Below are 88,817 nucleotides of genomic sequence, written 5' to 3' on the forward strand. Positions count from 1 at the left end.
AGAATGCCGAACGCGTTGAGTTCGGAGACCAGCACCGCAGCGACGAACGCACCGGTGATGCTGCCGAGACCACCGATCACGACCACGACGAAAACGTCGACAATAATGCGCAGATCCATCGCGTGATGAACGGCATCGCGCGGAATTTGCAGCGCGCCGCCGAGCGCGGCCAGAAACACACCGACTGCGAATACACTGGTGAACAACCACTTCTGATTGACGCCGAGCGCCGCCACCATGTCTCGGTCCTGCGTCGCCGCGCGGACCAGAATCCCCCAGCGCGTACGGCGGAACAGCAACCACAACGCACCCAGCACCACAGGGCTAAGCACAATCAGAAAGAGATCATAGGTGGGAATGTTCTGGCCGAAGAAATCGACCGCGCCGCGAAAACCGGGTGCACGACGGCCCACCAGATCATCCGGCCCCCAAATCAGAACCACGATATCCTCGACCATCAAGGTCAAGCCGAAGGTGGCGAGCAGCTGAAACAGTTCCGGCGACTTATAAATCCGCCGCAGCAGCACCATTTCGACCAGCACGCCCAGAACCGCAACAACGAGCGCCGCAACAACAATACCGCCCCAGAAACCCAGCGTACCGGACAGCCGCTCGGTCAGGGTGAACGCAACATAGGCGCCCAGCATGTAGAACGCGCCATGCGCGAAATTCACAATCCGTGTCACGCCGAAAATAATCGACAGTCCCGACGCCACGAGAAACAGCGACGCCGCGCTCGCAAGACCCGTCAGGAACTGAACAAAGTAGAAGCTCATATGCGATCCATGGCTGGAAAATGCCGCGGGCGCGCATTACGCGCCCGCGGTCGTCAACCTCAGTCTTTCGGACGCAGTTTTTCGACTTCCGCATCGCTTGGCAGGAAGTCCTCGCCCTTGCGATAAACGGAATCGACCATCACGCCCTTGCCGTCCTTGAGCGCTGTCTTGCCGACATAGGCGCCGAGCGTCGATTGATGATCGTTCTTGCGGAAAGTGATCTGACCGAACGGTGACGACATCGACAACCCTTCAGCCGCAACGATCATCCTTTCAGGATCGGTCGAATTAGCTTTGGCAAGAATTGCCGCCGCCGCCTTGATCGTCTGATATCCGACGATGGAGCCGAGCCGCGGATAGTCGTTGAACTTGCCCTGATAGGCCTTCAGAAACGCGTCATGTTCCGGCGTCTTGATGCTGTACCAGGGATAACCGGTGACGATCCAACCCGACGGCGTTTCTTCCTTCAGCGGATCGAGATATTCCGGCTCACCGGTGAGAAAGCTCACCACTGAACGATCCTTGAACAGGCCGCGAGTGTTACCCTCGCGGACAAACTTCACGAGATCCGCCCCGAAGGTTACGTTGAGAATGGCTTCCGGATTGGAATTCGCAAGCGCCTGAACGATCGGGCCTGCATCGATCTTGCCCTGCGGCGGCCATTGCTCGTCGACCCACTGAATGTCGGGCCGCTTCTCCGACAGCAGCTTCTTGAAGATGCCGACTGCGGATTGGCCATACTCGTAGTTCGGCGCGATGGTTGCCCAGCGCTTCGCAGGCAGCTTGGCGGCCTCATCGACCAGCATCGCCGCCTGCATGTAGTTCGATGGACGCAGGCGGAATGTATAGCGATTGCCCTTCGCCCATGTGATCGCGTCAGTCAAAGGCTCGGCGGCAAGAAAGAATACCTTCTTCTGCTTGGCAAAGTCGCTGACCGCCAGTCCAATGTTGGACAGGAACGTGCCGGTTAGCATCACGACGTTCTCGTTCGACACCAGCTCGTTCGCGGCAGTTTGGGCATCGGCCGGTTTGCCGTTATCATCCTTGGATACGACAACCAGCTTTTTGCCGTTGATGCCGCCCGCTGCGTTGACCTCCTCAACCGCGAGCTGCCAGCCCTTGCGATACGGCTCGGTGAACGCTGGCAGCAGCGAATAGCTGTTGATCTCGCCAATCTTGATTTCACCGCTCTGCGCCAGGGCGGATGTCGCCATGCTGCTGAGCATCATGCCAAGGCTTGCTCCCAAAAAACCTTTCAGAATAAATTTGCTTCGTACCATCCCAGACCTCCAATGTTGACGAAGCGTCCGCTCCGCCGTGACATCCGTCCATCCCTTCCCTCATTCAGGGACGGTCCGGCAATTTCTCTCGCACGTTACCTCGGGAGCAAACAGCTAGCGAAGGCCGTCCTCCCCCTTGATTTCTCCAATCGTCAGACCGCCGACACGCGGGAGCGGACGCCCGCTATCGGTCACAGCAACCGCGACCATGATTTCATTCGCGCGTGGCGCGTCATTGATTTGCACTTCCATTCCGTCGAAATGACTTCGCACGAATGCAGCGTCCTTGTGACCGAGCGGAATGTCGAGCACCGCGCCCAAGCCTCCGCGCTTCTTGGAAGACGGGATCAGCGCAGCACCCTTGCCCAGCACCTTGCGTACGGGCGCCCCCATTTTGGGATGCAAAATTGCTGCCGCGTGCTCCAACTCGCCGTTCTCGCCAACTGCAGCCGCCTTGCCATAGCTTTGCGCCTTGCTGCCCTCGATCCCCAACGCGGCGACCGCCCTCGTCGCAAGTAGCTCGCCCAATTCCTCGCCAATGGCGATGAGCGGCCCAAGATCATCGACGAATTTTCCCGCAAACGGATTATCGATCACAGCGATCGCCGCCGCGCGGCGGGTCGGCGGTGAGACATTTCGCCCACCCTCCATCGTCGTTTCCTCGACAACGGTCACGATCTTGCGAATGACGGCACTCATCGCAGTCCATCCTCTCCCTTGATTTCGCTGGCCTTGAGGCCACCCACCCGGGCGTGAATCCGCGAACCCGTGGTCATCACCAGCGCGAGGAGCAATTCGTCAGCACGCGGTGCGTCGGAAATACCCACTTCCATGGCATCGAAATGCGACCGCACATAAGACGCGTTGATATGGGTTACCGGCACATCGAGCCTGGTGCCTGGACCGCCAACTTTTTTGGCGGACGGTACAATGGCTTTTGCTTCGCCGAGAATCTCGCGCATCGCGTAGCCACCGGGTACATGCCATAACGCGCCGTGCTCCAGTTCACCCGCCGAACCGATAATCGCTCCCTTGCCATACCCCTGAACAGCGGCAGGATCGCCGCCAAGCGCTTTCAGTAGGGAGCCCGCCATCGACACACCAAGCGGTGTCAGGTCGTCCATAAACCCGGCAATGTCTTCCACATAACGCCCCGCAAACGGATTGCGGATCACACACAGGACCGCGCCCCGGCGGAGCGGCAGCGCCGCCGGTTTTCCACCTTCGTGGAAGACCTCTTCGATCACGGTGGCACGCTTACGGATCACAATCTCAGGCATGCATCAGGCTTTCAATTTTCACTCGGACTGAGCCCCTTGAAGATAACGGAGGCGACTTACCATCAATGTTCTTGAGCACGACAACGCGCGTTTCGCCCTGCAAGTGAAGCGCCGCTCCATTCATCAAACCCGCCACGACCAGCCGCCGCGCACAACTTGCGCCAGCTTCAAGAGCGATCTCGATATCAGCTAACGGTAATCGGCCGACCTCGCGGGTGACAAGGCGCACACCGAGATCGCTGTCAGGCTGAATGTCGCTTGCCGGGCGACGGACGATGGCCTGATGTCCTGGCAGATCAACGGCGTTAGCGATGATTGTTGCCGCGGCATCCGCCTTTGCTGCTGTTCGCGCCAAAACCGTGACGGCATCGGCAATGCCGAGCGAAAAGCTGCGGCCGCGCCAGCCGCTGGTCGCGATGCCGCGTGTGGTATCGCTCGCCGCAATCACCGTTTTCCCAATGAGGCCCGGCGTGTCGGGCCGATCCACAAGCCCGACAGTGAAGAATTGACCATCGCCAAGATGCAGCGCGATATCGCCGCCATTGTTGACATATGCGCGATCAAGATCGGCCACTCGTATCATTGCGCCGAGAATTTCCTCGGCGACGGAGCCAGCGACTGCCGCCATTGGCGTGATGAAGTGATGCGCGGCGAACGGCACGACCGCATAATGCATGCGGCGCGCGATATCACCGTTTAGATAACAAGCGTCGGGCTGCGCTGCCTTGCGAAGTTCCGGCAATTCATCGCAAAGTTCGTCGAGAAGTCCGGTAAATCGCTGGATGGCGGCTTCATACGCGGCACGAATGTTGGGCATCGTGCCATGCGCCTCAATAATCAGATCAATTGGACCATCCAGCAGATGAAGCCGTCTGCCGTTTGCCAGCCATCCGATCTGCGGGAGCCGCGTCATGGGCGTGGTCTCGGCTCAGAGGATTGTCGAGGGAGTTGACGGATTTCCGTGCTGTCCTTCAATGACGCCAATGGCCGCACATGATCCATGTGACCGCCAAGCGCGGCATAATCCGACAGCCGCAAGGTGAACTCGATCGGTGCGACCAGCGCCGGGGTCGGCACATAGCCAAATGCTCCTTCCGGAACCTGCGTCACATCGACCATGAAGGTGATGCCACCACCCGGCCACACATAGACCGGTGCCCCGCCACAGGTCACTGAGGTCAACGCATCCTTCACTGACCGCGTGAGCCGCACAGGGTTGTCGGTGACGCCTGCCCTGAGCGATCCGCCCGCGCCGCCCATGAACAGCACTGTACATAGAGCCGGTTCGCAGTTTTCCTGAATCCGCTCAACCGACAGCTTGAGGTCCGTGGGCATCTCCTTCTCGATGGGTTTGAGCGCGTCGTCGAGTTCGAAGTAAGCGGCGTGTTCGCCGGTGGTGCTGACCATCATGATCCGCATACCGGGGCGTGCAGCCTTGGGATCGAACGGTCCGAGCACGGAAAGTGGATCGGAGATATTGGTCCCACCCCATCCGGTGCCGGGCTCTGCGACCTGGAAATAGCGCCCAGGGGTCGAGCGTCGTCCCTTCATCTTGATACCGGTGTCGGGAATATCCAGCAGCTTGCCCGCCTGGTGCTCGGACAGAACACCGGTGATGTGATCGTCCACCACAACAACCTCGTCGACCTTGCCGTGCCACTGCTTGGCGAACATGCCGATGGTCGCCGAGCCACAACCGACACGCATCCGTTCCTCAGTTACGCCGTTCACGATAGGCGGATAGCCCGCCTGCACCACGACCGTCGCACCGCCGTCGATCACAAGTTCAACAGGCTTGCCGTTGGACAGATCCATCAACACGTCGCAGGTGACGCGCCCCTCCTTCTTCGATCCACCTGTGAGATGATGTACCCCGCCAAGGGACAGCATCTGTGAGCCATATTCGCCAGTCGTGACGTGCCCGACCGCCTCGCCCTGCGCGCGCACGGTCGCGGTTTCAGGGCCGAGATAACGATCAGTGTCGATCTTCACCTTGACGCCGCAATAGCTGAAGATGCCTTCAGTCACCACAGTGACCATATCGACGCCATCGACCTCCGATGACACGATGAACGGCGCTGGCTTGTAATCGGGATATGTCGTGCCGGCGCCAATGGCCGTGACGAAAACGCCGGACTCGTGAACAATCTTTCCGTCCCAGTCGCCACCGGCCTGAAACGGAACCAGTCGGCCGCCATGCGAGACGGTGCGTTCGAGCACGACATGCGGATCGACACGCACCAGTTCGCCATTGTTGTTGGCATAGCGATCGCACGCACCCGCCGCACCGGGCTTAATGTAACACATCACCGGGCACGCATCGCATCGGATCTTGTCTGCGCTGCCGGCCGCTGTAACGGAGGTCATTTCAGTCGACATGACCAAACTCGCGTGCGAGCCAAGCTGAACTGATGCGCGGCCTCTGCGCCGCAAGAAAAAACTTAACCAGTCAGCATCGGCATTTTGTTCGTATACGAACGATGTTGCGCGCAGACCCGAAAGCTGTCAAGCGCCGCCGCGCGCAAAAACCGGGACTGCCGAATAAAAACTCAATTGCCTTCTGCCCGTGTTCAGAAATCGTGCAATGCATCATCGCACGGAACACACTCGGCCATGAACGCATCATGCGCTTGCACGTTTGTACACAAACGTTATCGTCGCACATAGACATTGCCGACCTTTTGCAACGCAGCAGATCGGACATTGACGATGAGTTTGACGCAGCAAGCGATTCGCCTGACGGTCAACGGCAGGATCCATGATGTCGGCGCCGCGCCCGACACCCCGCTGCTTTACGTATTGCGCAACGATCTTGAGTTGAACGGCCCAAAGTTCGGCTGCGGACTCGGCGAATGCGGCGCATGCACCGTGATCATCGACGGTGTAGCTGCCCGCTCCTGCGTGATCCCGGTAAGCGGATGCGTGCACCGAAGCATTCTGACGCTCGAAGGCCTCGGATCGCGCGATCATCCCGACCCGGTGCAGGACGCCTTCATCCAAGAGCAGGCCGCGCAATGCGGCTATTGCCTTAACGGCATGATCATGACGACGAAGGCTCTGCTGATGCACAATCCGCGCCCTTCGGAGGCGGAGGTGCTGCAGGCTTTGCGGTACAACCTGTGCCGGTGTGGCGCACATGTCGAAATCCTGCGTGCGGTGATGCGGGCGGCTGGTCATCCCGTCGAGGAACGAGAGTAATGACAGCGGATTCCGAGCCGGGTCGAGAGCGGGTTCCTACCGGATCGCTGTCCGTCGTTCGTCCGATATCTTCCAGCGGCACTGAATCCTCTTTCGAGACCTTTATCAGAATCACCGCGAACGGAACTATCACGGCATTCAACGGTCATGTCGATCTCGGGACCGGCATCCGCACAGCACTTGGACAAATCGTCGCCGAAGAACTTGATGTATTTTTCGCGCGAGTGGTCGTTGTGCTGAGCGACACCTCACGCGTGCCCAATCAGGGCGCGACGATCGCCAGCGAGACTATCCAGATCACTGCCGTGCCGCTGCGGAAAGCCGCGGCGCAGGCGCGCCACTTTTTGATCGCGCGTGCCGCACAGCGGCTTGACCTGCCTGAGGCCGATCTCTCGGTGGAGGACGGCCTGATCCGAGGCCGCGACAATCGCAGTATCAGCTACGGCGAACTGATCGGAGATGACACCATCCGGCTGGATCTCGCTGAAGATGTGCCGGTCAAAGCTGTCGATGCCTACCGGATTGTCGGGCAATCCGTTCCACGTGTCGATCTTCCGGCCAAAGCAACCGGTGAATTGGTCTATGTGCATGATGTGCGCGTGCCGGGCATGCTGCATGGACGCGTGGTGCGGCCGCCTTACGCGGGTGTGGATGCGGGAAGTTTTGTCGGAACGAGCCTGATTGCCATAGATGAATCGTCGGTTCACGATATTCCGGGCTTGGTATCGATTGTGCAGATCGGCGACTTTGTTGGCGTCGTGGCCGATCGCGAGGAAAACGCGATCAAAGCTGCCACCCAACTCAAAGTGACGTGGAAGCCGACGCCGACGTTGCCGAACCTGAAGGACGTTGAAACCGCGCTCCGCGCCAATCCCAGCACGCCGCGCACCCTGCTCGACAAGGGCGGCGTGGATAACGCCATTGCAGATGCCGACAAGAAACTAAAGCGGACCTACATCTGGCCCTACCAGATGCACGGATCGATCGGGCCGTCTTGCTCCGTTGCGGATGTTCGGGTTGATGGCGTGCGGGTATGGTCCGGCACGCAGAATCCTCACATCCTTCGCACTGACCTCTCGCTTCTTCTTGCGCTGCCAGAATCACAGATCGACATAGTGCGGATGGAAGCGGCCGGTTGCTATGGCCGCAACTGCGCCGACGACGTATCTGCCGATGCCGTCCTGCTGTCGCGCGCCGTGGGCCGTCCCGTTCGCGTGCAATTGACGCGCGAACAAGAGCATGCCTGGGAGCCCAAAGGCACCGCGCAGCTGATGGACGTCAACGGCGGCCTGCGGGCTGATGGCAACGTCGCGGCCTATGATTTCGCCACTCGCTATCCGTCGAACGGTGCGCCCACGCTCGCGCTGTTGCTGACCGGCGCCGTTTCGCCCGTGCCGGCGGTCTTTGAGATGGGCGACCGCACAGCGATACCGCCTTATGATTACGATACGATGCGGGTGACCGCCCACGACATGCCGCCGATCGTGCGCGCATCGTGGTTTCGGGGCGTCTCGGCATTGCCCAACACCTTTGCGCACGAATCCTATATTGACGAACTTGCAACTGAAGCCGGTGTCGATCCCATCGAATATCGTCTGCGCTATCTGAAAGATCCGCGCGCCATTGATCTCGTCAATGCCGTCGCTGAACGCGCCGACTGGACTCCGCGCCCGCTCTGGAAGGAGCAAGAGGCTGAGGGCGATGTCGTGCGTGGACGCGGTTTTGCTTACGCGCTCTATGTCCACAGCAAATTCCCCGGCTACGGCGCAGCATGGTCGGCCTGGATCGCGGACGTCGCGGTCAACAAATCAACCGGCGATGTGAGCGTGACACGCGTCGTTGCCGGGCAGGATTCCGGGCTGATGATCAATCCGGACGGAGTACGTCACCAGATCCATGGCAACGTCATCCAGTCCACCAGCCGCGCCTTGATGGAAGAGGTCTCGTTCGATCGTGCAGCCGTGGCCAGCCGGGAATGGGGCGCCTACCCGATCATCACATTCCCGGACATTCCCAAGATCGATGTGTTGATGCTGCCACGGCAAGATCAACCACCGCTCGGCGTCGGCGAATCCGCGTCGGTCCCGAGCGCGGCGGCTATCGCGAACGCAATTTTCGATGCAACCGGTGTGCGCTTCCGTGAACCGCCATTCACGCCCGAGCGCATTCTTGCGGGGCTGCGCGGTGATGCTCCCACACCGCAAGCATTGTTGCCGGAGACGAGTTTCAAGCCGCAGGAACGAATTCCGGACACGCCAAGTCCATTCTTCAAGCGCCGCAGTGCGCTCGCAGGCATCGCCGCAGTCTGCACTGCGGCTGTCGGCATCGCCGCAGCGGTGTTGCCGTGGCGATCAATTGCACCCATCGCACGACCAAATGTATCGACGTATTCAGCGGCGACCATCGCCCGCGGCCAACAACTCGCCGCACTCGGCAATTGCGCAGGCTGCCATACCAATACGGACGGGGTCATCAATGCGGGCGGACGGGCGCTCGAAACACCCTTTGGCGTCGTCTACAGCACCAACATCACCCCCGATGTTGAGACGGGCATCGGCGCGTGGTCGTATCCGGCGTTCGAGCGATCGATGCGCGAGGGTATCCACCGCGACGGCCGGCATCTCTACCCGGCATTCCCCTATAATCATTTCGCCAAAACAACGGATACGGACCTTCAGGCGCTCTATGCTTACCTGATGGCGCAAAGCCCGGTACGCGCGACGAACCGCGAGACAGCGTTGGCATTTCCATTCAACCTTCGACCGCTGATGGCGGGATGGAATGCGTTGTTTCACAAACCGGCAACATTCGAGGCCGACCCGGCGCAGTCGGCCATGTGGAATCGCGGAGCCTATCTGGTCGAGAGTCTCGGCCATTGCGGCGCCTGCCACACGCCGCGGAATGCACTGGGCGCGGAGAGAACCTCCAAGGCCTATTTGGCCGGCGGCGTTGCGGAAGGCTGGGAAGCGCCCCCACTGACCTCCCTATCTCTGGCCCCCATCCCGTGGAGCGAAGACGAACTCTTCACCTATCTGCGAACGGGCGCCTCCCGCTTCCACGGCGTGGCCGCCGGGCCGATGGCACCAATCGTAAAGGAACTCGCCGTCGTGCCTGACAGCGACATTCGCGCCATGGCGGTTTATCTCGCGTCCTTCAACGAAACCCCGATTGGCCCCGCGGCTCAGGAAGCGCTGGCTGCGCGGTTGGAAACGCTGACGAGTGTGAAAGCAGCTTCCGCCACACCCGCCGGCGCACGTATCTATGACGGCGCATGCGCGGTCTGCCATCAGGTCGGCGGCCCCGTGTTGTTTGGCAGCAGGCCATCGTTGGCGCTCAACAGCAATCTGCACAGTACCCTGCCCGACAACCTGATTCAGGTGATCCTGCACGGGATCGAAATGCCGGTTTCGAGCGATCTCGGCTATATGCCGGCTTTCAAGAACAGCCTGAACGACGCGCAGATCGTAGATCTGGTCTCTTACCTCAGGCAGCAATTCGCTCCGGACAAGGCGCCCTGGACCGATATCTCGGCCGCGATCGGCCGGATTCGGCGCGCGGCAGGACCATGAAATCGCGCCGGGAATGGCTGGCTGGCCAAGCCCGAGCCGGATATGATCTGGCATGGCTATTACAGACATTGCTTCACGGACCTACAATCACGGCTGGCGGCTCGATCCGATCGTGCGCAGCCTTCTCGACACCGACTTCTACAAGCTCCTGATGCTTCAGATGATCCGGCGGTTCTATCCGGATGAGCATGTGACGTTCTCGGTGATCAACCGCACGCATCATGTCCGCCTTGGCGAGATCATCGACGAGGGGGAGCTTCGTGCCCAGCTCGATCATGCCCGCACGGTTCGCTTCACCAAGAAGGAATTGATCTGGCTCGCCGGCAACACATTCTACGGCAAGACCCAGATGTTCTCGCCGGACTTCATAAGCTGGCTTGCAACGTTCCAGCTTCCGGAATACGAGTTGCGCACCGTCGATGGGCAGTATGAGCTGCATTTCCACGGACCGTGGACCCATACGACCATGTGGGAAATCCCGGCGCTCGCCATCATCAATGAATTGCGTTCGCGGCAGGCCATGAAGGGACAAGGCCGGTTCGTTCTCGACGTCCTCTACGCACGCGCCAAGGCCAAACTCTGGACCAAGGTCGAACGGCTGCGCAAACTTGAAGGCCTGCGGCTGTCGGATTTCGGGACACGCCGGCGGCACGGCTTTCTCTGGCAGCGCTGGTGCGTCGAGGCCGTCAAGGAAGGGCTTGGCCCGGCATTCACCGGTACCTCCAACGTCCTGCTGGCGATGGACAATGATCTGGAAGCCATCGGCACCAACGCACATGAATTGCCGATGGTGGCGGCAGCTTTGGCGAAGGACGACACCCAACTGCGGTGGGCGCCCTACCTTATCCTCGACCAGTGGCGACAGACCTATGACGGAAATCTTCTGATCGCCCTGCCCGATGCGTTCGGCACCAAAGCGTTTCTGCGGGATGCGCCCGAATGGGTGGCCGACTGGACCGGCTTCCGCCCGGACAGCGCGCCGCCGATAGCTGCGGGCGAAGAGATCATCAAGTGGTGGAAAGAAAAGGGGCGCGATCCGAGGGAGAAGCTTCTGGTTTTCTCCGACGGTATGGATGTCGGGTCGATTGAGGAGACGCATCGTTATTTTTCTGGGCGCGTCAGAACCAGCTTCGGCTGGGGCACCAACCTCACAAACGACTTTGTCGGATGCGCCCCGGACGGCACCGCCGATCTCGATCCAATCTCGCTGGTGTGCAAGGTGACTGCCGTCAACGGTCAGCCGGCGGTAAAGCTCTCCGACAATCCGGAAAAAGCGACCGGCAGTCCAACCGAGATTGCGCGTTATCTGCGCGTGTTCGGCAATGCTGGCCGCGTGCGCAGTGCGGTCCATGTATAGACGCGGGCGAGGTCCCGAGCGACTTCCATTTGGGATCGCCATGTGTAGATTGGCCTCGTCAGGATCGTGATCCTGAATGGATGGGACGCCAGTACAGGAACAATTTGATGAAGGTCACGATCAACATTGATTGCACGCCGCTGGAAGCACGTGAGTTTCTGGGGCTTCCGAACATCCAGCCCATGCAGGAAAAAGCCATGAAGCAGCTTGAGGAAAAGCTGCTTTCTGGCGTTGCAGGCATGTCACCCGACGCAATCCTGCGAAACTGGATGTCGTTCAATCCTGAGCAATTCGGGGACATGTTCAAGATGTTCGGCGGTCTCGGCGGCGCCAAGAAGTAAGGCGCGATAAGCGGCAGGACTATCTATAGAGACACCGCATAGACCTCGTATTCCTCACGAACAGTCTCGATATGGTCACGCATCGCGTTAGGCCGCGCGACGACGGCGCTGCGGTGCGCCCGCGAATTGACAAGACCGCTGGCCACCAGCTGGCGAAGCGCCTCGCGTACCGGCGTACGTGAGACATTGAACCGCCGCGCAATGTCGGACTCATCCAGCGACGATCCGGGTTCAACGCTCCCCGAACGATGTCATCGGCCAGTTGCAGCCGCAGTTCTTCCGCGAGCGTGCGCTTCGCACGCTGGACACCCCCCGTGCGAGGGACGAGCCTGGTCATTGACGCCAGACATCTCGCCAGTCGAAGTACGCGACATGTCGGACCCAAAGGTCATGGCTTTTCAACCGGCGCATCGATCAAACTGACATGTGCCGCAACGATCCGCCAGCCTTCCGCGAAACGGACCCACGTCTGCATCTGCCGCCCGACCCTCCCAGGAGCAGATGAACGATGAAACAGCGTGGAGGCGACAGCGGTGTCGCGCCCGTAGGCCGTAATGACGGTTTTCGACAGATCCCGCATCAAGCCCGCGGGATTTCTTCCCGCGCGGAAAGCGGCTATCGCGTCGTAGCCATAGAGATTTTCAGCGATCCCGTAGCGGAGCGTCCTGGAATCTTTGCGAAACAGCAAATCCAGAGTCGTTACGTCATTGGACGTCAGCGCCTTTTCGTAAGCCGCGAAGGCCTTGCTGACTTCCGCAACGACATCCGGCAAATCGACTTCTAGCGTCATTTTCAGAAACCTTTGGGACGCGGTGCGCTCACGATGCCGGCTTGTTCCAGAGTGTGAGCAACGCGCAACGCAATATCCTCGCGCCAGGGCGCTGCAATCACCTGTATACCTATCGGCATTGGATCAAGCGGCACCGGCACCGCTACGACGGGAAGCCCGATGAATGAAATCGGCTGGGTGTGTATTCCGATGTTGGGCCGGACCGGCATTTCTACTCCATCCAAAACGAAGGCCGCCTGACCTATTTTTGGCGCCATGCAAGACGTCGATGGGCCAGAATCACATCAACGGTCTTGAATAATTCCATGACACGCGCCTTGTACCAACGGCGAAATTTCTGTGCACGATCAACGAATGCCGAGGGAATCATCGCTCCCGCAAGAAGGCGGTCACGCACCGCCGGATCGAAATCATTTCGGCCTGGTCCGCAACCGGCGCGTATCGCATGCGTCACCAGCGCCGCCGCGTTCGCAGCGACTGGATGACCAACACTATCCAATCGTCCTGAGCCAATTTCCGATTTCGCGCATTGCGTCATTCGCTTTCGGGAGCAGCTTACCCATGGTGATGAATCCATGGAATTGACCGGGATATGTCCGGTGCATCACCGGCACACCTGCATCCTTAAGGCGCTTTCCAAACTCATCGCCTTCGTCCCTCAGAGGATCGGCGCCTGCCGTCAACACAAACGCAGGTGGCAATCCTACGAGATTTTCCGCTCGCGCTGGAGATGCCCGCCAGTCGTCGATTCCGGTGGCGCCGTTGAGATAGTGATCGCGAAACCACCGGATCGCTGAATGCGTCAGCAATGCGCTGGTCTCGGGCTCGCTATGCGAAGGGTGCGTCATCGCAAAATCGGTCGCCGGATAGATCAGGACCTGACCTGCAATTTTCGGCCCCGCAGCCCGTGCATTGATTGATACAACGGCCGCAAGGTTGCCGCCTGCGCTATCGCCGCCCACGAGCAACCGCGCGGCATCGATCCCCAGTGAGAGAGCATTGTTCGAAATCCATTCCGTCGCGGCAATCGCGTCATCGACCGCCGCCGGAAACCGATGCTCAGGCGCCAGTCGATAGTCTACCGAGACCACAATGAGTTGACCTTCATGGGCCAACGTTCGGCAAACCACGTCATGCGAGTCGAGATCGCCGATCACCCAGCCGCCGCCATGGAAGAAGACCAGACACGGCGCGAGGCCGTCGGTCTGTCGCAGCTTCAATGGTTTGTAGAGCCGTGCGGGAATTGGTCCGGCCGGCCCCGGTATCGTCAAGGATTCCGTTGAAGCAATTTGAGGCGGCTCAGGATTGGAGACGACACGACCTGCCAAATACATCTGGCGGGCCTCCACCGGTGACAGCGTTTCATACGGCGGACGTCCAGCCTCACGAAAGGCATGGAGAACGGCGGCGGCATCGGGATCGAGTGTAACTGGCATGATCCTCCCCAAGATTCCTGCGGGCGTTGTGACCGTCTTTCCGGGAATTGTTAACCCGCGATTTGGCTGCTGTCGACGCTGCCGGGCAGAATACCCAATCAGCCGATACCGCAAAAAGAAGACGGCGCTGCACGCGAGGTGCAGCGCCGTCGGTAATTCGTGAACTGGTTTGATATCTGCTCTTTTGGCGACCGACTAGGCCGACCCTGTTCAAGGGTGACGCCGTAAGAACGTAGACCCAGGTTCAAACCTCGATCACACGCTCCGTATGAATGCGGCGGCAATCCATTTCATACTCAAGATCCTGTACCGGAGGCCGGTTCAAGTGCCATGTCAGGCCCTGCCGGAAAATGCCCCGCTTGCCGAGTTCGCTTTCGATAAACGGGAAGATATCGTGGACGGTGTAAAGCTGCGTCGCCGTGAGCTGGCTCCAGTCACCACCGAACGCACCCATGCGCCGTTCCATCTCGCCCAGAACCCATTTCGCCTTCTCCAACATTGCTTCGGGCGAGATATCCCCGAGACGTACGGCATGATCGCGATAATTTCCCTTGCCTTCAGGCGCCTCTCCGCTTCCGGCTACAACGAAGGACGTCGGCGCATTTGCCGCGACAACAGTGTAGGAAAAGGCGTAAAAACTGGGCGTCGATGGCGGATTGATTTTCGGACAGACGTTGCTGCGCGCCACCGGGTTGTCGGCACCATCCCGCATCACCCTCCAATCCTTCAGAAAGCCGGTGTACTCCGCGTTGAAGCTAACGAATCCGCTTTCAGTAAAAGGCGCTGGTGAACGCAATTCGCAGGCAGCGAACGCCGACAACGGGCGGCCCGCTGCTTTCAGAACCTGTGCGATCTTTTCGAATCCCTGGCGCAACGGCACCGGATTCGCGAACCGCACACGCTCGAGCGCAAATCCCGGAAGCGCTCCAACGCCTGCCGAATACTGACTGACACCCGGTATGAAACGATAGCCACTGTCGGGCGCTTCAACGGTCTTGATCATGATACCTCTTCTTGCTTCTGAGAATTGAATCGTGGTCTTGGTCTGGGATTATTCTTCCAGAACGCCGAGATAGGCGTCGCGGATGATCGGATCCGCCAACAGCTCGGTGCCCGAGCCCGATCTGACGATCCGGCCCATATCCATGACGAAGGCCGCATGGCACAAATCCAGCGCCGTCGTGACATCCTGCTCGACCAGCAGGATCGACATGCCTTCGGCATTGAGCGTACGCAGTGCGGCGACGAGCTGCTCCACCAGTAGCGGCGAGAGACCAAGTGACAGTTCGTCAATCATCAGCAGCTTCGGCGCGCTCATCAGACCGCGTCCAATGGCGCACATCTGCTGCTCACCGCCGGAGAGCGTTGCGGCGGCCTGATTGCGCCGTTCGGACAGTTTTGGAAACGTCGTGTAGACCCTATCCATATCGCGGCTGATCTCGGCGCGCGAAGCTGTGCGCGAATAGGCGCCCATCAGAAGATTGTCTTCGATGCTCATTGCGCCGAACAGACGCCGGCCTTCCGGTACGTGGACAATACCGCGCGAAAGAATCCGGGCGGCGCTCGCGCCAGCAAGATCCTCGCCATCGGATCGATAGGAGCCCGACTGAACCGGAATCAAGCCTGACAACGCGCGCATCAGCGTGGTCTTGCCCGCGCCGTTGGAACCGATCAGCGCGGTGATTTCACCCCTACGCACGGAAAGATCGATGCCCCACAACACCTGCACCTCGCCATAGCCGGCGCGCAGACCTTGCAATTCGAGAATGGGAACAGCATCAACCATGGGCGGCAGCCCTCTGGGCGTACTGCTGACCGAGATAGGCTTCCACGACGGACGGATTCTTGATCACATCGCGCGGCAAACCATCTGCGATCAGCCGCCCGTTGTGCAAGACAACGATCCGCGTACAGACATTCAAGACCACCTTCATAAGATGCTCGATCATCACGATCGTGATGCCGCTGGCTGCCAATTCATGAATGAGCCTTGTCGCACGCTCTACCTCTGCGCTGTTCAATCCAGCGTTGACCTCGTCCAGGAACAGGAGCTTCGGCTTCATCGCCAGCGCCTTTGCGAGCTCAAGCCGCTTGCGCATCGCCAGCGTCAGCGTCGCCGCCGGCTGGTCGGACTGCGCTTCGAGACCAACGAACGCCAGACGTTCACGGGCGGACTCGCGGGCCGACTTCAGGCTTTCATTGGGCTGCGAGAACAGCGCGGCGGCGGCGACGTTGTCGAGAGCAGAAAGCTCCGCGAAGGGCTGCACGATCTGAAAGGTACGGGACAGCCCGAGGCGCGCAGACTGATAAGTCTTCACCCGCGTGATGTCCTGCCCCGCGAATGTCACCGTTCCCGAGCTTGCCGGGGTGACACCGGTGACGACATTGACCAGCGTGGTCTTGCCGGCGCCATTCGGACCGATCAGGCCGAGCACCTCGCCCTTGTTGATGCCGAGCGACACGTCGCTGAGCGCCTTGAGGCCGCTGAAATGGCGGGAGACGGATTGAAGCCGGAGAATCTCAGACACGCTTCGGCCTCCATGAAAGAAGTCGATCACGCAGCGACATCAACCCGTGCGGAAGGAACAGCAACAGCGCGACGATAAGAACGCCGAGGACGCCGCTGTGGATCTGGATGTAGTTGCGCCAGACCACCTCCTCCAAGCCGAGATAGACGAGCGCGCCGATGACAACGCCGAGCGGCGAACCGAGCCCACCGATCAGCGCCATCACGATCGGCTTGACCGAGTAGAGAATGTCGAACACGTCGGACGGGTCAATGTAATGAACCCATGCGGCATAGATGCCACCCGCCGCACTGACGAAGCATGCCGACAGGCCAAACGCGACACTCTTGTAGAGCGTGGCATTGAGGCCGATCATGTTGGCGGCAGTCTCATTCTGCCGGATACAGGCAAGCCCAAAGCCGAGTTTTGACCCCGAGACGACGAGCACCATCAAGGCGGTCCCGAGCAGCAACGCCCACATCGCATAGAAGAAGAAGGTTGCGTCCGACATCACGCCAGCAGCGGACGTCAGCGGGATGTTCAGACCCATGCCACCCCCGGTGAGATCGGTGGCATTGTTGACGAGTTCGCGAAACACCTCGATCAGCGAAAGGCTGGCGATCGCAAAGTAATGCCCTCGCAGGCGCAGCAGTGCGGCGCCCAGAAGCGCTGCCACCACGAACGACGCCAGCCATGCGGCGGCAACCGCAACACCAATGGGGACTCCCCGCGACATCAAAACGCCGGTTGTGTACGCCCCCAAGCCGAAGAAGGCCGCTGTCGCGAACGATGGATAGCCGGCGAAACCACCGACGATATTCCATGACAAAGCGAGGATCGCGTACATGCAAGCGATTGTGCCAAGCCTTAGCGCGTAGGCACCGCCAAACATCGGCAATGCGGCGATACAAGCGATCACCACCAGCAGGATCAGATTCGACCGGGTCATTCGAAGCCCTTTCGGCCAAGCAGGCCCTGAGGGCGGACGATCAGGAAGATGATCAGCAAGACGAATGACAACGTCGTCGCATGCGCCGGACCGATCAGCGTCGAGCCGATGCCTTCGATCAGCGCCAGCAAGATGCCCCCGGCCAGCGCACCGGACACACTGCCAAGGCCGCCGAGCACGCAGACAACGAAGGCCTTTCCGAGATAGGCCGTGGAGGTTAGCGGCGAGATCGGAAAGATCAGCGCCATCAGCACGCCGGCGCAGCCGGCCAGTGCTGCACCCAGACCGAAGGCAATCGCGTAGATCGATTTAACATCGACACCCATCAGCGTGGCGGCGTCACGATCAAGTCTCACCGCAACGATGGCCCGCCCGACACGCAACCGGCGCAGGATCAGGTAGAGTACCCCGGTCAACGCCAGCGCAGATGCGGTTGCAATCAGCCGATCGACGGGTACGACGACATCGAACAGCGAGATCGATCCCATCGGCGGTGTCAGTGTCAACTTCCGGTAATCCGCCTTGAAATAGTAGATCATCGCGTTGTTGAGGATCAGATCGAGGCCGAACGTCAGGGTCAACGTCACCAGCACTGGCGCTGTGATCACGCGATTAAGAATGATGCGTTGAATGAGGTAACCGAACGCAAAGAACAACGGTGCCGCGACAAGAAGCGCGTACCACGGCGAGATATGAAGTGACTGGTAAAGTCCCCAGGCCAGATATGCGCCGAGAACAATGAACGAGCCATGGATCAGGTTGATGACGTTCAGAACGCCCCAAACCAGTGAGAAGCCGATCGCAATACATGCGTAAAGGCAGCCCAGTACTAAAGCATTAATCAGAACCTGGGCCGCCAGCATGTGGTGTCCTCGCCTCCGCGCCTTGAATCAGCCTTGGATCAGTTCACGCCGAGCTTGAATTCGCCCTGCTTGATCAGCGCAGGCGAAAGCACGACGGGCTTACCACCCTGAAGCTGGAATACAGGCGGCTCCAGCGAGTTGATCTGCCCCGTCGGTCCGAACTTCACGGGTCCGAAGAACGTCATCACATCCAGCTTCGCGAGTTCGTCACGCACCTTGTCCTTGTCAAGCGATCCCGCCTTCTCGATCGCCTGTCCGTCGTCAGATAATTTGAGACAGATGGCGGGCTGATCTAGCGGAGGCTCTGGCCCATCTCGGTTGACATTTTAAGCGGCGGCTTTGCGATGTAGCAAGCGCCGCTGTTCGATGGTCTTTCGCTTGATCCTTTCTCTCTGCAACAGGACAGTTTGGCCGCGCCCGAAGTAAACGTCGGCGGGGGTGAGATTGTCCAGGCTCTCGTGGTAGCGGCGATGGTTGTAGCGCTCGACGAAAGCCGCGATCTGGGCTTCGAGATCACCCGGCAGGAAGTAGTTCTCCAGCAGGATACGGTTCTTGAGCGTCTGGTGCCAGCGCTCGATCTTGCCCTGGGTCTGAGGATGGTTCGGTGCACCGCGGGTGTGATCCATGTCGCGCTCCTGAAGCCATTGCGCCAGCTCGCCGGCGACGTAGCACGGCCCGTAGCACCTACGGAAGGAATGAGGAGAGGTCACTGAGCAGCGGTGCGCGCAGCCTTTCGCTGCAAGCGCGCACCGGCTGAGGTGGCCATGGCCGATCAAGGTTTCTCTAGAATGCGAATGTTCACAACCCATTCGGGAGAGACCGACCATGACCAGCCCAAATGTTATACTCGCCGATGCCGTGTTGGTAGCCATCGATATTGCCAAGGTTTGCAATGAAGTTCTGATCGAGGCTCCGAGCCATAAACGCCGGCGCCGGCTGCCGGTCCTCAACACCCGTGCGGAGCATGATCGGCTGATTGAGATTCTGCAGACGTATGGCCGACCGGTGGTCTGCGGCTTTGAAGCCACCGGGAACTATCATCGTCCCATTGCATGGCGCCTGGCTGAAGCCGGCTTCGAGGTGCGGCTGGTGTCGTCGCTGGCGCTCGCTCGAACTCGGGAGGCCCTGCACAACAGTTGGGACAAGAATGACCCCAAGGATGCGCAGGTGATCCTTCACATGCTCAGGATCCAAGCGACGCAGGCCTACCATGATCCGCTGCGCGCTGGCATCAACGATGTGCAGGAACTGTCGAAGACGCATGAAGCAGTCGCCAGGGCCAAGACCGAGATCCAGCATCGTATCCTGACGCACTACCTGCCGCTGTATTTTCCAGAGATCGATCGCTTCCGGGGCAACAGCCGCAGCGATTGGTTCTTCGCTTTCCTCGATGCGTTTCCAACGCCGGCAAGTATCACGACGCTAACGAAGGAGGCGTTTGTGGCCGGAGCCTGGGACGTCGTCGGCCGCAAAGTCAGCAAGACGCAGATTCTAATGGATATTTACGAGACGGCGCGCACATCAATCGGATTGCCGTTGCCGCTGGATGCCCCTGCTATTCGCATGTTCCGGATGGTCGTCGCCGAAGCACGCAGCCTGATCCGACAACGCAATGAGATCGAGACGCAGGCTGACGAACTGCTGCGATATAGCCAAGATTATCATCTCCTGCGGCAGATCCCGGGTATCGGGCCGATCAATGCGCTGACGATCATTGCCGAGGCTGGAGATCTTCGCCGCTTCCATCATCATCGCCAGTTTCTTAAATTCTGCGGACTGGATCTTTCGACACAGCAGTCAGGCCAGTATCGAGGCCAGACCCGCCTTTCCAAGTTCGGCAATGCGCGACTGCGCCGCACCCTGTGGATCGCCGGACAGGTCGCCATCCGCCAGCGCGAGAACGGATTCCGGCACAAGTTCGAACGCTACATCGCGAGAGATCGCGACAATCCCGATCTGCGCCGCAAGGCGATGACCGCTATTACCGCCAAGATGGCGCGTGTCGTCCACGCCGTCGTCAAAGGCGGTTCCGACTACCGGCCCTTCGTTGAGGGGCGGGTGCCAGGTGGAAGAACCTCTGTCAGTTAGGGCCGTGAGGGCATCGCTTCGATGACCCTGTAGATAATGTTCGGGTCTTCCACCTGGATCAGAAGCTCGTGTTGAGGACGGTGAGGGCCGCAATCGGCGTACCCTGGTTTGCTATGGACGAGATCTTTTCCTTTACTCGTGGAAGCCGCCTGGTTCGACCATGCAACTTGACGAGCGTCATGCTGCGAGAGCATGCTGGCGTACAGAGAGACTTTTGACTGTCCTCTCTATTTCCTTCCGCTCTTAGGACGTTGTCGGACAGCAGGCGCGGCCGCGGACGCACGGTCGCCCGATCGCAGCCTGATGAGGTGAGCGCCAGGTTCAGCGTGTCGGTGACGTCCTCGGCCTTCATGGTGGTGCACAGCTTCCAGGCGATGATGTAGCGGGAGAAGTCGTCGAGGATAGTGGAGAGGTAAAACCAGCCCCAGCCGATCACCTTCCAAATAGGTGAAGTCGGTCTGCCACAGTTGGTTGGGCGCCGTCGTTTTGTCCCTGAACTCGTCGGCGGCCTTGATCACGATGAAGGCGGGACTGGTGATCAGGTCGTTCGCCTTGAGCAGCCGATAGACCGAAGCCTCCGAGACAAAATAATTTTCCGTGTCGGTGAAGGTCACAGCCAGTTCGCGCGGCGACAGCTCAGGCTTGTCCAGGGCAAGGTCGACGATCCGATCCCGCACGCCCTCGGGAATGCGGTTCCAGACCCGTCCCGGCCTTGGGCTGCGATCCTCAAGCGCTTCGACGCCGCCGCTCAGGAACCGGTCATACCATCGGTGGAAGGTGACGCGGGGAATGCCGAGCTGTTCCAGCGTCCGACGCGCCGGCAGGTGGGATTGCTCGACGATCCGGATGATCTCGAGCTTCTCGGATGCGGGGTATCTCATTCGTCGTCGCCCCCATCCGCGATCATGCTTTTTTTAAGCAGCCGCAGTTCCAGCGCCTGTTCGGCGACGACCTCCTTCAGATCGCGCGTCTCGCGGCGGAGTACCTTGACCTCATCGGCGGTGGCGGCTCGCGCGGTATCCCCGGCCAGCCTCCGCTTGCCGGCTTCGAGGAACTCCTTCGACCAGTTATAATACAGGCTCTCCGCGATCCCCTCGCGCCGGCACAGGGCCGCGATCGACTCCTCGCCGCGCAATCCGTCCAGCACGATGCGGATCTTCTCTTCAGAGCCATACTGCTTGCGGGTGACCCGGCGAATGTCCCTGATGACCTTCTCCGCCGACGGCTTCGTCGCTTCCATTTTCTGTCTCATCGTCGTTCCTTTGAAAGGCTACGATGAACCAGAAATCCTCCTCTCTCAATTAGCCCAATTCTGTCTCATTGGTGCTGACGCCGAACAGTCACAAGATGTCGGCTGACACGCCCGTCGATCGGCGCCATCACTCTGGTAAATTCGACATCGAGAAGCGCGCGCTTCAGAGCTCCGTCCGCCTGCATGGTGGCGGCCTGCGCTGCAGACAGAGTCTGGCGACGCTGATCGACAACGCTTTCGGAAACGGCTGAGGTCTTCACCAATGTTTCGGCACGCGTCAACTCGCGCTCGGCCAGGTCCACCTTGGCCTTTGCGTCCGCAAGCTGACCACGGGCCTGCTCCGCAGCGGCCTCATATTGCCGCGGATCGATGACATAAAGGAGATCTCCGGCCTTGACGATGGCGCCATCCTTGAAATCGACGCTCATAACAAAGCCGGTCACGCGGGCGCGGACTTGAACCTGCTCGATCGCATCAAAGCGCCCGGTAAACTCGTCCCAGTCCGTTACCGTTCTTTTGGTTGGGTTGGCGACCGTGACAGGGGGCGCACTGGCAGCGGGCGGTTGAGCGGGCTTCTCGCAGCCGGACAGACCCACCCCGGTTGCAATTAGGACAAACACCAGGAGCGATTTGCCTCGTTCGAAGAGCCGGAAACCATCAGAAATCACTTGTGATCTCATAACAGAGCTCTCCACATCGCGACTGCCGCAGCTCGAACGGTGTTCCTGCCGGGCGAACACACGTTATCGCGCATTGATAAACACCGCCAGTATCAGAATCCTCCGGGTTTACAGCGAGCTCAAATCAGTTGGCGGCCTCATATTTGACCAAGACCATCGTGGCGCTGACACTATCCTCCGCACTCGCAGAGTGCCGCCCCGAACACAGGTTCTTGTCATTGATATACTACGAATATATGCTTGGGTTGATCGAGTGAGTTCTTGTGAAATGGTGATGGATTGAAATCCAAGAAAGCTTCCAAGCGCGGCGTCCAGAACTCAGAGATCGATGACGGCACGCTGACCGATCGTGCCTATCGCGAACTCGAAGAAATGATCGTCACCTTGCAGTTGCCACCAGCAACTGTGCTGTCAGAACATACGCTGGCAACGAAACTGAAAATCGGACGCACCCCTATTCGGGAGGCCCTGCAGCGTCTCGCAAGGGACGGCCTTGTGGTCATTATGCCAAGACGCGGCATTATGGTGTCTGAGATCAACCTCCGGCTGCAACTGCGGCTGCTGGAAGTCCGCCGCGAACTCGAGCGGCTAATGGCGAGGCTGGCAGCCGAGCGCGCCACGCCGGAAGAACGTCAAGAGTTTGCAGAAGTCGCAAAGGGAATGCTCGCAGCTGCGGCTCAGGCAGACGACATCGAGTTCATGCGCCTTGACCAGCGATTCAACCTGCTGATCGCGACGACAGCCCGCAACGAGTTCGCCCGGCGCTCGATGGGACTGATGAATGCTCTGTCCCGCCGCTTCTGGTATCAGCACTATCAGGAAGTTGCGGATTTGCCCCTAGCTGCCAAGTTGCATGCTGCCGTCGCCGAGGCTGTCGCGGGAAAGAAGCCCAAGATGGCTGCCTCCGCCTCAGACAAGCTGATCGACTATATCGAGGATTTCGCACGCAAGACGCTCGACACTTAAACGGTGATTTGCTCGCTACGGCGGATCCCGATGGTGTTTGCGGCCACCGGCTACCCTTAGCCAAACATCACGACGCTCCGGATGGTTTCGCCGCGCTTCAGCGCGTCAAAGCCCCCATTTATCTCATCAAGAGAAATGCGCCGTGAGATCAGATCGTCCAGCATGAGGGACCCATCAAGATAAGCTTGCGCCAGCATCGGAAAATCACGGCGTGGCCGGGCGTTCCCGTAACTGACGCGTCGAATACGCTTTTCCTGCATCAGCGATCCCCAGCGGAACGAAATGTCCTGCTGCACATCGACCTTACCCAGCCAGATCACATGACCACCAGGCCGAACGGCCTCGGTTGTAACGCGAAACGCTGCCGGGCTGCCTGCCGATTCAATCACAACATCCACGCCGCGCCCGCCGGTTTCGTTCTTTGCTGCTGCGACGGTATCTTCGTTCGACGCATTGACCGTGCAGGTTGCTCCCATGGTGGCAGCAAGCGCAAGCTTTGCGGGATCGAGATCCACCGCGATCACTGCTCCTGCCCCTGCCAGACGCGCACCTTGGACCGCAGCCAGTCCGACAGCGCCGCAGCCGATCACCATCACCGTATCGCCATGAGCGACTGCGCCAAGATTGAGAGCGGCGCCTACGCCGGTCATTACACCGCAGCCGATCAGGCAAGCGCGATCGAAAGGAATGTCCTTCGGCACCGGAATGGCCTGTTGATCGGGCACGATGCAGTATTCTCCGAACGATCCGAGAAACATCAGCTGCTGAAGCTCGCGCCCATCCGTCAGCGTGGCCCTGCTCTCTCCGTCGAAGGAGCGCGCCTTGGAGCCTTCGCCAAGATACTCTTCGCACAGTATCGGCAGATCCCGGTCGCAGTAAAAGCAATGTCCGCAATGCGGATTCCACGACAGGATGACGTGGTCTCCCTTCTTGACCCCCCGCGCAGCAGCACCAACCTCTTCGACAATGCCGGCCGCTTCATGACCGAGCACGATAGGCAACGGGAAGCGCAACGATCCTTCGATCACCTCGAGGTCCGTGTGGCACAGCCCGGCCGCGCGGATACGCACAAGAACATCTGTGGGCTTCAACGCGAATGCAGTAACCGTCTCAATTGCTAGCGGCGTTTTCGCAGCATGAAGAACAGCCGCACGGTACTGAAGCGGCATCTATGCGACCGCCTTGCCGGGATTTCCGTTGCCAAGTGCGGTCAGCGCGACATCGATATCGGACGACGTCATCTCCCATTCGTTGCCGAAATTCGCCACCACGGCCCGCATGAACGTATCGGTCATGGCCTTGGCAGCGCCTGCATCACCAAGATGCTCGACGAGCATGGCGAGCGCAAGCTGTCGCGGCTCCGGACCCTCGTAACTCCATTCGAAGCCGTTTTTGGTAAATTCCGCAACGTCTGTGCGAGGATTCAGCGGCGCGCCATCGACAGTCACCTTCACGCCGTCGATTGTCCTGTCACCCACATAGCGCTTCATCTCATTCCCTCCTCATTCATATCTCGGACTGGCATTCGGCTAGTGCGCCGCTTCTATCTCGCCAGCGATCACACGCATCACATCGCGATCACGATGCGCCTCGGCCAGGGTTCCGGAAAACATCAGTTCGCCACGCTCCAGCACGTAAATGCGGTCGACATATTCGGGAATGTGATGAACATTCGATTCTGCCATCAACACGCCCTTGCCCATGGCACGGATCGAGGCCACGCCTTCGGCAATCAGCGGGATAATGGCCGGCGACAATCCTTCGAACGGCTCATCCAGCAGCAGCAGTTTGGGATCGAGTGTTAGCGCACGGGCGATCGACACCATCTTGCGTTCGCCGCCGGACAATTGCGCCCCGCCTCGCGCAAGATACTGCCGTAACTTCGGGAACACCGCATAGGCTTCTTCAATGCGCTCATGCGCGGGGCGGCCCGTCGGCCGCGTCCAGGTCGAGAGTTCGATGTTCTCTGCGACCGTCAGATCGGCATAGACTTCGGATTCCTCCGGCGAAAAGCCGATGCCACTCTGCGCAATCTTCCACGTCGGCAGCTTTGTCAGGTCAGAGCCGTCAAAACTGATTTCGCCGGACAACGGGCGGCGATAGCCCATGATGCTGCGAAACGTCGTGGTTTTACCGGCTCCATTGCGACCGACAAGGCACACAAGGTTCCCCTGCTGCGACCGACAGGCTGATGCCGTTCAGAATGCGGCTGCCCTGAATATCCACTTTCACGTTGGAGAGCTTGAGCATCAGGACGCCCTCTTTAAAGTCGGCGGACGCGTTCCCACAACCGCTGAGATCATTGCTGGATCGGCAAAGAACTGATCGGGTGGCATATCGGCCAGAACCCTGCCCTCCTGCAGCGCGACAATCCGGTGCGAATAACGCGCAACGAGATCCATATCGTGCTCGACCTGAACGATGGCTCGCACACCTGCCGCCTTAGCCGCGGTCACGAGAACTTCCATGATTGAATGCTTGTCCCCGGTAGAAACGCCGCTGGTTGGTTCGTCGAGCAGAATGACCTTAGGATTGAGTGCAAAAGCGCTGGCAATATCCAGCAGCTTCTTTTCGCCCTGCGACAGCGTCGATGCCACGGTGTCCAGCTTGCCACGGAGACCAAGAACATCCGCCACACGCGCCACATCCGCTTGGAGCTCGCGATCTTTCGACAGCGAACGAAACGGATTGGAGATCCGCTGCAATCGCGAAGCGACAGCAACCGCCAGGGTTTCTCTCACCGTCAACGCCGGAAATATGTTCACAAGCTGGAATGCACGGGACATACCACGCCGGGCCAGTTCGACAGGACCGACACCTGCAATGTCCTGGCCGAGAAAACGGACCTCGCCTATAGTCGGTCGCAAAAGACCTGTGACGACATTCACGAGCGTTGTTTTTCCGGCACCATTAGGTCCGACGATCGAGACGAATTCACCATCGTCGACGTGAAATGACACGTCCTGCAGCGCTCTATATGCCCCGTAGTGTTTGGAGACGCCGATCGTTTCGAATAACCGTTCACTGACGGTCGGATTTTCGCCACCTTGGAGCATCACCTGTCTCCTGCCTTGCGGGAGGCGAGCATCTCGATGGCACCCGCCAGACCTTGCGGCAGGAAGATTACGAGCAGCACCAGCACACCGCCCATCACAAAGCGCCAGTATTGGGTGATGGCCATCACAAAGTCCTGTAGCAGCACAAATGCCAGTGCCCCGACGGCCGGACCGACAAAGGTCCCGCTTCCACCAAGAACAGCCATGAACACCAGGTTGCCCGAATGGGTCCAGTAAGCGAGTTCGGGATCGGCGAGGCCCGTTGTAATCGCAAGGATGGTCCCGCCAATACCGCCATAAATTGCAGAGATCACGAATGCCGCCAGGCGCATGCGAAAGATCTGCACTCCAACGTAAGCGGCTTTGCCGGCGTTTTCGCGGATCGCCTTCAGATGCAGCCCGAATGGCGATTGGGTAATGCGCCACATGATCATTCCCAAGACGGCTAGCAGCCCGAGCACGTAGTAGTAAAAAGGCCCCGTCAGAAATGCCGTCTTTCCGCCGCTCCATTCCATGCCGAACAGCAGCGGGCGCAGCACGCGCATGCCCTGATCGCCGCCGGTGATGCTGTAGAATTTGAACAGAAAGGAATGGAACAGCATGCCGAATGCAAGCGTCAGCATGCCGAAGAAAATTCGGGTGTAACGCACGCAGAGCATGCCGATGACAAGCGCAACCAGCGCTGAAACAACCGCACTGGTGAGAACAATCAACTCGAAACTCAGCACTCCGAATTTGGATGTCAGCGTCGAAGCGGTATAGGCCCCCACACCAAGAAAGAGGGCGTGCCCGAACGATAGCAGTCCGGTCGTCCCAAACAGCAGGTTGAAACCGAACAGCGCAATGGCATAGGCAAAGAACGGCACCAGTAGCAGAAGTGCATATGGTGATGCCACCAGTGGCATCAGACCCATCAGCGCAGTCAAGCCGAGAAAGATCCAGAGTCCCTTGATGTGCGGCAATGAGCGCCGTCTCGGCGCGGTCAGCGATATGTCGAGAGATTGTTCACTCATGCCGTCACCTTGCCGAACAGCCCTGCGGGCCTGAGAATGAGCGCCGCGACGACGACCAGATAAACCGACAGCAATTCCATTTCCGGCATGATCGAAATCGATGCAGCCCGCATCAAACCGACAATCAGCGCACCGACAAGCGCGCCGCGCATGCTGCCTAGGCCACCGATAACGACGACGGCGAAGGCTTCCACCACCAGTTCAACCGCCATATCGAGCGAGGCCGCACTCGACGGCACTACCAATGCGCCGCCAACCGTGCCCAGCATGCAGCCCACTGTGAAGACAAGCGCAAAAATCTTCGACGCATTGACGCCAAGGCCTTCCGCCATGTCGCGATTCTCAGCCGTCGCCCGCACGATACGGCCGGTCTTCGTGCGCTGGAGGAACAAGCCGAGCGCGACCGCAATGCCGATGCTCGCCGCGATCACCAGCAGATTGTAGGTTGGCACCTGCACGCCCATCACATGCGCCGTACCATAGGCCATATAGGCATTGTCCATGGTCCGCGGTGTCGCGCCCCAGGTGAAGCGGAAGACGTCCTGGAACATCAGCAGCAGGCCGAATGTGAGCAGCAGCTGGTAGCTCTCATCCCGGCGATACACCGTACGCAGGACGCGTTCGATCGGAAGGCCGACAAGGCCAATAGCGAGCCCTGCCAGAATCAGGACCGGAAAAAACATCATCGGCGGGAGCCCGAATTTCATGGCGACAGCAACCGCTGTGATCCCGAAATAGGCTCCCAATGCATAGAAGGAACCGCACGCGAGATTGACGATCTGCTGCACGCCGAACACGAGCTGAAGCCCAGCCGCCACCAGGAACAAGATGGCGGCATGGAATGTCCCGCCGAGGACGATATCGACGAGTGATGTCATCGCTTAGACCGGCAGTTTTGCGGTCTTGATCCATTCCCAGAAGTCCGCCCCGGGCGGCTTCTGCAACTGATCTGCCTGGAACGTATCGATCGACGCCAGCGTCGGGAAGTCATACTTGTTCTTATTGGTCGATGGCCCCTGATAGAATACCTGCTCCGCGATCTTGTCCTTGCGGAACCGGCCCTTGCCGCCGAGGCTTTCGACTTCGATGCCAAGCATCGCTTCAGCGACCATATCCGGTGTCGGCCATTTTTTGGCGGCCTTCTGCGCCGCTTCAACGCCGGCCTTGTAACTTGCAAGCGCGAAATAGGCGCGATCCGCTTCCCAATGCGGAGCCTCCTTGTACTTGTCCATATAGTCCTGAACGAACGCCTTCTGCAGCGGCGATGCTTGCGGATGATCGAAGTAGAGCGTGTTGTGTCCGAAGATCACGCCTTCCGGCATGAATTCCTTCTTGAGCTGATTGAGCTGCCAACCTGCCGCAGGCAGCACGACCTTCACGCCTTCAAACAGACCAGCAGCTGCGCCCTGCTTCATGAACACCGGCAGATCGGCGAACAGCATTGACGAGAAAATCAAATCGGGCTTGGCCGCCTTAAGGGCAGCGATATGCGACGTCAGATCGAGTGTGCCGACCTTCGGCCATTGCTCGGCAACGAACTCGGCCTCGACACCGTAACGCGCAAGGATTTGGCGGAAGGCTTCCCAGTTGTTTCGACCGTAGGAATAGTCCGGGTTGATACCGGCAACACGCTTGAACTTGCCCTTGAAATGCTTCACCGCCAGCAACGACGCCATGACAGCCTCACACTCGTTGTCGGTCGAGCGGAAGACGTAACGGGATTTTGGCATCACCTCCTTGACGCCGTCCTGCGTGGTGCCGTCCCACATAACGAGGAGCGACTGCTCTTCCTCAGCAACGGGAGCGACTCCCAGACTGACGCCGGTCGATATCAGACCATGAACGCTCTCAACCTTCTCCTGCAGCACCAGGCGCCGGAACCGCTCGATGGTGTCCTTGGGGTTCGTTTCCTCTTCAATGACCAGTTCGAACTTTCGTCCGGCGATGCCACCTTCCTTGTTCATGCGCTCCGCTGCCCATTGCACGGCGCGGATGCCACATTCACCGGCGGTTCCGGCGACGCCGGAGCGCGGGGCAATGATGCCGATTTTGAGGGGCTTGTCTTGAGCAATGGCTGGGGCAAACAGTTGCGGCGCAGCAACAACGGCAGCGCCTGTACCGGCTAACTTGGAAAACGCGCGGCGGGTGAGCTTCATCTGATGTCCTCCCATGATCTACCAGCGCATCTGCCGTGCGCTCTTGCCATACCATAAATATATCAGAAACATTTCAGCAAGCGATTTTTGCAGGCAGCGTCATCTTGCAGCAGATGATTGCGCAACTAATAGATTGGTGATATGTCAGATGACAAATGGCCGAATTTGGCTTCGACCGCCCCGGAAACAAGGAGAAGGCGCCATGGAATTGACCTCCAGCCCAATGACGGACCGGCAGCGAAAATACCGGGCGACCTACAGAGACCGTATTGCGGGCTGGTATAACGGGTGGCTGCACGCCTTCGTCATTTACGTGATCGGGTTCACCGCCCTCTCGGTCTATGTTGCCAACATCAGCCACGCCCGCTGGTGGGAATTCCTGATCGTTCCCGTGACATTCCTGGCGGCGAACTTCTTCGAGTGGTGGATTCACCGCTTCGTCATGCATCGTCCGTCGCAGATCAAGGCATTTCGCGCGATCTACAACCGGCACACGCTGATGCATCACCAGTTCTTCACCGAGGAAGAGATGCGCTTCGCCGATCACAATGACTGGCGCGTCACGTTTTTCCCCCCTTACGCTCTTGTTACATTTACATTGATGTCGATCCCGCCCGCACTGGTGCTGGGCTGGCTCATATCGCCGAATGTCGGCTGGCTGCTGATCTGCACCACGACATCAATGTACCTCATCTACGAGTTCATGCACTTCTGCTGTCACGTCGATGAGAACTGGTTTGTGCGCAACATGCCCTTCGTCAATACCATCCGGCGTCATCATACGGCCCATCACAACCAGTCGATCATGATGGAGCGAAACATGAATCTGACCTTCCCCGTCATGGACTGGCTGTTCGGCACCTCAGATCTCGACCGCGGGCTGATCGGCCACCTCTTCAATGGCTACGACACCCGTTACATCCGCAAAAATATGCGCAAGACTTCGCGGACGCCAAAGCCGGAAGTAGCAGCTCAAGGCACGGGGTTCGCAACGCCTGCCGAATAGCTGCAGCCGAAACTGAACGGAGATGGGTATGAGCGCGATTGAACCGAACTGGCTAGCGCTGATCTGGTTTGCGGGGTTTGCGACCGTCTGCGGAATCGCATTCCTCATTATAGCTGGCCTGTTCCCTCTCCATGCCCGGCCCGATACGGCAAAGTCTCCGTTCGTTACGCTCCTTGTCATCGGCAACGCGGCGCTGCTGATTATTCTGCTCGGCGGGACCGGGCTCTATGGATATCTTGAACTGCGATGGACCACGCTAATCGTCGTTAGCGGCCTCATCTTCCTGTTTGCGCCGGCGCTGTTCGAGGAATGGCGGTGGCCGCTACGCAGTACAACGGTCGAGTTATCCTTATTGATCAGCGTGCAGGTGCTGGCGCTCGCCGCCCTGACCAAGATCGCCGGTTCAGCGCTGGCGATCCTGTCGTGACATCCCGTCGATAACGCCAATGGAGTAATCAATGCCCGTGAAGATAAAACTAGTTCTGTCTTTTGTGGTCGCTCTCGTTGCGGCCATAACGTTCTACATGCAGCACGCGCTCGGTCACGATCGCATCCAGTATCTCGTCGCATTTCTCGGGTTTGTGATGGTGTTCGCCATGTGGCTGTTCCCGGAGGTGAAACGCGAAGAAACAGCGGGCGGTGTTCGCCGGGAACAACAGCACAACCGCTGAGTCCTGCGACTGTGTGCCCTGTCAGGGAAACAGTCCCCGAGTCATTTTCCCGGCGCGCACGCGCTCGACACCAATCGCCATGGCAGCGGTTCGGTTGAAAATCTTGTCGCGCTTTGCCCGCGCCGCCATTTGATCGAACGCGCGATTGAGTATCTGGTACTCGCGTCGCGTCACCTCCTCCTCTTCCCAGAACAGCTGCTGCAGATCCTGCACCCATTCGAAGTAGCTGACCACAACGCCGCCGGCGTTGCATAAAATGTCGGGAATCAGGAAGATCTCATCCTGGCGCTTCTCCAGAACAAGGTCTGCATCCGGCGTTGTGGGGCCATTCGCGCCCTCGGCGAGGATTCTGCATTGCAGTTTTCCGGCAATGCTCGCGTCGATGACACGTTCGGTGGCGGCCGGCACCAGAACATCGCAAGGTAGCGTCAGCATGGCGACCGGATCGCATTTCAGTTCTTGTGAATAGCCAAGAAGACTGCCGTGCTTTGCGACGTGGCTCATCAGGTCGGCTACATTCAGGCCCGCCGGGCGATGCAGCGCACAGGTGTGATCGCTGACTGCAACAATGGTCACGCCCATTGCCTGCAGTTCCGCCGCGGCGATCGACCCGACGTTGCCGAAGCCCTGAATCACGGCTGTTGCAGTGTTCAGACCGATTGAGCGCTCGGTCATCACGCGTTTGGCAAGGTGAGCGACGCCGCGCCCTGTCGCCTCCCGTCGCCCCAGTGTTCCGCCGGCGCTGACTGGTTTCCCCGTCACAATTTCCGTGACGGTACGGCCCTGATACATCGAATACGTATCCATGAACCAAGCCATCACCTGCTCGTTGGTCCCCATGTCCGGCGCCATCACATCGATATGAGGCCCGACAAATGGAATCATCTCCTGCATGTAGCGGCGAGACAGCGATTCCAGTTCGTGTGCGGACAGGCTTGAAGGATCGACGCCGATGCCACCCTTGGCGCCCCCGTAAGGCAACCCTACGAGCGCGCACTTCCAGCTCATCCAGATTGCCAGGGCAGCGATCTCGCCGAGATCGACACTCGCAGCGAAGCGCGTTCCGCCCTTGGTGGGGCCGAGCGTCAGATGATGCTGGACGCGGTAACCTTCGAAGACCGCTGTCGATCCGTCATCACGATGAATGGGACAGGAAACGACCACCGCACGCTTCGGCAACAGCAGTCTGTCACGCTCATCCGCAGGAATCGCGAGATAGTCCGCAATGACGCCGAACTGGTTCGCCGCCATATCGAAAACCGGACCGCTGTAAACTGTCATTGACTTCTCATCGGCTTGGTCACTGCGGAGGGCTTCTCCGCAATGACAAATCTGCTGATGTGGTCGACGGGACAAGAATCAACGCATCGAAACAGCCTTATCGCACGAAAAGAATCTTGGCGCTCCTCTTGCAAAACGCCGACTCGCCTAGATCCCGCCCATGCAGAGGTACTTGATCTCGAGATAGTCCTCGATGCCGTACTTGGAGCCCTCGCGGCCGTTGCCGCTTTCCTTGACGCCGCCGAACGGCGCAACCTCGGTCGAGATGATGCCTTCGTTGATTCCGACCATGCCGTATTCAAGCGCCTCGGCGACGCGCCACACCCGGCCGATGTCGCGACCATAGAAATAGGCCGCCAGCCCGAATTCGGTGTCGTTGGCCAAACGTATGGCTTCATCCTCTGTCTTGAACCGGAAGACCGGCGCAACCGGACCAAACGTCTCTTCGCGAAAAATCAGCATGTCCGGCGTCGTGCCGGTCAGCACTGTCGGCTCATAGAATGTGCGGCCGAGCGCGTGTCGCTTGCCACCCACCGCGACCTTGGCGCCCTTGGCGGTGGCATCGGAGACGTGCTCCTCGACTTTCTCCACTGCGGCCATGTTGATCAACGGGCCGATGGTAACGCCCTCGCCAAAGCCGTCGCCAACCTTCAGCCCGCGGACCGCCTGCAACAACTTCTCGACGAACGCGTCGTAAATCTTGTCCTGCGCGAGAATACGATTGACGCAGACGCAGGTTTGGCCCGCGTTGCGGTACTTCGACGCCATCGCACCCTTCACCGCAGCATCGATGTCGGCGTCGTCGAACACGATAAACGGCGCATTGCCGCCCAGCTCCATCGATGTCCGCTTCACGGTCGAAGCGCTCTGCTCCATCAACTTCTTGCCGATCTCGGTTGAGCCGGTGAAAGTCACCTTGCGCACGATCGGATTCGACGTCATCTCACCGCCGATCGCCGAGGCCGATCCGGCCACCACCGAAAACACGCCTTTCGGCACACCTGCACGTTCCGCCAGCACCGCCAGTGCCAATGCCGACAACGGCGTCTGGCTGGCCGGTTTCACCACCATCGTGCAGCCTGCGGCGAGTGCCGGTCCCACCTTGCGCGTGATCATTGCAGCAGGGAAATTCCACGGCGTGATTGCAGCGCAAACCCCGATCGGCTGCTTCAGCACCACGATACGGCGGTCTGCGGAAAATGGGGGAATGGTGTCGCCATAGATGCGCTTGCCTTCCTCGGCGAACCATTCAAGGAAACTTCCCGCGTAGGCGATCTCGCCCTTGCTTTCCGCCAAGGGCTTGCCCTGCTCGGCAGTCATGATCGCCGCAAGGTCATCCTGGTTGGCCATCATCAGGTCGAACCACTTGCGCAGGATCGCCGAGCGTTCCTTCGCCGTCTTCGCTCGCCAGGCCGGCAGCGCGGCATTGGCGAACTCGATGGCACGCTTCGTCTCGGCAGCCCCCATGTTCGGCACGCTGCCGACGATCTCGCCGGTCGCCGGATTGTCGACCTTGATCGTCCCGCCGTTATCGGATGCTACCCATTCGCCGCCGATGAAGCAGGCATCGCGCAACAGTTTGGAATCTTTCAGCGTCAGTTTTGAAGCCATGCTCAGAATGCCCTGTTAATCGGCGCGACCAGCGGTTCGCGCGTTTGAAGCGGATGATGTTACCCGATCCGGTACGCAGCAAGATAGCAACAGTCGCGTCAAGAACAAACACACGGATTCGCGTGCCTGCACTCCAGGAAATGCTGGCCGCACCTCATGTCCGCAATGTACGAAGAAGCCTAAATATCACAGTCCGATTATGTGCAACGGCGGACACGCGCGCCGTTAACCCACACGGTGCGGCAAACCACCGCTGGACGGCGGACGACGGCCGCTCCGCGAGTCCCGGCGCAGCCGGCACGATAGACACCGCGAGCACACACGACCGCGTTGGCATCGGTGGTTTCGATAGTCATCGTTCCGCCGAAAGCTAAAACAGCGACGATTATGAGAAAGAATGAGCGCATGATTCACTCCCAAAAATGTTCTGGTTGATCTTGGCGCATCTCTCGGACAGATCCGAAAGCATCGTCGGTTACTTCTTCTCCGCAGCAGTCAACACCTTCTTGCATTCAGCGGTCAGTTTGTCGCTGGACTTGGACAGGCAGGCTATGACCCGCCCGCCTCCTGGCGCAACGCCTTTGCAGAATTTCTCATAGTCCCCCATGCATGCGCTGCGCTGCTCGGCCGTCAGGTCCTGTGCATATGCAGAACCCGACAAGCCGAGAAGAGCAACAATCAAGACGGTGCGCGTCATGTATGCCTCCTTTCCGGTTGTTAGCAGATCACTTCGGTTTAGCGAGGTTCTTGCTTCTTTGTTGCGCAGCCGTTGTACTCAAGCTCCGTAAGGTGCCGAGCATTACGCTCACGATACCGGCCTTTCGTGGAGAGAGACCATGCAGGATATCCGAAACAAATGGCTCACGTTCTACGCTGAGCATGTCGAACAACTCTCAAAGGAGATGTTTGGTCATGTCGAAAAGATGATCGTCGCGACATTGATCATATCAGCAGGCGCACATGTCTCCAGTACCGACCCGGCAATACTTCTGTTCGGCTATTTGCGTCACAGCCTGGTTGGGCGCGGGGTCGAGCTTTTTGGCGTGATCCTTCTCTTTCTCAATTTCCTGGACGGATTCTACAAGCTTACAAAGCTGAGTTGGCATTTCGCGTATCAGATTGTTATGTCCGTTTGTTACTTTGCCTTAAGCGTCCGACTGGTCCAGCTGATTCTGGCTTTTCGCGGTGAATAGCAGCCTGCACTTCAAGCGTAGCGGAACCTCCAAGGAAGCAATTACTGCGCAGCGAACTGAGCGAGAACGTCCTTGCAGGCAGGCGAAAGGTCAGCCGCTCGCACGGCCAGGCATTGCACGATACGGCCGCCGCCAGGCGCAACACCGCCACAAAGCGTGCGGACATCCCCGCCGCATGCCGATCTCAAAACGAAAAGCTCTTCACGAGGACGCATGGGCCGTAACATCAGCGCCGGCGCCGGTGCGGTGGCTGCTGCGCCCGCGGGAGCAGCCGTCGCAGCCGGAGTGCTTCCAGCAGCTGGCGCTGCTCCGCCGCCGCCAGCCGCAGTGACCGCCTTCTGGCAACTCGGCGAGAGCTTCGACATGCTCTTCTGCAGACACTGCAACGACGCCGCGCCGCCCGGCGGCACGCTCGCGCAATTCTTCTGGTAGTCGGAACGGCAGGCACTGCGTATTGCAGCGGTCTGCGCATCTGTTGGCTTTGCCGGCGTGGCGGCGGCCGCTTTGGGAGCCGCGGCCGGTGCGGCGGCTTTCGCTGGTGCGGAAGCCGCAGGCGTTGGTGCAGACTCCGCCTTGGGCGCGGCGGCGGGCGACTCGATGGCATTCACGGCCTGCTTGCAGGCCCCGGAAAGCTTCGACGTGTTTTTCTGCAAGCACTGCAGTGAAGCCGCGCCGCCCGGTGGGACACTGGCGCAATTCGCCTCATAATCCGCCCGGCACGCAGAGCGGATGGCATTACGCTGTTCATCGGTGGGCTGTTGGGAGGCGGCCGGCATTGCGATCGTGAGAAGGACCGCCGCCGCCAGCGCCCACAACGCCACAACACGTTTCACCGTGTTGATCATCTGAAAAATTCCCTATTGTTGTTGCCGAATTCGTCGCGCCAACTAAAATAAAACTGAAAAAATTGATCTAGTAATCTTCGTTACCCGTATCATTTTCGCTTTTAAGTTCCACCGCAAGCGGATTGTTGTTATTTTCAGATGGCGGACGCTTTTTTGACCCGCGCAAGATTCCGCTAAAACATCACGAGACGAGGCATCTGAATGAAGCCTACGTGTCCAACATTACGCACCGCACGCGCCGCCATTGTTGGGTGCACAGCACGCACAGTTCCCCGTGCCCTTCTAGCCATATTCGCGCTCTTCGCGCTAACTGCCTGCGAACAAAATAGTTTCGTCCCTCCCCCACCGGCCAAGGTCGATGTCGGGCAGCCGGTGCAACGGACCATAACGCGGTATTTGATCGCCACCGGAAACACCGCCCCGGTCAACACCGTCGATCTTGTGGCCCGTGTGCAGGGTTTTCTCCAGGCGATCTCTTACACAGACGGCGCCTTCGTAAAGCAGGGCACGACGCTGTTCACGATCGAGCCCGACACTTACAAACTGAAACTTGAACAAGCACAGGCAGCCGAGGCTGGTGCGCAGGCCTCGTTGAGACAGGCTGAGTCCGACTTCAAGCGCCAATCGGATCTGGTCACGCGGCAGGTCGTGTCGCAGGCAACCCTCGAACAGTCCACGTCCGCACGGGACAATGCGCAAGCCAATCTGCAGCAGGCTCAGGTCAATACCAGGATCGCAGCGGTCAACTATAGCTACACCAACGTTATCGCGCCGTTCGACGGGGTCGTCAGTGCACGCCTCGTCTCAATCGGCGAACTCGTCGGGGCGTCATCGCCAACCCAGCTTGCGACCATCGTCCAGCTCGATCCGATCTATGTAAATTTCAACGTCAATGAACAGGATGTTTTGCGGATACGCGCGGCGGCGGCTGAGAAAGGCCTCACTTCGAAAGACCTCAAGGAAACGCCGATCGAGGTCGGGCTTCAGACCGAAAGCGACTATCCGCATCAGGGAAAGCTCGACTACGCAGCACCGACGATCAATCAATCCACTGGCACGCTTGCGGTACGCGGGATCCTGTTAAATGCCGACCGCATCCTGTTGCCCGGATACTTCGTACGTGTTCGTGTTCCTCTCGATCAGCAGAAAGACGCTTTGCTCATTCCCGATGTCGCACTGGGCAGCGATCAGACTGGCCGATATGTCCTCGTGGTCAATAACGAAAATATCGTCGAACAACGCAAAGTGCAGACCGGACCTCTCGAAGGCGAACTCCGCGTGATCGAGAGCGGGCTAAAGCCTGATGACCGTGTTGTGATCGCCGGCCTGCTGCGTGCGATCCCCGGCCAAAAGGTCGATCCGCAGCTTCAGAAAATCGGGCAACCTCGCGCAGCTGAGAAATAGGACAAGGCCATGATCTCGAAATTCTTCATCGAGCGGCCAGTTCTTTCGAACGTCATCGCGATCTTGATGGTCCTGATCGGCGGCGTGGCGTTGCTTGGCCTTGCCGTTGCGCAGTACCCCGATGTGGTCCCTCCGACCGTACAGGTCACGACCCGCTATCCCGGCGCCAGTGCAAAGACTGTCATTGATACCGTCGCCCTGCCGATCGAGCAGCAGGTGAACGGCGTCGAAGGCATGCTCTACATGCAGTCCTACAGTGCCGCCGACGGAACCTACTCGCTCACGGTGACCTTCACGATCGGAACCGACCTGAATTTCGCGCAGGTGCTGGTTCAGAACCGGGTCTCCAGCGCCCTGTCGTCCCTGCCCCAATCGGTGCAGACACAAGGTGTCACGGTCCAGAAGAGGTCCACGGCAATCCTGTCGTTTGTGACACTGACCTCTCCAAACGCGACACACGACAGCCTTTTTCTGAGCAACTACGCCACTATCAACATTCGGGACGAGTTGTCGCGCCTTCCGGGGGTCGGCAACGTGACCGTGTTCGGAGCCGGTCAGTACTCGATGCGAGTCTGGCTTGATCCAAACAGGCTGCAGGCGCTGGCACTCATGCCTCAGGATGTCATTCAGGCGATCCAGCAGCAGAGCCAGCAAGTCACCGCCGGCCAGATCGGGATGCCGCCAACGCCGCCCGAACAGGCATTCCAGTACACTCTCAACATCAACGGTCGGCTCGAAGACGTCAGCGAGTTTGAGAATGTGATCGTCAAAACCGGTAACACCGGCGACGTCGTCCGCGTTCGCGACGTCGGGCGCGTTGAACTCGGCGCCCAGACCTATAGCCAGATGTTTTCGCTCGACGGGAAGCCGGCCATCGGCATCGGTGTCTTCCAGTCGCCCGGCGCGAACGCACTGCAAGTCCAGCAGGCCGTCAAGAAGAAGATGGATGATCTGGCACGCGGGTTTCCGCAAGACATGAAATTCGACGTTCCGTTCGACACCACCAAGTTCGTGTCGGCCTCGATCCATGAGGTGTACAAAACGCTGATCGAGGCGGGGTTTCTGGTTCTGATCGTAATTCTTGTGTTTCTGCAGGACTGGCGCGCCATGCTGGTTCCCGCAACCACCGTACCTGTCACAATTATTGGCGCATTCGCCGCAATGGCCGCGCTCGGTTTCACCATCAATCTGTCGACGCTGTTTGCGATCGTTCTCGCCATCGGAATCGTGGTCGATGACGCGATTGTCGTCGTCGAGGGCGCCGCCCACAACATCGAGCAGGGCATGTCCGGCCATGACGCGGCAATCAAGGCGATGGACCAGTTGTTCGCTCCGATCATAGGAATCACGCTGGTTCTGGTATCGGTATTCCTGCCCGCCGCATTTCTGCCCGGACTGACCGGACGCATCTATGCGCAGTTCGCCCTTGTGATCGCCGCAACTGCTCTTATCAGCGCGATCAACGCCGCGACCTTGAAGCCAACGCAGTGTGCGCTGTGGCTCCGGCGTCCTGTTCCGCCGGAGCAACGCAACTGGTTTTACCGCGGCTTCAATGCGATCTACGATCGGGTCGAGAGGTGGTACGCTGCCCTGATCGAACGTATGGTGGCGCACAGCAATCTGTCTGTCATTCTTGCGCTAGTCCTGATCGGCATCGGCGGCTACGGCCTGTCTCGGGTGCCGACAGGCTTCATTCCCATTGAGGATCAGGGCTATCTGTTGGCCGCGGTTCAACTGCCGGATGGCGCATCACTCGATCGCACACAGCGCGTTCTGGATCGGGTCACCGAGATATCAAGCAACACGCCCGGTGTTTCCCAGGTGATCAGCATCGCCGGGATATCAGCACTTGATAACAGTTCAAGTCTCGCCAATGCGGGCGTCTCCTATCTCATGTTGAAGGACTGGGATGAACGAGGCGCCGGGGAAGATCTGCGTTCGCTCGTGGTTGGGCTGAACAAGAAACTCGAAGCCATTCCGGAAGCACAGATTTTCGTGCTTCCACCGCCGCCGATCCAGGGCATTGGCAATGCCGCCGGCTTCGCCATGCAGGTCGAACTGCGTGATGGAAACTCCGATTTCGGAAAGTTACAGGCCATAACTCAGGCAGTCGTGGCCAATGCCGAAACGCAGAGCGCCTTGCAGCGCGTCAGTTCCCCGTTCCGTGCCATGGTGCCGCAGTTCGACATCGAAATCGACCGGATCAAGACCCAGACGCTGCATGTCACAACAGATCAGGTGTTCTCAACACTGGCATCCTACCTTGGTTCGTCCTACGTCAACCAGTTCAACAAGTTCGGCCGCACCTTTCAGGTCTATGCTCAGGCGGATTCGCAATTTCGCCTGACGACGAAGGACATCGCAAACCTGACCGTGCGAAACCAGCAAGGCGCCATGATCCCGCTTGGCACAATTGCGACCATTACGCCGGCGGTCGGCCCTTCGCTCATCAGCCTGTATAATCTCTACCCATCAGCGACCGTCATCGGATTGCCCGCTCAGGGTTACAGCTCCGGCCAATCCATGGCGCTGATGGAAAAAGTCGCCGAGAAAACCTTGCCGCCGGGCACGGGTTACGAATGGACGGCGATGTCGTATCAGGAGAAGGCCGTCGGCGGCCAGATCTACTACGTCTTCGGCCTCGCGTTGCTGCTCGTCTATCTGGTGTTGGCCGGGCAATATGAAAGCTGGTATGCGCCGATCGCAGTCATTCTGGCTGTACCACTGTCCTTGCTCGGCCCGATGGCTGTCCTGACAGGGCTGAGAATCGAGAACAATCTCTATACGCAGATCGGATTGATCCTGCTGGTCGCCCTGTCAGCCAAGAACGCTATCCTCATCGTCGAAGTGGCACTTGAACTCCACGTCCGCGACAGGAAACCGTTGCTGGAATCCGCCGTGGAGGCTGCGAGAGCCCGATTCCGGCCGATCCTGATGACATCGTTCGCCTTCATTCTTGGCGTAGCGCCTCTCGTCTTTGCCAGCGGCGCTGGCGCCAGCGCACGCAAGTCAATCGGCATTACCGTGTTCAGTGGAATGATCGCCTCGACCTGCCTGGCGGTGCTTTTCGTTCCGACGTTCTTCGTCATCGTTCAGCGATTTGAGAACTGGCGCCAGGAACGCAAGGAAAAGAAAGCGGGCTCACAGGCCGCTGTGCAGAGAGGCTCCTGAGGAGCCCGCTATCACTGAAATAATTGGAAACGTTTTAAGAGCTGCACGTTGGCGCGGCTCTCACCTTGCCTTTGCAAGATTATCCGCCTGCGTAAGCGCGGCTACGAGAGTGTCCTCGGTCACAGTCCCGACAAACTGCTTGAGATATGGCGCTTCGGCGACAGAACGCTGGGCAATGGTTCGAATGCCTTGCTGGATATCGCCGGAGAACCCGAGGTCGTTCAAGCTCGTCGGCAAACCGACCGCGCGGTAGAACGCAACCATATCCGTCAGAAAGGCAGCGGACCTCTGCTCAAGACAGAGTTGCGTGAGCAGGCCGAATGCCACCTGCTCTCCGTGAAGCGATCCATTGAGCGAAGGAAGAGCGGAAAAGCCACGTGTAAGCGAGTGCGCGATCGACAAGCCGCCGCTTTCGAAGCCGAGGCCACTGAGCAGGATCGTCGCCTCGACAATGTTCTCGAACGCAGCATCGGGCTCCCTGCGGTCGACTGCCGCGAGGGACGATATCGCGTCCCGCCGGATCACCTGATAGCATTGATCGGCAATCGAAACCGCAAGTCCGGCCGGGCGCGCCTTGTAGAAATTCATGCCACCGGAATTGAAGCATTGTTCCGCCTCGAATTTCTTCGAAAGCGCGTCGCCGATCCCGGCAACGAAGAACCGGCGCGGCGCACGCGCGATAATCGACGTATCCACGACGACAGCATCCGGATTCGTCGGCATCAGCCGGACTTCTTTCAGGACATGATCGTCGGTATACACAATCACTAGCCGACTGGTGGGTGCGTCGTTCGAGGCCACTGTCGGCACCACGATGATTGCTCCGCCACGCAGAATGCGAACGCCCTTCGCGGTATCGATGGCCTTGCCGCCGCCAATCGCAATGACGACGTCGCTGTTTGCAGCCCGGGCCTTGGCGGTCATCGTATCGATCTGGTTCACGGAACATTCGCCCGAGAACTCTGCGAACTCCAGACCATCGACGTGTGGCTGGAGCAATGCGGTGAGCTGGTCCCGTAGCCCGGCAACAGCCACGTCGGCCACGACAAACGGACGCCGGCCGTAAAGCGGAACCAGCGCCGCAAGTTCGCTCAGCGCGCCCGGACCCTGAACGTAGCGATGCGGGCCGCCGAAAGCTCGAATGGTCATTGATCACCCCAGAAGAAGTCGCGCTTGCCTCCATCCATGCAGATCAGCGCACCGTTGATGAACGCGGCCTGAGTGGAGCACAGAAATGCGATCAGCGAACCCACCTCTTCAGGCTGGCAAAACCGGCCGAGCGGATTTTGTCCGGCGATAACCGCGCGCTTCTCGGCGGAGAAGCCGGCGATCAGCGCGGTCTCGACATAGCCCGGTGCAATGGCATTCACAGTAATCCCGGCGCTGCCAACTTCCTTGGCCAGGGTTCGCGTAAAACCGATAACGCCCGCCTTCGCGGCGGAATAGTTGGTGACGCCGGGCCTTCCGCCGCCTGTGACGTTCATCGACGAGGTATTCACGATCCGTCCGAAGCCGCGTTCGCGCATCAACGGGACGGCATACTTGCTGCAAAGGAATGTGCTGCGCAGATGTGTCCGGACGATGATGTCCCAATCGTCGAGCGACATGTTCTCGGCAAGACTGCCGAGGTGCCGACCGCCCGCGCCGGCGTTGTTCACCAGAATATCGAGATGCCCAAGCCCGCGATGTGCTTCACGGACAACGGCTTCCGCACCCGCTTCTTCCGAGACGTCACCAATAGCAACGACTGCCTTCGTGCCCGCAGCGATCAATTCGGCCACTGTGGCTTCCGCCGCCTCGCGATCAATGTCGTTGATGGCAATGGAACATCCCTCGGCCGCCAGAGCCAACGCCTCAGCCTTGCCGATGCCCCTCGCTGCGCCGGTCACCAACGCAGCCTTGCCCTTCAACCCGAGATCCATGATTAACCCTTTACAGCGCCAGCACCGAGGCCTTGGATAAAATATTGCGTCAGCAGCGCAAACGCAGCGAACAGGGGCAGCGCGATCAGCGTCGATCCTGCCATGATCTCACCCCAGCGCAGATCGAACGACCCGACCATCGACGCAAGTCCCACCGGCAACGTCTTGTTGGCATCACTGCCGATCATGATCAGTGCGAATGTGTAGTCGGTCCACGACAGCAGGAACGAGAAGATCGCCACCGTGATCAACCCCGGCAATGACAACGGCAGCACGACGCGCAGGAACGCGCCAAGCCGCGTGCAGCCATCGACCATCGCAGCTTCTTCCAGCTCGAACGGCATACCCTTGAAGAAGCCCCACAGGAACCAGACGCCAAGCGGCAGCGTCAGCGTCAAATGCGACGCGATCAGGCCAACCAACGTGTCGCTGAGGCCGAGGCGCGCAAAGATCGTGAACATCGGGATCGCGATCAGCAACGGCGGGAACATGTAGGCGTACAGCATCGCGCCGACGATCAGCTTCTTGCCGCGGATGCGCTGGCGCGTCACGGCGTAGGCGATCATGATCGAAAAAATCATGGTCACAACGACCGTGACCACAGCGACAATGACGCTGTTCATGAAATGCGTCGGGTAGTCGGTCAGTTCGAGCAGGTTGCGATAGTATTCCAGCGTGAACGGACCCGGCATCAGCGAGACGGTGCTGAGCAGGCTCGTCGGCTCACGCAGACTGGAAATGAACATCCAGTAGATCGGGAACGCCGAATAGATCGCGATGACGATCGCGGCGCCGTAGAGGCTCAGCCGGGCGGGCAGCGATTTGACAGCGGCCATTAATCGTCCTCCAGCGGGAAGATGCGGAAGTAGAAGAACACGGCCACCGACAGGATCGCGAAGGAAATCGTCGCAATCGCCGCGCCCCCACCGATGTCGAACAGGCTGAATGCGTGACGATAGGACAGGATGGCCAGGTGCTCGGTTGATCCGACCGGGCCGCCACGAGTCAGAAGCCAAATCACGTCGAACTTGTTGAACATCCAGATCGCGCGAAGCAGAACGACCACGGTCAGGATCGGCTTCAACATCGGCAGCGTGATGTGGAAGAACCGCTGAACAGCCGTGGTGCCGTCCACCCGCGCGGCCTCGTAAAGCGACGTGGGAACAGTCTGCAATGCTGCGAGGAAACAGGTCGTGACAAACGGCGTCCACATCCAGACGCTGACAAGGATGACCGACGTCATCGCCGCACCGGAACTCTCGAACCAGTTCACCGGCGGCAGTCCCATGGCTGCGATGGCTTTGGTGATGATGCCGATGCTGCCGTCCACCATCCACTTGAACGTCAGAATGACGACGACTGTCGGCAGCAGATACGGCAGGATGGACAGTCCGCGCACGAAATTACGGCCCGGGAATGTCTCGTTCAGGATCAGCGCGAAGCCGATGCCGAGCACCACCTGAAGCACGATCGACCCGGCTGAATAAACAACGCCATTCCAGAGCGCGCTCCAGAATTCCGGCAACTGCATAATCGCGATGTAGTTGTCGAAGCCGACCCACTTGGCTTCACCGACAAACGAGTCAAGCTTGTAGAAACTCAGACTGATGGCATAGGCCACCGGCGCGACGATCAGGACGAGCGTCACGAGAAGTCCGATCACCAGAAAGGTGTATATCGTCGATTTCGAACTCAAGTTCGTCTTTCCGGGAAAAGCCCGGCCGGGAGCATCCGGCCGGGCAGTTGGCACACGCGTTTCTTATGCCGTGAGCTTGCGCATCTTGTCGCCTGCCGCCTTGACGCAATCAGCCGCCGGCATGTTCTTCAGAATGCGGTTCTGCAGCATCTCGGGGATGACAAAGCCCTCGAAGACCTTGCCAGGACGCAGATCGGGCGCCGGTCCCTCGGTATCGACCGAGGTAAGGGTCATCGACTTGTCGACGATGAAGCCCTTCATGGTCTCCACCGCGTCCTTGTGCTTCTCGATCAGCGGGTGAGCGCGCCAGCGCGCGTCCTCGTAGACGTCGAGGCGCGGCGGCTGGAAGTGCAACGGCGCCGTGTGCAGGAAGTTGATGTACTGGTTCTCGGTGAACCACTTCATGAACTTCATCGACTCGCTGGAGTTCGGTGTCTTCAACACCACCCAGCCGTCATAGCCGTGGTTGACCGCCTTCGCCTTACCCTGGCTGTCCATGTACGGCATGATTCCGTACTTGGTCGCGAGCGCCGGTGAGGTGCGCTCAAGCGCCTCGATGATGCGCCCGGCATAAGCGGTGTGCCCGACCTTGTCGGAGGAGAAGTTCGACAGAACTTCGCCGAAGCTGGCCTGGCTGGTGCCTGACGGCATCGTCTTGTAGAGATCCGCGAAGAAATCGAGATAGGCCGCGACCTTCGGAGCGTTCGCCGCGTTGTCGATGGCGACATTCCATTTGTCGTCGAACAGCTTGACCCCCTCGGCCCACATGAAGCCCGGCGAGAGCCAGTTGGTCGCGCCGTTGCTGCCGATCGGGAACAGCGCGCCGGAGCGGCCATCCTCGTTGAGCGCCTGCGAGTTCTTGAGCATGTCGGCCCAGGTCTTGGGAACGCTCAGGCCCTTCTTTTCGTAGAGATCCTTGCGGTAGTAGATCCACGCCAGGTTGTAGTCGTAGGGATACCAGTAGGTTTCGCCCTTGATGGGGAAGAGAATCTTCGGTCCCCATTTATGCTTGCTGGTCAGTTCGGTCAGCGGCATCAAATGCCCTTCTGCCTGAAGCAGCAGAACGTGACCCACGAAGGCAAATGTCGCGATGTCGTAAGGCTGACCGCCGCGCAGTGAGGTGGTCACCTTTGTAAAAGCATCGTCGAGCGGCACGGAGTCGACGATGACCTGGGTGCCCGTCATCCGCTCATACTCGGCACACGCGACCTTCAGCGCGCGGATGCTGTCGATGGACGTTTCAGTGTTGAGGAAACGGATGGTCTTCTTGCCCTGCCCCCACACAGCAGGCGCGCCAAGCGTACCCGCCGCAATCCCTGCGCCAACCGCTCCGGCGCCCTTGATGAGCGTGCGGCGGTCGATATTCGATTTCCCGTTCTTAGACATTACGTTGTCTCCCATGGCAAATTCACTGGTGTGAATGTTCGTTCTGGTTTCTTGGTAACTTAGAGTCGCTGTCCCGTTGCTTTCGAGAACAGATGGAGCCGCCCGGCCTGAAGCCGGACGGGAATTCGCTGGCCGAACTTCCAGTTATCGACGCGGTCGGTGAGAATACGCAGACGCACACCGCTCACCTCACCGATGCTAAGGGTCTGCGCGCCGAGTTGCTCGATGACGCCGACCTCAAAGGTCAGAGAATCCGGCCCTTCGCCGAGGCCGATATGCTCCGGCCGGATTCCTAGAACGATGTCTTCATTGACGGCCTGATACTCCGCGGGGAGTGCGACCCGCATTGCACCGCTTTCAAATGTGCCATTCGAGGCGCGCCCCTCGACCAGATTCATTTCAGGCGATCCGATGAACCCGGCCACGAACAGATTGACCGGACGGTCGTAGACTTCGAGCGGCGCACCCACTTGCTGCACATGCCCGTCGCGCATGATCACGATGCGATTGGCGAGCGTCATCGCCTCGACCTGATCATGGGTCACGTACACCATGCTGGTGCCGACTTCCTGATGCAGGCGGGCGATTTCCTCGCGCATGCGCACGCGCAGCTTGGCGTCCAGGTTGGAGAGCGGCTCATCGAGCAGGAACACTTCCGGTTCGCGCACGAGAGCACGGCCGAGTGCGACGCGCTGCATCTGGCCACCTGAAAGCTGCTTCGGCTTGCGCTTCAGATATTCATCGAGGCCGAGCATCTTTGCGGCGCGCTGGACGCGCATGTCAATTTGCGCCGGGTCCATCTTCCGCATCCGCAAACCGAACGCGAGATTTTCGTAAATCGTCTTGTGCGGATAGAGCGCGTAATTCTGGAACACCATCGCGATGTTGCGATCCTTCGGCTCCAGCGCGGTAACATCGCGGTCGCCGATGAAGATCTTGCCGGAGGTAATTTCCTCAAGACCCGCCAGCATCCGCAGCGTCGTGGACTTTCCGCAACCCGAAGGGCCCAGGAACACTACAAATTCGCCGTCACGAATCGTCAGATCGACGCCATGAACGGCGACCACCGGACCATACGCCTTGCGAACTTTTTCGAGTCTAATCTCTGACATAGATCACTTATTCTGGCCGGCCACGAAATCGTGGATGCGATGATTGATCGGCGCGAGCGCCTTCTGAATATCGCGGTAAATCGGGAAACCCTGATCGTAGACAGCAGCGCGCACCGGATCCGGCGTCGCCCGCGACACGATCTGGACCACTTCCGCTGCCGCACGTTCGTCCTTGAAGACGCCAATGCCGACGCCCGCGAGCAATGCGGCTCCGTATGATGCGTCCGCGACGGCAGGAAGTTCGACGGTGATGTTCAGCACGTCAGCAACGATCTGACGCCAAAGCGCGCTGCGCGCGCCTCCACCTGTCAGGCGCGCGGTCGCGAAGCCAAGTTCCTTGGACTTCATAACCTCAAGACAATCCCGCAGCGAGTAAGCGACGCCCTCATAGAGCGCACGGACGAAGTGACCGCCGCCGTGATTGAAGCCCGCTCCAACAAAATCCGCGCGCAGCAGCGGGTCCCAATAGGGGCTTCGTTCGCCGTTGAGATAGGGATGGAAGAACAATCCTTCCGAACCGGGACGCACCATTGCAGCACGCGCATCCATGGCGTCGAAGACCGCGCTGCCGTCTTCACCTTCGCGGCGGAAGAACGTATCGCGCAGCCATTTGTGCGCCGATGCGCAGGAATTGGTGGCAGCGATAACGTACCAGTGATCCGGCACGACATGGTAATAGTTGATCAGCGAAAAGTCGGGCCTCGCCCTGGGCGACAGCACATTCACTGTTGCCGCTGTCGCGAGTTTCACAACGCCGATGCCTTCACGTACCATGCCGGCACCGAAGGTCTCGGCGGCGGTGTCCGACGTGCCGCAAACCACCGGAGTGCCTTCCGCCAGACCCGTGGCTTGCGCGGCTCGCGCAGTCACCTTGCCGACGACGGTGCTCGGCTTCACGATCGGCGGTAGCGTGGCCATCGGCCAGCCGATCATGTCGCATAGTTCCTTGGACCACTCGCCGGTCTGCGCATCCAGCATCAGGGTGCCGAGCGCATCGATGGTGTCGATTTCCCAGGTGCCGGTGAATTGCGCGCGCAGCCAGTCCTTGGCGACGTAAAGCCGCTTCACGCGTGCAAACGCTTCCGGTTCTTGGTTACGCAGCCACAGCATCTGCGGCAGCGTCCAGGTCGGATTGGCGCGGTTCGCCCCGATTTCGAGAATGCGCGCGTCAGCCCTGTCGCGAAGTTGCTGTGTCTCCTCCCGGCTGCGCTGATCGTTCCAGAGAATGGCCGGACGTATCACATGGCCGTCGGCATCCTCCAGCACCTGCGTGTGGGCGCCGGCGGAAAACGAAATCGCTGCGATATCTGAAGCTGGCCGGCCGGATGCCTTGAGGCCGCGGCGCAATGCATCGCAGGCTGCAAGCCACCAATCGTCCGGGTTTTGCTCGCTCCAGCCGGGATGCGGCGATGATGTCGCAACAGATGCCGACGCCTCGCTGACCAGCGAGCCATCGGCCTTGATAATGCTGATCTTGAGCGAACCCGCGCCAAGATCAATTCCCACCAGAAGAGGATCAGACGCTGCCATAGTGGGCGTCCTCCCCTGCAGCAGCACGGATGTACGCCATGTCAATCACGACGAATGTCTTTCGCATTCGCACCGGCGCGCAGCCCGATCTTGCCGGGATTGAACAGATTGCCCGGATCGAGCGCATCTTTGATCGATTGCAGGACCACGAGGCCAGCGCCAAGTTCGCGCTTCATCCACGGATTGCGGAACAGGCCGGCGCCGTGGTGATGCGCAATCGAACCGCCATGATCGAGTGTTAGCTGCTGCACGGCATCCCAAAGCTTCTGGTGAATAGGCAGCGCCTGATCATCCGGCATCGGAGGCAACCGCACCGTCATGTACTGGCAGGCGCCTTCGGGATAAACATGCGACCAGTGCGCGCCGAAATGTATCCCCGGATAAATCGCGCGCACGGCGTTGCCGATGGCGTCATACATCGCAGGAATCGCCGACCAGTTACCGGTCACCTCAATGGTGTCGTTGAAGTAGCCCGCGTCATGCCATTTCTGCGAATAGGCTACGTAGCGGTTCTGCTTCCAGTGCTCATAAGGACCGTCAGGGCCGACCTCACCGCCCTGAGCGGCGGCGATTTCAAGCGCCATGCCCTGCTCGGCCGTGACCATGGGCTCGCTGCCGCAAAACTGGAGCACCGCAAGAAACGGCTTGGTCTTGAACAGTGCGATATCCTTAGTGCGCTCGTCGCTCTCCACGCGATCATAGAGCCGCACGATCGTCGGGCGCAGTTCGGCCTGCATGATCAGACGCGCGCTATCCAGAGCTGCCTGCAATGACGGGAATGCAAGCACGACACCGCGCTCCACGGCGGGTTTCTTGAAGATACGCAGCGTCGCTTCAGTGATGATTCCGAGAGTGCCTTCACTCCCGATCATCAGGTCACGGATGGACGGACCGACCGAGCGTCGCGCAACAGGCCGCACGTCGAGGGGCGTGCCGTCCGGCAGCACGGCCTTGAGGCCGACGACGATGTCCTCGATCTTTCCATAACGGCTGCTCAACTGTCCGCCGCCACGGCAGGCAAGCCAACCGCCGACGGTCGATATTTCGATGGACTGCGGCAGATGTCCGCTGGTGTATCCGGCTTCGTTAAGCTGCTGCTCGAAATCAGCGCCATTCATGCCGGCCTGCACCGTGACAACCGCGTCGGTCGGATTGATGGAGACAATCTTGTCGAGCCGGCGCGTGTCCACCATGATCTCGCCGCCGAGCGGAATCGCTCCGCCGAGCACACCGGAACCGTTCCCGTATGGAATAACCGGAACGTTGCGCGCCTTTGCAAGCTGAACGATGCGAACGATCTCATCCTGGTTCGCTGGACGCACGACCAGGCGAGGAACGGTGCCTGCAATTTCTCCTGCCCGCTCGCGGAAAACGGCAAACGGCAGACGATCCCTCGAATAGCCGAGTCTCTGATCGAAGGACGTCAGAACATTGGCTTGACCAACGATGGCGCCAAAAGCAGACGCAAGATCCGCATCGACGCGATCGTTATCGCGAATTGCAGCGATGGTGGTTGCGGTCATGACAGCCCCTGCCCAGAGGCCAAATTCGCCACGCTCACTCAACGTCCTCCCTGATCGCGTCAATTTCCGTGATTGAACAAATGGTTTGCGCAATCGTTTGTTCAAACGTCGTACAAACTTCCGCGTGGGTCAAGTTAAAATTTATCGCGGAGCTGGGCCTGTGGAGGCGCGAACGACAAGACCGTCTGGCGCCAATGGCGCGACAGGTTGCGGCGCACCGCCGTTCAGGAGATCGATCAGGAGATCAGAAGCAATTTCGCCCATGAGTTCGGTCGGCATCTTCACCGACGTCAGCTGGGGATAGAGCATTGTCGCGACCGGCGCGTCATGCAGTCCCACCACCGAAACGTCGCGCGGAATTTGCAAACCGGCCTCATGCAAGACGGCCATTGCACCCGCCGCCGTCACCAGCGTCGCGCCCAGAACTGCTGTCGGCTTCTGAGCGAGCAGACTACGCATCGCGTCCGCACCACCCTCCGCAGTGTACCCTGCGACGGCGACCAGCTTGGGATCAAAGGGAATGCGGTGACGCTTGAGGCCGTCGCGATATCCCGCCAGACGCTCGCCGGCATTGAACCCACCGGGCCGGCCTGCCAGATGCGCAATTCGCCTGTGTCCCAGCTGCGCCAGATGATCGACGGCAATCGCCGCAGCGGCGCGGCTGTCCAGCACGACACAATAGGGAGTGCCTGGCAGCTGCCGGTTAAGCAACACGAATGGAGCGTGAGTGGATTCCAGTTCTTCACGCAGCAGTCGATCGTCGTCGAGGCTGGCAACCAGCAATCCATCGGCGCGGTTGCCGTGTGACAACCGATGATAGACCGCATCGGTCGCTCCCGACTCGCGATGCGCAATCAGCAGCGAATAACCGTGTCGGGCAGATGATTTCTCTGCGCCGCGAATAGCAGACGCAAATACCGGGTTGTCGAGCTGCGGAACGATCAGGCCGAGGGTCTGGCTGCGCGACGTTCGCAATCCCTGCGCGAGCGTATTCGGCGAATAGTCCAGAGTGCGCGCGCTCTTTAGAATGCGCTCGCGGGTTTCATCGCGAATACGCTGATTTGTCTCGCCACGAAGCACGCGGGACGCCGTGGAGATATCCACGCCTGCCATGCGGGCCACATCAGCCAATCGCGGTCTCATGGATGCACCGACGGTTGCAATGAGGCCACAACCTAGAAAACAGACCGCCATGACGCAAGCGGTCAGTGCAAACCGCCCGTCACGCCGAGACGATAGCCCGCCTAGCGACAAGAGAGCGTGCGCTGATCGATGAAACAACGGAGGGGTTACGCTCCTCCCGACGCGATCCTTCAGACGCGCTCTCGATGAAGCGATCGGTGGTGGCGGCTGAGATCCGCCGCGTCGTCGCGTGCGGATCCCGTCATCTCGTGCTGCAAACAAAGAAGCCCCCGAAGGGGCTTTGTAAGGTTACACTGCGTCCTTGGCAGCTTTGACCGGGCGAGCCCTGACGATCTTTCGTGCAGGCTTTGCCTTGAAGGTCATGGCCTCGCCGGTGAAGGGATTGGTTCCCTTGCGGGCCTTGGTTGCAGGCTTCTTGATAACAACGAACTTCGCAAAACCGGGAACCAGGAAGACGCCAGACTTCTTGAGCTCTTTGTATCCGACCGTCGCAAGCGTCTCGAGAACGCCCTTAACTTCCTTCTTGGAAATTTCGGTCTCTGCAGCGATCTTCTCAATCAGCTGCGATTTCGTCATTTGGACTGCCATAACTACTCCCTTTGATTCGAGTCAGAACACACTATTGATAATTCCACCAAAAAGGGCTTTCGGTCAGCCGTTTGCACAGCTTTGTGGGCTTTTTGCCGGGGATTTCCATAGAAATCGTGTGCCGCCGAGCGTTCTGAGGGCGGTTTTTGGCTTGTACTGCAGCCTTTGGGCCCGGCCGCCGGGGGCAATGGAATCAAGCCCACGCTCCCGGCGGAGTGGCCCCCTGCTGTCCGGACCCGTCGCGAGCGCGGGCGGCACCCGCCAGAATTCAGGGATTTTGTCAGGCGCAACCGACAGCGAGGCCGCATTTGATGCCGCCCCACCTGATCCGCGGAATCGTTGACTACTGAAAAAGCTTTATCGCGTTGGCGAAGGTTTGATCGCCGCTGTCGGATCACGAGAGCATGTCGCGGCCGTCAGACAGCGGCGCCCCGCTCCATTGCGAGTTCCGCTTGCAGGTTTGCAACGTCGCGATAGATGGATGCGACGGCCAGCACCCTGCCCTTGTGCTTGTATCGAAGCAGAGAATCCCTGGCGTTGATGTCTCCATCGACGACGATCTCGTCCCATTGCTCCGCATGGCCGACATAGTTGATCGGCACATCATAATGCTGGCTCCAGAAGAACGGCACCGCGTCGAACGCCTCGCGTTGTCCAAGGATATTGCGCGCCGCGGTTTGTCCCTGGCGCTGGGCGACCACCCAGTGTTCAACACGGATGTTCTCGCCGGAATACGGATCAGGCCAGCGCGCGATATCACCTGCGGCATAAATCCCCGAAGCGCTGGTCTCGAGGTGCGCATTCACCATCACGCCGCGATCCAGCGCCAAACCAGCGCCTTCGGCCAATGCGAGCCGCGGACGAACGCCGATGCCGACGACAACAACGTCGGCCTCCAGAACACCTCCGCTTTTGAGGGTCGCGTTCCGGTCATCAATGCTGACCACCGTGTCCTCGAGATGGAAGATCACGCCGTGCTCCTCATGCAGCGCACGCACGAAATCACCCATCTGCGGACCAAGCACGCGCTCCATGGGCCGCTTTTCCGGCGCCACCACATCAACCTCGATATCGCGCGCGCGCAGCGCCGCTGCCACTTCAAGCCCGATGAAACTCGCGCCAATCACGAGCGCGCGCCGCGCACTCTGCGCTGCATTGATAATGGCGCGGCTGTCGGCCAGCGAGCGAAGCGTGTGGACATGCGGCAGCCCGGCACCGGGAACCGGCAAGCGCAGCGGCTCCGCGCCGGTGGCCAGCAGCAGACGATCATAGGCGACAGTCTCTCCGCTGGCCGTCACAACGCGACGCGCATCAGGATCAATTTTGGCTACGCCGGTATTGAGCCGCAAATCGATGTCAGCCTCCGCATAGAAATTGTCCGGCTTCAGCGGAATCCAGTCCTCCGGCGCGCTGCCCGCGAGATAATCCTTCGACAGATTGGGCCGATCCACCGGCCCATCTGTTTCCTCGCCAAACATGACGATCTGTCCGCCGAAATCCTGCCGCCGCAGCATTTCGGCAGCAGCAAAGCCCGCTGCGCCGCTGCCAACGATGACAATCCTTTTGGGAGTGTCGGCTGGCGGTTTCGCCGACGGCTTTGATTGAGTTTTCGGCTCCAGCTTTTCCTGTACGAAAATCTTGCCGTCGCGCTGCTCGACGCGCCAGCACGACAGCGGACTGAACGCGGGCGCGCGCGTGGCTTCTCCCGTTCGAAGATCGAAGCAGGCATGATGCCATGGGCAACGGATGCTGCCGTCAACCACAAGCCCATCGGCGAGCGGACCATGATAATGGGTGCAATGTGCATCGACGGCAAAGATTTCGGCCCCGGCGCGCACCAGCAGGATTTCCTGATCGCCGACATGGCCGAGCAGCTTGTCCTCGATCAATGCTGCGGGTGAGACGCCTCGCGTCAGATCAGGACCGGCGGGTGAGGTTGGCTCCTGCGTCATGATCTCTCCCTTTCATTTCCCTTGAGTATATGTGGCCCGTGGGGAGCGGCGGCGAAGCGGATACCAGTCTCGTTACACCGCCACGCCGAGGAATTCCTGTCGTGTCAGTGCATTGTCGCGGAAGCAGCCCAGCATACGGCTGGTGACCAGATCGGTGTCTGCTTTGTGGACACCGCGGGTCGCCATGCAGTGATGCGTTGCCTTGATGATCACGCCGACGCCCTGCGGCTTCAGCACCTCGTCGATGGTGTTGGCGATCTGCGCCGTCATCTTTTCCTGGATCTGCAGGCGCTTCGCGAACACGTCAACCACCCGGGCAAGCTTGCTTATGCCGACGACGCGGCCGTTGGGAATGTACGCTACCCATGCCCGTCCGATGATCGGCGCCATATGATGCTCGCAGTGGCTCTCAAACGGGATGCCACGCAGCACAATCATCTCGTCATAGCCCTCGGTCTCGTCGAACGTTTTCTGAAGAATCCCGACGGGGTCCTGCGCATAGCCGGAGAAGAATTCTTCAAACGCGCGGGTTACCCGGCTCGGGGTCTCGATCAATCCATCGCGCTGCGGATTGTCGCCGGCCCAGCGGATGATCGTACGAACCGCCGCTTCGACTTCGGCCCGGTCCGGGCGGTCCGCGTCGTCCTGCGAAACCTTGACTCGCTCCAGCGCATGCACATTCTGACCCTTCAACATACTTCCTCCCTTGCCGGAGCCCACGCGCCGCGCATTGAATTAATGACAATCATTGGATGGCCCGAAGACCAAAGGCTCCCGAGTTCAGCCAGGAAGCCCGAGCCGCTTCATCACGCCCGCGGTCATTCGCTCGCAGCGCCGACCGGCGAACGGGAATGCATCCATCAGGACAGGGCCGATCTGCTTGTCCAGTTGCTCCCGCACCAGCTTCCGCGCACGGTGCAGCCGCGTCTTGACCGTTTCCGGCCGCAATCCAAGAATTTCCGCAGTGTCTTCGACGCTCAAGCCTTCGATCACCCGGGTGATGAAAACGACCCGATAGACTTCGGGAAGATTGTCGGTTGTCTGCTCGACGAGTTGCAAAAGCTGGCGCTGCGCCATGGTTCGTTCCGGGTCGTCGGACTTCGACGTGAGGGGAAATTGAATGATCTCAGCGGGAGTGCGCTGCGCTTCGAATGTTACAAAGTCCACGGTCGGACGCTGCGTTCGTAGCCGCCCAAGGGCTTCATTGATGGTGATGCGCGAGAGCCATGTCGCAAGGCTGGAGTCGCCGCGGAAACTATCCAGATGCGTGAAGGCGCGAACATAGGCCTCCTGCACCGCGTCCTCCGCCTCGGCATCGTTCCGAAGAATGCTGCGTGCGAGACGGTAAAGACGCTGATTGTAGCGCTGCATGATCGAGCGAAAGGCATCGCCATCACGCGCAATGGCGCGTTGCACCAGATCGAAATCGTCTGGTGACGCAATGGGATGGGGCTGGTGTTGTCCCTGGGCTGGTGTCATGACCTGTCTCCTGTTGCCCTTTGGATGGGCGGGCGAGGAAAAGGTTCCAGAGATTTATCGAGTCAATCGGCCTGCCGCGCATAAGGTGAGACTGGCCAGCGGCCTCGCCGTCCGGTTGACGATAGATCAGAAGGCGGTCGACCTCCAGCGCTGTGAATACCGGCATATGCCTGCCGTATTCGACGTTGCCAAAATCAGGTCTGCAAAACTGGCGCTCCAGCGAGACCATCCGCCGGGACTGCATGGTGCAAAATCCCAATACACTTGACTTCTTGATGAATATGATTATATTCCTATATACCTGCTTTGCCCTGACGCGTCATGACCGCCACGGCGCAGAGCAGAAAACCTGAGTACGACGGTGGAGCGCCGGGAGGCGCAGCGCCTGTCGCATCAGGCGCGCATAGCCCTCGCAAGGCTATGCGGCGGACTCGATCGCAAGAGTTCGCCAAAGGTGCCTCGCAAGCACCTTGGCGCCTCCCGCCGCTCCATCGCCCCGCTGACGCGGGAAGTGGAGTTTGCAAAGCTCGGATGCATTGATTGCACCGCGAGGCCAATGGCGGCTGAGCATGCGGAAAGAAAGTTTACTCCGGTCATCCCCGCGGACCGGAAACCACCACGATCTTGTGATTTTTTGCAAGCCTTCAAACCGTCAGAATTCGTCGCTTCAGAAATCGACCACAGTTCATCCACAGATCGATTTTCCCCACGACGGGATTGATGAATCATCGGTCTGTAGTCCATAAGCCGTCTCCCTGCGGTCGCGATTCAGGATCGCGATCTTCTTGCCAAGAAAGATACTGCGTGGCCAAAACAGTCTCTCAACAGATCGCCGACGAACTTGGTGTCCGTGAACAACAGGTCGAGGCCGCAGTCACCCTGCTTGATGGCGGCGCCACCGTTCCGTTTATCGCGCGATACCGCAAGGAAGCCACTGGCGCACTCGACGACGCGCAGCTCCGCACGCTGGAAGAACGCTTGAATTACCTGCGCGAGCTCGAAGAGCGCCGGGTCACCGTCCTCAATTCGATTCGCGAGCAGGGCAAACTCGACGCTGCGCTGGAAGCAGCCATTCTCGCAGCGGACAGCAAGGGACGCCTCGAAGACATTTACCTGCCATTCAAGCCCAAGCGTCGCACCAAAGCGGAAATCGCCAAGGAAGCCGGACTGGAGCCACTGGCAGAATTGCTGCTCACGCAACCCGAGAACGATCCGCAAGCCACCGCGTTGCCTTTCGTCAACGCAGACAAACAGGTCGCAGACGCGGCAGCAGCGCTCGACGGCGCGCGTTCGATTTTGGTTGAGCGCTTTGCTGAAGATGCCGATCTGATCGGCGGACTGCGTGAACAAATGTGGTCGAATGGACTTCTGGCATCCAAACTGCGGGACGGCAAAAAGGAAGCCGGCGCCAAATTCAGCGACTATTTCGACTTTAGCGAGCCTTTGAACAAGCTCCCGTCGCACCGAATCCTCGCGATGTTTCGCGGCGAGAAGGAAGAAATCCTCGATCTTCAGATGCTCCCCGAGGCGGCTCCTGCAACGCCAACTGCGGTCAGTTCCTACGAATTGCGTATCAAGCAGCGCTTCGCCATTGCGGATCAGGGCCGTCCTGGAGACCGATGGCTGGCTGAGACGGTACGTTGGGCCTGGCGCACCAAAATTCAGGTTCATCTCAATATCGATCTGCGGCTACGGCTGTGGACAGCGGCGGAGGAAGAAGCGGTGCGTGTGTTCGCTTCGAACTTGCGTGATTTGCTGCTGGCCGCGCCTGCCGGTGCGCGCGCCACCATGGGTCTCGATCCGGGATATCGAACCGGTGTCAAGGTTGCGGTGGTTGACGCCACCGGCAAGGTCGTCGCGACGACCGCGATTTTTCCCCACGAACCGCAGCGCCGCTGGGATGAAGCGCTTGCGATTCTCGGCAAGCTCGCACGCGAGCATCGCGTCGAACTGATCGCTATCGGCAACGGCACGGCTTCCCGAGAGACCGATAAACTGGCAACCGAGCTGGTAAAGCTTCTTCCCGAGCTGAAAATGTCGAAGATCGTGGTGTCCGAAGCCGGCGCCTCGGTTTACTCGGCATCCGCTTTCGCGTCCGAGGAACTCCCGGGACTCGATGTCACGCTGCGCGGCGCAGTTTCGATCGCGCGGCGGCTGCAGGATCCGCTGGCCGAACTGGTCAAGATCGATCCAAAGTCGATTGGTGTCGGCCAGTATCAGCACGATCTCGGCGAAACCAAACTGTCCCGTTCGCTTGATGCAGTAGTCGAGGATTGCGTGAACGCTGTCGGCGTCGATGCCAACACGGCTTCAGCCCCCCTGCTGGCGCGGGTGTCGGGTATCGGTGCTGGACTCGCCCAAAGCATCGTGCAGCATCGCGATGCAAACGGCCCGTTCACATCACGCAAGGCGCTCAAGGACGTGCCGCGGCTCGGCCCAAAAGCATTCGAACAATGTGCGGGCTTTCTGCGCATCAATGCTGGCGAGGATCCCCTCGACGCATCCGGCGTTCATCCGGAATCATATCCGGTGGTGCGGCGAATTCTTGCCGCGACCAAAAGCGACATCAAGGCACTGATCGGAAATGCCGAGATTCTGCGGCAGATCAAGCCACAGACCTTTGTCGATGACACGTTTGGTCTGCCGACAGTAACCGACATTCTGCGCGAGTTGGAAAAGCCCGGCCGCGATCCCCGTCCGGCCTTCAAGGCCGCGGTGTTCAAGGATGGCGTCGAGAAAGTCAGCGATCTGAAACCAGGCATGGTCCTGGAAGGCGCAGTGACCAACGTCGCGGCATTCGGCGCCTTTGTCGATATCGGCGTGCATCAGGACGGCCTGGTCCACATTTCGGCGATGTCCAGAACCTTCATCAAGGACCCACGCGAGGTGGTGAAATCCGGCGATATCGTTCGCGTCAAGGTCCTTGAAGTTGACGTGCCGCGCAAACGTATCGCGCTGACGTTGCGGCTCGACGACGAACTCGGCGCAAAGCCAGATCGCGCCATCAAGAGCGAACCGCGCGGCAATGTCCGCCCGACTTCCAGCTCGCCACCGCCACGCAGAACGTCGCAACCCAGCACGTCAGGCGGCGGTGCGCTGGCCGACGCGCTTCGTCGGGCAGCCGAGAGCAAAAACGGCAAACCGAAGTCCGGCTAGGACGAATTGCAGCAGCATTCTTGGCTGCGCGTGGGGGGGGCATGCCCGCGCGAGCCAAACGCTCTATTGCCAGTTGATTGACGATCTGAATGATCCGGCAGGCTGACGCCCGTCGGGGATCGACTGTCGTCCCGATATTGCGCATCGCACGAGATGCTGACGCACGTATCCCCATAGACTGCACTCACTCCTCCTACCGACATACCGGGCGCTCCCTGATCGCTGCGCAGCATCACGGATTTCGCACCGCGGCATGACGCAAATCATCCGATGTTAAACATCGCGACGTGCCTGAGGCGGTGTTCCTCGCCAACCGCGTCGTCGTTCTCAAAAAGCTGTCCGCACAGGTGTTGCACATGGTGCGCTCCGCATGAGCCTCGCATCCGAAGCCCTGCACTCCACAAAAGGCCGCGTTGTCGCTGGCAAGGATGTTCCCGGCTCCGTCGAGGTGATCCGCGGCGGTGATGTGATCTCCTATCTCGGCTTTAATGTCGCTTTGCGTCCATGGGTCGAGAAGAATGGCGAGACCATCGAGAAATTCCTCGCCGCCGTCTCGGAAGCCGACCAGTGGATGCGCAAAAATCCGAAGCAGGCCGCGGGAATCGCAACCCGCTGGATTCCCGGTCTGAAGCCGGAAATCGCCGAAGCTGCGATGCAGTTCAATATCCAGCAGGCCGACCGGCGGCTGTCTGCGAACAATTTTCGCGCATTGTGGAGCGCGGAGGATCGTCTTGCACGGCTTGGCATCCTGAAGTCGACGTTTGACGTCAACAAGCACATCGAACCGAAGCACATCCTGAAAGTGATGAAGGACAAACCTGAACTGTTCGCCGACCTGCCGCCAATTCCGGCGGACGTCGCGATCGGTCCGGGCTTCGTCTTTAAACCCTGAAAACGAATTCACGTGACGGGCGGGTATCTCACCAGCCTGTCACGTGGACTTCCACATCTATGCCGCACCACTTAGGATTGCTTCGATCCGGGACGCGATTTCCAGAAGACGCCGGTCCGAATTCCTGCGGCCGATGAGCATGAGACCGATGGGAAGCCCGTCAACTGGCAGCGGCAGCGAGACGGATGGACAATCAAGCATGTTAGCAACGCGCGGATTTCGAAGCACGAGCCCGTTGGCTTCATGAAACCCCGCATCGTCTTCAATTGATGTCAGAAGCGGTGCGCGGATCGGCGTGGTTGGAACAACGAAAACATCGTTGTCCGAGAACGAATTTTCAAACGCCTCGATTGCGCGCTTTCTAAGCCTCGTCATGCGGACGTAGTCGGTTGCGGCCACGCCAGCCCCTGCCTCGATACGAACACGCGTTTTTGGGTCGATTCCATCCAGACTGGAGATTCCAAGCCCTCGTAACGTCGCGCCGACTTCGATTGACGGAAACGTTCCGATCTTGTCGATCTTCGCGATATCGTCGAGAGCCGGATCTATCGATCCATCTTCGATCTGCACACCGGATGCTCGAATCCGTTGCACTGCATCCTCAAACGCCTCGAGCACTTCCGCTTCGCATCGGTCAAAGAGCCGGCCGCGGGCGACGATTAGGCGGAAGCTGTCGGAGGAAGCCTCCAGCAGAGGCGCCGGTGATGCCTGTCCCGCCAGAACCTGCTCGGCGGCGGCACAATCCGCCACACTCAAAGCTATCGGCCCAATCGTATCGAGGCTCGAAGACAGCGAGAACGCGCCCTCCGTCGATATGCGTCCACCCGTCGGCTTGAATCCGACCGCGCCCGAAAGCGCTGCCGGAATCCGGATCGAGCCACCGGTATCGCTACCGATTGCGATTTCTGCCATGCCATCAATAACCGATACAACGGCTCCGGAAGACGAACCGCCCGGAGCACGTTTGCGATCCCGGGGATTTCCTGGCACGCCGTCATGCGGATTGGTGCCGAGCGCTGAAAACGCAAACTCGGTCATTTGAGTCTTGCCAATGATGACAGCGCCTGCCGCACGCAAATGTTTCAGAACAACGGCGTCGCTGGTGGCCGCTGGCAATCCGCGCAACACAGCAGACCCTGCGCTCGTCACCGTGCCGGAAACATCGAACAACGCTTTCACCGAGACAATACGGCCATCCAGCGGTCCGCGTGTTAGCCCGGCCGCAGTACGCTGGTCAAAAGCCTCGGCTTCGCGCCGGGCGCCATCGGCGAACACCGCGGTGAAAGCCCTGCTGCCCTCTCCATCCGTGGACTGGATGCGGCCCAGCGCCGCCTCCAGCCGTTCCACAGCAGAGAGTTGTCGCGCGTCAGGCCTGGCTGTCATTGCTACCGTCCTGCATCAGATGTGACGATCAGGACACGACCGGCAGAACCGGGATATCGTAACTATGCGTCAGCGAGCGATTGAGAACCGGATCCCTCAACTCCATCTCGAAGCGCGTCGCCGGCCGGATGCCGCCGATGGCCCCTGGGGTACCGCAAAACATCAACGTGCCGGCTGGAAGCGTGTCCGTGCCAGTGTATTTGCGGATAAGATCGCGTGGTGTCCTCAGTGTTGAAACCGGACTCTCCTGATAGAGCACCCGTTCACCATCGATGATCGCCCACGAGCGAAGGATCAATTGATCCCAGTGCCCTTCGACATCGGCATAGGACCAGAGTTGCGTTCCGACAGGCTTGCCGCAAAGCTGCTTCGACAGGGCAATGCCTGACGCTTCCGCCTTGCGGTCGGTATGATCAGAGCCGATGCCAATCCAAAGGCCGTCGGCGAGAGCCACAACCACCGGCTCCACCTCGCCCGAGCTGTCCGGACCGAGGACAACCAGTTCGTTCGATTGCGAGAGCGTCTGAGCGGCTACGCGGTAATAGAGCGGCGTCGTCGAGGGACGCGGAACGCCAATTGCAGCGAGTTCTTCAATGTGATGCTCGATCGCGGCGGCGTCTCGGCCAGCCCATCCGGCTATGATCAGGGAGTTAATCTCTACTCCGATGCGATCGCTTCTGTCGTCCGCTATGCGATTGAATTCCAGGAACATCTGTCTTCCTCAGGCTTGTGCCGATTTTGTAACTATCTCGCCGCGCTCAATCTGCAGCGTTCGGTCGGCGATCTTGTCGAGCAGCGCGGGACTGGATTCGGTGATGAGCAGCGCAAGTTCAGGCCGATGCTTGCGCAATTCGCCGAGGGTGCGCGCGTAATCCAGCGCCAGCGCCGGCGCCAGTCCCTGAAACGGTTCGTCGAGGAGCAACAGCTTGCGCGCGACCAGGAGTGCGCGGCCCAGCGCAACCATCTTGCCTTGACCGCCGGAAACACCACCGCCCGGCCTTTCACGCATCACATGCAACTGAGGCAGCAGCGTGTAGACTTCGTCTAACCGGCGCTTGATCTCGCTCTTGCTCAGCTTCAATGCCAGCCCGGGGAGAGTGATGTTGTCCTCGACGCTCAATTCGGCGACCAGTCGCCGGTCTTCCGGCGCATAGCCAATCCCGGCTCGTGCACGATAATGGGCCGGAAACTGGCCAAGATCATCGACATCCAGCTTGATGGCGCCGCTATCGAGGTCGAGAAGCCCCATGATGGCGCGCAGAGTGGTCGTCTTCCCGGCGCCGTTGCGGCCGATCAGCACCGTTGTCTTCCGCTCCACGATATCGCAGCTGACGTTACGCAGCACGCGAATACCCTCGATTGAAACCTGAACTCTATCGAGGCTCAGCATTACGCCACTCCCACGACACTTTGCAGAACTCTTTCGTCCTTGAAGACAACATCAGGATGACCTTCGGCCATGATCTTTCCGGCGTTCCAGACAAGAACACGGTTGGCATAGCGGGCGACCACATCCATGTCGTGCTCGACGAAAAGAGCCGTCATCTGCCGCTGACGAAGCGCCCCCATAAGAGCCTCCATGAGCGGAAATCGCTCCAACGAGCTCACACCGCTGGTCGGCTCATCAAGCAGCACAAGGCGTGGTTTCAGCGCTAGCGCGATCGCGATGTCGAGCAGTTTTCGATGGCCTTCAGGCAACGTGCTGCTGATACGGCTTTTGTCATCGGCCAGTCCGACCAGGTCCAGGAGCGCTCTTGCCTCCTCGCGCCGGGCCGCGGTCTCGAGCGGACGAACCATCGTCCACAGACCGTCCTTCGCAGCAAGCGCCAACATCATGTTGTCGATAACGCGCTGATCGGAAAACAGCTGTGGAATCTGGAAGGCCCGCGCGACACCCAGGCGCGCAATCGCACGCGGGGTGAGACGCGTGATGTCCCGACCCTCGAGATGAACGCTGCCAGATTTTGGTCTGACATACCCCGTGCAGAGATTGAGAAGCGTGGTCTTGCCGGAGCCATTCGGGCCAATTACCGCGAGAAACTCGCCCTGATGGATATCGAGACTTACACCATCGGCGGCCTTCACACCGGCGAAACTGACATGGAGGTCCCTTGCCCTGCAGAATGGTTTGCTTCATTTCGCCACCGCCGCGCGGCATGCGAGAAGACCGTAGAGTCCTTTCGGCAGGAACATAATCACGATGATGAGTGCTGCACCGACGATCAGATTCCACGCATCCGTCACGGTGACGGCCGCGCTGTGAAGAAGCTCCAAAAACAACGCGCCGATAAATGCGCCGGGTACGCCGCCGATCCCGCCGAGAACAGCAACCAGCACGAGTTGCCCGGACGCTGTCCAGAACGCAAAATCAGGAACAACGCGCCCAATGGCAAAGCCGGTGATCGCGCCGCCGAGGCCCGCCAGGGCGGCTGAAACAACATAGGCGATCAGGAGGACTGCCCATACTGGAATCCCGAGATATTCAAGCCGCACTTCGTTGGTGTGGACAGCCGACAAAGCGTGACCGAGCGGGCTATCAAGATAGCGATGAACGCCAAGACCGACCAGAACCATCAGCGTCAGGCTGCCGTAGAACAGCGTATTCTTGAAAGCCGGTTCGCTGAGCACAATCCCGAAAACACTTGGAACGGGGACTGCCATTCCGTCGGTCCCGCCGGTGACTCCATAGAGTTTGGCGAACAGGGCATAGAAGACCATCGAAACGGCAAGATTCAGCATCGCGAAGAAAATCGCGCGATAGCGAACGAGAAATGCGCCGACCACGGCACCGGCCAGCCCGGCTGCCAACACCGACAGCGCGACAAGAGCAGCAAAGTCATTGATGCCAGCGCGCGCCAGGAAGGCGACGCCATAGGCGCTTGCGGCAAAGAACATGGCGTGACCGATCGAGATCAATCCGGCGCGAAGCAGGATCGCCACACCAAGCGCCGCAAATCCCTTCGCAATCGCCAGGGTCAAGACGAACTCAAGCCACGGAGCGAGTATCGGCGCGACAGCCAGGGCAAGAACCGCCGCGACAGCAAGACTTATTCGCATCATATCCTCCGGGCCGTGACCGAGCCGAACAGTCCGTAAGGACGTATCAACAGAACGATCAGCATCGCCGCATAGGGAGCCACAGCATCCAGCGCCGGGACGTAATAGATCGCCAGCACGCGAACGAATCCCACGATCAGCGATGCGATTGCAGCCCCTTCGATCTGACCGAGGCCACCGATGGCGGCAACGGCAAATGCAAGAACCATCGTGTCGGCACCCAATCCCGGAGCGACGCCGGATGTCGGCACCGCCAGCGCTCCTCCGAGCGCCGCCAGGAACACTCCGAGCGAAAACGCAAGAATGAATATCCGGTTGGTATCGATGCCGATCGACTGCGCCATTTCGCGATCAGCCACCACCGCCGTGATCAACCGCCCGAGCCGGGTGTGCCTGATCAACAACCGCAAACCGATGATGACGAGGATCGCCATTCCGATCAGAACAATCTGGTAGTTCAGATAGACGACGCCGCCGATTAGCGACGTGCCGAGAAGGCGCATGGGAGCATCCTCGTACAAGGACTGCACTCCAAAAACCATGCGCTGCACATCCTCGAGGATCAGGAAGAGTCCGAAGGTGATCAGGATTTGAACAGCCTCGGACTTTCCATATGTCCATCGGATCAAGGTGCGTTCGATAAGCGGCCCAAACAGTGCCGCAACGAAAACCGCGCTAAACAGCAACGCCACGAATGACAGATACGGACTGAGCTGCCTGCTCACGATGAACAGGCAGATCGAGGCCGCTACATAGGCGCCAATCGAGTAGAGGCTCCCATGCGCCACATTCAGGACGCGCAACACGCTGAACACCAGCGTCAGGCCAACTGCCGCGAAGAAGATCAACGCGGCGCTGGCAAGACTGTCCAGTAACAACGGGATGACGGTATTCGACATTAGCACACCTGCTTAGACTGGCCTTGGCGAAGGAGCGGCCGGCCTATTTGTAGCTTCCGGGCTTGGGTAAGGATTTCGCGAACTCCGGCGTCAGAGTCGAGATCCAGGCGATGGGGTCCTGTCCTTCCTTCGGCATCAAGGCGTCACCCTTGTAGCGAACCATGCCGCCGATCACAGGGAACGGATAGTCCGGCGACTTCGCTGTAACGCCGACGATCTGATCGACGACACCATCATTGTCGGAGCGTGTTTTCATCGTTCCGGTGAGCGTCGCAACAGAGCTTCCCTTCATCGCTTCCGCGATTTCCGGGCGGGTCGGCCACTTGCCGCCATTCTTCTGCATGGCTGTCTTATAGGCAGCCTGCACATAGAGCAGCGTATTGGCCATCTTGATCGACGGAAAAACCGGATACTCGCCGAAACGCGCCTTGTAAGCCTCGGCAAACTTCTTCGTTTCAGCATTCGCCTTGGCATCCGGCGACATCCACCAGCCGTCGCCCAGAACGCCAACAATGACGCCGTCCGGCAACGCAACGCGCTGAAGAACCGTTTCGCCAAGAGCCAGAACCACCTGGCTCGATGTGAACAGACCGCGCGGCGAGGCCTGTCGCACGAAGTTCTCCAGATCTGCTCCCCAGAGGTTGGAGAAGATCACATCCGGGCGGGCCGTAGCGAGGCGCGAAATCTCGGTTTGATAGTTCGGCGAACCAAGCTTCGGGAAAAGCTCAGCCACGATCTGAATGTCCGGCTTCAGCGCCTGAAGCGCAGCCTTGAAGATTTTCGCGGCGTCGTGGCCGAAAGCATAGTCGGGATTGATGATCGCGACGGTCTTCACATCCGGCTTCTGCGCAAGAAGGTAGATCGCATAGGCGATGAATTCCGGAACGGTGTTGCCGTTGGGGCGGAACACGTACTTGCTCTTGCCATCCATCAGCAGCTGATGCGTATCGCAATTCCAGCCGACAGTCGGAACCTCAAGCTGCTCCGCGAGCGGTGCCAGTGCCAGGCAGTTTGCGCTGGACAGGGCTGCCATCATCACCTGGTTCTTTGGATCGCCGGCCAGACGCCGATACTCCGCGATGATGCCCTGAGTTCCCTGCGCCTCGTCAACATAGATCGGATTCACTTGAACACCACCGATGCCACCCTTGGCATTGATCTGCTCGATCATCAGGTCAGCGGCGTTCTTGCCCGGCATGCCATACGCTGCGGCTGGTCCGGACGTGAATGTGAAAATGCCAACTCCGAGAGAGCTTGGCTTTTCCTGCGCGGCGACAGGACCGGCGGATGCGAGTCCAACGGCGAGCGCGATCACAGACATACTGGTTTTAAACTTCATGACGTTCCTCTCTTATGCAAGTTTGTTTGCTATCCAATGCGACAATGATGCGCAGGCATCACACGGGATCGAAGTAGTGGATCTCCATAAGCAGGCAGCCGTTGACTGACTTGAACGGTCCATGCAGTGCATGCGGCGGGCGGCATGCATAAGTATTAGGCGGGAAGCTCTTGCCGCCCTCGCCCTTTTCATCGTTGCCGACGATCAAGTCGCCGGAGACGAGATAAACTTCTTCCCAGTACTCGTGGGAGAACGGCGCCGTTGTGTATACGCCAGGCTCAAAGCGCAGTAGCCGTGTGCGCGTCCCTCGCCTGTTCTCCTCATCCAGCCCGCCGGAGAGGATTTTCTGCTGGATGCCTGCCGGATAACCCGTCGGAACTTCCCAGCCGCTGTTCATATCGAGCGTGTAGAATTCATCGTGCTTCTTGTTGACCGGCATGTCTCTATCTCCTCGTTCAATAATCAGGCAGCCTTGCTGGGGGAAACTGAACCGCCAGCCAGATCATAAGAATCGAGCATGCGCTGAACGAGTGCGTCCGATCCCGCCCAGTCATAGGTGCGATACGAGTGACCCTTGGTGACGAAGGTCGCGCCCGCGTAAAACATCTCGTACTGCTGATGGCGCGAACCGAATTCGGATCCGACTGCATCCCAGGCAAGCTTGTAGAATTTCACCCTGTCGTGAGAGTTCGCCTTCGGAGACTGCTGCGTCTTCTCGATGAGGCCTGCAATTTCCGGATTTGCAAAATCAGCGACCGATGACGGCAGCATGATCATTCCGCCACCGGCCAGCTCGCGCAGCGTATTGAGCATGTGGGAGTAGAGCTGTTGCGTCAGGACTTGAGCCGTATAGAGCGTATGGCGATGCGGAATGAAATAGGGACCGATGTGGGACCCCTTGGCTTCCATCGCAGCAACGAGCGCATCGACCATTCCGGTTTCGGCAGCGAGCTGCCCCAACATCTCGCGGACCTGCGGGAATTGCGTGACGCCGTTCATCTCGGCAGTGCGATGGGCCAGACCAGCCAGGAACTTGAGCTTGACGCTCAATCGAACCATCGCCTGATAATTCTGATAGACGTGGCAAGGCGTCGCGTGGAACTGCTTCTGGCACATTTCGACGTTGCCTTCGATGAAGACACGATCCCAAGGCACCTTCACGTCGTCGAAATAGAGAACTGAATCGTTTTCGTCGAACCGGCTTGACAGCGGATTGTCGAAGATAGCGCCGGCGGCGTCCTCATAGGACTTGCGCGAAAGCATCTTGAGGCCCTTCGTATTCATCGGGATGGCGAAGGACATCGCATATCTCTCCTCACCCGGGCGCATCGGCTGGATCGTCGTGACGAAGACCTCATCAGCGATGACGCCGCCCGTGGCGAGCATCTTGGCTCCGCGGATCGTAATTCCCTCCGCGTCGCGATCGACAACACCTGCCGTCAGGAAGGGATCGGCCTGCTCAGCGGCACCCTTCGAGCGGTCCGCCTGCGGATTGATAATGACGTAGGTGAGATAGAGATCCCTATCGCGCGCATAGCGATAGTAGGAATCAAGAGCCCCCGCGCGGGCAGGATCATACGCCTTGAAGACGTCGATCCCCATATAGAGACCGGAAATACAGGATGCGACGTGATCAGGCGCGCGGCCCATGAAGCCGGCATGCAGCGACGCCCAAGCCTCGAGCGCCTTGCGCCGCTCCACCAGCTCCGCGTAGGACGTTGGCAGCTGCCAAATGCGATTGGCACGCTCACCATTATTGTCGAACGTCATCAACTCCTGATTGACAGGCGCACTGGCAAAATCGAACAGACCCGCCATCGACGTTGCGACATTGCGGAAGGCATGATGAGCCGTCACATCACTTACCGACTCGCCATTGATGTATATGGCGCGGCCGTCTTTCAGGCTCGACAGATAGTCCTTTGCTGAGCGCATCATGAATCCTCCGGTTAGACTTAGTAGTGGATGGGCAGCGGCCAGGTCGGCTCGCGCTCGGTTTCGTCGATGAGATCGCGGTAACGGCCGCGAAAGAAGATCAGCGGCGCAGGCGCCTCAGAGTGGACCGCATGGCGAATAACGCGCACGACGAAAATGACATGATCGCCGCCGTCGTAGTTTGCGTAGGGCTCACATTCGAAGTGAGCGAGTGCACCAGAGATCAAAGGCGCTTCGGCATGACCGACACTGGTCTTTACCTGGTCCCACTTGTTGGCCAGGGCGCGCGCGAACTTGTTTGAGATATTCTCCTGCTCGCGAGCCAATACGTTGACGGCAAAACCCTTGGCCTCCTGCATTGCAGGCAGACTCAGAGCTTTGCGATCGACGCTGAAAAGAACGAGCGGAGGATCGACAGAAACCGAATTGAACGAGCTCATGGTCATGCCGACGAGCTCGTCGCCCTTCCCGCGCGCGGTCACAACCGCCACACCGGTTGCGAACTCCCCCAGAGTTCGCCTGAAAGCACGATCTTCCATGAAGCACTCACCCCGATAGCAATCTCAACCCTTTTTATCTTTGTTATTTAGCTTTATGACAAAGCTATTATTCTCTGTCAATTGGTCCGGGACAGCCGACATGTGGCTTGTTTCCCCTGCTGTGGTAAGCTCATGGAAATCAAAGAGAATGAGAGGCTTGCAGTGCTTGACGTGCTGTTGACGGCGTCGAAACCTGAACTCCTCGAAGGGGATGGCGACCAGACATTCCGAGGTCTTCTGTATGACTACTTCGCGTTCGGCCGCAGCCTGGAGGCTGCTCGGGCAAAATTCGCGAGCTACGCCGACCTGTCACCGACGCAGTATTTGATCCTGATCGCGATTGCGCACTCGACGCTGGATGAGCCCATGGGGATCAACCAGATTGCCACTCGCCTGTATCTGAGCGGTGCTTTTGTCACCATCGAGGTGAACAAACTCGTGTCCAGCGGACTGATCGAGAAGAGTACCCATCCAAGTGACGGCCGCCGTGTACAACTGACCGTCACGCGCGAAGGCGTGAGCCGATTGACACGACTCGCCGCCTTTCAGCGTCCAATCAACGACGCACTTTTTGGGACACTGACACGTGACGAGTTCAGAGTGCTATCGCAACTTCTTTCCCGCCTCGCGGCCGGCGGCGATCACGCAGTCAAGCTGGCGGAGCATATCGCAGCAACAATCCATCCTGATGCGCCGCGAGAATCCGCACCTGCCGCCAAAGCCCTGCCGCGAAGAAGGAAGGGTGCAGGACGCTAGATCCGCGACCATCGAAAAATCCTGAGCGCGTGTTCTATTTAGGAAGAGATCCGAATATCAATCAACGCGTGGGTCCGTTCGCGGTTGATGTGCTCAATCGCGGCATTCAACGCGGCCGGCAACTCGCTACCCTTTTCAACGCGGATTGCAAATGCGCGACTGGCCTGCGCGACTTTCGTAAAGTCCGGCGTTGGCCGAAGCGACACGAGAGGCATATCGTTAGAGCGGGACGCGTAACCCTGCGGATACACGTCGAGCACTGAACGGCGAACCGCGCCCCACTCAGAGTTGTTCAGCACAAGAAGCAGGAGAGGCAATTCCAGCGCTTCCGCAATCTGATGACACGCCACCGGATTGCTAAACATGTAAGAGCCGTCACCCATCGTCGCGACGATAAGCCGGTCAGGCTCTGCAAGCTGCATTCCCAGTCCGCACGGAAACGACCATCCAAGACCGCCCGAATGTGGCTCCTGATACCAGGTACCATGATCTTGCAACGACAATGGATCAAGGGGACAGCCAAGTTCGGATAGAACGGTGGCACGCTTGCCTTTAATGGCTTTCGAAAGACAGTGGCTGACCCATTCCTTTGTCATCGAGTCACCACCGCCGCCAGCCGCACGCTTGTCGATTTCTGCGCGGTTCGCTTCCGTAATTGTGGTCACACGCGCTCGTCGCGCATCTCGCTTCTGTTGTGTCTCAGCTAGTTTCGCTTTCATCGATGCTGCGAGATTGATAATGCAATTATCGGTTTCACCGACGAGCGAGACATCCGCATAAAAATTGCGAACGGGGAACCGGGCGTAAAGTGGATCTTGGCCGATCTGGATCACCCTGCAATTCTCGGGAATTCCGTGAAGCGCGGGCGACCACGGTGCCAATGAATCGATGATCACTACAGCATCCGCATTCTTCAGCCAGCGGGATGGATCGCTGCCCGCCGCCATCGGATGATTTGACGCCATCGCAAGCTGGATTGCCCAATACTGAACGACCGGGATACCCCAGGCGAGCGTCAGTTCGGCAAGCGCCGCAAAGCCTTCCGGCGAACCTGCCCCCCTTTGCGCAATAATGACCGGACGCTCCGCCGCGGCCAGTATCCGCGCGGCCTCCGTCAGCGCTTCCGCGGCAGGCGCGGCTATTGCCGGACGAATCCGGCTTGGCGCTTCGATATTTTCTGCGGGGCAAAATTCACACAGTACCTCTCGCGGCAAACTGAGATAAACTGGGCCCTTGGGTGTCGAGCATGCGATCGCGTAGGCCCGATCGACGACATCAAGAGCTTGCTCCGGAAACCTCAGTTCGTAATCCCATTTGGTAGCCTCGCGCACCAATGCCGTCTGGTCGCGCATTTCCTGGCCCCATCCAATCGGAACCGTTCGTGAACCCAACCGTCCCTGCTCGGTCACCGGTGTGCGCCCGGAAAACAGGATGACCGGAACGCGCTCGGTCGCGGCGTTGATTGCACCCATCGCGCAATTGGCGAGTCCGACATTTGTATGCGCCATGACGGCTTGGGCGCGCCCCGTCGCGAGAAAGTAACCATGTGCCATTCCCATGGCGGCGCTCTCATGGGGAATCACGATTGCCTTCGGCAGGGGAATGTCTTTCGCCGCTGCCTCCGCAAGCCCTTCGATGATCGGCGGAAAGTCGGTTCCGGAATTCGCGAAAATATAGTCGACACCGACAGCCTTGAGACGCGCAAGAATCGCGCCGCCGGCCGTTATCTTGTTGCGATCATCGTTCATGCCAAAATCTCAAGGTTCTTGAATGAGAGCCGTTGCAGTCTTCATTGCGCAAGTTCCTTACAATACCTGATGCATATCGATCTGAGCCCGATCCAAATACCGCTCGCCAACACCAACGAAAACCAAGTCCATCACCCACGCTGCCTGTTCAAATCACAGCACCGTACGAAAGCGGATCAATTTCGAATACATCGCTTTTGTGCAACGCAAGAACGGAAGGGACGGAGCCCGCGCTACCGCCTATCGGCGCTCTCACCGGCCGGCGGTAATGCCACCGTCAACGGACAAGGTCTGGCCAGTCACGAATCCTGATGCCGGTGCGGCGAAGAATAACGCGGGACCGACAATGTCCTGCCTGAGCTCCCGCCATGCCATCGAGGACCGAGCTTAACGACTTCCTCGAACGTGCCACCGAGATGGAAGGTTCACAAGGACACTCGCCTCGCCCATCTGCATCGCGTTACTACCGGTCGGCATCCCAACCGCCCGGTGTTTGCGCTCGCGTTTGATCATCGACATCAGTTCGAAGAGCTTGCCGCGCGGACCGGAACCAGTCTGATCGCGGCATTCAAAGTCTTGATCGCTGACGCGGCCGTTACGCTCAGCAGGGAATTTGAAATTTTGGCATCATTGTCGACGAGAAGTTCGGACGCGACACTCTGGACCAACTGACGGGAAGCAACATCTGGATCGGCCGGCCAGAGGAAGAGCCAGGAAGCCGCCCGCTTTCGTTTGAGAGCGACCGCAACCGCATTGGCTCTTCGGTGGCCCGCCGAACTACCGAAGCAACTTCGATGATCGCCGAGAGTTTCCGACGCATCCGGCAGTTATGGCCAGATACGACGTTGGTACGGCAACCAACTACACACCGAGCGCTCGCCCGTCACTCCGCGGATCGTGCGCACCGGTAATGCTTCCATCGGCGTTGATTCGGATCGCGCCCGGATGCCCGGCAAGGGGGCTTTGAGCTGGAATCGGACTCATTTCGTGGCCACGTTCCGCGAGTTGCTTGAACACCTCTTCACCGGCGTCTTTCTCAAGCTTCAGGCTGTCGCGTGAATCGGAGAACGTCTTCCCGAGCAGAAAGCGCGGCCGTGAAAGCGCCGTGAGCGGATCCATGTCGTAGTCGATAAGTCTTGTGAGTACCGCCGCAAGCGTCTGCGGCTGCCCGTCCGCACCCTGCGTTCCATAAAGAAGGTGGGGTCGTCCCTGCTTGAGATACATTCCCGGATTAAGCGTATGGAACGGACGCTTGCCCGGCTTGAGACAGTTGGGACTCGCAGGATCGAGATTGAACGAGGCCCCGCGGTTGTGCCACAGAATCCCAGTGTCGCCCGCGATCATCCCGCTACCCCAGTCGAAATAGACAGTCTGAAGCATGCTGACGCAATTGCCGTTCTGATCGGTCGCGGCGATGTAAACCGTGTCGCCCTTCTTGAAGACGTGCGGCCAAGGCAACGCCTTCTCCATCCTGATGGCCTTGGCGTGCGCGTCAAGACCAGCGTTTGAGAGCAGCTGATTGACCGGAACGTCGGTGAACTCGGGATCGGCGATATAACGATTGCGGTCAATGAACGCATATTTCACGGCTTCGACCAGCAAGTGATAATAGTCCGCGCTCCCCTCCGGATACTTTGCAAGTTCGAAGCGATCGAGGATACCCATGATCTCAAGGGTGGTAATGCCCTGCGTGGGCGGCCGCAGGCCAATAAGCTCCCCGCCGCGATAGCCGACACGCAGCGGCGCTTCGTCACGGGCGCGACAACGCGCCAGATCATCCGCTGTGAGCGGCGAACCAATTTTCTTCAGCCCCGTAGCAATGCGTTCGGCAAGTTTTCCTTCGTAGAAATCACGCCCACCGTTCGCCGCCAGCATTTCCAGCGACCTGGCAAGTTCGGGCTGCACAAGCGTTTCGCCAGTTTCCGGCATCCGTCCTGCAGGCATGAAGATGCGTTGAACATCTGGCCAATCCTTCAGATCCTTTGCTCGAAAGTCCTGCCAGAACCGCTGCGAAGGCGTGACGGGAAATCCCTTACTCGCGTATTCGATCGGGCGCTCGAACAGCGAAGCCCAACTCAGCTTCCCGCCCCAGGACTTGCGGCTGAAATCGAAAGCTTGATCCCAGGTATCGACTGTGGCGGCAGCGGTCAGCGTAGACCCGGGACCTCGTACGGGGACGCTGCCGCTATAGTTCGGAGGATTTGCAGCGGCTTGCCCGATTCCGGACAAGGTCCGAATGTTGCCCTTGCGATCACTCATGATCATGAAGGCGTCGCCGCCAAGACCAGTAAAATGCGGATAGGTCACACACAGTGTGGCGCCGATAGCGATGGCCGCCTCAATGGCGTTCCCACCTTTGCGCAACACCTCCAGGCCAGCCTGGGTCGCGAGATCGTGGGGACTCGTGACCATGCCTTTTGTGGATTGTGCGAGAGCACCGGTGTTGGATAGCGCCCGAACCGGACCTGGTATCGCAGCCGCCACGGCAGCAAAGGCTGATGTCACAAGCAGTTCTCTGCGCGAGAAACCGCTCCTGCCCGTTTCCACAAACCTGCTGGTCATTGGTGTTCCGCTCCCTCTATTGTCGACATGGCGAGATCGTCAGCGCGATCATTGATATCCAAATGCGGTTGAACTGCTTTTCTCGCTCCCGAGGTTGACCACATGCACGACTTACGACATGAATCTGGTCATGCGCTCTGTACGATATGCGTTCCAGTTTCGCCGCGAAGCGCCGGCATGGCATGATCGAGATGACTGATGATCGCGCGCTTGCCGCCCCCCTCTAGGAAGCGAATCGCCGCATCGACCTTCGGCCCCATGCTTCCTGGGGGAAAATGTCCCTCTCGGTGATAGGCCTTTATTTCGTCGAGCGTCACCTCTGTAAGTTCCTTCTGGTCTGGTTTGCCGAAGTTGACGGCAACACGCGGCACTGCCGTGAGTATCAGCAACTCATCGATATCAAGTACGTTGGCGATATGTGCTGACGTCAAATCCTTGTCGATGACAGCAGGCACGCCCGTACGCACGCCCTTCGCATCACGGATTACCGGCATCCCGCCACCGCCGCCGGCAATCACGATCGTGCCGCGCTTGACCAGTGCATCGACCAGCGAGATATCACAGACGTGCTTTGGCTTCGGCGACGGAACAACATGACGCCAACCGCGCCCCGAATCCTCTCGCATCGCCCAGTTGAGCTCTTTGCTGATATTCTTGGCCTCCTCTTCCGAAAAGAACGGTCCGACAAATTTAGTCGGATTGCGAAAGGCAGGATCATCGGCATCAACTTCAACCTGAGTCAGAAGACTCGCAACGTGGCGCTGATTGCCAATTTCCCTTAGTGCATTCTCGATTGCCTGCATCAGGAGATAACCGATGCCGCCCTGACTGTGCGCCACGCAGATGTCCATCGACATCGGCGGGATGCGACTCATGGTCAGCATCTGACGCATCATGATCTTACCGACCACGGGTCCATTGCCGTGGGTGATCACCAGTTCGTTATCAATCTGGGCAAGCGGCAGCAGCGCCTCCGCGGTCTGCCGCGCGACGGATTTTTGTTCGTCGGATGTACCACTGATGTCTTCCGGGTGAACCGCGTTGCCGCCGATAGCGATCACGAGACGGCGCGGAACCTCATTAAGTGTTCGCATAACGATTCACCTTGATGTCGCTGGTGGCAATGGCGAGGACGAGTTCGCAAGCCTGTGCGTTCGACGGCGCAACCATCACGCCTGCTTCTTCCAGACGCCGAACCTGCGCAGACCGTACCTGCCGGTCGAGTTCGGTGCCGGTCACCGAGGCGACAATAATGGGCGCATTGTCAGCGCGATCCGCCACGATCTCCGCCACATGCCCGGCTGGGTCGGCGTGCGCACCGTAGCCAATCACGAGATCAACAAGAATGACCCCAACCTCGGGATCGATCAACGCTGCCCGCAAGGCATCGTCGCGTACCGACGGATCGATCATGGGATGCGGTCGGCCTTGGGTATATTCGTCGGCACCAAGATCGATGATCCGATCTCGGCCCGCGCTTTCCGGCGCATCGAGATAAGGAACATTGGGGATCGCCGCGTTCGACGACACCTTGCGGCCACCAGCCCCAAGGATCACCTGCGCTTCGGCGCAGAGTGTTCCACCGGCAAACAACCCCTCGATCCGGCGCTCACCTCTACGTCTAGGCAAGCGCGTGGCCAGTTTCATGACGTTGAAATTTCCACCGATGGCCCGTCCTCCGAGCGCGAGTTCTGCCGCATCCTTGAGCGTGCGGGCGAACCGCGCATTCGGCGGCAAATCAGCCGAAGCTGCGCCGATGAAACATACCGTGTAGGACTTCGGACTCTTAGCGATGCGCGCGATTACAACCTTCGCGACATCTGGATGCGGCGGCTTGGAGATTAGCACGACGCGATCCGTCTCAGGATCGGCATCCAGCGCGTCCATGGCCATCAACGTGGTAATCCCGCCGATTTCCTTTTTCAGGTCGCGGCCGCCAACGCCAATCGCATGCGAGATGCCCTCGCCCGCTTCGGAGATGAGACACGATACTTCCTGCGTCCCGGTCCCGGATGCGCCGATGATTCCGATCTTGCCGCGCTTCAGCTTGTTGGCGAATGCCAAGGGCGCGCCGCCGATGACGGCGGTCCCGCAGTCCGGCCCCATCATCAGCAGACCCAACTCACGCGCATGCTGCTTGAGCGACAGTTCGTCTGCGATCGAGACGTTATCACTGAACATCAGCACGTGAAGTCCGCGGTTGAGCGCCTTGCGTGCTTCCGCCGCGGCGAATTCGCCAGGGACGGATATCAACGCCAGATTAGCGTCAGGCGCGGCCTTGACCGCCGCACCGATACTGCGCGGACGCCAAGCAGCCTCTCCCGAACTCTGAGTCTTCGGCTTGTCGAGCGCCTTGAGCGCGTCGCCAAGCGCGGCCCGCGCGGCCTGCTCGCTCTCGGCCCTGACCGCGAGGATAAGATCGTTGCCTTGCGCAGCGACATCGCCGTCAAGAAGTCCAGCGTTGCGCATGATGGCCACATTGGACGGCGTTCCCATCATCAGCGCGGCTTCGAGAATGCCGGGTGCCGCCGCGATCTCACGCGACAGACGCATCAGCGCGACGGAATCCAGATAGAAACCCTTTCGAATCTCATTCAAAACGAACGCGTTCATGATACCCCCAGATCTTTCGCAATGGCTCGGACAGCTTGCTGGAAGCAGGCCATGGGAGCCTTCACCACGCCGGCACCCACCTGCCCGATTCCAGGTTCGCGATGCGCGATACCTGTGTTGATGATCGGCGCCAGCCCGGTTTCGACCACGAGCCGCACGTCGATGCCGGTGGGAACACCGGCGAAATCAAGCGCAGCGATCGTCCATTCCGGATTTTGTCCGACGGTGATTTCGCCCATGGCCCGGGTGAAGTTTCCCGCTGAAGACGGCGCGCCGGCGCCGATGAATCCTGCAACTGCAGGCGACGCCGCCATGGCGAACCCACCGAGGCCGATGGTCTCGACAATGGCGGAGTCGCCCATGTCTGGATTGGCGTCCTTCTCGGAGTAGCCTGCGAAATAGAGCCCCTCGGGCATTTCGACCGGCGCGGTGAACCACTGATCGCCGAGACCGCTAACTCGCACGCCGAAGTCGGTGCCGTTGCGACACATGGCAGTGACGACCGTCGAACCGCGAATGCCTTTCGCCGGATCGGTCATCGCCTTGCCCATCGCCATCGCGATGTTGAGGAAGAACTGATCGTTCTGTGCAATGAAGGCGATGCAATCGGCGAGCACCGCGTTATCGGTCGATGTGCGCGCCATCGATGGCCCGACTTCTCTGAGAAACACGCTTGAACAGGCGAGATTGCGCTGATGCATTTCGTCGCCCATCGAGAGGCCGCGTGCGATGATCGACTTCAACTCGATGCCGCCGCGTGCCCGGATGGCCTTGGCGAGCACCGGACCAAACACGTCACGCAGCCAGGCAAGACGGGCGAGTACACTGGCGTCATTTCCGCCGAACCTCATCACCTTCCCGAGCCCTTCGTTGATCGCGCAATAGGCGCGATTGGAGAACCGGGTGTTCTCGACGACGAAAAGAGGCATCGACACCGTGGTCATGCCGGTCATTGGACCGACCGCGCCAAAATGATGATTGGGATGGAATTCAATGCCGCCGCTGGCCGCCAGTTCAGTGGCAGCATCGAGATCGGACGCCCACCCTTCGAAAACGATCGCGCCGGCGACCGCGCCACGCATCGGACCGCACATCTTGTCCCACGTGATCGGCGGCCCGGCATGAAGGACCATCCTCTCCTTCAAACCCTTGAGGACGTCCCGCGCCGGGACGATGTCGATCAGCTTGGGCTCGCCTTCCAGAATGCGTGCCACGGCCTGCTTGTTTGCTTCCTCGATCAATTTCATGGATGCCTCCTCATACGCCGAGTTTGGCAAGCAGAGATGCCATCTCAGGATCACCGCCAGCCGGTGGCGACCAATCGACATGAACGACCTCGATATCGCAGTCGCGCAGATCCTTCACGAAGCCCTCAAGTCCGACGTTCACGACCTTCACGTCGCTCGTCAGGAGGGCCTGGTACGGCGTATTTTTTTCGAGTGCCACCAACGTCATCCTTTACTCTCTTTCGATAGGTCGAGATTAGTAAGAAAGTTTTTACTTTGTCAATTGCGGATGCTGATCCATTGGGCACCACCCGAAAAAATCACGCGCAAAATGAAGCAGCGGAAAAAGAAGAAGAAGAAGCAAACACCGCACGGCGCTTATCGACGGACTCCCTCCGCAGAGGCAAGGTCGCGGGCCTCGCGCGGTCAGAATCACCGACTGAGATTCCCCGAGGACCCCTCGCTGCGAATCGCAACTTACCTTGCAGCCACCACACCATCGCTGCGGGGGTCGCTTGCACCCTCCATCAGGCCATCCGGGTGCCACACGATTGCACCCGCGTGCCCCATGAACTCCTCGAACGCTCCCACCACCTGAATGTCGTGTCCGAGGCTGCGCATCGCGTCGATCGTTCCTGAATCGAAACGAGATTCGATCTTCAGATTGTTGTTTTCCTCGCCCCATGTTCGACCGAGCAGCCAGCGCGGAGCCGTGACTGTCGACTGCAGGTCCTGACCGTGCAGCGCGTAACGCGAGAAGATCGCGGCCTGCGTTTGCGGCTGCCCCTCTCCGCCCATCGTGCCATAGGACATCAGGCGACCATCGCTCAGCTCCGCCATCGCCGGCTGGATCGTGTGGAACGGGAACCGCGACGGCTCGAGCCGGTTCTGTTCGTTCTCGGCGAGGCTGAAACTTGTTCCGCGATTTTGCCAGGTGACACCGGTTTGCGGAAGAATGACACCTGAACCGAACTCCCAATAAATACTTTGAATGAAGCTGACGCTCAGGCCACTACGGTCGGTTGCGGCAAGCCATACCGTGTCGCCGTGCTTGGAAGGATCAGGCCACGGAGCAGCACGTTCGGTGGCGACGGTTTTATCGAGAGCGGCGAGCGATTCTTCCGTCAGGAAATCAGCCGCGGCGCGCTCCATATATTGAGGATCCGTCACATGCCGGTTGCGGACACGGAACGCGGCCTTCGTGCATTCGACCAGCCGGTGCAGATGGTCGATGCCGTCGGCCTCATTAGCGATACTTCGCGCGTAGAGTCCGAGGATCAGCAGCGATGCCAGACCCTGTGTCGGCGGCGGCATGTTGAAGACCTTGTGACCCGCCACATTAAGCGACAATGGAGTCACCAGGGTTGCCTGATGACGTTCGAGATCGGCCAGACGAAGCGGGCTACCGGCCTTCTCCAAATCCGCGGCCATCGATCGCGCAAGGTCGCCGCGATAGAAATCGGACAATCCCGCTTGCGAGAGGCGCGCAAGCGTATCCGCTACGCGTGGTTGCCGGAGCTTTGAACCGACAGCCAGCGGAGCGCCGTTCGGCAAATAGACATCAGCAAAGCCCGGCACGTCTTGCAACTCGGGGCGCTTCTTCCTTGTGTTTTCGTGAAGGGTTTGCGGAACAGGCACCCCTTCCCACGCGTAACGAATTGCGTCCTGCAGAAGCCTTGACATCGGCAATCGGCCGCCGTGTTGCCGGCGGCTGAGATTTTGCGCCTTCTCCCAACCGTCAATGGTGCCTGCAACCGTCAGCGCCGACAACGGACCGCGGCCGGGAATGGCGGCGCACCCGCGCTCGCGGTACCAGTTGCGGTCGGCAGCCATCGCGGAGCGTCCGCACGCCTGAATTCCGATTGGCGCCGATCCCGGCTTGCCGATCAGCCAAAAGCTGTCTCCGCCAAGGCCGTTCATGTGCGGATATACGACAGCGATTGCCGCGGCAGAGGCAATCATCGCTTCAATCGCATTGCCGCCGTCGGACAGAACCGAAAGACCAGCCTGCGCCGCAAGATGATGCGGCGCGGTGACCATGCCTCGATAGCTTCTTTTCGTCTGCAGCATCGGAACGCTCCGGGTAAAAACAAGTAATAATGTTTTTACTTATGTAGCGTCAAGGGCGTTTGATGCTCGAACCCCGTCCAAACCAACGGAGGCATTTCTGCGACGTTGAAGACATTTCGCCGCCGAAATATCAAAGCCGCCCTACAAAGAAGAACTGCTCCGAGCACGAGGCCCGGAGCAGTCAAGTTCGGAGAAAACCGCAGCAGATCGCTTGCGTTAGCTCCGGGTGGAAATTGAAGTTCGCACTTTCTTGCTAGTAAGGTTCCGCTCGACCGCTCGCAGCACAATCAAGACACCTGCAAAGCCATCCCGGCCAGAGCTGTGACCGATCGCCGATACATCAATCAGCGCCTGTTCAACGCGACCAACCTCACCTGCAATAGTCGCGTGGACTGCAGCATGCATTGCGGCGGCTCCATAGCCCAGCGCCGCCGTTCGCAAATGTATCTGGCTAATGCTGTTGGTGCGATCAAGATGCTCGTGACAGACGTGCCAGATGAGATCCCGTACATCCAATCGATCGAGCATCGCCAGCGCGATAAGCGCGCCTCCAATCAGATCATCGCCGGACGGTGTGAGACCGGGACCAAGGCCGATCAGTTTTACAAGCTCCGCGCGGTCCGCAGGCGACGGGCTACGTTCATCGAGCGCATTTGTGATGATACGATCGAGGGCGGCAATTCCCGCCGCCGCGGCAGCGAGAAGTGGCGTAAGTTTCGTGGGAGGTCGTTCGCAACCCGCTGCCGACAACCCCTCCCCGTCGATATCCGCGCGCCAGAATTGGTCAACGGCGCCGAGCCCGCGCCGCAAACCGGCATACGTCCAATCCCGCGCCAATTCCGGCTTCCAGATGGAGGCGTCATCGAATGTGGCGAACGGCTTGTTGTCGATAACGAGGATCGAGTCAGTCACTGCAGCAGAAGCACCGACAGCTGGCCAACAAAGTGGCCGGCGCTCGCATAAAGCGTGCAGCGGACCAGAGCCAAGATGTGAAAGGCCAACACAAATCCACTGGCTGCCGAGCGCCACATAAAAGGAGCGATCGAAAACAGCGGCGACCTGGCCGATGCTCTCAACCCGAAGAGCTTTCTCCGCAAGCAAGCCTAGCTCACTGATGGCCGGCACTCGGCGAACTCCGGCCCGCCCGGGTGTTAGGGCGCGCTCCGACGTCCGCATTCGATCCGTATTCATCATACCGAGATTCCGCGCCGCAAGCCGGCAAGGAGACATCGCATTCGATGAAGTAATAATTCTCTTACTTATCGTTGTCAAATGACAAATCTGTGGCGAAAACTGCCGCCATGTCATGGAGAAGCTATGTTTGGGATCGCTATGCGCGTAAAGTGAATGATTAAACGAGGTCGGACGCCTTGCCCCGCACAGGCGAGAGCTTCGGTGAAGCCACCTTTCTGCCGTCCCTGTGCAACGCACCGGGGACCGTCACCCATGTCGCGATGACGTCATGAGTGTGCATGCGGCGATCAGCGAGCCATTGCTGATCACTCAGATCCTTGTCGAACATCAGCGACAGCGTGTGCCGGTTCGACACATGGAAATAGCTGAATGCGGTAATCGTCACATAGAGCTGGATCGGGTCGATTCCACTGCGGAAAATACCGGCCGCCGCCCCGCGACGCAGAATGTTCTCGATGTTGGAGACAAGTGGCATGGTGAGCGCTGCGATTTTGCGGGATTTACGGAGATACTTCCCGCGCTGCAGATTCTCCGTGTTTATCATGGCGATGTAGTCTTGGTGATTCTGAAAAAACGTGAACGTAAAGTCGATGAGCTCTTGCAGAGCTGTCGCAGGATCAAGGCTGTCAAGATTAAGCTGCTGTTCAGCGGCCCGGATCTCCGTGTAGACGTGCTCCAGAGCAGCCAAGTAAAGTCCGTTCTTGTCTCCGAAGTAATGATACAGCAAACGCATATTCGCCTTCGCGCGCGCGGCAATCGCATCGACGCGCGCGCCCCCAAGACCATTCCGGCAAAACTCAAAGGTGGCCGCCTGCAGGATCGATTCCTTGGTGAGGGCAGAATCCCGCTTGCGCTTACCCTCTGCCTTCTTTCGTACCGAACGTTTCTTTGCTGACGTCTCGTTCATCCGTGCACCTGGTCAACGCCTTTGAGAGCATCTGGCGACTTTAGCATGAGCTGCCGTTCCCGGGGGGCATTCGACCTCTAAAGCCTCGTTTTACGGGCGGCGTTGACAGCTAGCTACCACACCGGCCCGATCGCAATCAAATGGCGGTACGCAACCTCCACACCACACCGTCGGCTATGCTGCATTAGCCCCTGTGTTTTGGGCAATCATCGCTCCGTTGCTGGCAATCAGACGGCCCGCCTTGTAGACGTCGCGCGGTTTCGGCCGGGCAATGACCGCTTCCTGGATGTGCTGCGCATCGAGCACAAGGAAATCGGCCGCCCCGCCTTCAACAAGGCCATAATTCTCGATATTGAGCGCCTTCGCCGCGCTCGACGTCACCATATCGAAGGTAAGCGCGAGTTCCGCATCCGTATTGAAGCCAGAGCGATACCCCACGATCATTGCCCGTTCCAGCAGATCGCCATCGCCGTAAGGCCACCAGGAATCCCGAATATTGTCGTTGCCTGCGAACACATTGACGCCCGCGTCATGGAGCAGCAGCACCGGCGGAAAGGCGTGGGCTCCGGGCGCGTTCGTCAGAATAGACACCCCCGCCTCTGCCAGCTGATTTGCTGCCCGCTGCGCAGTATCACGCGAGACCTGACCGAGCGCGTAGGCATGGCTGATCGTCACCTTGCCACCAAGTCCAAGCGCTTTCGTGCGCCGCGCGATCTCCTCGATTTCGAAGACACCGAGCAGATCGCCGTCATGCAGGTGTATGTCGATCCCGACATCATGACGTCCTGCGATATCGAAAATCGCATTGAGATGTCCTGCGATGTCGCCATCATAGCCTGCTGGATCAAGGCCTCCGACAAGGTCTGCACCATTGCGAATGGCCTCTTCGAGCAACTCGCGCGTACCGGGCGCAGTCACGATCCCGCTCTGAGGAAAAGCAACGATCTGGATCGACACCCTGTCGCGATGCGCATCGCGAACCGCCACTACCTGCTCGAGATTCCGTAACCCGATCCCAGGATCGATATCGACGTGGCTGCGCATGTGGGTCGTTCCCTGCGTGACGCAAAGCTCGATCAGACCAGCGGCTCGCACGGGAATCGGCTTCGCCTTGGCAAGCGCCTGCTTTTCGAATTCAACCCTTTCGCGGACGTTGAAGCCCGCAGTGCAAGGTCGATGGGGCTTCCACTCGTCGCCGATGAAGCCTTTGTCGAGGTGAACGTGCCCATCGACCAGTCCCGGCAGAACAAGGCGACGGTTGAGATCAAATGTTTCTCGCGCCGGCAACGAACCGGGAGAATCGGCAGAGATCGTAGCGATGCGGCCATTCTTGACGGCAATATCTACGACGCGTCCATCGGACAGTCGTGCATTTCGAAACAGGGTGTCGATTTTAGTCAATTGAAGTCCCCATAATGTGACTAGGCGCATGCATCTTCAGCTTAGCGCTGCTTCAAGACGGAATGATCCCTTCCGGCAACGCGCGGCAATAGTCCGCGACGCCTCCAGCCGTAGTGATCCAGATGTCGCTGCGCTTCGCAACGATGGTCTGCAGCGCGCGCCGCAGCGGCCGCAGACGGTGAGGCTGTCCCACGAGGTACGGATGCAGTGCAATGCCCATAACAAGGGATTGCTTCGCCGACTGCATCAGCATTTCCTCGAAGGTATCGACGATCATCGTCGCGAACTGCTCGCCGGAATCTTTTCGTCCGACAATAGAGGGAATATCGTTCAGTTCCTGCGGATACGGCACTGAAAGAATGCGCCCGCCATTTCGGGTCGAAAACCAGACCGGCTGATCGTCCATACACCAGTCGAGCAGGTAGCTGTAGCCAGCCTCGGCCAACAGATCCGGGGTCATCGCGGACTGCGAAATCCAGGGTCCGAGCCACCCGGACGGAGGACGCCCTTCGGCACGCGCAATGACCTCGGTGCACTCCTCGATCAGCCGCTGCTCCTGTGCTTGCGGCAATATGCCCTGCCGTTCTGAATTCGTCCGTCCATGACCGACCACTTCAGCTCCCCGCGCCCGAAAGGCATCCATCACTTCCGGACAATAGGTATAAATGCTGCTGTTCGCGAGCACTGACACGGGAAGCGACAGTTCATCGAACAGGTCGATCAATCGCCAGACACCGACCCGGTTACCGTAGTCGCGCCATGCATAGTTCAGGACATCCGGCTGCGGTCCGCCGGGGCAAAGTTCCGCGCCCAAGCCATTCCCGAAGGCGAAATGCTCAAGATTCAGGCCGACATAAACCGCGAGGCGCTTGCCTTCGGGCCAACTGAAATCGGGGCGGCTGACGATGGCGCTATAACCATAACGCCCGTGAGAAGGAACTTCGAGAGTTTGCCCGGACGCCCTCGATACGTCACCGACATCCTGCCGGAAGCCTTCAGCGACGGGCGCGGACCTTACGATGCCGCCCAGTGTATTCGACGCGTTTATCTGCGTGGCGGGTTTCTCGCCCATCCAAAAACTCCTTCAACCAGATGATGTGCGCTTGACATTCCAACTATAGTTGAAGAAAGTTTTTACTTCCGTCAAGCTCGCAGCAGATGAGCCGACGGAAAAGCTGGCGAGATTGTTCTCGATGCCGAGAGCGTCGCCCTTAGCGGGAGGCTACCAGAATGAAGCACGTTTTAAAGTTGTCGAGTCGTTTTCTTTGCCGCACGTCCATGTTCAGAAACATGGCCGGTGCAGCTTTCTCCACAGCGTTGCTGTTTTCATCCGCCGCGTCTGCCGCGGACCCGATCAAGATCGGGCTTGTCACTGCCCTCTCGGGGCAATCGGCCCGAGCTGGCGAGGCGTTGACCCGCGGGGCCACCATTGCCATCGAAGAGATCAATGCCAAGGGCGGCGTCCTTGGCCGGCCACTCGAACTGGTCCGCCGCGACGACGAAAGCAATCCGGCCAAAGGCCTGATAGCCGCGCGCGAACTGATCCAGCGCGAGAAGGTTGCCGCGCTAATTGGCGGTCTCGACACTCCGGTCGCCCTCGCGATTGTACCGTTCGTCAATAACGCCAAGATGCCTTTCGTAGTGCCGTGGGCTGCGGGCACTGCCATCACCCAGAATGGCGCCAGCTCGAACTATGTGTTTCGCGTCTCGGCCATGGACGATGAAGTCGACAAGGCTATCGTTCAATTCGCGCGAAAGACCTACGACACCAAAAAACCCGGTCTGATTCTCGTCAACAATCCATGGGGCGAGTCGAACGAACATGGCCTCAAGGCGGCGATGAAGGCGGCCGGTACCGAACCCGCCGGGATCGAAAAGTTCGAAGGCAACGACGTCGATGTCGTGCCGCAGCTGTCACGACTGAAGCAGGCCGGAGCTGACACGCTCTTCCTGGTTGGCAACGTCGGTCCGGCTTCACAGGTGGTGAAGTCACTTGACCGTATGGGCTGGGCACCGCCGATCGTCTCCCACTGGGGTCCCGCCGGCGGCCGTTTCACCGAGCTTGCAGGTCCTAACGCCAAGAACGTGATCTTCGTGCAGACCTACAGCTTCTTCGGCGACCTCTCGCCGGCGGGCAAAAAGGTCATGGCCGCATTGCAGGCGAAGTATCCCGACATCAAGGGACCGGCCGATGTCACTCCGGCTGTCGGCGTTGCGAATGCCTATGACACCGTCCTGATGATCGCGAGCGCAATTCAGAAAGCCGGCAAGACCGATCCGACGGCGATCCGTGATGGCTTCTATGCCATCGACCGCGTCGATGGCCTGATCAAGACCTACGAGAAGCCCTTCACGCAGGCAAAGCACGATGCCCTCACGGAGAATGACTACATCTGGACCCGGTTCGAGGACAACCGCATCCTGCCGTTCGTGAAAAAGTAAACCGGCTCGTTAGCTGATAACCAACACAGGCTCGCACATGTCAATTCTTCCTGCGATCATCACAGGACTAGCACTCGGCAGCATGTACGGGCTGCTCGCGCTTGGCTTTCACGTTACTTACGCAGTATCCGGCACGGTAAATTTCTCCCAGGGAAGCTCCATGACCCTGGGAGCCGTGGCCGGATACTTCTTTCTTGTTCTGTGGGGGTGGCCTGGCGCTCTTGGCATTCCGGCTGTCCTTGCGATCTGCGCCCTGTATGGCCTCATCATCGAGCGCTATGCCGTACGTCCCTTCGTGCAACGTGGATCGGATAACTGGCTGATGGCCACCGTTGCCGTCGGCATCATCGTCGATAACCTGATGCTGTTTGTGTTCGGCAAGGAACCTCGCGGCTTTCCTTCGATCCTCGCGGTGAACCCGATCCAGATCGTCGACGGGGCCGGCGTCTACCCGCTTCAGCTGCTGATACCTGTGGTCGGTCTCCTTCTGGCGACGGGTCTTCACCTTTTCACCCGCCGTACGCGACACGGCGTCGCCATGCTGGCCGTTGTGCAAAATCCAAATGCAGCACGCCTGATGGGCATTGATGTCAGCCGTGCCATCGCTGGGAGCTACGCGGTGTCAGCAGTTCTCGCCGGGGTCGCAGCGCTCCTGATCGCACCGTTGTTCAACGTCTCCTCGGACATGGGGACGCTGTTCGGCATCAAGGCATTCGCCGCCGCTATCATTGGAGGCCTTGGCAGCGCATGGGGCGTGATGCTCGCCGGGCTTTGCCTCGGTCTCATTGAGGTGTTCGCCACCAGCTATCTCGGCTCGGTCTACACCCAGATCATCACTTTTGCTTCCGTCATCGTCATTCTTGTCGTTCTGCCCCACGGGCTGCTCGGCCGCGCTGGAGTTAAAAAGGTATGACTTCCCGCACAACCCTTCTCGCTGCCGGTGCTGTGCTGGCGATCGCCGTTGGCTATACCGCGATCGCTGATAGCTACGCTGTATTTCTTATCGCCACCATTTCGCTGACGGCGATTGCCTGCATCGGCCTGAATGTTCTGCTCGGACTGGCAGGGCAAATCTCGCTGGGTCATATCGGCTTCATGGCGATCGGCGCCTATACGACGGTGCTTCTGATGGAAAGGGCCGGCTGGCCCTATCTGGCGGCCACCGGTGCAGGGATCGTTCTTGTCAGCATCATTGGCGGCCTTCTCGCGATGCCCGCGCTTCGCGTCAGGGGACCGTATCTCGCCATGGTCACCATTGCGTTCGGCTTCATCGTCGAGCATGGTACCGTCGAATGGCGCGATCTCACCGGCGGTGGCAACGGTCTCGTCCTGACCGCTCCGCCGACTGTTTTTGGTGTGCCGTTATCGGAGCGCGGTCTCGCGATCACCAGCGTCATCCTGGTTTTCGCCGGCATTATCCTGTTTGATCGGCTGAAGCGCAGCGGTTGGGGTTACGCGATGCGCGCCGCACGCGACTCCGAGGTTGCGACACGCTCAATCGGCATCGATCTCGTTCGCGTGCGGACCATGGCTTTTGTCATTTCCGCCGCGGCCATGGCGCTGGCGGGAGCTTTGTTCGCTCCGCTTCAGGGGTATATCAGCCCGAGTTCGTTTCCCTTCCTGCAATCGATCCTGTTACTTTTCGGCGTCATGATCGGTGGGGCCGGATCGGCCCTCGGCCCGGTGATCGGTGCACTCCTCATCGTGCTGCTGCCAGAACTTTTGTCTGATCTGGCGGAGTATCGTTTGCTCGCCTTCGGGCTTCTGCTGTTCGCCGTGCTGCGCGTGGCCCCGAACGGGGTTGCGGGCTTGATCGCACAGCTCACAGCACAACTCATCCCCGCATCAAAGCCGCAAACCGCGACTGAGGGCATAGGCGCAATCGATGAAGCGGACGCCGGGCTCCGTGTCAAAGGCAACAACGTTCCTCCGCTCGACGTGACCGATCTGTCGATCTCGTTCGGTGGCGTCCGCGCGGTGCAGAACGTTTCGTTCACCGCGAAACCCGGTCATGTGACGAGCGTCATCGGCCCCAACGGCGCAGGCAAGACAAGCGCTCTCAATCTGCTCTGCGGGTTCTATCGTCCCAGTTCAGGCACCGTGAAGCTCGGGGATCGCGACCTGACCGGCCTGCCGTCGCACGCTCTCGCCCGCGTCGGCGTGGCCCGGACATTCCAGACCACGCAACTGTTCGGCTCTCTCACCATTATCGAAAACACGCTTTTGGCAGAAACGGCAGGCAAGCTAGGCGGCATCGTCTCGCCCCTGCGTAACCCTGATACGGAGCGTTTCGCGCGATCGCTGCTGCGGTTCGCAGGCGTCGATGGCGATCTTGATCGACCGGCCGAGTCCTTGCCGCATGGCGAGAAGCGTCTGGTCGAGATCGCGCGCGCATTGGCTTTGCGACCGAAGGTTTTGCTTCTGGACGAGCCCGCTGCTGGCTTGTCGAAAGGTGACAAGCAACGCCTGGCGACACTATTGCGCCGCATCGCAGACCTCGGCGTCGCCGTCATCATTGTCGAACACGACATGCCGATGATTATGTCACTCAGCGACCATATCGTTGTGCTCGACGGCGGCAAGCGCATCGCCATCGGTGAACCAGCCGCGATCCGGAACGATCCTTTGGTTCGGAAGGCTTATCTTGGCGACGCCGCGGCGAGCGAACAACGCCACCGCCCCGCCCGCCAGACCAGGCAAGAGACGATGCTCGAGATCAAGAAGCTGGATGCTTTCTACGGTCTTTCGCAAGCGCTCGAAGGCATTGACGTCGTTGTCGCGAACGGCGAGGCCATAGCCGTTCTCGGTGCGAACGGCGCAGGTAAAACGACGCTGATGCGTTCGATCGCCGGCCTTGAGCCGCCGCGTGCGATGGGTGAGATCCAGCTTTCCGGCAAACGGATCGATAGTTTGCCCGCACATGCACGGGCTCGTATCGGTGTCGTGCTGGTGCCGGAGGGTCGGCAGGTATTTCCCGAACTTACCGTTCGGCAAAACCTGCAGCTCGGGGCCTATGCTCGCGCCGGCATCGATCTGGACGCCGAGGTCGAAGCCATGCTGACGCGCTTTCCACGCCTCAACCAGCGCATCGATCATCGGGCTGGTCTTCTCTCCGGCGGCGAGCAGCAAATGCTTGCAGTTGCGCGCGGCCTGCTGACTTCACCAAAAGTGCTGATGCTGGACGAACCTTCGCTCGGGCTGGCGCCTCTCGTTGTCGATGAACTCTTTGCATCGTTCGAAAGACTTCGCGTCGAAGGCATGACGCTCATTGTCGTCGATCAAATGGCCGGGCACGCTCTCGCAGTGGCCGACAGAGCCTATCTCCTTGAGACAGGCGCCATTGTAAAGAGTGGATCCGCCGGAATTATCGCAGAGGATCCATCTCTCGAAGCCAGCTATCTGGGAGGAGAGGTCCAGTCAAAGGCCGAACCCCAAACCACTATGGCGGCATCGTAGCACACACCGGCGTCGGCTGACATCCAGCCGACGCCGCACTCTCGCAGAGTTTCAAAGGCGGCGTTTGCCTACATCGCCTTGACGATGTTTTCGGTCATTTTCTTGGCGTCGCCGAGCAGCATCATGGTGTTGTCGCGATAGAACAGCGGGTTGTCGACGCCGGCATAGCCCG

80 protein-coding genes and 6 pseudogenes (1 of these 86 running past the window's edge) are annotated in these 88,817 nt (G+C 59.4%); 20 read left to right on the forward strand and 66 right to left on the reverse strand.

Annotated elements, in window-relative coordinates; genetic code table 11:
• The 6 genes from BN32_RS20255 to BN32_RS20280 all read right to left on the reverse strand — a co-directional run.
• Positions 1-776: the 5' end (the start) of an ABC transporter permease gene (locus BN32_RS20255; protein WP_019196179.1), read on the reverse strand. It extends 1,111 nt beyond the left edge of the window; the window shows 776 of its 1,887 coding nt (coding positions 1-776); the start codon lies at positions 774-776; the stop codon falls past the left edge of the window.
• A 59-nt stretch (positions 777-835) separates the two neighbouring features.
• On the reverse strand, positions 836-2,005 hold the full coding sequence (locus tag BN32_RS20260; RefSeq protein WP_019196178.1) for an ABC transporter substrate-binding protein: 1,170 nt from the start codon (positions 2,003-2,005) through the stop codon (positions 836-838).
• A 165-nt stretch (positions 2,006-2,170) separates the two neighbouring features.
• Entirely contained in the window at positions 2,171-2,755 is a 585-nt protein-coding gene (locus BN32_RS20265; RefSeq protein ID WP_019196177.1) for an amino acid synthesis family protein, read from the reverse strand.
• Positions 2,752-3,336: an amino acid synthesis family protein gene (locus BN32_RS20270; protein ID WP_019196176.1), complete on the reverse strand. Its 585-nt coding sequence runs from the start codon at positions 3,334-3,336 to the stop codon at positions 2,752-2,754. The genes BN32_RS20265 and BN32_RS20270 overlap by 4 nt, the downstream gene beginning before the upstream one ends.
• A complete protein-coding gene (locus BN32_RS20275) occupies positions 3,329-4,249 on the reverse strand; it encodes a UPF0280 family protein (RefSeq protein WP_040427104.1) in 921 nt (306 codons plus the stop codon). Before BN32_RS20275 ends, BN32_RS20270 begins: the two co-directional genes overlap by 8 nt.
• Positions 4,246-5,715, reverse strand: a complete 1,470-nt coding sequence (locus BN32_RS20280; protein WP_019196175.1) for a hypothetical protein — start codon at positions 5,713-5,715, stop codon at positions 4,246-4,248. The genes BN32_RS20275 and BN32_RS20280 overlap by 4 nt, the downstream gene beginning before the upstream one ends.
• Before the next feature lie 336 nt (positions 5,716-6,051).
• Between BN32_RS20280 and BN32_RS20285 the strand changes: the two genes are divergently transcribed.
• The 4 genes from BN32_RS20285 to BN32_RS20300 all read left to right on the forward strand — a co-directional run bounded on the left by BN32_RS20285 (position 6,052) and on the right by BN32_RS20300 (position 11,801).
• A complete protein-coding gene (locus tag BN32_RS20285) occupies positions 6,052-6,534 on the forward strand; it encodes a (2Fe-2S)-binding protein (protein WP_040427357.1) in 483 nt (160 codons plus the stop codon).
• Positions 6,534-10,103, forward strand: a complete 3,570-nt coding sequence (locus BN32_RS20290) for a molybdopterin cofactor-binding domain-containing protein (protein ID WP_019196173.1) — start codon at positions 6,534-6,536, stop codon at positions 10,101-10,103. The genes BN32_RS20285 and BN32_RS20290 overlap by 1 nt, the downstream gene beginning before the upstream one ends.
• Before the next feature lie 52 nt (positions 10,104-10,155).
• Positions 10,156-11,460: a nicotinate phosphoribosyltransferase gene (gene pncB / locus BN32_RS20295; RefSeq protein ID WP_019196172.1), complete on the forward strand. Its 1,305-nt coding sequence runs from the start codon at positions 10,156-10,158 to the stop codon at positions 11,458-11,460.
• Between the two features lie 107 nt (positions 11,461-11,567).
• A complete protein-coding gene (locus BN32_RS20300; protein WP_019196171.1) occupies positions 11,568-11,801 on the forward strand; it encodes a DUF6489 family protein in 234 nt (77 codons plus the stop codon).
• 77 nt (positions 11,802-11,878) lie between these two features.
• Here the strand turns inward: BN32_RS20300 and BN32_RS26380 are convergent.
• The 11 genes and pseudogenes from BN32_RS26380 to BN32_RS20345 all read right to left on the reverse strand — a co-directional run.
• Positions 11,879-12,096, reverse strand: a pseudogene (locus BN32_RS26380) (GntR family transcriptional regulator); the annotation flags it as partial.
• 93 nt (positions 12,097-12,189) lie between these two features.
• The gene (hpxZ, locus tag BN32_RS20305) at positions 12,190-12,591 is read right to left on the reverse strand and encodes an oxalurate catabolism protein HpxZ (protein ID WP_019196170.1); all 402 of its coding nucleotides are present in this window, start codon (positions 12,589-12,591) and stop codon (positions 12,190-12,192) included.
• A gap of 2 nt (positions 12,592-12,593) precedes the next feature.
• A pseudogene (locus BN32_RS26385) lies at positions 12,594-13,025 on the reverse strand (amidase family protein); the annotation flags it as partial.
• 57 nt (positions 13,026-13,082) lie between these two features.
• Positions 13,083-14,027 carry an alpha/beta hydrolase gene (locus BN32_RS20315; protein ID WP_019196169.1) on the reverse strand — a complete coding sequence of 315 codons (945 nt, stop codon included), beginning with the start codon at positions 14,025-14,027 and terminating at the stop codon, positions 13,083-13,085.
• 244 nt (positions 14,028-14,271) lie between these two features.
• Positions 14,272-15,030: a 2-amino-5-chloromuconate deaminase CnbZ gene (cnbZ, locus tag BN32_RS20320; RefSeq protein ID WP_019196168.1), complete on the reverse strand. Its 759-nt coding sequence runs from the start codon at positions 15,028-15,030 to the stop codon at positions 14,272-14,274.
• Between the two features lie 48 nt (positions 15,031-15,078).
• The gene (locus tag BN32_RS20325) at positions 15,079-15,813 is read right to left on the reverse strand and encodes an ABC transporter ATP-binding protein (protein ID WP_019196167.1); all 735 of its coding nucleotides are present in this window, start codon (positions 15,811-15,813) and stop codon (positions 15,079-15,081) included.
• Positions 15,806-16,555, reverse strand: a complete 750-nt coding sequence (locus tag BN32_RS20330) for an ABC transporter ATP-binding protein (RefSeq protein ID WP_019196166.1) — start codon at positions 16,553-16,555, stop codon at positions 15,806-15,808. The genes BN32_RS20325 and BN32_RS20330 overlap by 8 nt, the downstream gene beginning before the upstream one ends.
• Complete coding sequence (locus BN32_RS20335; RefSeq protein WP_019196165.1) at positions 16,548-17,483, reverse strand: branched-chain amino acid ABC transporter permease; 936 nt, start codon at positions 17,481-17,483, stop codon at positions 16,548-16,550. Before BN32_RS20335 ends, BN32_RS20330 begins: the two co-directional genes overlap by 8 nt.
• Entirely contained in the window at positions 17,480-18,346 is an 867-nt protein-coding gene (locus tag BN32_RS20340; RefSeq protein WP_019196164.1) for a branched-chain amino acid ABC transporter permease, read from the reverse strand. Before BN32_RS20340 ends, BN32_RS20335 begins: the two co-directional genes overlap by 4 nt.
• A 38-nt stretch (positions 18,347-18,384) precedes the next feature.
• On the reverse strand, positions 18,385-18,561 hold the full coding sequence (locus BN32_RS27855) for a hypothetical protein (protein WP_244438219.1): 177 nt from the start codon (positions 18,559-18,561) through the stop codon (positions 18,385-18,387).
• Positions 18,562-18,672: 111 nt separating this feature from the next.
• Positions 18,673-19,092 (reverse strand): annotated as a pseudogene (locus BN32_RS20345) (integrase core domain-containing protein); the annotation flags it as partial.
• 79 nt (positions 19,093-19,171) lie between these two features.
• Between BN32_RS20345 and BN32_RS20350 the strand changes: the two are divergent.
• Positions 19,172-20,459: pseudogene (locus BN32_RS20350) on the forward strand (IS110 family RNA-guided transposase).
• A gap of 225 nt (positions 20,460-20,684) precedes the next feature.
• Here the strand turns inward: BN32_RS20350 and BN32_RS26395 are convergent.
• Together BN32_RS26395 and BN32_RS20365 are read right to left on the reverse strand one after the other, a co-directional pair.
• Positions 20,685-21,686 (reverse strand): annotated as a pseudogene (locus BN32_RS26395) (DDE-type integrase/transposase/recombinase); the annotation flags it as partial.
• A gap of 86 nt (positions 21,687-21,772) precedes the next feature.
• Positions 21,773-22,366: pseudogene (locus tag BN32_RS20365) on the reverse strand (efflux RND transporter periplasmic adaptor subunit); the annotation flags it as partial.
• 279 nt (positions 22,367-22,645) lie between these two features.
• On the opposite strand from BN32_RS20365, the gene BN32_RS20370 reads away from it, so the two are divergent.
• Positions 22,646-23,332, forward strand: coding sequence for a GntR family transcriptional regulator (locus tag BN32_RS20370; RefSeq protein ID WP_019196162.1), 687 nt, complete (start codon positions 22,646-22,648; stop codon positions 23,330-23,332).
• Between the two features lie 56 nt (positions 23,333-23,388).
• On the opposite strand, the gene BN32_RS20375 is transcribed toward BN32_RS20370, so the two are convergent.
• The 7 genes from BN32_RS20375 to BN32_RS20405 form a co-directional block, all read right to left on the reverse strand.
• Positions 23,389-24,501, reverse strand: coding sequence for a Zn-dependent alcohol dehydrogenase (locus tag BN32_RS20375; RefSeq protein ID WP_019196161.1), 1,113 nt, complete (start codon positions 24,499-24,501; stop codon positions 23,389-23,391).
• Positions 24,502-24,822, reverse strand: a complete 321-nt coding sequence (locus tag BN32_RS20380; protein WP_019196160.1) for a DUF6166 domain-containing protein — start codon at positions 24,820-24,822, stop codon at positions 24,502-24,504. It abuts the gene before it with no gap.
• 39 nt (positions 24,823-24,861) lie between these two features.
• Positions 24,862-25,494 carry an ABC transporter ATP-binding protein gene (locus BN32_RS20385; protein ID WP_244438220.1) on the reverse strand — a complete coding sequence of 211 codons (633 nt, stop codon included), beginning with the start codon at positions 25,492-25,494 and terminating at the stop codon, positions 24,862-24,864.
• A gap of 87 nt (positions 25,495-25,581) precedes the next feature.
• Entirely contained in the window at positions 25,582-26,388 is an 807-nt protein-coding gene (locus BN32_RS20390; protein WP_019196158.1) for an ABC transporter ATP-binding protein, read from the reverse strand.
• Positions 26,388-27,401 carry a branched-chain amino acid ABC transporter permease gene (locus BN32_RS20395; protein ID WP_019196157.1) on the reverse strand — a complete coding sequence of 338 codons (1,014 nt, stop codon included), beginning with the start codon at positions 27,399-27,401 and terminating at the stop codon, positions 26,388-26,390. Before BN32_RS20395 ends, BN32_RS20390 begins: the two co-directional genes overlap by 1 nt.
• Positions 27,398-28,279 (reverse strand): branched-chain amino acid ABC transporter permease, encoded by an 882-nt coding sequence (locus tag BN32_RS20400; protein WP_019196156.1) that lies wholly within the window; start codon positions 28,277-28,279, stop codon positions 27,398-27,400. Before BN32_RS20400 ends, BN32_RS20395 begins: the two co-directional genes overlap by 4 nt.
• 3 nt (positions 28,280-28,282) lie before the next feature.
• Positions 28,283-29,557, reverse strand: a complete 1,275-nt coding sequence (locus tag BN32_RS20405; RefSeq protein ID WP_019196155.1) for an ABC transporter substrate-binding protein — start codon at positions 29,555-29,557, stop codon at positions 28,283-28,285.
• Positions 29,558-29,759: 202 nt separating this feature from the next.
• Between BN32_RS20405 and BN32_RS20410 the strand changes: the two genes are divergently transcribed.
• Genes BN32_RS20410 through BN32_RS20420 form a run of 3 tightly spaced genes read left to right on the forward strand, consistent with a single transcriptional unit; the run spans position 29,760 to position 31,234 of the window.
• Positions 29,760-30,563: a sterol desaturase family protein gene (locus tag BN32_RS20410; RefSeq protein WP_040427108.1), complete on the forward strand. Its 804-nt coding sequence runs from the start codon at positions 29,760-29,762 to the stop codon at positions 30,561-30,563.
• Positions 30,564-30,591: 28 nt separating this feature from the next.
• Positions 30,592-30,990, forward strand: coding sequence for a hypothetical protein (locus BN32_RS20415; RefSeq protein WP_019196153.1), 399 nt, complete (start codon positions 30,592-30,594; stop codon positions 30,988-30,990).
• 31 nt (positions 30,991-31,021) lie between these two features.
• Positions 31,022-31,234 carry a hypothetical protein gene (locus BN32_RS20420; protein ID WP_019196152.1) on the forward strand — a complete coding sequence of 71 codons (213 nt, stop codon included), beginning with the start codon at positions 31,022-31,024 and terminating at the stop codon, positions 31,232-31,234.
• A gap of 21 nt (positions 31,235-31,255) precedes the next feature.
• Here the strand turns inward: BN32_RS20420 and BN32_RS20425 are convergent, their stop codons facing one another.
• From BN32_RS20425 to BN32_RS20435, 4 genes are all read right to left on the reverse strand, one after another.
• On the reverse strand, positions 31,256-32,515 hold the full coding sequence (locus tag BN32_RS20425) for a Glu/Leu/Phe/Val family dehydrogenase (RefSeq protein ID WP_019196151.1): 1,260 nt from the start codon (positions 32,513-32,515) through the stop codon (positions 31,256-31,258).
• A gap of 147 nt (positions 32,516-32,662) precedes the next feature.
• A complete protein-coding gene (gene gabD, locus BN32_RS20430) occupies positions 32,663-34,126 on the reverse strand; it encodes an NADP-dependent succinate-semialdehyde dehydrogenase (protein WP_019196150.1) in 1,464 nt (487 codons plus the stop codon).
• A 197-nt stretch (positions 34,127-34,323) separates the two neighbouring features.
• A complete protein-coding gene (locus BN32_RS27860; RefSeq protein WP_082773516.1) occupies positions 34,324-34,533 on the reverse strand; it encodes a hypothetical protein in 210 nt (69 codons plus the stop codon).
• 68 nt (positions 34,534-34,601) lie between these two features.
• Complete coding sequence (locus tag BN32_RS20435; RefSeq protein WP_019196149.1) at positions 34,602-34,823, reverse strand: cysteine rich repeat-containing protein; 222 nt, start codon at positions 34,821-34,823, stop codon at positions 34,602-34,604.
• A gap of 139 nt (positions 34,824-34,962) precedes the next feature.
• Here BN32_RS20435 and BN32_RS20440 point away from each other — a divergent pair, with 139 nt between their 5' ends.
• Positions 34,963-35,319: a hypothetical protein gene (locus tag BN32_RS20440; protein ID WP_019196148.1), complete on the forward strand. Its 357-nt coding sequence runs from the start codon at positions 34,963-34,965 to the stop codon at positions 35,317-35,319.
• A gap of 41 nt (positions 35,320-35,360) precedes the next feature.
• Here the strand turns inward: BN32_RS20440 and BN32_RS20445 are convergent, their stop codons facing one another.
• Entirely contained in the window at positions 35,361-36,164 is an 804-nt protein-coding gene (locus tag BN32_RS20445; protein ID WP_019196147.1) for a hypothetical protein, read from the reverse strand.
• 201 nt (positions 36,165-36,365) lie between these two features.
• On the opposite strand from BN32_RS20445, the gene BN32_RS20450 reads away from it, so the two are divergent.
• Positions 36,366-37,568 (forward strand): efflux RND transporter periplasmic adaptor subunit, encoded by a 1,203-nt coding sequence (locus BN32_RS20450; RefSeq protein WP_051488551.1) that lies wholly within the window; start codon positions 36,366-36,368, stop codon positions 37,566-37,568.
• A 9-nt stretch (positions 37,569-37,577) separates the two neighbouring features.
• A complete protein-coding gene (locus BN32_RS20455; RefSeq protein WP_019196145.1) occupies positions 37,578-40,739 on the forward strand; it encodes an efflux RND transporter permease subunit in 3,162 nt (1,053 codons plus the stop codon).
• A 60-nt stretch (positions 40,740-40,799) separates the two neighbouring features.
• Here BN32_RS20455 and BN32_RS20460 read toward each other — a convergent pair whose 3' ends face one another.
• The 13 genes from BN32_RS20460 to BN32_RS20520 form a co-directional block, all read right to left on the reverse strand.
• Positions 40,800-41,888, reverse strand: a complete 1,089-nt coding sequence (locus BN32_RS20460) for a glycerol dehydrogenase (RefSeq protein WP_019196144.1) — start codon at positions 41,886-41,888, stop codon at positions 40,800-40,802.
• A complete protein-coding gene (locus tag BN32_RS20465; RefSeq protein WP_019196143.1) occupies positions 41,885-42,661 on the reverse strand; it encodes an SDR family NAD(P)-dependent oxidoreductase in 777 nt (258 codons plus the stop codon). Before BN32_RS20465 ends, BN32_RS20460 begins: the two co-directional genes overlap by 4 nt.
• Before the next feature lie 2 nt (positions 42,662-42,663).
• A complete protein-coding gene (locus tag BN32_RS20470) occupies positions 42,664-43,497 on the reverse strand; it encodes a carbohydrate ABC transporter permease (RefSeq protein ID WP_019196142.1) in 834 nt (277 codons plus the stop codon).
• The gene (locus tag BN32_RS20475; RefSeq protein WP_051488552.1) at positions 43,497-44,357 is read right to left on the reverse strand and encodes a carbohydrate ABC transporter permease; all 861 of its coding nucleotides are present in this window, start codon (positions 44,355-44,357) and stop codon (positions 43,497-43,499) included. Before BN32_RS20475 ends, BN32_RS20470 begins: the two co-directional genes overlap by 1 nt.
• Before the next feature lie 63 nt (positions 44,358-44,420).
• A complete protein-coding gene (locus tag BN32_RS20480) occupies positions 44,421-45,743 on the reverse strand; it encodes an ABC transporter substrate-binding protein (RefSeq protein WP_019196140.1) in 1,323 nt (440 codons plus the stop codon).
• Between the two features lie 59 nt (positions 45,744-45,802).
• A complete protein-coding gene (locus BN32_RS20485) occupies positions 45,803-46,855 on the reverse strand; it encodes an ABC transporter ATP-binding protein (RefSeq protein ID WP_019196139.1) in 1,053 nt (350 codons plus the stop codon).
• A 3-nt stretch (positions 46,856-46,858) separates the two neighbouring features.
• Entirely contained in the window at positions 46,859-48,385 is a 1,527-nt protein-coding gene (xylB, locus tag BN32_RS20490) for a xylulokinase (protein WP_019196138.1), read from the reverse strand.
• Between the two features lie 41 nt (positions 48,386-48,426).
• Positions 48,427-49,908 (reverse strand): FAD-binding oxidoreductase, encoded by a 1,482-nt coding sequence (locus BN32_RS20495; RefSeq protein ID WP_019196137.1) that lies wholly within the window; start codon positions 49,906-49,908, stop codon positions 48,427-48,429.
• A 141-nt stretch (positions 49,909-50,049) separates the two neighbouring features.
• Positions 50,050-51,030 (reverse strand): LacI family DNA-binding transcriptional regulator, encoded by a 981-nt coding sequence (locus BN32_RS20500; RefSeq protein ID WP_244438252.1) that lies wholly within the window; start codon positions 51,028-51,030, stop codon positions 50,050-50,052.
• 309 nt (positions 51,031-51,339) lie between these two features.
• The gene (locus tag BN32_RS20505; RefSeq protein ID WP_040427113.1) at positions 51,340-51,639 is read right to left on the reverse strand and encodes an HU family DNA-binding protein; all 300 of its coding nucleotides are present in this window, start codon (positions 51,637-51,639) and stop codon (positions 51,340-51,342) included.
• 416 nt (positions 51,640-52,055) lie between these two features.
• Positions 52,056-53,591, reverse strand: coding sequence for an FAD-dependent oxidoreductase (locus BN32_RS20510; protein ID WP_019196134.1), 1,536 nt, complete (start codon positions 53,589-53,591; stop codon positions 52,056-52,058).
• Positions 53,592-53,663: 72 nt separating this feature from the next.
• The gene (folE, locus tag BN32_RS20515; protein ID WP_040427362.1) at positions 53,664-54,287 is read right to left on the reverse strand and encodes a GTP cyclohydrolase I FolE; all 624 of its coding nucleotides are present in this window, start codon (positions 54,285-54,287) and stop codon (positions 53,664-53,666) included.
• Between the two features lie 84 nt (positions 54,288-54,371).
• Positions 54,372-55,070 (reverse strand): RNA polymerase sigma factor, encoded by a 699-nt coding sequence (locus BN32_RS20520; protein WP_040427115.1) that lies wholly within the window; start codon positions 55,068-55,070, stop codon positions 54,372-54,374.
• An 804-nt stretch (positions 55,071-55,874) separates the two neighbouring features.
• Between BN32_RS20520 and BN32_RS20530 the strand changes: the two genes are divergently transcribed.
• Positions 55,875-58,226, forward strand: coding sequence for a Tex family protein (locus tag BN32_RS20530; RefSeq protein ID WP_019196130.1), 2,352 nt, complete (start codon positions 55,875-55,877; stop codon positions 58,224-58,226).
• Between the two features lie 370 nt (positions 58,227-58,596).
• Entirely contained in the window at positions 58,597-59,118 is a 522-nt protein-coding gene (locus BN32_RS20535) for a substrate-binding domain-containing protein (protein WP_019196129.1), read from the forward strand.
• A gap of 57 nt (positions 59,119-59,175) precedes the next feature.
• On the opposite strand, the gene BN32_RS20540 is transcribed toward BN32_RS20535, so the two are convergent.
• Genes BN32_RS20540 through BN32_RS20585 form a run of 10 tightly spaced genes read right to left on the reverse strand, consistent with a single transcriptional unit; the run spans position 59,176 to position 68,270 of the window.
• Complete coding sequence (locus BN32_RS20540; RefSeq protein WP_040427117.1) at positions 59,176-60,501, reverse strand: amidase family protein; 1,326 nt, start codon at positions 60,499-60,501, stop codon at positions 59,176-59,178.
• 28 nt (positions 60,502-60,529) lie between these two features.
• Positions 60,530-61,213 (reverse strand): DUF2848 domain-containing protein, encoded by a 684-nt coding sequence (locus BN32_RS20545; protein WP_019196127.1) that lies wholly within the window; start codon positions 61,211-61,213, stop codon positions 60,530-60,532.
• 9 nt (positions 61,214-61,222) lie between these two features.
• Entirely contained in the window at positions 61,223-61,891 is a 669-nt protein-coding gene (locus BN32_RS20550) for an ATP-binding cassette domain-containing protein (RefSeq protein ID WP_019196126.1), read from the reverse strand.
• Entirely contained in the window at positions 61,891-62,586 is a 696-nt protein-coding gene (locus BN32_RS20555; RefSeq protein ID WP_019196125.1) for an ABC transporter ATP-binding protein, read from the reverse strand. Before BN32_RS20555 ends, BN32_RS20550 begins: the two co-directional genes overlap by 1 nt.
• Positions 62,587-62,634: 48 nt before the next feature.
• Positions 62,635-63,558: a branched-chain amino acid ABC transporter permease gene (locus tag BN32_RS20560; RefSeq protein ID WP_019196124.1), complete on the reverse strand. Its 924-nt coding sequence runs from the start codon at positions 63,556-63,558 to the stop codon at positions 62,635-62,637.
• On the reverse strand, positions 63,558-64,457 hold the full coding sequence (locus BN32_RS20565) for a branched-chain amino acid ABC transporter permease (protein ID WP_019196123.1): 900 nt from the start codon (positions 64,455-64,457) through the stop codon (positions 63,558-63,560). The genes BN32_RS20560 and BN32_RS20565 overlap by 1 nt, the downstream gene beginning before the upstream one ends.
• A gap of 43 nt (positions 64,458-64,500) precedes the next feature.
• The gene (locus tag BN32_RS20570; RefSeq protein ID WP_152343898.1) at positions 64,501-65,796 is read right to left on the reverse strand and encodes an ABC transporter substrate-binding protein; all 1,296 of its coding nucleotides are present in this window, start codon (positions 65,794-65,796) and stop codon (positions 64,501-64,503) included.
• A gap of 58 nt (positions 65,797-65,854) precedes the next feature.
• Entirely contained in the window at positions 65,855-66,235 is a 381-nt protein-coding gene (locus BN32_RS20575) for a hypothetical protein (protein WP_019196121.1), read from the reverse strand.
• A 23-nt stretch (positions 66,236-66,258) separates the two neighbouring features.
• Entirely contained in the window at positions 66,259-67,734 is a 1,476-nt protein-coding gene (locus tag BN32_RS20580) for a 4-hydroxyphenylacetate 3-hydroxylase family protein (protein ID WP_019196120.1), read from the reverse strand.
• Between the two features lie 17 nt (positions 67,735-67,751).
• Positions 67,752-68,270, reverse strand: a complete 519-nt coding sequence (locus BN32_RS20585; RefSeq protein ID WP_019196119.1) for a flavin reductase family protein — start codon at positions 68,268-68,270, stop codon at positions 67,752-67,754.
• A gap of 132 nt (positions 68,271-68,402) precedes the next feature.
• On the opposite strand from BN32_RS20585, the gene BN32_RS20590 reads away from it, so the two are divergent.
• Entirely contained in the window at positions 68,403-69,026 is a 624-nt protein-coding gene (locus tag BN32_RS20590) for a MarR family winged helix-turn-helix transcriptional regulator (protein WP_019196118.1), read from the forward strand.
• A gap of 38 nt (positions 69,027-69,064) precedes the next feature.
• Here BN32_RS20590 and BN32_RS20595 read toward each other — a convergent pair whose 3' ends face one another.
• Positions 69,065-70,774 (reverse strand): thiamine pyrophosphate-requiring protein, encoded by a 1,710-nt coding sequence (locus BN32_RS20595; protein WP_019196117.1) that lies wholly within the window; start codon positions 70,772-70,774, stop codon positions 69,065-69,067.
• A 405-nt stretch (positions 70,775-71,179) separates the two neighbouring features.
• Here BN32_RS20595 and BN32_RS28250 point away from each other — a divergent pair, with 405 nt between their 5' ends.
• The gene (locus tag BN32_RS28250) at positions 71,180-71,446 is read left to right on the forward strand and encodes a 2-deoxy-5-keto-D-gluconate 6-phosphate aldolase domain-containing protein (protein WP_162161326.1); all 267 of its coding nucleotides are present in this window, start codon (positions 71,180-71,182) and stop codon (positions 71,444-71,446) included.
• Positions 71,404-71,685, forward strand: a complete 282-nt coding sequence (locus tag BN32_RS28255) for a 2-deoxy-5-keto-D-gluconate 6-phosphate aldolase domain-containing protein (protein WP_430641969.1) — start codon at positions 71,404-71,406, stop codon at positions 71,683-71,685. The genes BN32_RS28250 and BN32_RS28255 overlap by 43 nt, the downstream gene beginning before the upstream one ends.
• Here BN32_RS28255 and ggt read toward each other — a convergent pair.
• The 10 genes from ggt to BN32_RS20650 all read right to left on the reverse strand — a co-directional run bounded on the left by ggt (position 71,636) and on the right by BN32_RS20650 (position 83,819).
• A complete protein-coding gene (ggt, locus tag BN32_RS20605; protein WP_051488554.1) occupies positions 71,636-73,336 on the reverse strand; it encodes a gamma-glutamyltransferase in 1,701 nt (566 codons plus the stop codon). The two genes, BN32_RS28255 and ggt, sit on opposite strands and share 50 nt — an antisense overlap.
• A 128-nt stretch (positions 73,337-73,464) precedes the next feature.
• Positions 73,465-74,397 carry a carbamate kinase gene (gene arcC, locus BN32_RS20610; RefSeq protein ID WP_244438221.1) on the reverse strand — a complete coding sequence of 311 codons (933 nt, stop codon included), beginning with the start codon at positions 74,395-74,397 and terminating at the stop codon, positions 73,465-73,467.
• 19 nt (positions 74,398-74,416) lie between these two features.
• On the reverse strand, positions 74,417-75,949 hold the full coding sequence (gene fdrA, locus BN32_RS20615; protein ID WP_019196113.1) for an acyl-CoA synthetase FdrA: 1,533 nt from the start codon (positions 75,947-75,949) through the stop codon (positions 74,417-74,419).
• The gene (locus BN32_RS20620; protein WP_019196112.1) at positions 75,946-77,196 is read right to left on the reverse strand and encodes a YlbE family protein; all 1,251 of its coding nucleotides are present in this window, start codon (positions 77,194-77,196) and stop codon (positions 75,946-75,948) included. The genes fdrA and BN32_RS20620 overlap by 4 nt, the downstream gene beginning before the upstream one ends.
• A gap of 10 nt (positions 77,197-77,206) precedes the next feature.
• The gene (locus tag BN32_RS20625) at positions 77,207-77,404 is read right to left on the reverse strand and encodes a hypothetical protein (RefSeq protein WP_019196111.1); all 198 of its coding nucleotides are present in this window, start codon (positions 77,402-77,404) and stop codon (positions 77,207-77,209) included.
• Positions 77,405-77,652: 248 nt separating this feature from the next.
• Positions 77,653-79,245 carry a gamma-glutamyltransferase family protein gene (locus tag BN32_RS20630; RefSeq protein ID WP_019196110.1) on the reverse strand — a complete coding sequence of 531 codons (1,593 nt, stop codon included), beginning with the start codon at positions 79,243-79,245 and terminating at the stop codon, positions 77,653-77,655.
• A gap of 216 nt (positions 79,246-79,461) precedes the next feature.
• Positions 79,462-80,370 (reverse strand): oxamate carbamoyltransferase subunit AllH family protein, encoded by a 909-nt coding sequence (locus tag BN32_RS20635; protein ID WP_244438222.1) that lies wholly within the window; start codon positions 80,368-80,370, stop codon positions 79,462-79,464.
• Between the two features lie 226 nt (positions 80,371-80,596).
• Entirely contained in the window at positions 80,597-81,346 is a 750-nt protein-coding gene (locus tag BN32_RS20640) for a TetR/AcrR family transcriptional regulator (protein WP_019196107.1), read from the reverse strand.
• 174 nt (positions 81,347-81,520) lie between these two features.
• Positions 81,521-82,747: an amidohydrolase family protein gene (locus tag BN32_RS20645; protein ID WP_019196106.1), complete on the reverse strand. Its 1,227-nt coding sequence runs from the start codon at positions 82,745-82,747 to the stop codon at positions 81,521-81,523.
• A gap of 52 nt (positions 82,748-82,799) precedes the next feature.
• Positions 82,800-83,819 carry a polysaccharide deacetylase family protein gene (locus BN32_RS20650; protein ID WP_019196105.1) on the reverse strand — a complete coding sequence of 340 codons (1,020 nt, stop codon included), beginning with the start codon at positions 83,817-83,819 and terminating at the stop codon, positions 82,800-82,802.
• Positions 83,820-84,037: 218 nt separating this feature from the next.
• Between BN32_RS20650 and BN32_RS20655 the strand changes: the two genes are divergently transcribed.
• The 3 genes from BN32_RS20655 to BN32_RS20665 are packed head-to-tail and all read left to right on the forward strand — an operon-like array spanning position 84,038 to position 88,645.
• Positions 84,038-85,189 (forward strand): ABC transporter substrate-binding protein, encoded by a 1,152-nt coding sequence (locus tag BN32_RS20655; protein WP_019196104.1) that lies wholly within the window; start codon positions 84,038-84,040, stop codon positions 85,187-85,189.
• Between the two features lie 37 nt (positions 85,190-85,226).
• On the forward strand, positions 85,227-86,102 hold the full coding sequence (locus tag BN32_RS20660; protein ID WP_040427122.1) for a branched-chain amino acid ABC transporter permease: 876 nt from the start codon (positions 85,227-85,229) through the stop codon (positions 86,100-86,102).
• A complete protein-coding gene (locus BN32_RS20665; RefSeq protein ID WP_019196102.1) occupies positions 86,099-88,645 on the forward strand; it encodes a branched-chain amino acid ABC transporter ATP-binding protein/permease in 2,547 nt (848 codons plus the stop codon). The genes BN32_RS20660 and BN32_RS20665 overlap by 4 nt, the downstream gene beginning before the upstream one ends.
• A 68-nt stretch (positions 88,646-88,713) precedes the next feature.
• Here BN32_RS20665 and BN32_RS28260 read toward each other — a convergent pair.
• On the reverse strand, positions 88,714-88,817 hold a 104-nt coding region (locus tag BN32_RS28260), incomplete at its 5' end, for an NAD(P)(+) transhydrogenase (Re/Si-specific) subunit beta (RefSeq protein ID WP_156946975.1).

The organism is Afipia birgiae 34632 (genome assembly GCF_000308295.2).
GTDB lineage: Bacteria > Pseudomonadota > Alphaproteobacteria > Rhizobiales > Xanthobacteraceae > Afipia > Afipia birgiae.

What these genes read in the sequence shown, in the direction of transcription:
- BN32_RS20620 (WP_019196112.1), bottom strand. Translation starts at nt 77,196, where the DNA reads ATGAAATTGATCGAGGAAGCAAACAAGCAGGCCGTGGCACGCATTCTG.
- BN32_RS20380 (WP_019196160.1), bottom strand. Translation starts at nt 24,822, where the DNA reads ATGAAGCGCTATGTGGGTGACAGGACAATCGACGGCGTGAAGGTGACT.
- BN32_RS27860 (WP_082773516.1), bottom strand. Translation starts at nt 34,533, where the DNA reads ATGCGCTCATTCTTTCTCATAATCGTCGCTGTTTTAGCTTTCGGCGGA.
- BN32_RS20550 (WP_019196126.1), bottom strand. Translation starts at nt 61,891, where the DNA reads ATGCTGAGCCTCGATAGAGTTCAGGTTTCAATCGAGGGTATTCGCGTG.
- BN32_RS20460 (WP_019196144.1), bottom strand. Translation starts at nt 41,888, where the DNA reads ATGACCATTCGAGCTTTCGGCGGCCCGCATCGCTACGTTCAGGGTCCG.
- BN32_RS20650 (WP_019196105.1), bottom strand. Translation starts at nt 83,819, where the DNA reads ATGGGCGAGAAACCCGCCACGCAGATAAACGCGTCGAATACACTGGGC.
- BN32_RS20640 (WP_019196107.1), bottom strand. Translation starts at nt 81,346, where the DNA reads ATGAACGAGACGTCAGCAAAGAAACGTTCGGTACGAAAGAAGGCAGAG.
- BN32_RS20585 (WP_019196119.1), bottom strand. Translation starts at nt 68,270, where the DNA reads ATGGAAGATCGTGCTTTCAGGCGAACTCTGGGGGAGTTCGCAACCGGT.
- BN32_RS20455 (WP_019196145.1), top strand. Translation starts at nt 37,578, where the DNA reads ATGATCTCGAAATTCTTCATCGAGCGGCCAGTTCTTTCGAACGTCATC.
- BN32_RS20520 (WP_040427115.1), bottom strand. Translation starts at nt 55,070, where the DNA reads ATGACACCAGCCCAGGGACAACACCAGCCCCATCCCATTGCGTCACCA.
- BN32_RS20595 (WP_019196117.1), bottom strand. Translation starts at nt 70,774, where the DNA reads ATGAACGATGATCGCAACAAGATAACGGCCGGCGGCGCGATTCTTGCG.
- BN32_RS20290 (WP_019196173.1), top strand. Translation starts at nt 6,534, where the DNA reads ATGACAGCGGATTCCGAGCCGGGTCGAGAGCGGGTTCCTACCGGATCG.
- cnbZ (WP_019196168.1), bottom strand. Translation starts at nt 15,030, where the DNA reads ATGATCAAGACCGTTGAAGCGCCCGACAGTGGCTATCGTTTCATACCG.
- BN32_RS20540 (WP_040427117.1), bottom strand. Translation starts at nt 60,501, where the DNA reads ATGACAGCCAGGCCTGACGCGCGACAACTCTCTGCTGTGGAACGGCTG.
- BN32_RS20560 (WP_019196124.1), bottom strand. Translation starts at nt 63,558, where the DNA reads ATGCGAATAAGTCTTGCTGTCGCGGCGGTTCTTGCCCTGGCTGTCGCG.
- BN32_RS20535 (WP_019196129.1), top strand. Translation starts at nt 58,597, where the DNA reads ATGAGCCTCGCATCCGAAGCCCTGCACTCCACAAAAGGCCGCGTTGTC.
- BN32_RS20480 (WP_019196140.1), bottom strand. Translation starts at nt 45,743, where the DNA reads ATGTCTAAGAACGGGAAATCGAATATCGACCGCCGCACGCTCATCAAG.
- BN32_RS20400 (WP_019196156.1), bottom strand. Translation starts at nt 28,279, where the DNA reads ATGACATCACTCGTCGATATCGTCCTCGGCGGGACATTCCATGCCGCC.
- BN32_RS20300 (WP_019196171.1), top strand. Translation starts at nt 11,568, where the DNA reads ATGAAGGTCACGATCAACATTGATTGCACGCCGCTGGAAGCACGTGAG.
- BN32_RS20395 (WP_019196157.1), bottom strand. Translation starts at nt 27,401, where the DNA reads ATGAGTGAACAATCTCTCGACATATCGCTGACCGCGCCGAGACGGCGC.
- hpxZ (WP_019196170.1), bottom strand. Translation starts at nt 12,591, where the DNA reads ATGACGCTAGAAGTCGATTTGCCGGATGTCGTTGCGGAAGTCAGCAAG.
- BN32_RS20450 (WP_051488551.1), top strand. Translation starts at nt 36,366, where the DNA reads ATGAAGCCTACGTGTCCAACATTACGCACCGCACGCGCCGCCATTGTT.
- BN32_RS20590 (WP_019196118.1), top strand. Translation starts at nt 68,403, where the DNA reads ATGGAAATCAAAGAGAATGAGAGGCTTGCAGTGCTTGACGTGCTGTTG.
- BN32_RS20495 (WP_019196137.1), bottom strand. Translation starts at nt 49,908, where the DNA reads ATGACCGCAACCACCATCGCTGCAATTCGCGATAACGATCGCGTCGAT.
- BN32_RS20420 (WP_019196152.1), top strand. Translation starts at nt 31,022, where the DNA reads ATGCCCGTGAAGATAAAACTAGTTCTGTCTTTTGTGGTCGCTCTCGTT.
- folE (WP_040427362.1), bottom strand. Translation starts at nt 54,287, where the DNA reads ATGTTGAAGGGTCAGAATGTGCATGCGCTGGAGCGAGTCAAGGTTTCG.
- BN32_RS20425 (WP_019196151.1), bottom strand. Translation starts at nt 32,515, where the DNA reads ATGACAGTTTACAGCGGTCCGGTTTTCGATATGGCGGCGAACCAGTTC.
- BN32_RS20505 (WP_040427113.1), bottom strand. Translation starts at nt 51,639, where the DNA reads ATGGCAGTCCAAATGACGAAATCGCAGCTGATTGAGAAGATCGCTGCA.
- gabD (WP_019196150.1), bottom strand. Translation starts at nt 34,126, where the DNA reads ATGGCTTCAAAACTGACGCTGAAAGATTCCAAACTGTTGCGCGATGCC.
- ggt (WP_051488554.1), bottom strand. Translation starts at nt 73,336, where the DNA reads ATGACCAGCAGGTTTGTGGAAACGGGCAGGAGCGGTTTCTCGCGCAGA.
- BN32_RS20510 (WP_019196134.1), bottom strand. Translation starts at nt 53,591, where the DNA reads ATGACGCAGGAGCCAACCTCACCCGCCGGTCCTGATCTGACGCGAGGC.
- BN32_RS20545 (WP_019196127.1), bottom strand. Translation starts at nt 61,213, where the DNA reads ATGTTCCTGGAATTCAATCGCATAGCGGACGACAGAAGCGATCGCATC.
- BN32_RS20630 (WP_019196110.1), bottom strand. Translation starts at nt 79,245, where the DNA reads ATGCTGCAGACGAAAAGAAGCTATCGAGGCATGGTCACCGCGCCGCAT.
- BN32_RS20575 (WP_019196121.1), bottom strand. Translation starts at nt 66,235, where the DNA reads ATGCCGGTCAACAAGAAGCACGATGAATTCTACACGCTCGATATGAAC.
- BN32_RS20315 (WP_019196169.1), bottom strand. Translation starts at nt 14,027, where the DNA reads ATGCCAGTTACACTCGATCCCGATGCCGCCGCCGTTCTCCATGCCTTT.
- BN32_RS20470 (WP_019196142.1), bottom strand. Translation starts at nt 43,497, where the DNA reads ATGGCCGCTGTCAAATCGCTGCCCGCCCGGCTGAGCCTCTACGGCGCC.
- BN32_RS20665 (WP_019196102.1), top strand. Translation starts at nt 86,099, where the DNA reads ATGACTTCCCGCACAACCCTTCTCGCTGCCGGTGCTGTGCTGGCGATC.
- BN32_RS20265 (WP_019196177.1), bottom strand. Translation starts at nt 2,755, where the DNA reads ATGAGTGCCGTCATTCGCAAGATCGTGACCGTTGTCGAGGAAACGACG.
- BN32_RS20580 (WP_019196120.1), bottom strand. Translation starts at nt 67,734, where the DNA reads ATGATGCGCTCAGCAAAGGACTATCTGTCGAGCCTGAAAGACGGCCGC.
- BN32_RS20565 (WP_019196123.1), bottom strand. Translation starts at nt 64,457, where the DNA reads ATGTCGAATACCGTCATCCCGTTGTTACTGGACAGTCTTGCCAGCGCC.
- fdrA (WP_019196113.1), bottom strand. Translation starts at nt 75,949, where the DNA reads ATGAACGCGTTCGTTTTGAATGAGATTCGAAAGGGTTTCTATCTGGAT.
- BN32_RS20570 (WP_152343898.1), bottom strand. Translation starts at nt 65,796, where the DNA reads ATGAAGTTTAAAACCAGTATGTCTGTGATCGCGCTCGCCGTTGGACTC.
- BN32_RS20260 (WP_019196178.1), bottom strand. Translation starts at nt 2,005, where the DNA reads ATGATGCTCAGCAGCATGGCGACATCCGCCCTGGCGCAGAGCGGTGAA.
- BN32_RS20410 (WP_040427108.1), top strand. Translation starts at nt 29,760, where the DNA reads ATGGAATTGACCTCCAGCCCAATGACGGACCGGCAGCGAAAATACCGG.
- BN32_RS20375 (WP_019196161.1), bottom strand. Translation starts at nt 24,501, where the DNA reads ATGCCGCTTCAGTACCGTGCGGCTGTTCTTCATGCTGCGAAAACGCCG.
- BN32_RS20465 (WP_019196143.1), bottom strand. Translation starts at nt 42,661, where the DNA reads ATGGATCTCGGGTTGAAGGGCAAGGCTGCGTTGGTGACCGGCGCAGCG.
- BN32_RS20390 (WP_019196158.1), bottom strand. Translation starts at nt 26,388, where the DNA reads ATGCTCCAAGGTGGCGAAAATCCGACCGTCAGTGAACGGTTATTCGAA.
- BN32_RS20435 (WP_019196149.1), bottom strand. Translation starts at nt 34,823, where the DNA reads ATGACGCGCACCGTCTTGATTGTTGCTCTTCTCGGCTTGTCGGGTTCT.
- BN32_RS20280 (WP_019196175.1), bottom strand. Translation starts at nt 5,715, where the DNA reads ATGTCGACTGAAATGACCTCCGTTACAGCGGCCGGCAGCGCAGACAAG.
- xylB (WP_019196138.1), bottom strand. Translation starts at nt 48,385, where the DNA reads ATGGCAGCGTCTGATCCTCTTCTGGTGGGAATTGATCTTGGCGCGGGT.
- BN32_RS20335 (WP_019196165.1), bottom strand. Translation starts at nt 17,483, where the DNA reads ATGACCCGGTCGAATCTGATCCTGCTGGTGGTGATCGCTTGTATCGCC.
- BN32_RS20485 (WP_019196139.1), bottom strand. Translation starts at nt 46,855, where the DNA reads ATGTCAGAGATTAGACTCGAAAAAGTTCGCAAGGCGTATGGTCCGGTG.
- BN32_RS20275 (WP_040427104.1), bottom strand. Translation starts at nt 4,249, where the DNA reads ATGACGCGGCTCCCGCAGATCGGATGGCTGGCAAACGGCAGACGGCTT.
- BN32_RS20655 (WP_019196104.1), top strand. Translation starts at nt 84,038, where the DNA reads ATGGCCGGTGCAGCTTTCTCCACAGCGTTGCTGTTTTCATCCGCCGCG.
- BN32_RS20405 (WP_019196155.1), bottom strand. Translation starts at nt 29,557, where the DNA reads ATGAAGCTCACCCGCCGCGCGTTTTCCAAGTTAGCCGGTACAGGCGCT.
- BN32_RS20340 (WP_019196164.1), bottom strand. Translation starts at nt 18,346, where the DNA reads ATGCTGGCGGCCCAGGTTCTGATTAATGCTTTAGTACTGGGCTGCCTT.
- pncB (WP_019196172.1), top strand. Translation starts at nt 10,156, where the DNA reads ATGGCTATTACAGACATTGCTTCACGGACCTACAATCACGGCTGGCGG.
- BN32_RS20325 (WP_019196167.1), bottom strand. Translation starts at nt 15,813, where the DNA reads ATGGTTGATGCTGTTCCCATTCTCGAATTGCAAGGTCTGCGCGCCGGC.
- BN32_RS20440 (WP_019196148.1), top strand. Translation starts at nt 34,963, where the DNA reads ATGCAGGATATCCGAAACAAATGGCTCACGTTCTACGCTGAGCATGTC.
- BN32_RS20625 (WP_019196111.1), bottom strand. Translation starts at nt 77,404, where the DNA reads ATGACGTTGGTGGCACTCGAAAAAAATACGCCGTACCAGGCCCTCCTG.
- BN32_RS20415 (WP_019196153.1), top strand. Translation starts at nt 30,592, where the DNA reads ATGAGCGCGATTGAACCGAACTGGCTAGCGCTGATCTGGTTTGCGGGG.
- BN32_RS20270 (WP_019196176.1), bottom strand. Translation starts at nt 3,336, where the DNA reads ATGCCTGAGATTGTGATCCGTAAGCGTGCCACCGTGATCGAAGAGGTC.
- BN32_RS20445 (WP_019196147.1), bottom strand. Translation starts at nt 36,164, where the DNA reads ATGATCAACACGGTGAAACGTGTTGTGGCGTTGTGGGCGCTGGCGGCG.
- BN32_RS20660 (WP_040427122.1), top strand. Translation starts at nt 85,227, where the DNA reads ATGTCAATTCTTCCTGCGATCATCACAGGACTAGCACTCGGCAGCATG.